The organism is Roseomonas sp. SRI_022 (assembly GCF_057586215.1).
The window spans coordinates 1-107,764 of the sequence record NZ_JBYCZL010000021.1; the positions used below are offsets into that span (position 1 = coordinate 1).

Sequence of the window (107,764 nt, forward strand, 5' to 3'; positions counted from 1 at the left end):
CCGCGGCGGCGCTGGTCGGGGTGACCGCCGACCAGGTCCGGCGCATGCTGGGCGAACCGACGATCCGCCGCCCGGAAGGCGCCGCCGAGGTCTGGCTCTATGAGGCGCCCGCATGCCGGCTCGATGTCATCCTCTATGCCGAAGGCGCACGCCTCGTGGTCGGGCATGCGGCGGCACGCGCCCTGGGCAGCGACGAGGGCGTGACCGAATCCGCCTGCCTGTCGGCCGTGGCCGCCGCGCCGACGATTGCCCCCTGGACCACGCGGGGGCCGCGCGCGTGACCGCAGCACCATTCGCATGAGCGCCTGGCTCGACGCCTTCGTCCCCGCCTTCGCCCTGCTTGCCCTCGGTGCCCTGCTGAAGCGGCGGCTGCTGCGCGACGACACGGTCTGGGCGGGGATGGAGCGGCTGATCTACTGGGTGCTGCTGCCCTCCCTGATCGTCGCGGCACTCGCGCCGCTGGACCTCGCCTCCCTGCCGCTGGGGCGCATCGCGATGGCGATCTGGAGCGCGCTCGGGCTCGGCACGGTGATCTCGGTGCTGCTGGCCCGCGCGCTGTCGCATGCGCACCCGGCCATGACGTCCGTCCTGCAGGGCGGCATCCGCTTCAACAACCTGATGGGCTTCGCCATCGCCGGCGCGCTGTTCGGCCCGGCCGGGACCGGCTTCGGCGCGGTCGCCACCGGCATCATCGTGCCCTTCGTGCAGACCGTGACGACGCTGGCCTTCGCCTTCGACGGCAAGCGCGGGCCGCCGCGCCCGGCGGCGGTGCTGCGTCAGCTCGCGCTGAATCCGCTGCTGCTGGCGGTGGGGATCGGCTTCGCCATCGCGGCCCTCGGCGGTCTGCCACCGGGCCTTGCGCCGACGGTGCAGGCGCTGGGTCGTGCATCGGTCGCGCTCGGGCTGCTGTGCGTCGGCGCGGCGCTGTCGCTCGACAGCTTCACCGACCGGGTGGGCACGCAGGCCGCGACCGGGGTGCTGAAGCTGATGGTGATGCCGGCGGTGACCTGGGGGCTCTGCACGGCCTTCGGCGTGCCGCCACTCGCCATGGCGGTCGCCGTGATCTTCATGGCGCTGCCGACGGCGGCGACCTCCTATGTCATGGCGCGCGCGATGGGCGGCGACGCGCCGCTGATGGCGGCGATCACGACCACCGAGCACATCGCGGCGATCGTGACGCTGCCCTTCTGGGTGTGGCTGGTCGCACCGTGACGGGCGGCGGCGCATAGGCGCGCAGCGGAGAGGGGCTTTGCCCCTCTCCGGACCTCACCCCACCAAAGGTCGAAGGGCCTTTGGAAACCGTTGCCTGGTACTAGGCAGGGCGACGGTCGTGACAACGAAGGGCGCCCAGTACGGCAGCAGCATCAGCTGGTCCGGCATCCCCGTGGCGATGACGAGCACCACCAGCATCGTGAGCGCCACCGGCCAGTGTGGTGCGGGGGCCGGCGCGCCGCCCGGGGGTGCCGCGGCCATGTCCTTCGACATGCGCATGAAGCCAGCCGAAAGAATCTGACGGAAGGAACCGTGGCATCCCGTTTCCGCAGCCGCTTTCCGGCCCACCCGGCAGACTGTTCCGCTTGATTTTCACCATTGGAAATTCAGTCCGTCGAAGATGTGCCGGTTGCAGTTGTTGTAGACCTCGGCCTGTCGCGAAGCTGGAACCAATTCGGCCAAGGGGATGGCCTGAGCAGACGACGACCGGGATCACTCCGATGGGTTACGAGGAGCGCAAATCATGTCCGGCTGCAATCTGGGAAGTGGAGGTGATTGGCAACCGGGGCCCGGCGGCCATACAGGCCGGAGCGGCGGTGGTGGCGGATACCCGTGCCACCTTGTCGTTCAGCGCTTCCTCCGCCGCACACCAACCCCGGTGATAACCGCGCTCCTCCGCCTCGTTCAGCAACTTGGCCAATGCCGCCCGTTCAGCCTCGCCACGGTTGTTGCCTGAGTTGAACCACCATAACGCGCCGCGCCACATGACGCGCGGCAGTGACCATGCGAGAAGCACCATCACCAGCGCGCCGCCGGTTTGCAGGGCCTGCGCGAGGACACCTGGCCAACTAATCCCGTCCAGCATCCCGCGCTCCATCCAAATCAAGCCCAACCCGCCGCGCAACAGCTACGGCCTCCTGGAGCGCGTTCAGCGGACGTCTCGGTCAATTCTGACAAGCCTCTCACGGGCGTCAATTGCTCACGGCGACTGTCAGGCACGATGAGCCTACCCCCTTGGGATGTCCCCGGTCTGAGCTGGTGGAAAGAACCTGACGGAAGGAACCGTGGCATCCTGTCTCCGCAGCCGCTTTGCGGCCCACCCGGCAGACTCTTCCGTCTGATTTTTACCACCAGGACGTCCGCCGCTCGCGTGGAACATTCAGGTGGCGCCGCATCCATAGCGTGGTTGCCGCAGCGATCGCCCACCGCTATCCCGCAGGCGACGCGAAACCGGAGCGCTGCGCATGACGACCCACGCCCTCGACATCCTTGGCATCGGCAACGCGATCGTGGACGTGCTGGCCCGCGCGGAGGACGCCTTCCTCGCCCGCCACGGCATGGCCAAGGGCGGCATGGCGCTGATCGGGCCGGAGGATGCCGAGCGCATCTACGCCGACATGGGCCCGGGCGTGGAAAACAGCGGCGGCTCGGCGGCCAATACCTGCGCCGCGGCAGCCGCGCTCGGTGCCAAGGTCGGCTATCTCGGCAAGGTCGCCGATGACGGGCTCGGCCAGGTGTTCCGCCACGACATCACCGCTGCCGGGGTGCAGTTCCCGACCGCGCCGCTGATCGGTGGCGCACCCACCGCGCGCTGCCTGATCCTGGTGACGCCGGACGGGCAGCGGACGATGAACACCTTCCTCGGCGCCTGCGTCACCTTCGGGGAGAAGGATCTCGATGCGGCGTCGATCGCGGGCGCGCAGGTGACCTACCTCGAAGGCTACCTGTTCGACCCCCCGGCCGCGCAGGCTGCCTTCCGCGCCGCCGCGCGCATCGCGCATGCCGCCGGGCGCCGCGTGGCGATCACCCTGTCCGACCCCTTCTGCGTGGAACGCCACCGCGACGCCTTCCGCGCCTTCGTGCGTGACGAGGCCGACATCCTCTTCGCCAATGAGGCGGAGATCTGCGCGCTGTACCAGACCGACAATTTCGAGGCGGCGGCGACCATCGCCCAGTCCGAGGTCGGACTCGCGGCGTTGACGCGCAGCGAGAAGGGCAGCCTGGTCCTGACCGCGACCACGGCGCATGAGGTCACGGCCGAGCCGACCAGAGTGGTGGACACGACCGGCGCGGGCGATGCCTACGCGGCCGGGTTCCTTGCCGCGCTGACGGCGGGGCGCGAGCTGGCTGAATGCGGGCGCTGGGCGTCGGTCGCGGCGGCCGAGGCGATCTCCCATTTCGGCGCGCGGCCGCAGGCGGATCTCAAGGCGCTGGTCGGCGGCGTCATCGCGCCGGGCTGACGGCGCGGCTGCTACCCACGTCGTAGGGATCACGGCTGGATTTCAGTCAATGTTCCTGATATGTTCGCATCATCAAAGGGACGTCATGCGTCCGTTGGATGCCGGCGCCTGCTGATGGCTTAAAGTTCTAAAAGGCTAAAAACTTAAAGTGGCTGGACGCGATGGTTGTGGGCGCTTGGGGCGTGGCGTCACGCCAGTCCCAGCGCGGCGAACAGCCGCCGGCTGGCCGGCCAAGCCGCCATCACCTCGGTGTGGAAGACCAGCAGCGACAGGATCACGGCGAGCACCAGGGCGATCGAGGCCACCCAGGCACGGACCAATGCCGGCGACGCCGGCTCCGGCTGCTCCGGCCGCAACGCGACGCGTGGTTCCGGACGCGGGGTCGGCGCGGGCGGCGGCGCGGGCGGCGGCGCTGCGGCGACGGGCGGTTCCGGCGTGACCGGGGGCGGTGCGGGCGGTGCGGGCGGGGCGTCCTCGGCCGGCGTCGGTGGCGCAGCGGGGGCGGCGGCGGCGGTCCGCGGCAACGCGAACTCCGCCTCGCAGCGCGAACAGCGCAGGGTCCGGGCGGTCCCGGCAAGCAGCCGGTCCGGCACCTCATAGGCAGCCGCACAGGCGGGGCAGGCGATGCGCATGCGTTCCATATCCCCTGCCGGCGCGCCCGCCGCAAGCAGCGGTTGAGGTGCGGGCCACGCACGGGCACAACATCACCATGGTGCGATTCAGCCGCGTGGCCCTCGCCTATCCCGATCAGCGCGGACGGCCGGGTGCCGAGGTGCTGCGCGACCTCTCCTTCACGCTCGGGGAAGGTTCCTTCACCTGGATCCTCGGGCCGTCGGGCGCGGGCAAGACCTCCGTGCTGCGGCTGATGCAGGCGGCGTTGCGGCCAAGCCAGGGCGAGGTCGAGTTGCTCGGCATCCCGCTGTCGCGCGCACGGCGGCGCGACCTGCCGCCGCTGCGCCGGCGAATCGGCACGGTGCACCAGGAATTCCGCCTGCTGTCGCATCTGTCGGCCTGGGACAATGTGGCGCTGCCGCTGCGCCTCGCCGCCGTCGCGGAATCGACCATCCGCGCCGATGTCGCCGACCTGCTCGACTGGATCGGCCTGACCGGAAAGGAGGAACGGCGGCCGGAGGAACTCTCGGGCGGCGAGCAGCAGCGCCTGGTGATCGCCCGCGCCGTCGTCACCCGCCCCGCCTTGCTGGTGGCGGATGAGCCGACCTCGGAGCTCGACGCCCGGCAGGCGCGGCGGACGCTCGCCTTGCTGTCGGAGATGAACCGCCAGGGCACGACGGTGGTGGTCGCGACCCATTCGGAGGACCTGCCGGGCCGGCATCCGGCGCGGATGCTGACGCTGGAAGGCGGGCGGCTGGTGGCCGATGGCTGAAGCGAAGCGCCGGCTGGCGCGCGACCCGCTCGGCCTGCGCCGGGCGATGGCCGACCGGCTGCTGATCGGGTTGGTCGCGGCGATGGCGCTGCTGGCTGCCCTTGCCCTGGCCGGGCGGTCCGGCGCCGACCGGCTGGCGGAACGCTGGCGGGAGGGCGCGCAGGCCGCCGTCACCGTGCAGGTGCCGCAGCCGACGCCGGAGAGGATGCAGCGCGCCATCGCCGCGCTGCGCGCCCTGCCGGAGGTTGCCGACGCGGAGGCGGTGGACCCTGCCCGCATGGCGGAATTGCTGCGCCCCTGGCTGGGCGGGGCCGAGGGCCTGCCGCTGCCGGGCGTGATCGAGCTCCGCCTCGCCGACCTGTCGGCCGATGCGGCGCTGATCGGTGATCGCGTGGCCGCCGAGGTGCCCGGCGCGGTGACCGAGGCGCATGGCGTCTGGGTGGCGCATCTGTCTGCGCTGTCGCGCGCCGTGCAGGGGCTGGCGCTGGCGGTGCTCGCGCTGGTCGCGGCGGTGGCGGCCGCGGTGGTGGGTGTCGCGGTGCGCGCCGGATTGTCGGCGCGGCGCGATGCGGTGCTGGTGCTGCACGGGCTGGGTGCGACCGATGCCGATGTGGCGGCACGCTTCGCGCGGCGCGCGGCCTGGCTCGCCGGCGTCGGCGCGGTGAGCGGGACGGCGCTGGCGCTGCCGGCGCTGGCGGGGCTGGTGGCGCTGGCCGGGCCGTTGGCAGGGGAGGCGACCTCCTGGCAGGGTCTGCCCTGGCTGGACCTGGCGTTGCTGCCAGTGATGGCGGCGGCGGTGGCCTGGGTCTCGACGCAGGCCACGGTGCGCCGATGGCTGCGGCGCCTGCCGTGACGCGCCGGGCTGGCCTGTGAGCGAGGACGAAGGCACCGCGCCCGGTTCTCGGCGGCGCCGATGGGTGCCGGCGGCGCTCGCCGTGCTGCTGCCGCCGGCGGCGTTCCTCGCCGGCTTCGTGGTCTTCCTGCTGCACGCCCTCGACGCGCCCGACCCGCCGGTGCGCGAGACGGATGGCATCGTCGTGCTGACCGGCGGTAGCGAGCGCGTCGCCACCGGGCTGCGCCTGCTGGTGGAAAGGCGGGCGCCGCGGCTGCTGATCTCCGGCGCGCATCCTGAAGCGGGTCTGGCCGATATCGCCCAGGCGGCGGGCATCGACCCCGCTCCGGTCATTGGGCAGGTCGTGATCGGACGCGCTGCGGCGACGACGCGCGGCAATGCGGTGGAGACCGCCGCCTGGGCGCGCACCGATACGGTGCGGTCGCTGCGCGTGGTGACGGCGAGCTACCACATGCCGCGCGCCCTGCTGGAACTGGGCCGGGCCTTGCCCGGTGTCGAACTGGTGCCGCATGCCGTCGTGCCGGTGACGCTGCGCACACCGGGTGCGTTGCGGCGACCAGCGGTCTGGGGGCTTCTGCTCGGGGAGTACGGGCGCTACCTGCTCGCACGCGCCGGGCTGTCGGCGCTGGCCAGCCCGAGGCGTGAGACGCGCGACCCATGACCATCCTGCGATCCCTGTTGTTCAACGCGTTCTTCCTGGGCGGTACGGCGGCGGTCGTCCTGCTCGGCGTGCCGCTGCTGGCCTTCCCGCCGCGCGTGCTGACCGGCTTCATCCGCTTCTGGGCGTGCATGATGATCGGCGCGCTGCGGGTGATCTGCGGCATCCGGCTGGAGGTCATGGGGATGGAGAACCTGCCGCCCGGCGGTTCGATCATCGCCGCGAAGCATCAATCGGCGTTCGACACGATGGTCTGGCTCAAGCTGGTGCCGAACAGCGTCTACGTCCTCAAGAAGGAACTGCTGGACATCCCGTTCTGGGGCCGGCTCGCGCGGCATTGCGGCCACCTGTCGGTGGACCGGCAGGCCGGCGCCGCGGCCCTGCGCACGCTGGTGCGGGAAACCAAGGCGAGGCTCGCGGAAGGCCGGCCGGTGGTGATCTTCCCGGAAGGCACGCGCACCGCGCCGGGCGAACGGCGCGCCTACCAGCCCGGCGTCGCGGCCATGGCGGCGGCCAGCGGCGCGCCCGTGGTGCCCGTCGCGACCGATAGCGGCCGGCATTGGGGCCGGCGTGCCTTCCGCAAGTCGCCGGGCATCATCCATGTCTCCGTGCTGCCGCCATTGCCAGCCGGACTGCAACGCGCCGCGCTGATGGCCGCGCTGGAGGAAGCGATCGAGACCGAGACGGATCGGTTGCTCGATCCCCAGGGGCATTGTGGATAAGTCTGGGGAGAGAGACCTTTCCGGACTTCATTCGGGGGGTCAGAGCAGCATATCAACCAATTGAAAAATCTATGTTTACTTGAGTCACCCAGCTTCTGTGGATGAAACGGTGCCGGGGGCGGTGATTGCCGGGGGTTCGGTGGATTGTCAGCGGACGGCCAAAGGCGTGCCGATTTGCGGCGGCGGAGAGCGCGGGCATGACGAAATGGCGCCGCGACGCGGCGCCAGGAAGCGTCTCACTCTCCTGCGTTCAGCCTGTCGGCAGCAGCCCGGCGATTCGATCCAGCCCGGCGTCGCGCACACCCATCTGCCGCAGATGCGACAGCGTGTTCATCAGGTAGTCGCGGTTCGCGCCCATCTGGCCGTGGCCCGCGGCGATCGCCGCGGCCGCGCGTTCCGGCGGCAGCCGCCCGCAATAGAGCCGGCAATCGCGGTTCGCGACATAGGCGACCGCGCGCACCATGCGGCCGGATTCCAGCAGCCGCAGCGGCAGCATGCGGCGGTGATAGACCTGCTCCGCCCCGTCCGGCAGTTCCCGGTCGTCGAGATAGGCGAGCACCTCCGCCGCATCGCGCGCCGCCACGCCATAGGCAAGGCCGCGACACGCCCCGCCGCGATCGAGCCCAAGCACCAGCCCCGGTCGTTCCGGTGTGCCGCGATAGCGATGCGACCACAGGCAGAAACGACGATGGAACCCGCGCAGCAGGGCCGGGTGCGCGGCGGCGTGGACGAAGCCCGGCCGCCAGATCAGCGAGCCATAAGCGAAGACATAGAGATGCCCATCGGCATCGAGGCAGTCGCGCGTCGCGTCGTCGTGGCGCATGCAGGATCCGTCGGCACCGCGCCGGGGTCGCATCACGATGGGTGCGTCGATCACGCCGCTCCCGTCGCGCCAGCTCTCGGCAACGTCACTAGGCCATTGTTTTTGCGGGCATCTTCACCCGATCAGGTGATTCCACCGGATCGGGATCTGCTCTATACCGCCCGCAATGACACGCGCCAAGACGCCGGGACGGCCTGGTCGCCGCCGCGCCCTGCGTGGGGTCGGGCTGACATTGCTCGGCGTCCTTCTGATCGCTGGCGCGGTGCACGGTCTGGCGTGGCTGTGGCTGACCGGCGTGATGACGGTCGCCTTCTCCGACTGGGTGACGCAGCAGCGCGCCAAGGGATGGGAGGTCGATCACGACCTGCCGGTGCGGGGCGGCTGGCCCTTCGCCGCACGCCTCAGCGTGCCCGAAATCCACATCGCCGGCTGGTCGCCCACCCTGCCCCAGGGCTTCGTGTGGGAGGCCGGGCGGCTCGACCTGACGATCGCGCCGCCGCGCATCGACCAGCTGGTGATCACGGCGGAAGGGCCGCAGCGGATCGCCTCCGGCGTGCTGTCCATCCCCTACACCGCGTCACGGCTGCGGGCGGTCCTGCCGCTCGACCAGGGCCCGGCGGCGCGGCCCGCGAAGCTGGTGGTGGAAGGGTTGCGCGCGGAGACGCCGGACGGCCCGCTGACCGCCGGTCGCGTCGATGTCCGCGCGGCACCGATCCACGGGGATGGCGAGCGGAGCCTCGGCCTGCGGATCGAGGCCCGGCAGCTCGGCCTGCCACCGATGCCGCAACTTGCCGCCTTCGGCCGGAACGTGGAGAGCGCCGCGCTGGACGCCGTGCTGACCGGCCCGCCGCCGCCGCCCCTGCCGATGACGCCGCGCGAAAGGGCGGAGGCCTGGCGCGCCGGCGGCGGGGCGCTGGACCTGCAGGCGGCAACGCTGCGCTGGGGGCCGCTGGTCGGTGAGATGAGCATGGTGCTGCGGCTCGACGCCGCGTTGCAGCCGGTGGGCAATGGGCGGGTCGCGCTGGAACGGCCGGCCGAGGTGATCGCGTCGCTGGCCGCGGCCGGCGCCGTCGATCCGCGCGCGGCGATGACGGCGCAGGCAGTGCTCGGCATGGTCGCGCGCCCGCCGGCCGGCGGTGGCGCGCCACGCGTCGAGGTGCCGGTCGGCATCGCCGATGGCGTCGTGTCCCTGGCGCGGATTCCGTTGCTGCGGCTGCAGCCCGTCATCTGGCCGGCGGACGCACCGCGCCTGCCGTGAAGCGGCGCCGCGCCGAAGACCCAGCCCATCCGCGCTCAGACACACAACTTTCACGATGGACAAGCGCTGCGCTGCGGTTTTCCGGCGCAGCGCGAGAGCGGCGTGAAAACGGCGTCAATCACCGCATCCGGAGCGTTAGGACCCTGTCGGCTACCGCCATTGCAGCGTTAAAGGACTCTTGCGCCCACCTCACAATCGCGATGGTGCCCAGTGGGCGGGGCGTCGAGAGATGATCATGGATGCCGTGATTCCCGGGACTGAACACGACGACGAGCGCACCGACAAGAGTGCCATCCTGATGATGCTCGCCTATGTCGAGGCCGAGTGCCGCAGGCTTGGCGTGACGGAGGCGGCGCAGCACGCGGCGCAGGCGGCGACGATCCTGTCACCGTCCGGGCCGGCGCCTGCGCCTCGCCGCTCATCGGCCTCCGTCGTCCTGCCGCTCGCCCCGCTGCACTGACAGCCGGGGCGAGGATGCGCCAGCCGTGCCGCGCGCCGCGGTAGCCGAGGCGGATCAGGCCGCGCGGCTGAGCTGGAACAGGGCCTGTTCGCCGAACAGGTTCGCCATTCTCACCGAACGCCGCCACGGCGCCTTGAGCCCCCGCTCATCCACGGCGAGCCATTTCTCCACCCGATAGCCGTCCATCGCGCAGAGCGCCATGAAGTCCAGGATGGTGCATGGGTGGATGTTGGGCGTCTCGTACCAGGGACGGTTCCAGGTGTCGGTGTCGGGCATGCGCCCGCGTGTCAGCAGCCGCCAGCGCAGCTGCCAATGGCCGAAATTCGGGAAGGACACGATGGCGTTGCGCCCGATGCGGAGCATCTGGCGCAGCACTTCCCGCGGCTTTTCCACGGCCTGGAGCGTGCGCGACAGCACGACGAAGTCGAAGCCGCCATCGGGATAGAAGGCGAGGTCGTTGTCGGCATCGCCATGGATGACCGCGAGGCCGGAGGAGACCGCCTTGGTGACCTCGGCCATGTCGATCTCGATGCCGCGGGCGTCCGCCTGCTTTTCCCGCGTCAGGTGCTCGATCAGCGCGCCATCGCCGCAGCCGATGTCGAGCACCTTGGCGCCATGGGGGATCATCTCCGCGATCAGGCGGAGGTCGAGGCGCATGTTCTTGGCGACGTAGCGGATGTCGGCGGGGGCTTCGGGCATGGTCCTGGACGCGCGACGAGGGTTCTGCGGGGCATAGGCCGGCGGTATCCCCCCGGCAAGCCTCGCATGAGCGGAGAATAGTGGCAGTTTCGCTGCGGCGGGATAATGATGCGCCCATGGCGGATGCTGTACCAGGCGTTGCCAGCCCTACCTTGCCGCTGGCGCCAGTGGCCTATGCCGCAGGCCTCGGTGGCGCCTGCGTGTTCGCCTGGATCGCGGCGGCCGCACTGATCGGCGCGCCGCCAGCCTATCGCGGGCCGCAGGATTATCTCGGACCGCTGCGCTGGACCGTGACGTGGCTGTGGCTGGCGCCGCTGCCCTACGCCTTCGCGTGGTTCGTCCTGTTCAGCCGGCATCCGAGCCGGGCCTTCCTCGCACTGGTCGTGCTCGGCGTGCTGACCGGAGTGATCGTGCCGGTGGCAGGGTTGGCGCTGTTCGCGCTGGGGCCGCTGGTGGTCATGGGCAGCGTGCCGGTGGCGATGCTGTTCGGCCTGGCGATGGTCTCGCTTCAGGAGGACATTCCGCCAGGGTTGGAGAGCGAATGGCGCAGCGCGCATGTGCAGGGCTGCTTCCTTGCGCTCGGGCCGTATTCCTTCGCCATGGCGACGTTCTACGCGATGACCCTGTCGCCGGGCGGCGCGCCGGGGCGGACGGCGCAGATGGTGGCGCCGCTGGCCATGCTGGCGGTCGGGTGGTGCTTCCATGCCGTCTGGTGCTGGCGGCTGTTGCCGGTGGAGCAGCGCGCAGTGGCGCCTTGGTGGCGGATAGTGATTCTCGTGCTGTGCCTGGGCGGCGTTGCGGCCGGAACGCTGGCCTGGGTGTGAGGGGGGCGCTTTCCCGGCGGGTGCTGGTTTGCACACGGATGGCGCGAAGGCGGCGGACGCGGGGTAGGCAAGCGCGCCGAAATGCAGTTCCGTCCCGGCGGGAAAGGCTGCCACTCTTCCCGGCAATGACAGAGCCAGAAGCCGGGGTACGGTGAGACCGCGTCAGAGCCGCTGGGCGTCCTTGGCAATTGGCGCCGCTGCAATCCTGCACGCTTGCGCGTGGGAGGTGACTGCGGGCTCTGCCGGCGCAGAGGATTCTAGCAGGTCCCGGCAGGTGAGCGAATGCAATTTCCGCATCGAGTTCGCAATCGGAAGCGCCGCGCTCGATGCCTCGGCGCGGCGCGCCATCCAGACCATAGCCGCAAGGGCCAGCGATTCCGGAAAGGCCGTGATCCATGGCGGGATCGCGCCCGGCGAGGACGCGATGCTCATCACCGCGCGATACGATGCCATTCGGGGAGCGCTGCTTCGCGTCGGTTTGCCGCAGGCCGTCGTCACGCAGATTGTGATGCATCATGTGGTGCCGTCGGCCCCGCCGAGCGCCAGTGTCCACGTTTGCGCGGCATGGGATAGCCCTCGCCGCGAGTGGCGAGCCGCACCCGGCGATCCGCAGCATCCTGCCGAATACCGTGTCGGCAATACGACCATGCGTATCCCTTTGGCCTTGCTCGGACCCTATGTGTGGAACGACGTGCCGCTGGAACCGCCGATCAACCCGCCCACGCTTTTCCTATCACGCGATGGCGGTACGGAGGCGGACATCCCAACGATCCGACGACGCAACGAGGGCCCGGACCGAGACGCTGCATGCCGGAACCTCATCCGCGCAACACTGCGATCCTGGCTATGGACACCGGAGCTTGACCCGCCGTCCTACCGTCTGCCGGCGAGCGGTAGCAGGGAGCCTTCCCCGCGCGCCCGGTTCAGTTTCACGGTGTCCCGATCACACAGCCGACCGGGGCCTGCGAACTATGTCGCGCGCTTTATCTGGCGGGATGGCGGTCGAACCGTGGCCGAGGGCGAATGCACGCGCTTCGACATTATCGCCCGCACGGATGCATCCGCCTTCATCAGTGATCGTCAGGCACACTGCGTATTCCGCATGTTGCGCTTGACGCCAACGGCCGGCGCGGGGCTGCTGTTCTGGATCGACAACCTTGAGGAGGTCCCGGCGATCGTCGAGCGCACGCTCGTGGCGATACGCCGATATGTCGCGCCGTCGCCTCCGCCCTAGACCCCCGCCTTCTCCGCCGCTCCGCGCAAGAACCCCCCCAGCGCCGCATGGAACTCCGGTTCCTCCAGCAGGAACGCGTCGTGCCCCTTGTCGCTCGCGATCTCGACGAAGGACACGCTCGCCCCCGCCGCGTTCAGCGCGCGCACCGTCGCCCGGCTCTCGCTGGTCGGGAACAACCAGTCGCTGCTGAAACTCGCCAGGAAGAACCGCGTCGCCGTGCCCTTGAACGCCGCCGACAGGTCGCCGTCATGCTCCGAGGCAAGGTCGAAGAAATCCATCGCCCGCGTGATGGTCAGGTAGGAATTCGCGTCGAAGCGCTGCACGAAGGTCGAACCCTGGTAGCGCAGGTAGGATTCCACCTCGAACACGTCCTCGAGGAAGGTCACCGCTGAGGCGCCGCGCAGGCGCCGCCCGAATTTCCGCGTCAGCGCCTGTTCCGACAGATAGGTGATGTGCGCGACCATCCGCGCGACCGCCAGGCCGCGCGCGGGAATCCGCCCTTCATCCCAGTAGCGCCCGCCCATCCAGTCCGGGTCGCCGTGGATCGCCTGGCGGCCGACCTCGTGGAAGGCGATGTTCTGCGCGCTGTGATGCGCTGCGCAGGCGATCGGTGCGGCGGCCAACACTGCGTCCGGATAGGTCGCCGCCCATTCCAGCACCTGCATCCCGCCCATCGACCCGCCGATCACCGCCAGCCAGCGGGCGATGCCGAGATGGTCCATCAACCGCTTCTGCGCGCGGACCATGTCGCGGATCGTCACCTGCGGGAAATCGGTGCCCCAGGGACGGCCGAGGCCGCGCCCCTCGGCGTCCGTCATCTCGCTCCGCGGGCCGGTCGATCCCATGCAGCCGCCCAGCACATTCACGCAGACCAGGAAGTAGCGGTCGGTATCGAGCGGCTTGCCCGGCCCGACGATGCTCTCCCACCAGCCAGCCTTGCCGGTCACGGGGTGCGGCTCGGCGAGGTACTGGTCCCCGGTCAGCGCGTGGCAGACCAGGACGGCATTCGTCTTCGCCGCGTTCAGCCGGCCATAGGTCCGGTAGGCGACGGTCAGCGGCAGGATCACGGCGCCGCAATCCAGCGGCATGCCATCGGCGAAGACGGCGTGCTGGTGGTCCACCTCGGGGAAGGGGGCGATCGCCTGGGACATGGGGCCGGCAGCATTAGGCCGCACAGCGTGCCGCCGCAACGGCGGGTTGGCCGGAACCCCCTCACATCGCGGATTCCGGGATCCCGATGGGGCGGTCCGGGGCGGCCGCAACCCTCCTGCGCGACGCCGACCGCTTGGCGCGCGATCCGCCGCCGTCTATTGGAACGGCACCCATGCCAGACAGCCCAGCCGCACCCCCGGCAGACGCCGAGATCGTTGCCCTCCGCGCCGAGATCGATGCGATCGACGATGCCATGCATGACCTGCTGATGCGGCGTTCAGCCGTGGTCGGGCGCCTGGCCGGCAGCCGCGCCAAGGGCGTGGGCTCCCCGCTGCGCCCGGGGCGGGAGGCATCGGTGCTGCGCCGGCTGCTGGCTCGCCACGACGGCCCGCTCGGCCGCGACCGCGTCGTGCGGATCTGGCGCGAGATCTTCATGGCGAGCACTGCCATCCAGGGCGCCTTCTCGGTCGCCGCCTTCGCCCCCGATGAGGAAGCGGCCCTGGCGCGCGAGCATTTCGGCCCGATCACCCCGATGCGCGTGCATCCCACCCCCGCCCGGGCGCTGGCCGCGGTCAGCGAGGGCGAGGCCTCGGTCGCCGTGCTGCCGCTGCCGGCGGAAGGCGAGGATGGCGAGACCGCCTGGTGGGCGCATCTCGACGTGCCGCGGCTCCAGGTGGTCGCACGGCTGCCCTTCCTGCACGCCCATGACGGCGCCGGCGCGCTGGTGGTGGGTCCGGTGCCGCCCGACGCCTCGGGGCAGGACCGCACCCTGGTGCTGATCGAGGCCGAAGCCCATGCCGCCCGCAGCCGCGTGCTGGACGTGCTGGCGGCGGCCGGGCTTTCCGTGTCCTCCCTGCTGCTGGCACGCGCGGGGGAGGAGACGCTCGCGCTGGCCGAGGTCGAGGGTTTCCTCGGCGCCGATGATGCCCGCCTGGCCGCGCTGCCCTGGGCGCGGCACACCATTCTCGGCGCCTATGCCGCGCCGGTTGCCGGAGACGCAGCATGACCGTGATGCCTCGCCCCTCGATCCTGTCGGTCGAACCCTATGTCGGCGGTGAATCCAAGATCCCGGGCGTGAACCGGATCGTGAAGCTGTCCTCCAACGAGGGCCCCTTCGGCCCGCCGCCCGGCGCGATCGAGGCGATCCGCGCCATGGCCGGCGAGGCGCACCGCTATCCCGACGGCAATGGCACGGCGATCCGCGAGGCGATCGGCGCGCGCTTCGGGCTGGACCCCGCGCGCATCGTGGTGGGCAACGGGTCGGACGAGCTGCTGGCGCTGATCATCCTCGCCTATGGCGGGGAGGGCACCGAGCTGGTGATGAGCGCCCATGGCTTCATGATGTACGACATCACCGGCCGCTGGGCCGGCTGCCGCATCATCAAGGTGCCGGAGAAGAACCTGACCACGGATGTGGACGGGATGCTCGCCGCGGTCGGGCCGCGCACGCGGCTGGTGTTCCTCGCCAACCCGAACAACCCGACCGGGTCGATCCTGCCGCAATCCGAGGTGGACCGGCTGCGCGCCGGGCTGCGCGACGACATCCTGCTGGTGCTCGACAGCGCCTATGCCGAATACGTCACGCGGCCGGATTACGACGCGGGGGCGAAGCTGGTGGATGCGTCCGGCACGACCGTGATGACGCGCACCTTCTCCAAGATCTTCGGCATGGGGGGGATGCGGCTCGGCTGGTGCTACGCGCCCGCGCCGGTGATCGACGTGCTGGGGCGCGTGCGCGGGCCGTTCAACGTGAATGCCGCCGCGATGGCCGCCGGCGTCGCCGCGCTGGCCGAGAAGGGCTGGGTCGAGCGGTCGGTCGCGCACAACACCGAATGGCGCGGCAAGGTTGCCGCCGCGCTGACCGCCGCCGGCATCACGGTGTGGCCGAGCGAGGGTAATTTCCTCCTCGCCGATTTCGGCATACCGGCGAAGGCCAAGGCGGCGGATGAAGCATTGAAGGCACGCGGGCTGATCGTGCGCGCCATGGGCGGCTATGGCCTGCCGTCCTGCCTGCGCATCACCATCGGCACCGCCGAGGAATGCACGATGGTGATCGAGGCACTGACCGCCTTCATGGCGAGCCATGGCTGAGCCCGTCTTCAACCGCCTCTGCCTGATCGGCATCGGGCTGATCGGGTCGTCCATCGCGCGGGTGGCGCAGAAGCGCGGCGACCTCGCGTGCACGGTGGTCGCGACGGCGCGGCGACCGGAGACGCTGGCCCGGGTGCGCGAACTCGGCATCGTCGATGTGGTCGAGGCCGATCCCGCCAAGGCGGTCGAAGGCTGCGACGGGGTGATCCTCTGCGTGCCGGTCGGCGCCTATGCCGGGGTGATGGAGGTGATCGCGCCGCATCTGGCACCGGGCTGCGTGCTGTCCGATGTCGGTTCCACAAAGGGCAGCGTGGTGCGCGACCTGACGCCGCTGGTGCCTTCGTCCGTGGAGTTGGTGCCCGCACACCCCATGGCGGGCACCGAGCATTCCGGCCCGGATGCCGGCTTCGCGGAACTGTTCGAGGGCCGCTACTGCATCGTCACGCCATTGCCGGGGAATGATCCCGTGGCGGTGGAGAAAGTGCGGGAGTTCTGGCGCCGCTGCGGGTCGATGATCGAGACGCTGGACCCGGCAACGCATGACCGCGTCGTGGCGATCGTGTCCCACCTGCCGCACCTGATCGCCTTCACCATCTGCGGCACCGCGGATGACCTGGCGGAGGAGACGAAGGAGGCCGTGCTGAAATTCGCCGCCTCCGGCTTCCGCGACTTCACGCGCATCGCGGCGAGCGACGTCGACATGTGGCGGGACGTGTTCCTCAACAACCGCGAGGCGCTGCTGGAAATGCTGGCGCGCTTTTCCGAGGACGCGCACGCGCTGGGGCGCGCCGTGCGCTACGGGCAGGCGGAGTTCATCGAGGACCGCATCCGGCGCGGGCGGAAGATCCGTCGCGAGCTGATCGAGCGGAAGCAGGCGTAGGTCGCTGCGCGCTTCCGGGCAGGAAGAAACACCGATGTATCTCGATGAAGCCCGGACTCTCGTCGAGAGCGTCCCGCACTGGCACCATCGCTTCGAGATCTTCCCCGGCCTCGTCACGCCGGGCAGCTATGATCCGCGCTTCCTGATCGACAAGCTGCGGCTGCCCGCCTCGCTGCATGGGATGCGCGTGCTCGACATCGGCACGTCGGATGGGTTCTTCTCGCTGGAGCTGCGGCGCCGCGGCGCGGAGGTCGTCGCGATCGACTACCGGGCCAAGGCCGATCACGGCTTTGCCGCGATGGAGGCGATCACCGGCGTCGAGATGCGCTACATCCAGATGAACGTCTACGACATTCCGGCGCGCAACCTCGGCACCTTCGACATCGTGCTGTTCATGGGCGTGCTCTATCACCTGCCGGACATGCTCCGCGCGCTGCATGCCGTGCGGTCGGTCTGCCATGGCAGGCTGTTCCTCGAGACGCATTCGGAGAACGCCTTCTGCCCGGACATCCCCGCCGCGCGGTACTACCAGGGCGCGAGCCTCGCCGGCGACATCACGAATTTCTGGTCGCCGAACCGCCTGTGCGTCCTCGACATGCTGCGCGATGCCGGGTTCGTCCCAGAGCGAGATGAGGCATGGGGGGACCGGCTGCTGGTCGAAGCAGGCGCCGGTGAGGATCGCAGGAAGCTGCGCATCGCCTACGGCAGCACCCAATCCTGACCCTTCGCGTTCAGCCCGCCTCGGCCTTCAGCACCTCGCCGGCGAGGTAGAGGCTGCCGCAGATGAGGATGCGTCCCGGCGGATCCTCCCTGGCAATGCGCCCCAGCGCCTCAGCCACCGTCGGCCCTGGCCGCGCCACGCCGCCGCTGGTCGCGACGATCTCCTCGACGCTCATCGCCAGATGCTGCCCCGGTTCCGCCACGGCGGTCAGCGTCGTCGCGAAGGGGATCAGCGGGCGCAGGAACTCCCCGCTCGCCTTGCCCTTCTTCATGCCCACCACCAGGTGCAGCGGCCGGTCGGCCCAGGACGGCAGATGCGCCGCCAGCGCCACCCCCGCCCCGGCATTGTGCCCGCCATCCAGCCACAGCTCGAACCCGGCCGGCAGGCTCCGCGCCAGCGCGCCCTGCAGGCGCTGCAGCCGCGCGGGCCATTCCGCGGTCGCCACGCCCCGCGCGATCGCCGCATCCGTCAGCCATTCCGGGTTCCACGCCCGCAGCGCGGTGATGGCGATGCCTGCATTCTCCGCCTGGTGCGGCCCGGGCAGCGCGGTCGGCGGCAGGTCGATCGACCCGCGCGCATCGGCATAGACCAACCCGCCCTGCACCGGATCGCAGCGCCAGTCCCGCCCGCGTTCCAGTAGCGGTGCGCCGCGCTCGGCCGCGATGCGTTCGATCACGGCGCGGGCCTCCGGCGCCTGGATCCCGGTCGCGCAGGGCACGCCCGGCTTGATGATGCCGGCCTTCTCCGTGGCGATGCCCGCCAGCGTGTCGCCGAGGAAATCCATGTGGTCCATCGACACGGAGGTGATGGCCGTGGCCGCCGGCCGCGCGACCACATTGGTCGCGTCGTACAGCCCGCCCAGGCCCACCTCGAGCACCAGCACATCGGCGGGCACGCGGCTGAACAGCAGCAAGGCGGCGGCCGTGGTGATCTCGAAGACGGTGATGGGCAGGCCCGCATTGGCCGCCTCCACCTCCTCCAGCGCCGCGCTCAGCACCTCGTCCGTCACTAGCGTGCCGGCCAGGCGCACCCGCTCATGGAAATGCATCAGATGCGGGGAGGTATAGACATGCGCGCGCTGCCCTGCCGCTTCCGCGATGGCGCGCAACATGGCGCAGGTCGATCCCTTGCCGTTGGTGCCGGCCACATGCACCACTGGCGGCAAGCTGCGCTCGGGATGACCCAGCGCCGCCAGGGCGCGCTCCAGCCGCCCGAGGCTGAGGTCGATCAGCTTGGGATGCAGCGCATGCAGGCGCTCGACGATCGCCTCGGCGCGGGACATCGGCTCAGGCCTGGGCGGGGGTCGCGGGTTCCTCGGGTGGCGGCAGGGCGGGCGGCGGTTCCGCCGCCGGGGCCTCGACCAGCGGCACGCGCAGCAGGCCGATGACGCGGGCGAGCGTCGCGCGCATCTCGCCCCGCTTCACCACCAGGTCCAGGATGCCGTGCTCCAGCAGGTATTCCGCGCGCTGGAAGCCCTCGGGCAGTTTCTCGCGCACCGTCTGCTCGATCACGCGGGCGCCGGCGAAGCCGATCATGGCACCCGGCTCGGCGATGTGGATGTCGCCCAGCATGGCGAAGGATGCCGTCACGCCGCCGGTGGTCGGGTCGCACATCACGACGATGAAGGGCAGGCCGGCTTCCTTGACGAGGCGCGTGGCGATCACGGTGCGCGGCATCTGCATCAGCGACACCGCGCCTTCCTGCATGCGCGCGCCGCCCGATGCGGTGAAGACGATCAGTGGGCTGTCCTGCAGCACGGCCAGTTTCGCGGCCGTGACGATCGCCTCCCCGACGCCCGCACCCATCGACCCGCCCATGAAGGCGAATTCCATCGTGGCGACGACGGCACGCTGGCCTTCGATGGTGCCATGCGCCACGGCGACCGCGTCATCCATCGCGGACTTCACCTGCGCTTCCTTCAGCCGGTCGGAATACCGCCGCTGGTCGCGGAAGCGCAGCGGGTCGGCCGGGGCCTTGGGCAACTCGATGCGGGAAAAGCCGGCGTCGAGCGTGCATTCCAGCCGCCGCACCGCGGAAATCCGCATGTGATGGCCACAATGCGGACAGACATTCAGCGCGGCGTCGAGGTCGCGGCGGAAGATCATCTGCTCGCAGGCAGGGCATTTGTGCCAGAGATTCTCCGGCACATCCCGCTTGAAGAGGCCCGAGATCTTCGGCAGGGCCCAGTCGGAAATCCAGTTCATCGCTCGTCTCAGCCCTCAGGCGCCGGCGGCCGGCGCGCCCGTTTCGCGCCGCCTTATATGGGGTGGCGGGCGCCAGGGCTACCGTGGCGGCGGCCCGGGAACCCGCGCCATCGGCCCCGCTGGGCGCCGGCCGGCGCGGGCCTGGCCGCCCCCATGGATCGGCCCGACAGTTAGCGGTGGCGTTTTGCCCCGATCCGCGCCATATGGGCGCCCGGCGATGACCGGCCGGATGCCGGCGCGCCAACCGCCGCGACCGCGGCGGGCCGACAGAGAAAGCCGCGGGACCCCTCGATCGGACCGGCGCGGCGTTTCCGGCCACATGGGCGGCCTTCCCGTCGCGTAACCCGCGATGGGCCCACCCCATGCCGCCCGAGACGCCGACCAAGCCGGACGTCCGGGATCCCAGAACCAGACCTGTCACGCCCTCCGCGTCGCATTCCGGGGCCCCTGACCGGGCCCCATCCACCGCGCCGCCGCCCGCGAAGGTCGGGCGGGCGCGGTTCGTGCGGCGCAGGACGGCGCCGCACCCGAGAGGACGACCGATGTTCGACAACTACTTCCGCAAGGAAATCAACTGGGGCGGCAAGACCCTGGTGCTGGAAACCGGCAAGATCGCCCGCCAGGCCGATGGTGCCGTCGTGGCGCGCCTGGGCGACACCATCGTGCTCTGCACGGCGGTCGGCGCCCGGTCGGTGAAGCCGGGCCAGGATTTCTTTCCGCTGACGGTGAACTACCAGGAAAAGACCTATGCCGCCGGCAAGATCCCGGGCGGCTTCTTCAAGCGCGAAGGCCGTCCGTCCGAATTCGAGACGCTGACCTCGCGCCTGATCGACCGGCCGATCCGCCCGCTGTTCCCCGATGGGTTCCGCAACGAGGTCCAGGTCGTCGCCACCGTGCTGTCGCATGACCTCGAGAACGAGGCGGACATCGTCGCGATGGTCGGCTGCTCCGCCGCGCTGACGCTGTCGGGCATTCCCTTCTTCGGCCCGATCGCCGGCGCGCGCGTCGGCTACATCGGCGGCCAGTACGTGCTGAACCCGACCGCCGAGCAGCGGAAGGAAAGCGCGCTCGACCTGGTTCTCGCCGGTACCGCCGAAGGCGTGCTGATGGTGGAATCCGAGGCTTCCGAGCTGACCGAGGACGTCATGCTCGGCGCCGTCGAGTTCGGCCACAAGTCGTTCGCGCCGGTGCTCCAGGCGATCATCGAGCTGGCCGAGGTTGCGGCGAAGGAGCCCTGGGCGGTGCCCGAGGAATCCGACGCCACCAAGGCGCTGAAGGCCCGCATCGCCGAGCTCGGCCGCGCCGACATGGCCGTTGCCTACACCGAGACGCAGAAGCTGCTCCGCCAGGAGAAGGTCGGCGCGGTGAAGAAGGCCGTGGCCGCGGCGCTGGAAGCCGAAGGCGCCGACGTGGCCTCCGCCAAGGGCCTGCTGAAGGAGCTGGAGGCGGACGTCGTCCGCAACAACATCCTCGACACCGGCAAGCGCATCGACGGCCGCGACACCCGCACCGTCCGCCCGATCATGGCGGAAGTGGGCGTACTGCCGCGCGCGCATGGCTCGGCGCTGTTCACCCGTGGCGAGACGCAGTCGCTCTGCGTCGCGACGCTGGGCACCGGCCAGGATGAGCAGATCATCGACGCCCTCGCGGGCGAGTACCGCGAGGACTTCATGCTGCATTACAACTTCCCCCCGTACTCGGTGAACGAGACTGGCCGCATGGGCTCCCCGGGCCGGCGTGAAGTGGGTCATGGCAAGCTCGCCTGGCGCGCGATCCACCCGCTGCTGCCGGAGAAGGAGAAGTTCCCGTACACCATCCGCGTGGTCTCCGAGATCACGGAGTCCAACGGCTCCTCCTCGATGGCCACCGTCTGCGGCACGTCGCTGTCGCTGATGGATGCGGGCGTGCCGCTGAAGCGCCCCTGCGCCGGCATCGCCATGGGCCTCATTAAGGAAGACCGCGGCTTCGCCGTGCTGTCCGACATCCTCGGCGACGAGGATCACCTCGGCGACATGGACTTCAAGGTGGCCGGGACGGAGCAGGGCATCACCTCGCTCCAGATGGACATCAAGATCACGTCCATCACCTTCGAGATCATGAAGATCGCGCTGGAGCAGGCGAAGGATGGCCGCCTGCACATCCTCGGCGAGATGGCGAAGGGCCTGACCGGCCATCGCGGCGACGTGGCGGCGACCGCCCCGCGCATCACCGTGATCAACGTGCCGAAGGACAAGATCCGCGACGTGATCGGTTCCGGCGGCAAGGTGATCCGCGAGATCACCGAGCAGACCGGCACCAAGATCGACATCGAGGATGACGGCACGATCAAGGTCGCCGCGACCTCCACCGAGGCCGCGCAGAAGGCGATCGACTGGATCCGCGGCATCGTGGCGGAGCCCGAGGTCGGCGTGATCTACAACGGCAAGGTCGTGAAGACCGCCGAATTCGGCGCCTTCGTGAACTTCCTCGGCGCCAAGGACGGGCTCGTCCACATCTCCGAACTGGCGCAGGACCGCGTGAACAAGACCACCGACATCGTCAAGGAAGGCGACCAGGTGAAGGTCAAGGTCCTGGGCTTCGACGACCGCGGCAAGGTGAAGCTGTCCATGCGCGTGGTCGACCAGGCCACCGGTGCGGACATCACCGAGCAGGTCGGCGCCCGCCGTCCGCGCGCGGAAGGCGAGGAGCGCGGCGAGCGTCGCGACCGTGGTGACCGCGGCGACCGCCGCGACCGGCGCGACCGTCCGGAGCGCGGCGGCGAAGCCGCCGAGTAACAGCCCCAAACAGCCCGGCCGGGGTCCCTGCACAGGGGCCCCGGCCGATGCCATATTCCCGTCATGACGTTCCCGGGAGCGCCCGTCACTTGAAGGCCATCAACGCAATCCGCATGGGCGGGGTCGAAGTCCTGCCCCTGGTCGAAGGCGGCAAGGGGGTGTCCGTGTCCAACGGCGCGTCCTGCGGGGCCTGGTCGGCCTCCGGCGGGGTCGGGACCTTTTCGGCGGTGAATGCCGATTCCTACGATGCCGACGGCCGGCCGATCCCGCAGGTCTATCACGGCAAGACGCGCCGCGACCGGCATGAGGAACTCGTCCGCTACGCCATCGACGGCGCCATCACCCAGGCGAAGAAGGCCTGGGACATGGCCGGCGGCAAGGGCCGCATCCACGCCAATATCCTGTGGGAGATGGGCGGCGCCGAACGTGTCGCGCGCGGCATGCTGGAAGGGGCCAAGGGCTTGATCCACGGCATCACCTGCGGCGCGGGCATGCCCTATCGCCTCGCCGACATCGCGCGCGACTACGGCGTGCACTATTACCCGATCGTTTCGTCGGGCCGCGCCTTCAGCGCGCTGTGGAAGCGCGCCTACCACAAGACCCGCGAATGGCTGGGCGGCGTGGTGTATGAGGATCCCTGGCTCGCCGGCGGCCACAACGGCCTGTCGAACAGCGAGAACCCGAAGGTCCCCGAGGATCCCTATCCCCGCGTGCTGAAGCTGCGCCAGCAGATGCGCGAATTCGGCCTGGACGACACGCCCATCATCATGGCCGGCGGCGTCTGGTGGCTCGAGGAATGGGAGCACTGGATCGACAATCCGGAGCTCGGCCCGATCGCCTTCCAGTTCGGCACCCGGCCCCTGCTGACGCAGGAAAGCCCGATCTCGGACGCCTGGAAGAAGAAGCTGGTCACGCTGAAGAAGGGCGATGTGCTGCTGCAACCCTTCTCGCCGACGGGCTTCTATTCCTCCGCCGTGCGCAACGAGTTCCTGCAGGAACTGGAAGACCGCAACGAGCGGCAGGTCGCCTTCACCTCCGAGCCGATCGGCGAGCATCTGGCCGAATACGGCGTGGGTCCGCGCAAGCGCATCGTCTATGTCACGCCCCACGACCTCGCCCGCATCAACCATTGGGAAGCCGAAGGCTTCACCGAGGCGATGCGCACCCCGGACAACACGCTGATCTTCGTGACGCCCGAGAAGTCGCGGGAGATCGTGAAGGACCAGGTGGACTGCATGGGCTGCCTGTCCCAGTGCCGCTTCAGCAACTGGTCGCAGCACGAGCCGGAATATTCCAACGGCAAGAAGGCCGACCCGCGCAGCTTCTGCATCCAGAAGACGCTGCAGGATGTCGCGCATGACGGCGCGATGGAACACAACCTGATGTTCGCCGGGCACAACGCCTATCGCTTCGGGCAGGACCCGTTCTACTCGAACGGGTTCGTGCCGAGCGTGAAGCAGCTCGTCGAACGGATCATGACCGGTCGGTGATGACGGCGGGGGAGGTCCGCCTCCCCCGATCCAGGGTGCTTCGCAGATGACATTGACGCTGTATCCCGCCATCGACCTGAAGGGCGGGCAGGTGGTGCGCCTCAGGCGCGGGGAGATGGACCAGGCGACGGTCTATGCCGACGACCCTGGCGCGCAGGCGGCTTCCTTCATCAAGGCCGGCTTCGGCTGGGTCCATGTGGTGGATCTGGACGGCGCCTTCGCGGGCAAGCCGGCGAATGCGGAAGCCGTGCGCGGCATCCTTGCGGCGGTGCCCGGCGCGCGGGTGCAGCTCGGCGGCGGCATCCGGACCATGGCGGTGGCGGAGGCCTGGCTGACGGCGGGCGTGACCCGGATCATCCTGGGCAGCGCGGCCGTGAAGGACCCTGATTTCGCCCGCGAAGCCTGCCGCGCCTTCCCCGGCCGCGTCGTGCTCGGCATCGATGCCCGGGACGGGATGGTGGCGACGGAGGGCTGGGCGGAAACCTCGGACGTCTCCGCGACCGATCTGGCACGCCGTTTCGAGGGCGCCGGTGCTGCGGCGGTGATCTACACCGACATTGCCCGGGACGGGATGCTCGGCGGGGTGAATGTGGATGCGACGGCCGCGCTGGCGCGGGCGGTGTCCCTGCCGGTGATCGCATCCGGCGGCGTCGCGGGTGTCGAGGATCTGGTGGCGCTGCGGGACGCCAAGGCCGGCATCGAAGGCGCGATCATCGGGCGCGCGCTGTATGACGGGCGGATCGAGCCGAAGGCGGCACTGGCTGCTGCCGGCTGAATCGCCGCGCGACTACTCCCCCGAACTGCCACCCCCACCCCCGCCCCCACCGCCATCCGACGACCCGCCGCCGCTGTCCGACGATCCGCCACCGTCGGACCCGCCGCTTCCGCCCCAGGACCCGAACCAGGATCCGCCGCTCTCCGTCTTCTTCTCGTTGGTTTCCGAAATCAGCACCGCGGCCGCGACCGTGCTGGCGGCCGATCCACGGTCCCGATCATCGCTGCCCGAGGATAACGACGACCCTTCATCCTCGTCATCCCGGTCCTTCCGCGACATCCCCCGCCGCGCCAGCACCCGGTCGTAGGCCGCCCGCTTGCGCAGCCCCCACCAGAAGCGGGGCGTCCCACGTTCCAGTTCTTCCTCGGTGAAGACGAAGCCGTCCTCCAGCACGCCGATTCCGCGCATCAGGTCTGTTCTCCACCGCAGCACGCTTTACTTGACCGGGCGCATCATTCCGCCGCACTCGCATGCTGTGGAAGTGACGTCCGCTTCATGCGTCGTTTTCCCAACAAGCTGAAAGGTCATCCGGTCCGTGCTGTCGCTGCGCGTCATTCCCTGCCTCGATGTGAAGGACGGCCGCGTCGTGAAGGGCGTGAACTTCGTCGAATTGCGCGACGCCGGGGACCCGGTGGAACAGGCGCGCGCCTATGACGCCGAGGGCGCGGACGAGGTCACCTTCCTCGACATCACCGCATCGCATGAGAACCGCGACACCATTCTCGACGTCGTCTCCCGCACCGCGGCCGAGGTCTTCATCCCGCTGACCGTCGGCGGCGGAGTGCGCAGCGTCGAGGATGCCCGGCGCCTGCTGCTCGCCGGTGCCGACAAGGTCTCGATCAACTCGGCGGCGATCGCCGACCCCGACGTCGTGCGCCGCTGCGCCGAGGCCTTCGGCAGCCAGGCCATCGTCGTCGCCATCGACGCGCGGAAGAAGGAAACGGGCGAGGGCTGGGAAGTCTTCACCCATGGCGGCCGCCGCGGCACCGGCATCGACGCGGTGGAATGGGCGAGGCGCGCGGAATCCCTCGGCGCGGGGGAGATCCTGCTGACCTCGATGGACCGCGACGGCACCAAGCAGGGTTTTGACCTGCCGCTGACGCGCGCGGTGCGCGCAGCGATCCGCCTGCCCATCGTCGCCTCGGGCGGCGTCGGCGCGCCGGAGCATTTCGTCGAAGGTGCCAAGGCCGGCGCGACCGGCCTGCTGGCCGCATCCGTCTTTCACTACGGGGAATTCAGCATCGCCGATGCGAAGGCCGCGCTCGCCGCGGCCGGCCTGCCGGTGCGCCATGCCCCGCGCAGCAGCAGGAGGGCCGCCTGATGGCCAAGGCCACCAAGAAGAAGCCAGCCGCGAAGAAGGCCGTGACCAAGAAGACGGTCGCGAAGGCGCCGGCAGCGAAGAAGGCCAAGCTGCCGCTGCCCGCCGCCGTGCCGAAGAAGGCGCGTGCCGCCGCCAAGGCCAAGCTGCCCAAGATGCTGCGCAAGGCGGACAAACGGATCCTGACGCCGCTTGCGCCGGCCATCGCGGGGGCGGAAGCGGCCATCCTCGACCGGCTATGGCAGGTGGTGGAGGACCGCCGCCTGTCGGGCGACACCATGATCTCCCATTCCGCCCGGCTACTCGCCCGTGGCACCGCCAAGGTCGCCCAGAAGCTGGGCGAGGAAGCGGTGGAATGCGTGATCGAGGCCGCCACCGGCAACCGGGAGGCGACCGTGCTGGAAAGCGCGGACCTGCTCTATCACCTCATGGTCGTCTGGGTGGATGCCGGCATCCACCCGCTGGAGGTCTGGACCGAGCTCGCCCGCCGCCAAGGTATTTCCGGCATTGCCGAGAAGGCGGCGCGCCCGCAGGGCATCATCCGCGCCGCAGGCACCACCAAGCTGCCGTGACGCCGGCGCTGCGCCCGGCGCGCGCATCCGACGCCGCGGCAATCGACGCGCTGCTGCGCGAAGCCTTCGGCGGCGAGGCCGAAGCCGCCCTGGTTGCCGCCCTGCGCGCGGAAGGCGCTGTCGTGACCGAGCTGGTCTCCGAGGGCGTCACCGGCCATGTCCTGTTCACGCCTGCGCCGGTCGATGGAGCGCCGGTGGTAGCGCTGGCGCCGCTCGCCGTCGCCGCGGCGGCGCGCCGGAAGGGGCTGGGCGCGGCGCTGGTGCGGGCCGGGCTGGCGCGCTGTGCGGAGACGGGCGCCTCGGCCGTCCTGGTGCTGGGCGACCCGGCCTATTACGGCCGCTTCGGCTTTCGCCGGGCCGAGGGCATCACCGGCGCGCCATGGTGCGACCATCCGGCCTTCCAGGCGCTGTCCTTACAACCCGGCCTGCCATTGCCGCGAGGCGCGGTGCGCTACGCGGACGCCTTCGGCCTGGTTGGCCCTGCCGGGGATGGCGCGGCGACCCACTGACGCGCGGGACCTTCGCGCGGCAATCGCGCGACACCCCTTGCCTTCGCGCCCTTCGCGCCGGGACACTGGCCGTCGCTTCTCGAACCCTGGAACCGACCCCGCGTGACACGACCCTTCCCTCGCCGGCTCCTCCTCACGGCGCTGCTGCCGCTCGCCGGCTGCGTCCTGCCGCCGACGCCATCCGCGCCGCCTCAGGCAACCGCCGCGACCGAGCCGCCACCCCCGGTGCTCGCCAGCCTCGCGGCCTTCGCGACGGTGAAACTGCTCGATCCCGGCACGCGGCACGCGGTGTTTGAGACCTCGGGCGGGGCGGTGATCGACATGACCGCGGCGCCGCAGGCGCGCAATTTCGGGGCGCTGCGGCAGGGCGCGCGGGTCGTGGTTGAATATGACGCTGGCGGAGGGGTACGGATCGCCCCGGTCGCGCGGCTGACACGCGCCAATGCGACCGGACGCATCCTCGCCACGGTGCGGGAGGTTTCGGTCGGCGGCGGCAACATGGTCCTGGTCGGGCCTGAGGGCGGCACGCAATACGTCACCCTGCAAAACCCCCCGATGATGGCCTTCGCCACCCGCCTTCGCCCAGGGGACGAGGTTGCGGTTACCTTCGCCGACGGCAGCACGCCGGAATAGCGCGCGCCCGATCGGGCGCGACGGGTGCCGACGCTACCCCACCACCGACCCCGGATCACAGTTCGCCCCGCACACCACCACGCCGATGCGCGCGCCCTTGGGTGGCGTCCAGGCATCGCCCAGCACGGCGGCCAGCGCCGTGGCGCCGCCCGGTTCGGCCACGATGCGCAGCCTGTCCCACAGCCAGCGCTGCGCGTTGCGGATCACCTGGTCCTGCAGCACGACGGACCGGCCGCCCATCTCCATCATCACGTTGAAGGCAAGGTCGCCGACGCGCCGCGCGCCCAGGCTATCGGCAGCGATGCCGCCCGCGGGGGCATCGATCGGCTGCCCGGCGAAACCCGCCATGAACAGCGTCGGGCATTCCTCCGGCTCGGCGATCACCATCTGGACGCGGCTGCGATACCAGGACGCGATGCCGCCATAGAGCCCGCCGCCGCCCGCCGCGACGACGACATGGGTGAGGTCCGGCGCATCGGCCTCGAACTCCATGCCGACCGTGCCCTGGCCGGCCAGGACTTCCTCCTGGTCATAGGCATGGACCATGAGCGCGCCGGTCTCCGCGGCGCGGGCCTCGCTGGCGAGGCGCGCCTCGTTATAGCTCGGCCCGCCCACCGTCAGCGTCGCGCCGGTCGCGGCGATGCGGGCGCGCTTGGCCTCGGCGGCGATCTCGGGGACGAATATCTCCGCCTTGATGCCGAGCACCTGCGCGGCATGCGCCACCGCCAGGCCGTGGTTCCCGCCCGAGGCGGCGATCACGCCAGCCTTGGGCACGTCGGCCGAGAGGATGCGGTTGAAGGCCCCGCGCGGCTTGAAGGACCCGGTGACCTGCAAGTGCTCGAGCTTTAGCGTCAACGGGTTCTCGAGCCCCGTTTCAGCGGGCGAAAGCGTCAGGATCGGCGTGCGGCGGATATGGGGGGCGATGCGGTCCGCGGCGGCGCGGATGGCGTCCTGGCTGGGCATGATGCCCGGCAGGGTGGCACCGGCGTGGCGCGCGGGCAACGTCGGGCGGCCGTCGGGACCGTGGTGCTTTCCCCGCTGCCCCATTTCTGCCACTGTCGGTAACTGAACGGATAGTCACGCTGGGATGTTGCTTCACGGAAGCTGTGTTTCGCGCGACGCGGCCGCGGTGCTGCTGCTGGGTCCCCCGGGGTCCGGCAAGTCGGACCTTGCGCTGCGGCTGATCGGGCGAGGCTGGGTCATGGTTGCAGACGATCAGGTGGTGATCCACGGGGTCGCGGTCTCGGCACCGCCCGCCTTGCGCGGGATGCTGGAGGTGCACGGCCTTGGCATCTTCGAAGGAATGGCGGTGGCCGAAGAGGCTCGACTGGCGCTCGTTGTGGATTTGGTGGCGCGAGAGGCCGTGACGCGGTTGCCGATGCCCGGGCGCTGGGCGCCGGCCGGCGTGCCGCGCGTCGCGCTGCATGGTTTCGACGCAGCCGCGCCGGAGAAGGTGGCGATGGCGCTCGACGCCGCGCTGGGCCGTGTCGCGCAACGTGCCGGGGCCTTCGCGGCGTGATGGATGTCCCGCCAGTGTCGCGGCGCCAGGTCGTGCTGGTCACCGGCCTTTCCGGCGCCGGCAAGGCATCGATCCTGCGGGTCCTGGAGGATCTCGGCTACGAGACCGTCGACAATCCGCCGCTCAGCGTGCTCGAGGCCGTGGTCGCCGATGGCGGGCAGCCGATCGCCGCCGGGGTGGACAGCCGCACGCGGGATTTCGACGCGGCGGCGGCGATGCGGCTACTGGAACGGCTGCGTGAGCGGACGGACATCACCGTGACGGTGGTCTTCGCCACGGCGGAACCGGATGTGTTGCTGCGCCGCTTCACCGAGACCCGGCGGCGGCATCCGTTGGCCCCGGGCGGGCCGCTCGGCCATTCCGTCGCCGAGGGCATCGCGCGGGAGGCGGCGCTGCTGGCCCCCCTGCGGGAGACGGCGGAGATGGTCGTCGATACCTCCGACCTGCCGCTGCCCGAGTTGCGGCGGATGGTCGAACGCCGCTTCGGCACCGAAGGCGCACCGGGGATGGGGGTTTCCGTCCTGTCCTTCGCCTTCCCCAAGGGCCTGCCGCGCGAGGCCGATCTGGTGTTCGACCTGCGCTTCCTGCGCAATCCGCACTATGTGGACGCGCTGCGGCCGTTGACTGGCCGCGATCCGGCGGTGGCGGCCTATATCGAGGCCGACCCGGACTTCGCCCCCTTCTGGCGGTGCATGACGGATATGATGCGGCCGCTCTTGCCCCGCTATGCCCAGGAGGGGAAGAAGTATCTGACGATTGCGCTCGGGTGCACCGGCGGGAAACACCGCTCGGTCCTGGCAGCGGAACGGTTGGCACACCATCTTCAATCCAGCGGCTGGCGGGTGGAACTTCACCACCGGGAACTTTCGGCCGGCGCGGCGCTGGGGACCGGTCGTGGCGAGACCACGACGGCATCCTTCGGAGCGCGCGACGCCGACGCAGGCCGCTTAGCGGGGCGGGAGGCCCTGACACAGGTATCATGATCGGAATGGTTCTGGTCACACACGGCCGCTTGGCCGAGGAACTGCGGCACGCCATGGAACATGTGGTCGGGCCGCAGCAGGGGGTCGCAACCGTCTGCATCGGCCCCGATGACGACATGGAGCACACCCGCGCCGACATCCGCGCGTCGATCGACGCGGTGGACCAAGGCGATGGCGTGGTCGTGCTGACCGACATGTTCGGCGGCACGCCGTCGAACCTCGCCATGCAGATCGCCGGCTCCGACCGGCCGGTCGAGGTGCTGGCGGGCGTCAACCTGCCGCTGCTGGTCAAGCTCGCGAAGGTGCGCGGCACCGAGCCACTCGCCGAAGCCGTGGACCACGCCAAGGCGGCGGGGCGGAAATACATTGCCAGCGGCCGCGAGGTGGCGGCCGGCGCGCCAGCCGCGCCGGCGGTCCAGGCCAGGAGGAGCGGCGCGTGAACGAATGGCCCGATGAGCCCGGCGCGCGCGTGGCGACCGACACCGCCGCGGGCGGCGGTCCATGCGGTTGCGATCCGGGGGATTCGGGCATGGTTCTGCGGCGAAGCGTTGTCATCCCCAACAGCCGCGGCCTGCATGCGCGTGCCGCGGCCAAGCTGGTGTCCATGGCCGAACGCTTCTCCGCCTGCGTGAATGTCGTGCGCAACGGCGAAACCGTGCCGGCCTGCTCCATCATGGGGCTGATGATGCTGGGCGCGGGCCAGGGTGCCGAGGTTATGATCGAGGCCGAGGGCTGGGACGCCAAGGAGGCGCTCGAGGCGGTCGCCGGCCTGGTCGAGGCCGGCTTCCATGAAGACTGACACATCCAAGGCGAAGACGAAGGCAAAGAAGTCCGAGGTCCTGGTCCCGGGTATCGCGGTGTCGCACGGCGTGGCGATCGGCCCGGTCTATGACACCTCCGAACCGCCGACCGAGGTGATGCGGCGGACCATCGCCGCTGATGCCGTCGATGACGAGAAGCAGAAGCTCGCCGCGGCCATCGCCTTCTCCCGCAAGCAGGTCGCCAAGCTCAAGACCCGCATCGGCGTGTTGCCCGAGGAAGCGCAGGAGGAGCTCGAGCCGCTGCTCGACGCGCATCTGATGATGCTCGGCAATTCGCGGTTGGTCCGCGGCGCCCGCAAGCGCATCGAGGCCGAGCTGCTGGGTGCCGAGACCGCGGTGCTGGAGGAGGCGGAGGAGATCCGCGCCGTCATCCTCGCCGCCAAGGATGACGACAAGGCCGGCCTCGCGCGCCGCGCCAATGAGATCCGCGACATCGGCCGCCGGTTGATCCGCAACCTGACCTCCACCCCCTTCCGCAGCTTCAAGGACCTGCCGGAGGGTTGCATCCTCGTCTCGGAGGAACTGACGCCGGCCGACGCCGCGCTGCTCGACCCGTCCCGCGTCGCCGGCGTGGCGACCGAGGAAGGCGGGGCGGATGGCCATACCGCGATCATGCTGCGCGCCCTCGGCATCCCCGCCGTGCTCGGCGCTCACGGGCTGACCGAGGCGGCGCAGCGCGGCGACCAGGCTGTGCTGGACGGCACGAAAGGGCTGGTCTCGCTGCATCCCTCCGCGGCGACGCTCGCGACGGCGAAGGACCGGCTGGCGGCCTTCGCCAAGGAACGCGCGAAGCTGTCCAAGCTGCGCCGTCTGCCCGCCGAGACCACCGATGGCGAGATGGTCGAATTGCAGGCCAATCTCGAGATTCCGCAGGAATTGCCGCTGATCGCCCAGGCGGGTGCCATGGGCATCGGCCTGCTGCGCACCGAGTTCCTGTTCATGAACCGGGACGACCTGCCCGACGAGGATGCGCAGGTCGAGGCCTACACCCAGGTCGTCAGCGCCATGGAAGGCCAGCCGGTGACCATCCGCGTGCTCGACTGGGGCGGCGAGAAGGACATGGAGGCGCTGGCCTCCGGCGTCGCGCCGGCCCATGCGGGGGCCAATCCGGCGCTCGGGCTGCGGGGGCTGCGCATGCTGCTCAAGCGCCCGGAATTGCTGGAAGTGCAGTTCGCCGCCGTGCTGCGCGTCGCCGCCGCGCATGGCGACGGCCATGTACGCCTGCTGCTGCCCATGGTCACGGTGCCCGAGGAAGTGCGTCAGGCGCGCGACATCTACGAGCGCGTCGCCAAGCGCCTGCGCCGGCGCGGGGAGAAGCTGCCGGAGAAGCTTCCGCCGCTCGGCGTGATGATCGAGACACCTGGCGCGGCGCTCGCCGCCGACGCCATCGCACTCGAGGCCGATTTCTTCGCCATCGGGACCAACGACCTCGCCATGTACACCCTGGCGGTGGACCGGTCGGAGGCGGAGGTGTCGCATCTGTACGACCCGCTGCACCCGGCGGTGCTGCGGCTGGTGCAATTCGCCACTGAGGCCGCGCTGCGACTGCGCATGCCGGTGTCGGTCTGCGGGGAGATGGCGGGCAATCCGCAGCTCACGCCATTGCTGCTCGGGCTGGGCGTAAGGACTTTCTCGATGAATGCCTCGGCGCTGCCGCGGGTGAAGCAGGCGGTGCGGGCGCTCGACATCGGCGACTGCGCGCGCTTCGCGCGGCGCGTGATGGAACAATCGGACCCGGCACGCATTCGCGAGCTCGTGGCGGGCTTCGCGGAAGGGGTCACGGAGCGCGCGTAAAAACCGCGCGATCCTCACGCCCCGCAACAACGGCGTAACGCAACGCCTTCATCCTGCCTTGGTTGCGCCCCCTCACCGCCCCTTGCGGCCCCGAGGCTTTGCGCATGGGACGAGGGAAGGCAGACCCGATGCGCCACATTCGACGCGCCACCGTCACGGGACTTTTCGCCATCTGGCTCGCGCCGCTTTCCGCCGCGGCGGAAGCGCCAAACGGGATGGGACTGAGCAACGACCGCGGCGCCCAGTTCGCCCCGGTGAAGGCCGAAAGCCGCCGCACCGCCGAGGACGGCACTGCCGCCGAGGACCCGCAGGATCAGGTGGACTGACGGGCTACGGGCATCGTCGTCGGAATTCACATAAAGATATCCTTATAAGTGATCGTGCTCTCTGGCCTCCTCCGGCCGGGCGTGCTACCGGCCCGCCATCCCCTGGGTGAGAAAGAGAGAGCGCATGTCCGCAGCCACCGATTTCGTCGTGAAGGATCTGTCCCTGGCCAGCTGGGGCCGGAAGGAGATCTCGATGGCCGAGGACGAGATGCCCGGCCTGATGGCGACGCGGGCCGAATACGGCAAGCAGCAGGTGCTGAAGGGCGCGCGCGTCGCCGGCTGCCTGCACATGACGATCCAGACCGCCGTGCTGATCGAGACGCTGAAGGCGCTCGGCGCCGACGTCCGCTGGTCGTCCTGCAACATCTTCTCGACCCAGGACCACGCCGCCGCCGCGATCGCGGCGACCGGCACGCCGGTCTTCGCCGTGAAGGGGGAGACGCTTGAGGAATACTGGCAGTATGTGAAGCGCACCCTGGAATGGGGCGATGGCGGCACGCCGAACGTGCTGCTGGACGATGGCGGCGACATGACGCTGCTGGTCCACTACGGCCTGCGCGCCGAACAGGGCGACACCGCCTTCCTCGACAAGGCGACGAATGAGGAAGAGACGGTCTTCTTCGCGCTCATCAAGGACTGCCTGAAGACCAAGCCGGGCTGGTTCGCGAAGCTCGCCGCCGCCATCAAGGGCGTGTCGGAGGAAACGACGACCGGCGTGCATCGCCTCTACACCATGGCGAAGGAAGGCAAGCTGCTGTTCCCCGCCATCAACGTGAACGACAGCGTCACCAAGTCGAAGTTCGACAACCTGTATGGCTGCCGTGAATCGCTGGTGGACGCGATCCGCCGCGGCACCGACGTGATGATGGCCGGCAAGGTCGCTATGGTCTGCGGCTTCGGCGATGTGGGCAAGGGTTCTGCCGCGTCCCTGCGCAACGCCGGCTGCCGCGTCATGGTCAGCGAGGTCGATCCGATCTGCGCGCTGCAGGCCGCGATGGAAGGCTATGAGGTCGTCACGATGGAGCAGGCCGCCCCGCAGGCCGACATCTTCGTCACCGCCACCGGCAATGTCGATGTCATCACCGTGGACCACATGCGCGCGATGAAGCACCGCGCCATCGTCTGCAACATCGGCCACTTCGACAGCGAGATCCAGGTCGCCGGCTTGCGCAACTTCAAGTGGGACAATGTGAAGCCGCAGGTGGACGAGATCGAGTTCCCCGACGGCAAGCGCATGATCCTGCTGTCCGAAGGGCGCCTGGTGAACCTCGGCAACGCCACGGGCCACCCGTCCTTCGTCATGTCCGCGTCCTTCACCAACCAGACGCTGGCGCAGATCGAGCTTTGGACCAACCCGGGCAAGTACGAGAAGAAGGTCTACGTGCTGCCCAAGCACCTCGATGAGAAGGTGGCCTCGCTGCACCTCGCCAAGGTCGGCGCAACGCTGACCAAGATGTCGAAGCAGCAGGCGGACTACATCGGCGTGTCGCCGCAGGGCCCGTTCAAGGCCGAGCAGTACCGCTACTGACGGAAAGGCCGGGGGAGAGAACTCCCCCGATCCCCCTCCTTTTTCTGTCTGTTGGAGACTGACGGCGGCGGCCGGCGCCAATAGTCAGGGGGTTTGGGGGGAGTTCATCTCCCCCCAACCTTCATGCGACCTCGAACAGCCCGGCGGCACCCTGCCCGCCGCCGACGCACATCGTCACCACGACGAATTTCGCGCCACGGCGCTTGCCCTCGATGAGCGCATGTCCGGCCATGCGCGCGCCCGACATGCCGTAGGGATGGCCGATGGAAATCGCTCCGCCATCTACATTCAACCGGTCATCGGGAATGCCGAGCCGGTCGCGGCAATAGAGCACCTGGCAGGCGAAGGCCTCGTTCAACTCCCACAACCCGATATCGTCCATCTTCAGCCCGTGCTGCTGCAGCAGTCTCGGTACGGCGAAGACGGGCCCGATCCCCATCTCCCCCGGATCACAGCCGGCCACTGCCATGCCGCGATAGATGCCGAGCGGGTGCAGCCCGCGGCGTGACGCCTCGGCTTCTTCCATCAGCACGGCGGCCGAAGCGCCGTCGGACAACTGGCTCGCATTGCCCGCGGTGATGAAGCGGCCTTCCTTCACGACCATGCCGTCCTTGAACACCGGCTTCAGCATCTGCAGCCCGTCCAGTGTCGTGTCGGCGCGGTTGCCTTCGTCGCGTGCCAGCGTGGTCGGCACGTCGCGGACCTCGCCGGTCTCCCGGTTCGCCACCTTCATGACGGAGGGCAGCGGCACGATCTCATCATCGAAGGCGCCGCGCTGCTGGCCGGCGGCGGTGCGCTGCTGGCTGCGCAGGGCGTATTCGTCCTGGGCCTCCCGCGCGATGCCATAGCGGTCGGCAACGATCTCCGCTGTCTCCAGCATCGACATGTACAACGCCGGGACATGTTCCATCAGCGCGGGGTCTGCGCGGCGGAACCAGTTCGCCTTGTCGTTCTGCACCAGGGAAATGGATTCCAGCCCACCGCCCACGGCCACCTGCATCCCGTCATGCAGGATCTGCTTCGCCGCGGTGGCGATGGCCATGAGCCCGGACGAGCACTGCCGGTCGAGCGACATGCCCGGCACCGTATCCGGCAGCCCGGCGGCAAGCGCGACCTGCCGCCCGACATTCGATCCCTGGCAGCCCTGCTGCAGGGCGGCACCCATGATCACATCCTCGACCTGCGCGGGGTCGAGCCCGGCGCGCGCCACCGCGGCCCTGACGGCATGCCCGCCCAGCGTCTGCGCGTTGGTGTCGTTGAAGGCGCCGCGATAGGCACGCCCGATCGGCGTGCGGGCAGTCGAAACGATGACGGCACTGCGCATTGGCGCTTCCTCCCTACCGGTTCCTTGCCCGGCAGGGTAGCGAAGCCGTCAGCGCGCGCCCAGCCGCTTCCACACCCCGTCAGCGGTCGCGACGATGCGATCGCCGACGGTGATCTGCCCACGCACAAAGATCACGGACTTCGTCGCGCGCACCGCCTCCCCGCGGGCTTCCATGAAATCCCCGGCCTTGGCGGCGGAGACGAAATGCGTGTTGAGCTGGATGGTCACCACCGGGTCGCGGCTCGCTGCCTCCCAGCTCGTCGCACCCAGGATCTGGTCGAGGAAGGTGACCAGCATGCCGCCATGGACGATGCCGTGGGCGTTGCCGTGCCTCTGCTCGGCGAGCAGGCCGTAGGCCCAGCCGCCACTCTCCCGTTTCGACCAGAAGGGGCCGACCAGGGTGGGGAAGCCGTCCTCATGCCAACGAAACTGTTTCCAGCCGGCGGCGGCAGGGTCGAAGAGGGCAGGGGTAGGGGCGTCGGTCATGCATTCCGCTTCGCGCGGCGGGCTGGCGGCGTCAACAGGGGGTGGTAGCGTGCCGACCATGCGCCTGTTCCATTCCCCCGGCTCGCCCTATGCCCGCATCGCCCGGATGGCGGTGATCGAACTCGGCCTCGAGGACCGCGTCGCGGTCGAGGAAGCGGCGCTGCGCGACCCGGCCTCGGTGCTGCTGCCGTTCAATCCGGTCGGGCGCGTGCCGACGCTGGTGCTGGATGACGGCACCGCCATCACTGAGACGACGGCGGTGCTGATGATGCTGGACAGCCTGGTCGAACCGGCGCGGCGCATGCTGCCGGGCCCGAAGGAACCACATGTCCTGGCCGCCTACGGCCGCGTGCTGGGCATGCTGGATGGCATCGCCGTCTGGAACCGCGAGTTGCGCCGCCCCGAGCATGAACGGTCCCCCGGGGTCATCGCGCTGGAGGCGCGGCGTGCTGCGCGCGTGGCCGATGCGCTGGAACGCGACGTGGCCGCCGGCGGCTTCGCGGCGCGGGATGCCGCCTGGCTCGCGCTGGTCTCGGTGCTCGGATATTGCGAGCGGCGCCACACCGGCTTCGACTGGCGGAACGGCCGACCCGCACTCGGCGCACTGTTCGACCGCGCGCAGGCGCGCCCCTCCGTGGCGCGCACCGTCCCGCCCGCCGGCATGGGCAGCGCCGCCCCAGCCCGCTGACCACCGGCAAAGGGCCCGATGCCACGCATCGGGCCAGGAGCGCACAGCGCGACCGCGCCCAGACCGCTCGCTGCCGCCAACGCGACAGTGCATGGCGCGAAGGCAAGCCGCGCGGATGCGCGGCGCCCGCCGTCTGAGGGCAAAAAACTACGTCGGCATGCGTATGTTGCGGCTGCGGATGAGGTTGCCCCACTTCTCGCTTTCCCGCGTCCAGTAGGTCGCGAATTCCACCGGCGTGCCGCCCACCGGATCGGCACCCTGGGCGATGATCTGCTGGCGGAAGGCGGGATCGGCGACCGCGGCGCGCACCGCCTCGGTCAGTCGCGCGGTGATCGGCTCCGGCAGGTTGGCGGGCGCCATCAGCGCCATGTCGGTCGAGGATTCGAAACCCGCCACCCCCGCTTCCTGCAGCGTCGGCACATCCTGCGCGAGCGGCGTGCGCGCCGCCGTGCTGACCGCGAGCATCTTCAGCGTGCCCGCCTGGCGATGCGGCAGCGCGGTGATGGCGTCGATGAAGGACATTTTCGTCTCGCCCGCCAGCACCGCCTGGGCGGATGGCGCGCCGCCGCGATAGGGCACGTGCACCATGTTCAGTCCGGCCGCGGCCATCAGCAGCTCGGTCGCCAGGTGGCTGGTCGCACCAATGCCGGCCGAGGAGAAATTGATCTCGCCTGGCCGCGCGCGGACATAGGCGAGGAATTCCTGGATCGTCGTGACTGGCACCGAAGGATGCACGCAGACCGATTGCGCGGTCCGCGCCATCAGGCTGACGCCGGTGAAGGCCGCGCGATTGTCATAGGGCAGGGGCGCGATCAGGTGCGGCGCGATGGCATAGGTACTGTTCGTCGCCGACAGGAGCACATAGCCGTCGGGGCGCTGCTGCGAGACGTAGTTGTGGCCGATGGTACCGGATGCGCCGGCACGGTTCTCTACGACGAATTGCTGGCCGAACACCTGCGTCAGGCGCTGCGCGAAAAGCCGCGTCATGGTGTCGGAGGAACCACCCGCCGGCCACGGATTGACCAGCGTCACCGGCCGCGTCGGCCAGGGCGCCTGTGCCTGCGCGGCGCGCAGCGCGGGCGCCACGAGGCCAATGGCGATCAGGGTTCGACGATGCAGGCTTGTCATGGCGTGGTCTCCTCGCAGCGCGGCGGATCTGTGGAGCGATGACGGGCAGGTGCGGGAGTGCACCCCGGCAGGCGCGGTGAATGCATGCTGCGTGCCGCGCGCAGGTGCTGCGACCGCAGCCCCGTTGGCGGGACCGACATGGCAATATGGTTCTCCTCGTTGCGGATCCGCGCAAGACGCTGCGTGAGGCCTGGACAGTCCCGCGCGCCGCGGCGAAGACAGCACGCATGACAGACCATCCGATGCACGCGACGCGGCTGCTCGACATGGTCGAAGGCGATGCGGCGCTGCCCAAGACCGCCGACGTCGTGGTGATCGGCGCCGGCATCATCGGCGTCGCCGCCGCCTATGCGCTCGCCAAGGCCGGGCATTCCGTCGCGCTGCTGGAGAAGGGCGTGGTCGCGGGCGAACAATCCAGCCGCAACTGGGGCTGGTGCCGGCTGCTCAATCGCGATGAGCGCGAGATCCCGCTGATGCAGCACAGCCAGGCGCTGTGGGATCGCCTGCCCGCCGAGATCGGCGCCGATATGGGCTTCCGTCGCAACGGCCTCGTCTATGTCACCAAGGACCCGCAGCAGTTGGCCGGCTGGCAGGCCTGGGCGGAGATGGCGCGGGACTATCAGGTGCCGGTGCGCATCATCGATGGCGCCGAGGCGAAGCGCCTGACCCCGGGCAACGAACAGGACTGGATCGGCGGCGTCGTCTCGCCGCAGGACGGGCGGGCGGAACCCGGCATGGCCGCGCCCGCACTGGCGAAGGCTGCCCGCGCGCTGGGCGTGACGCTGCACCAGAACTGCGCGGTGCGCGGGCTGGACATGACCGGCGGCCGCGCATCCGGCGTCTTCACCGAGAAGGGGCTGATCCGCACCAATACCGTGATCCTGGCAGCCGGGGCCTGGGCCTCGATGTTGTTGCGCCGGCACGGCGCCGACATGCCGCAATCCTCCGTGCATTCGACCGTGTTCGCGACGACGCCGGCGAAGCAGGTGTCGCCGAGCGGGTTGTTCACGCCCGACTTCATCCTCACTCCGCGGCTCGATGGCGGCTACATCGTCGCCGCCCGCGCGCGTGGCCGGCTGGAGCTGACACCCGCCGGCATCCGCTATGCCCGCCAGTTCCTGCCGAGCCTGCGGAAGAACTGGAAGATGGTGGAGCTGCGCTTCGGTCGATCCTTCTTCGAGGGCCCCGATGCCTGGCATGGGCGCTGGACCTTCGACAGCCCGACCGTCTTCGAGCGCATCCGCGCGCTGGACCCGAAGCCCAAGGCCAGCATCGTCGAACCCGCGCTGCGCGAGATCGTCGCCGCCTATCCCGATCTCGCCGGCATCCGCGCCGCGCGCATCTGGGCGGGGTGGATCGATTCCACGCCGGATGCGGTGCCCGTGATCTCCCCGGTCGAGGCGCTGCTTGGCGTTGTCGTCGCCGCGGGATTCAGCGGGCACGGCTTCGGCATCGGCCTCGGCGCGGGGCGGCTGGCGGCGGACCTCGCGACCGGCGCGCCGCCAGTGGTCGATGCCGCGCCCTTCACGCTGAAGCGCTTCTTCGACGGCAGCCCGATCCATACGCCGAGCGGCATCTGATCGGCCCCGCGCGCCATGCCTGGCAATCAAACTGCCGGTTAGGTCGTAGCGCCAGACCGCCGCGCCGTGTTCACTGCGGCGAATGGAGGAACGCCAATGACGACACGCCTGCTCGATCTGCCCTCGGGACCGCTCGAAGTCTTCCTGGAGGGCGCGGGGCATCCCGTGGTGCTGCTGCCGTCCCTGGGGCGAGGGCAGGAGGATTTCGACGGCATCGCGCCGATGCTGCTCGCCGCGGGACTGCGGCTGATCCGCCCCGAGCCGCGCGGCATCGGTCATTCCGCGCCGCTGCGCGAAGGCGCGACGCTGTTCGACATGACGCGCGATGTGATCGCGGCGATGGAGGCTGACGGGGTGCGCACCGCGCTCGTCGCCGGCCACGCAGCGGGCAACTGGATCGCGCGCATCACCGCGCATCTGCGGCCTGACCTGGTGGAAGGGGTGGCAATGCTCGCCGCCGTCACCGGCACCACGGTCGATCCGGAGATCAGCGCCGCCATCGCCGGCAGCTTCGACACCTCGCTGCCCGACGATGTGCGGCTGGGGCATCTGCGGCGCGGCTACTTCGCGCCGGGCAATGATGCGAGCGTCTGGCTCCCTGGATGGCATACCGAGGTGGCGCGCGCCCAGCGTCGCGCCCGCGAGGCGACCGCCGACAAATCCTGGCTGCGCGTCGCGGACCGCAAGCCGCTGCTCTATCTGGCCGCGGCTGAGGACGCGATCGCCGCGCCGCCGAGCGAGGCGGAGCTCAAGGCCGCGCTGGGTCCGATGGCGCGGCGAGTCGTGGTAGAACGCGCCGGGCACGCATTGCTGCCGGAACAGCCGCAAGCGGTGGCGACGGCGCTGATCGCCTATGCGCGCGATCTGTGGAAGGAGTGACGCTGGCCCCGTGCGGCACCAGAAACCGGCATTCCAAAGTGCACTGCACTTTGGTGGGGTGGCTTGGAGGGGCAAAGCCCCTCCAAGCCTTTTCACCGCAGCTTGATATCGATTCGCACCACGTCGCCGCGATAGATCCCATCAGCGACCATCAGGAGCACGCCGCGCGGATCGACGGCCGCACGGCGCACCAGGGCGACGGGCGCGTTCAATGGCAGATGCAGCGCGGCGGCCGTCTCCACATCGGCGGTGCCGATCGTCAGCGACTGGCGTGCATCGGCAATGCGCACGCCGGGAATGCCGGCGACCAGTTTCAGCGCCGTGCGGCTGCGTAGCGCATCCTCCGTCACCTTCGGGGACAGGCGTTCGTTCAGATAGACATCCGCCAGCAGGAAGGGCTGCCCGTCGCGCCAGTGGCGCCGGCGGATATGGCGGTAGAGCGGCCCGGGACGGCCGATATCCACCGCCGGCAGCGCGGCCGGGGAGAGGCCCGGAATGTCACCGAGGATCTCGATCTCCGCGCCCTCGCGTGACCGCAGCAGGCCGGACCAGTCGGTCTCCACGTCGCACCACAGCCGGTTCGCGGTGGGCGCGCCGCGCACGAAGGTACCCTTGGCGCGGAAGCGCTCGATCAGCCCGTCATGTTCCAGCAGGTCCAGCGCCTGGCGGATCGTCGCGCGCGCCACGCCGCATTCCGCCGCCAATTCGTCCACCGTGGGGATGCGCTGGTCGAGCCGCCAAGCCCCCTGCTCGATCCTGCGCCGGAACAGCGTCGCGAGCTGGATGTAGCGCGCGACGTTGCTCCGGTTCAGGTCGATGGCGGCGCGCGGCGCCGGGGCGGCAGGGGGCATGGGCGGTCGCTACACGGCGCCGGCGGCGGCGTCCAGGAATGGCTGGCCGCCCCGGAAGGCCTCGATATCCGACAGGATGCGCGCGATGAGCGCGGCCCGCGTCTCGATGGTCAGGGACGCGGAATGCGGCGCCAGCACGACGTTGTCGAGCGCGAGGAAGCGCGCATCAAGCGCCGGTTCGCGCGCGAAGACATCGAGCCCGGCCGCGGCGACCGCGCGCCGTTCCAGCGCATCAAGCAGCGCCGCTTCATCCACCACGGACCCGCGCGCGATGTTCACCAACACGCCGCGCGGGCCGAGTGCGTCCAGCACAGCCGCATCGACGATGCGATCTGTCTCGCCGCCGCCCGGCATGGCGAGGATCAGCACGTCGGAGCGCTCGGCCAGCGCGCGGATATCGGGGAGGAAGGGCCAGGGCTGGTCCGGCTTCGCCCGCGGTCCCGTCCAGGCGACATCCATGCCGAGCCCGGCACAACGCCGCGCGATAGCCTGGCCAATCTTGCCCAGTCCAACGATGCCCGCCGCCTTGCGATGCAGACTGATGCCGAGGCCCATGCGTTCCGTCATCCAGCGCCCGGCACGCACAAAGCGGTCGGCCTCGGCGACGCGGCGCGCTGCGGCATACATCAGGCCGATGGCCGCATCGGCCACATCCTCCGTCATCACGTCGGGCGTGTAGGCGACGGCGATGCCCCGCCGCGCAGCGGCTGGCAGGTCGACACGCTCGAGGCCGGCGCCCTGGCTGACCACCAGTCGCAGGTCGGGCAGCCGGGCGAAATGCGCCTCGGATGCACCGTGGAGCGCCATGGTGACGGCAATGCGGAAGCCGCTGCGCGGACCCTCGGCGGGCTTGTCCTCGACGAGCGTGAAGCGTTCCGCCAGCGCGGCGCGGAGATCCGCCGGGATGGCGGAGAGCAGCAGGATGGATTCGGTCATTCGGCGCGGATCCCTGCGGCTTCGATAACCTGCTTCCAGCGCGCGGATTCAGCGGCAATGGTTGCGGCCAGCTCCTCAGGTGTCGAAGGTGTCGCCTCCTCGCCCAGCGCCTCCATCCGCGCGCGATAGGCCGGTTCGTTCAGGATCGCGACGATGGCGCCATTGAGTCGCACGATCACCGGCGCCGGCGTGCCGGCCGGCGCGGAGATGTAGTTGAACGGCGCGGCATCGAAGCCGGGCAAGGTTTCCGCCAACGCCGGCAGGTCGGGCGCCAGCGCCGAACGCTGCGGCGTCGTGACGGCGAGCGCGCGCAGACTGCCCGCCCGCGCCGGCGGCAGCAGGATCGACAGCGTGTCGAGCGCCATGCTGACCGTGCCCGCCATCAGGTCCGTCGTCGCCGGCCCGGTGCCGCGATAGGGCACATGGGTGATGTCGATCTGCGCCATGAATTTCAGCATCTCGCCGGCCAGGTGCGAGGATGACCCGATGCCGGACGACGCGAAGGTGAGCCGCCCCGGCTGCGCCTTCGCCAGCGCGATCAACCCCGCGACATCCTGCGCCGGCATGGACGGGTTCACCGCGAGCAGGTTCGGCGCGCGCTTGTAGCCCGACACCGGTGCGAGGTCGCGCACCGGGTCGTAGGGCAGGGACCGCATCAGATGCGGGTTGATGATCTGCGGGCCGGGCGTACCGTAGAGCAGCGTGTGGCCATCCGCCACGGCGCGCGCGACGAACAGGGCACCGACCGTGGCGCCGCCGCCGGGGCGGTTGTCCACCACGACCGGCTGGCCCAGCGCCGCACCGAGCGGATCGGCGAGCATCCGTGCGGAGGCATCGGCCGACCCGCCGGCGGCGAAGGGCACGACCAGGCGCAGCGGGCGCGTCGGGAAGGATTGCGCCCGCGCCGGCGCGGTGAGTGCTGCGGGTGCTGCGAGCAGGGCGCGGCGGGACAGTCTCATTCGATGGTAATTCCCTGGGCTGCGATGACACCGCGCCAGCGGGCGATTTCGTCCCGCACGGCGGTGGCGAGGTCCTGCGGCGTGCCGCCCAGCGGCTCGGCGCCGAGGCTGGCGAAGCGGGCGCGCACTGTGGGTTCGGCAAGCACGCGGTTGGCCGCGGCGTTGATGGCGGCGATCGCCTCGGGCGGCGTGCGCGCGGCGGCGATCAGGTAGTTGAAGGAGGCATCGTAGAAGCCGGGCAGCGTGGCGGCGATGGGCGGCAACTCCGGCGCGCCCTCGGCCGGTTCGCGCGTGCTGACGGCGAGCGCGCGCAGCCGCCCTTCCCGTACCAGCGGCAGTAGCGCGGCGGCGGTGTCGAGGATCATGTCCACGCGACCGCCGATGAGGTCCTGCACGCCGGGCGAGGTGCCGCGATAGGGGATGTGCAGCATCTCGATCCCCGCCATCTGCGCGAACAGCGCGCCGGCAAGATGCGCCGAGGATCCGATGCCCGCGCTGGCATAGGTGAGGCCACCCGGCCGCGAGCGGGCGAGCGCGATCAGTTCCTCCACGCTGCGCGCGGGGAAGTCCGGTCGCACCACCAACACCTTCGGTGCGCGCATCAACGCGACAACGGGCGTGAAGTCCGCCATCGCGTCATAGGGGATGTTGCGCATCATCAGCGGGTTGAGGATCTGGATCGACGGCGAGCAGTAGAGCAACGTCAGCCCGTCCGCCGGCCCGCGCGCCACCGCGATGGCGGCGACGGAACCGGTTCCGCCGGGGCGGTTCTCGACCAGCATCGGCTGGCCGAGGATCGCCGCCATCGGGTCGGCGATGATGCGCGCGATGGTGTCGGCGGTGCCACCAGGTGCGAGCGGCACCATGATGCGCATCGGGCGTGGCGGTTGCCAGGCCTGCGCCTGCGTCGCCGGTGCGGCGAGCAGGACAGGCGCGGCGAGGAGGGAACGACGATGCATCGCGCTACTCCAGCCGCATGCCGGTCGCGCGCACCACCTCGCCCCAGGAGGTGTAGGCGGAGCGGATGAAGGAGGCGAATTCGTCGGGGTTGCTCGCGACGACGCGGCCGCCCTGGTCCAGCAGCACGCGCCGCGTCTCCGCATCCTCCAGCGCCGCCTTCGCCGCGGCGTGCAGGATGTTGACGCGATCCGCCGGCAGGCCCGCCGGACCGAGCACGCCGTACCAGGTCTCGCTGATGAAGCCGGGGACGCCGGCTTCCTCGGCGGTCGGCACATCGGGCAGGATGGGCAGGCGCTGCGGCGCGGTGATGGCAAGCGCGGGCAAGGCACCCGAGCGCACCTGGCCAAGCAGTGCCGGCACATCCGCGGCGAGGATCTGGATGCGTCCGGCAAGCAGTTCCGTCACCGCCGGCGCGGCGCCGCGGAACGGGATGTGCGTGATGTCGATGCCGGCGCGCAGCTTGAACAGCTCCCCGGCAAGATGCAGTGAGGAACCGATACCGGCCGATCCATAGGCGAGCTGCCCCGGACGCGCCTTCGCCAGGGCGACGAGTTCCGCGAGGTTGCGCGGCCCGAGGCCCGGCGCGATGGAGACGATCTGCGGCACCGCCAGCACCTGCGTGATGGGCGAGAGATCGGTGCGCGGGTCGTAGGGCATGTTGGGCTGCAGATGCGGCAGGATCACCATGCCGCCGCTGCTCGCCAGCACCAGCGTATGGCCATCCGGCCGCGCCTTGGCGACATAGTCGACGCCGATCAGTCCCCCGGCGCCGGCTCGCGCTTCCACCACCACGGGCTTGCCGAGCCGTTCGCCCATGACGCGGCCGATGGTGCGCGCGATCAGATCGGCGGGACCGCCGGCTGCAAAGGGCACGATCAGCCGCACCGGCTGGTCGGGGAAGGCCTGCGCCTGGGCGCGGCCGACCAGCGCCGGCAGCGCCAGGGCGGTCAATGCGGTCCTTCTGCGGATCATGCTTGCTTCCTCCCGTTCTCGTTGGTTCTGCCGCTACCCCGGCGGCGGCTGGTCGAACAATCCCTGCGACGGTGCGGCCAATGGCGGGGCCGCATTGTCGGGCAGCGGGACGTCATGCGCATTCAGCGTCATCGCCACCATCGAATAGTAGCCGACCAGGGCGGTCAGCTCGACGACACCCTTGACGCCGAAGCGTTCCGTCACGCGCGCATGCAGCGCCGGAGGCATGGTGCCGTCGCGCAGCAGCAGGCGGGCGTAGTCGTAGATCAGCGCATCCCCGGCCTGCGTGAATTGCGGCGGGCGACCGTCGCGGATGGCCGCAATGATCTCGGGTTCCAGACCGGCATCGGCGGCCGCCTGGGCATGGACGAACCATTCGACCTGGGCAGACCAGCGCCGCCCGGTCACGATGATGGCAAGTTCGGAAAGCCGCTTGCCGAGCGAAGTGCCGAAGCGCAGCGATTCTCCCAGGGACGACCAGGCCCGGGCGAGGTCGGGCGCATGGATCGCCGCGCGCAGCGGGCCGATGACACGCCCGCGCGGGCCGGAGACGACGCTGTCCCAGACGCTGCGCTGGGCATCGTCCACCAAGTCGTCCCGCGTCGCGGGCAGGGGGATGCGGGACATGTCAGATCACTCCATCCGCAGCGAGCGCCGCGCGTTCGGCTGCACCGACGCCGATTGATTCGAGAACGGCATCCGTATCCTGCCCAAGCAGCGGCGGCACGCCGTCGCCGCGCATGCCCGCTTCGGCCATGCGGATCGGGCCGGCAACCATGGGAACCTCGCCGGCCGGGTGCGGCAGGCGGCGCAGCAGGCCGCGATGGACCACCTGCGGGTCAGCGAAGACGTCGGGCACGGTGTTGATCGGGCCGCACGGCACTCCCACGGCGTCGAGCCGCGCGGTCAGCTCCACCCGCGTGAAGTCGCAGAAACGGGCGGCGAGCCGCGGCGTCAGCTCGGCATTGTGCCGCACCCGATCGGCGTTACGCGTGAAGCGCGGATCGGCGGCCCAGTCCGGCCGGTCGATCGCCGCGCAGAGCTTGGCGAACTGTCCGTCATTGCCAACGGCGAGAACGATCTCCCCATCCTTCGCCGGGAAGACATCCTGTGGCTGGATGTTGGGATGTCGGTTGCCGGCGCGGTGCGGCACGCGGCCGCCGACCAGGTAGTTCATCGCCTGGTTCGCCAGGATGCCGGTGCCGACATCGAGCATGGCGAGGTCGATGGTCTCGCCCTGCCCCGTCTCGGCGCGTCGCGCGACCGCCGCGAGCACCGCGACGGCGGCGTACATCCCCGTCATCAGGTCGATGATCGGGACACCGACCTTCTGCGGCGCGCCATCGGCCTCACCCGTGACGCTCATCAGCCCGCACATGGCCTGGATCATGAAGTCGTAGGCGGCCTGTTCGGCGCGCGGCCCATCCTGGCCGAAGCCAGTCACCGAGCAATAGATCAGCGACGGCTTCAGCGTCCGCAGCGATGCCGCATCCAGGCCATAGCGCGCCAGCGCGCCGACCTTGAAGTTCTCGATGACGATATCGCAATCCTGTGCGAGGCGCTTCGCGATCGCCTGGCCGGCCGGTTTCGTGATGTCCAGCGTAACCGAGCGCTTGCCACGATTTACCGACAGGAAGTAGCCGGCATCCTTCGTGGCGTTGCCGTCCTGGTCCTTCAGGAAGGGTGGGCCCCAGCCGCGCGTGTCGTCACCCGCACCGGGGCGTTCGATCTTGATCACCTCGGCGCCGAGATCGGCAAGGATCTGCGTCGCCCAGGGTGCCGCCATGATGCGGCCGAGATCGAGCACGCGCAGATGCGACAGGGGGCCAGCCATGGTCAGCCGTCGACCACCGGCGTCGCGACCATCGACGGGCGTTCGCGGAACCGCGCCTGCCAGGCGGCGTAACGCGGCGCGCGATCGCGCCAGCCGAGATCGGCGAAGCGGAAGTCCATGTAGTCGCCGGCGATGGCGAGCGCGATCTGCGCGATGCCAGGCGGATCGGCATTGATCGCCCCGATCTCGGCATCGATCGCGGCGAGGGTTGAATCGAACTTGGTGGCGAAGGCATCCATCAGCGGCCGCGATGGTGGAGTGCGTTCCCGCTCCATCCGATAGAGGATCAGCATGTCGAGGAAGCCGTTGCCGAGTGCGTGGCGGCGCAGCTCCGTGAAGCGCGCCCGGCCTTCCCGCGGGATCAGGCGGCTGCCGGCAAGGCTGTCGAGATATTCGATGATGACGTAGCTGTCGTAGAGCACCGTCCCGTCCTCGAGCACCAGGGTCGGGATCTTGTTCAGCGGATTGTCCGGCAGCAGCGCGGGCGCGACGATCGCGGCGCCGACGAGCGTGCGCGTCGTCTGGATGCGATCAGCGAGACCGAGCTCATGCGCGGCGACCATGACCTTGCGCACGAAGGGGGAGCGCGGCGACCAGTGCAGCTTCATCATGGACTTGCGGCGCGCTCGCGCCCTCCCTCTTGTGTCGTTAGGTCAGTTGTATGACTTTAAGGGCGCAGGCGGCGGCGTCCAGCCCCCCGCCCGCAGGGGTAGGGAACGACCAGGGCATGCCCATCACCTATGACGCGGTGAAGGCGTTGTCGGCCGATCTGTACGATTGGTCGCTGCGCGCCGTGCCGGCCGATACCAAGGACGGGCTGCGCCGCGCGCTGGATTCCGAGACGCAGGACGGCGCACGCAAGGTGCTGCGCATGATGCTGACCAGCGCGCAGAAAGCGGAGGACGAGGACCGCTTCGTCTGCTCCGACGCCGGCGTGCCGGTCTATCACGTGACGATCGGAAGCGCCGCGCGGTTGGAAGGCGACATCAAGGCCGCGATCTCCGACGGCTTCGACGAACTCGTGCAACGCATCAACCCGCCGCTGCTGAAGCATGTGACGAACCCGCTGACCAATGAACGCGGCTACAAGGGCCGCGACATGCCGCTGGTGACCTGGGATGTCGCCGGCGGGACGGATTGGGTCGAGATCCTGTGCCAGCCCAAGGCGCTTGGCTCCGGACGCTGGGCGGCGCTGGAGACGTTCTCCTTCCCGACGCTCGCCGAGATCGAGGCCTATGTCATGAAGGTCGTGATGCAGGCGGGTTCGCAGCATTGCCCACCGGTCATCATCGGCGTGGGCATCGGCGGATCCTTCGATGTCGCCGCACGCATCGCCAGCAAGGCGACGATGCGCCAGGTCGGCAGCGCGAACGCCGAGCCGGTGCTGGCCGCGATGGAGGAACGCCTGCTGCGCGCCGTGAATGCGACAGGCTTCGGGCCGATGGGCACGGGCGGCGACACCACCGCACTCGCCGTGCATGTCGACTATGCGTCCGGCCATGGCTACACGCCCGTCGCGGTCTGCTTCAATTGCTGGATCAACCGCCGCACACGGGCGCGACTGCATGCGGATGGCAGCGTGGAGCGGTTCGAATGAGCGAGTTCCGCACAATCCGCATGCCGATGTCGCGCGAGGATGCGCGCAGCCTGCGGGCCGGCGACATGATCCTGGTCGATGGTGAGATCGTCATCACCGCCGGCCTGCCCACCGTCCAGCGCCTGGTTGCCTGCGTGGAGGAAGGGCGCGATCCGCCCTTCCCGCTGCAGGGCGGATCGCTGCTGCATCTCGGTTCCTACAGCCGCGACACGGCGGATGGCGGGCTTGAGATCCTGTACATGAACCCGACCACCAGCACGCGCTTCAACCGGCTGATGCCTGGGCTGATCCGGCATTTCGGCCTGACCGCGGTGGGCGGCAAGGGCGGGCTGGATGCCGGCTGCGTCGCGGCGATGAAGGAGGCCGGCTGCGTCTATCTCTCCTTCCTTGGCGGTGGCGCGCCGCTGCATTCCGGCGCGATCGAGGCTGTGAGGGAGGTCGCCTACGGCGACCTCGTCGCGCATTACCGGCTGGTGCGGCTGGCGGTGCGGGGCTTGGGCCCGTTGACCGTCGGCATCGACGCCCATGGCAACAGCCTGTTTGAAACGCTGCAGGACCAGGCGCAGGACCGCATGCCAGCGATTCTGGAGCAGTTGGCGAAGGATCGCGCGGCAGCGGGCGGCTGAGCCGTTTCGCCCGGAACCGTCAGAGACTCATGAGGGAGGCATTGCCGCCGGCGGCAGCCGTGTTGGTGCTGACAGAGCGCTCCGACACGAGAAACTCGAGCGGGTAATCCGCCACGCCCGATGCGAGGCCTTCCACCGTCGCGGCGAAAACCGGCCGGATCGGGCCATCCCACTGCGCCACTTCCTCGGCCAGCGCACGCAGCGCTTCCGCGCTGCCTTCATGCAGCACCGCCGTACAATTCGGCGCCTCATCGCGTCCTTCGGGCCGGATCAGACGGCGCAGCGCGTCTGGCAGGCCGTCCAGGACATCCGCCGGGGCGCGCAGGATGGCCACGTTGCCGGTCGCCAGCGCCGCGCCGGCCTGCACCATCGCGCCGAATGCGGTCTCCGCCACGCAGAGCACCGTCCCTCGCGGTTCCAACAGGTAGAGATTGCTCTCCCCCACCGGCCCCGGCAGCGCGACACGCAGGCCGACGCGGCTCCGCGCGCCATGGGCGCGGCAGCGCGCAGCAACCTGCGTGTCGCCCCGCGCGGCCAGCCAGTCGCACCAGGCGGCCAGCGCCAGCGGTGCCGCAGGCGGCGCCGCGAGGCCCGTCCCCGCCGGACAGGCCGCCAGCAGCCGGCGCAGATAGAGCGGCCCGCCCGCCTTGGGCCCGGTGCCGGACAGCCCACGGCCGCCGAAGGGCTGCACACCCACCACCGCGCCGATCAGGTTCCGGTTGACGTAGATGTTGCCGGCCGTCGCGCGTTCGGTCAGGTGGTCGATGGTCTCGTCGATGCGCGAATGCACGCCGAAGGTCAGGCCGTATCCGGCTGCGTTGATCTGCCGCAGCAGCGCGTCGGTATCCTCCCGTCGGAAGCGCAGGACGTGGAGGACGGGACCGAAGACCTCGCGTGTGAGCTCGGCGAAGCTGCCGATCTCGATGATGGTCGGCGGCACGAAGGTGCCGCGGTCGCAAGCCGGGGGCAGTTGCGCCGCATGCACGGCGCGGCCGTTGCGGCGCATCGTCTCGATATGCTGGACGATACCCTGCTGCGCCTCGGCGGTGATCACCGGGCCGACATCGGTGGACAGCCGATCCGGATTGCCGATCGAAAGTTCAGCCACCGCACCCTTCAGCATGGCCAGCACGCGATCGGCGATGTCGTCCTGCAGGCACAGCACGCGCAGCGCGGAACAGCGCTGCCCCGCGCTGTCGAAGGCGGAGGCGATCACATCCCCGACCACCTGTTCCGGCAGAGCCGAACTGTCCACCACCAGCGCGTTCTGGCCACCCGTCTCCGCGATCAGCGGCACCGGCGTTCCGCCCGGGTTCAGGCGTCCCGCCAGTTGCCGTTGGATCAGCCGTGCCACTTCGGTGGACCCCGTGAACATCACCCCACGGATGCGTGGATCGGCGACCAGCGCCGCGCCGACCGCGCCGTCGCCGGGCAGCAGTTGCAGCGCGTCGCGCGGCACGCCGGCGTCGTGTAACAGGCGAACGGCAAGGGTGGCGATCAACGGCGTCTCCTCCGCCGGCTTGGCGAGCACGACATTGCCCGCCGCCAGCGCCGCCGCGACCTGGCCAGTGAAGATGGCGAGCGGGAAGTTCCACGGGCTGATGCAGGCCACGGGGCCGAGCGGCACATGCGTCGCAGCGTCGAATTGCTCGCCCTGGCGCGCGTAGTATCGCAGGAAGTCCACGGCTTCCCGCACCTCGGCGATGGCATTCGGCAGGGACTTGCCGGCCTCGCGCACGATCGGCCCGAGCAGGTCCGACATCCGCGCTTCCATCGTGTTCGCGGCACGCAGCAGGCAGGCAGCGCGTTCGTCCGGCGGGGTCGATGGCCATGCAGACGCAGCGTCTGCCGCGGCCAGAGCGGCGTCCACGATCGCGGGCGTCGCCTCGGCAACGCTGCCGATGATGTCGTCGCTGTCGGCCGGATTGCGCACCTCGCGCGGCATGCCGGCGACCTCGCCCGTCGCCAGGATCGGCGCGGCGTGCAGCGGCACTTCGGCGCTCGCCAGCAATACACTGCCAAGCACGGCGAGCCGCTGCTCATTGGACAAGTCCAGACCGGCGCTGTTGGGGCGCTCATCGCCGAACAGGTCTCGCGGCAGGGCGATGCGCGGGTGCGGCGCGCCGAGCGGCACCAGGACGCGCGCTTCCTCAACGGGATCGGCGATCAGGGCGTCAAGCGGGACATCCGCATCGCCGATGCGATGCACGAAGGAGGAGTTGGCGCCGTTCTCCAGCAATCGCCGCACGAGATAGGCGAGCAGGGTTTCATGCGTGCCGACGGGGGCATAGATGCGGCACGGCCTGTTCAGCTTCTCGCGGCCGACGACTTCCTCATAAAGCGGCTCGCCCATGCCGTGCAGGCATTGAAACTCGTATTGCCCGACGTAGAAATTGGCGCCCGCCACGGCATGGATGCTGGCCAGCGTCTGCGCATTGTGCGTGGCGAATTGCGGGAAGACGGCATCCGGCGCCGCCAGCAGCTTCCGCGCGCAGGCGAGGTAGGACACATCCGTGTGCACCTTGCGCGTGAAGACCGGGAAGCCTTCCAGCCCATCCATCTGGGCGCGTTTGATCTCGCTGTCCCAATAGGCACCCTTGACCAGGCGCAGCATGATCCGGTGCCCGCTGCGCCGCGCGAGATCGATGATCCAGTCGAGCACGAAGGGCGCGCGCTTCTGATAAGCCTGCACGACGAAGCCGATGCCGTTCCAGCCGGCCATCTCGGGCGACAGGCACAACGCTTCCAGCAGGTCGAGCGAGATCTCCAGCCGATCGGCTTCCTCCGCATCGATGTTCAGCCCAATGTCGTAGCGCCGCGCCAGCACCGCGAGCGCCTGCACGCGCGGCAGCAGTTCAGCCATGACCCGATCGAACTGCGCGCGGGAGTATCGCGGATGCAGCGCGGACAACTTGATCGAGATGCCGGGCCCTTCATAGATGCCGCGCCCCGCCGACGCCTTGCCAATGGCGTGGATGGCCTGCTCGTAGGCCGCATAGTAGCGCGCGGCATCCTGCGCCGTGGTCGCGGCCTCCCCCAGCATGTCGTAGGAATGGCGGAAGCCCTTCGCTTCCATCCTGCGGCTGTTGGACAGCGCCTCCTCAATCGTCCGGCCAGTGACGAATTGCTCGCCCATCATGCGCATGGCGAGGTCAACGCCCTTCCGGATGACCGGTTCGCCGCTGCGCGCGATCAGCCGCGTCAGCGCGGCGCCGAGGCCGGTCTCGCTGCCGGTCGCGGTCAGCCTGCCCGTGACGACCAGCCCCCAGGTCGCCGCATTCACGAACAGCGACGGGCTGTGCCCCAGATGCGCGCGCCAGTCACCACCGGCGATCTTGTCGCGGATCAGCGCGTCGCGCGTCGCATTGTCCGGAATGCGCAGCAACGCCTCGGCGAGGCACATGAGCGCCACGCCCTCCTGGCTGGAGAGCGAGAATTCCTGCACCAGCCCTTCCACGCCACTGCGGCTACCCTTGGCGCGCAGCGCTTCCACGAGCCGCCGCGCCAGGCCTCCGGCCGCCGCGCTCGCCGGACCAGGCAAGGTCGCCGCCTGGATCAGGGGCGGCAGGCAATCCTCCTCCGCCCGCCGATAGGCCTCGGTGATCCGCGCGCGCAGGATCGTCCGAGGTCGGGTCGACGCCGCGAAGGCGCGGAAGGGTCCAGTTTCGCGATCAGTTGGGTTCGCGGCGCCATGGGAGGAAGTCGGTTGCGTGGGCATGGCCGGGGGCTCTCGTGCGGGGCCCCGACCCTAGCCCCCGCTGGGCGCAGAAAAGCTGGCAATTTGAGCCTAGCGGCCGCAGGATACACCGTCAGATCGCCATTTTGCCGTGAAGTATGCAGCCGCTTGATCGCCTCGACTATCGGATCCTCGACGTCCTTCAACGCGACGGGCGGGTGACGAACCTGGACCTTTCCGACCGGGTCGGCCTTTCGCCCACGGCCACGAGCGAACGCCTGCGCCGGCTGGTCCGGGACGGCTACGTCGTCGGCTTCGGCGCGCGCCTCGATCCACGGAAGCTTGGCTTCGGCCTGCTGGTCTTCGTCGAGGTGCTGCTCGACAAGACCACGCCCGATGTCTTCGAGCGCTTCGCGGAAGCCGTACGCCGGGCACCCGAGGTGCTGGAATGCCACATGGTCGCGGGGGGCTTCGACTACCTCATCAAGACGCGGGTGCGGGACATGCCGGCCTATCGCGCCTTCCTTGGCGGCGTGCTGCTCGGCCTGCCTGGCGTGCGCGAAACCAGGACCTATGCGGTGATGGAGGAAGTGAAGACGGACGGGCCGCTGATGCTGTGACACAGCCGCCTGGACGCCCTGCGGCGCCCAGGTCCGACTCAGCCCCGGCAGGCGGGGCTACACGTCGAGATTCGCCACCTTCAGTGCATTGCCGACGATAAAGTCGCGGCGCGGTTCCACCAGGTCGCCCATCAGGGTGGAGAAGACCTGCTCCGCATCCTCGACATCCTCGACGCGCACCTTCAGCAGCGTGCGCGCTGCGGGATCGAGCGTGGTCTTCCACAGCTGATCCGGGTTCATCTCGCCAAGGCCCTTGAAGCGCTGGATGGCGAGGCCCTTGCGGCCCTCCGCGATCAGCCGGTCGAAGGCCTGAACCGGACCATGCGCCGGGTGTTCATGCGATCCCAGCAGCAGAACCGCCGGGCCGGCGGCGAAGTCGCGCGCCAGGCGGTCGCGTCGCTCATCCAGCCAGCGCGCCTCCGCACTGCGCAGCGCGGTGGCGTCGAGCGTATGACGCTCGGCCACGCCACGCACGGTGCGCGCCAGCGTCAGTCCGGATTCGCCCGTGCTCGCGACCCAGCCGCGCTCATTCTCCGGCGCCAGGGCGTTGAGCCTGCCGGCCAGCGCCTGCGCAGCGGCGGTCGCCCGATCGGCATCCATCGTCAGCGCGCCGGTCACAGCGGCCTGTTCCACGATCTCCGCCGGCACGACGCTGGACAGGCGGCGGATGCGTGACGTCGCCTGGCGGTGGAACTCCTGCTCGGCGCGCAGGTCGTCGGCGGTCAGCAGCCGGCCGTCGAAGAAGCGGATCGAAGCCCCGGACAACGCCTTCTCGATCAGGAAATCCTCGAGTGCGCGGTCGTCCTTCAGGTAGCGTTCCTCATTGCCGCGCTTTGCCCGGTACAGCGGCGGCTGGGCGATATACAGATGCCCGCGCGCGATCAATTCCGGCATCTGCCGGAAGAAGAAGGTCAGCAGCAGCGTGCGGATGTGCGACCCGTCCACATCCGCGTCGGTCATGATGACGATGCGGTGGTAGCGCAGCTTGCCCGGGTCGAAGCCGCCTTCGCTGATCTCGCCACGGCCGATGCCGGTGCCGAGCGCGGTGATCAGCGTGCCGATCTCCGCACTGCCGAGCATCTTGTCGAAGCGCGCGCGCTCGACATTCAGGATCTTGCCCTTGAGCGGCAGGATCGCCTGGAAGGCGCGGTCGCGCCCCTGCTTGGCGGAACCACCGGCCGAGTCACCCTCGACCAGGAACAATTCGCATTTGGTCGGGTCGCGTTCCTGGCAGTCGGCGAGCTTGCCGGGCAGGGAGGAGACGTCCAGCACGCCCTTGCGCCGCGTCAGCTCACGCGCCTTGCGCGCGGCTTCGCGCGCCGCCGCCGCGTCCATGATCTTGCCGACGACTTCCTTGGCTTCCTTCGGATGCGTCTCGAACCAATGGGTCAGGGCATCGGCGACGGCAACCTGGACGACCGGCTGGACTTCCGAGGAAACCAGCTTTTCCTTGGTCTGGCTGCTGAACTTGGGGTCCGGCACCTTCACGGACAGCACGGCGGTGATGCCCTCGCGCATGTCCTCCCCGGCCAGCGTCACCTTGTCCTTCTTCGCGAGGCCGTCGGCAACCTTGCCAAGCACGCGCGTCAGCGCCTGGCGGAAGCCGGCGAGATGCGTGCCGCCATCCCGCTGCGGGATGTTGTTCGTGAAGCAGAGCATCGTCTCGTGATAGGAATCGTTCCAGCGGAGCGCGAGCTCGACGCGGATGCCGTCCTGTTCCTTCGACACGATGCTAATCGGCGCGCCGAACACTGGCGTCTTGCCCTTGTCGAGCCATTCCACGAAGGCCACCAGGCCGCCGTCGAAGTGGAACGCCGTCTCCTGCACCTCGGCATGGCGTTCATCACGTAGCGTGATGCGCAGGCCCGAATTGAGGAAGGCAAGTTCGCGCAGGCGCCGTTCCAGCACCGCGAAGTCGAATTCGGTCTTCGTGAAGGTCAGCGCGGAGGGCTTGAAAGTGACCTCCGTGCCGGTCGGGCGGTCGGATGCCCCGATCACGCCGCACGGCACGACGGTGTCACCATGCTCGAAGCGCAGTCGATGTTCCTTGCCGTCGCGCCAGATTCGCACTTCCATCCATTCGGAAAGCGCATTGACCACCGCGGCGCCGACGCCGTGCAGACCGCCGGAGACCTTGTAGGAATTCTGGTTGAACTTGCCGCCCGCATGCAGGCGCGTGAGCACGACCTCGGCTGCGGACACACCTTCCTCGGGATGGATGTCGACCGGAATGCCGCGGCCATCGTCGCGCACGGTCACGCTGCCATCGCCATTCAGCGTGACATGGCAGCCGGTGGCGAAACCGGCCTGCGCTTCGTCCACGGCGTTATCGATGATCTCGAAGGCCATGTGGTGCAGGCCGGATCCGTCATCGGTGTCGCCGATGTACATTCCCGGCCGCTTGCGCACGGCTTCGAGGCCCCGAAGGACGGTGATGGAGGCGCTGTCGTAGGCGTCGGACTCGGGACGCGCGGGCTCGCTCATGCGGCGCGCTAGCTCCTGCTCTGAAGGGGTCGAAATCGTTGTTGCAGATATAGGGTTTTTCCCCCCTCAGTGCGACCCGCTTTCGCCCTCCGGAACAAGGATTCCAGGGCTGGCGCGAAAGCGGTCCGCGATCCCCTGAAGGGGGCGGAAAACCTCGGCATCGGTGCCGGTCAGGAAGGATTGCGCGGGCAGGCCCGCAAGGGCCGCGAACAGTGCCTCCCGGCGGGCGGAATCGAGGTGCGCCGCGACCTCGTCCAGCAGAAGCAGTGGCGCGAAGCCGCGTGCCTCGGCGATCAGCGAGGCATGCGCCAGCACGGTCGAGATCAGCAGGGCCTTCTGTTCCCCGGTCGAGCACATCTCGGCCAGTTGGTCCTTCGGCAGATGGGTCAGCGTCATGTCGGCGCGATGGGCGCCACGCGCGGCCCCGCCGGCGGCGGCATCGCGCCGGCGATCGGTAGCCAGCGCGGCGCGCAGGGCGTCCTCCACGGCCAGGGCGGGCTGGTCGGCCAGGGCCCCGGCGATCGGGCAGAGCAGGCCCATGCGGGCGGCCGGGAAGGCTCCTGTGGCGGACCCTGACGCCATCACTGCGTTGAGGCGCGCGGCCAGCGCGCGCCGCGTGGCCGTGGCGGCGACGGCATGGCGCGCCATCGCATCCTCCAGCCCCGCCAGCCAGGCCGCATCCGCCCGCCCGCCGGCCAACAGGCGGTTGCGCTGGGACATGGCGTTGTCATGCGCCGCGACTTCCCGCGCATGGGTCGGCTCCAGCGCCCAGGCCAGGCGATCGAGGAAGCGGCGGCGCCCCGACGCGCCCTCCTGGAACAGCCGGTCCATCTGCGGCGTCAGCCAGACCACGGCGATGCGGTCGGCGAGGTCCGCCTGGGTGCGCACGGGCTGGCCATCCAGCCGGAACAGGCGGCGTTCGGAGGCACCCTCCGGGTCCGAGCCCGTCCCGATGTCGAAGGCGCCATAGGGTGTCGCGAAGCGGCCCGCGGCAGCCCAGGGGCGCGGCGCGCCATCGGCGCGGCGGCCGAGTTCGCCCATGCGCGCACCGCGCAGCCCCCGGCCGGGGCCGAGCAGGGAGATCGCTTCCAGCAGGTTGGTCTTGCCCGCGCCATTCTCGCCGGCGATGGCGACGATGGGCGCGGCGAAATGCGCTTCCAGCGATGGCCAGGAGCGGAAGTCTTGCAGCAGGAGCCGCGTGAGCAACAGACTGGGCGGGCCGGAGGGACGCACTGGCGAGGGGATACCAGCCGCGCCCCGTCCCTGGAATGGCCTCGGTGCGAGAAGGGCGATGACGGCACTTCAGCTGGCCGGCGCAGGGATCAGCGCCTTCATGCTCTGGTGGAATGCGACGCTGATCCGCAGTGCGCGCCGCCAGAGGCGCTGGTTCCGGGCCGAGGCCCGGTTCCTCGGCACGTCGCGATGGGGCACCAGATGGCGGCTCGGCTTCGTCCTGCCGGACGGCACCGAGGTGACGACATCCACCAGCATCGATGGCGAAGGACCGCAGCCAGCACCCGGCGGCGTGCTGGCTATCGTCTATGATCCCGACAGGCCGGCACGATGCGAGCCCGCGATCACAGCTGGCGAGATTGCCGTCCTTCGCCTCATCGGTTTCGCCGCCATGGCCGGCGGCGTCGCGATGCTGGTCTGGGGATAGCCCCGATCACACCCGCATCGGCATCAGCACGAACAGCGCCTCGGGCTTCGCCTCATCGCGCACGATGGTCGGCGCGGCGCCGTCGGCGAACAGGAACTCCATCTTCTCGCCGATCTGCGCCGTGATGTCCGTGAGATACCGCGCCTGGAACCCGATCTCGAGCGGGCTGCTCTCGTAGCTCACGGTGTCGCTGTCCAGTTCCTCCTGCGCCTGGCCCTGGTCGGGGCTGGCGGCAGACAGCAGCAGGTTGTTGCGCGAGATGGACAGCTTCACCGGCCGCGAACGCTCCGACGAAATCGCCGCAACGCGGGCCACCGCCTCCTCGAAATCCTTCTTCGGCACGGTCAGCTTCTTGTCGTTGCCGCGCGGGATGACGCGCTCATACTCCGGGAAGGTGCCGTCGATCAGCTTGGAGGTCAGCGAGACGGTGCCGAGGCCGAAGCGGACCTTGGTGTCCGACAGGCGGATCTCGATCTCGTCCTGCGTTTCCTCCGCGAGCTTGCGAACCTCGTTCACCGTCTTGCGCGGCACGATCACGCCGGGCATGCCCTTCGCACCGTCGGGCAGCGGTTCCTCGACGCGCGCCAGGCGATGGCCGTCCGTCGCCACGGCGCGCAGCACCGGCGCGCCATCGGCCTCGGCGGCATGCAAATAGATGCCGTTGAGGTAGTAGCGCGTTTCCTCGGTGCTGATCGCGAAGCGCGTGCGGTCGATCAGGTCGCGCAGCACGCCCGCCTTGATCGAGAACTTGGTCGGCAGCTTGCCTTCCGTCATCGACGGGAAATCGTCCACCGGCAGCACCGACAGCGCCGTGTTGAACTTGCCCGCGCGCAGCGTCAGCGGCCCGTCGCCGCCGCCGTGGTCGAGCTCGACGCGTGCACCTTCGGGCAGCTTGCGCACGATCTCGTACAGCGTCGCCGCCGGTGCGGTGGTGCGCCCGCCGCGCGGCACGGTCACGCCGGCGATCTCCTCGACCACCGCGATCTCCATGTCAGTGGCGGTCAGCGTCAGGCTGCCCTCGGTCTTCGCATCCAGCAGCACATTGGCGAGGATCGGAATGGTGTTGCGGCGCTCGACCACGCTCTGCACATGCGCAAGAGCCTTCAGCAGCACCGCCCTGTCCACCGTGAACTTCATCGCAGCCCGACGTCCCGATCTTTGGGGCGGCCTCCGCCTGGCCCGGCAATGGCCGGATGCGGGGCCGCCTGTGTCGCCCTGTCCCAGCGACCCCCGACCGGGCCCGAATCGGCCCACGCGGCCGGATACCGAGGGGCAGGCACCATATCAGCGCGATTCGGGCCGGGAAAGGCGGGAAAGCGTGGGATCGAAGGGGGCGTTGCCCCCTTCGAGCTACCCCCACCAGAGGCCAAGGGGCCTTTGGAATGCCGGCTTCCTGGCGTCGTGCGCGACGGTATGGCCGTCATGGTGCGGGCCCGATGTGCCCAGCGCCGGGTGATGGTTTCCAAAGGCCCCGGGCCTTTGGTGGGGTGAGGTCCGGAGAGGGGCAAAGCCCCTCTCTGGCCCACCGCATCAGGTCTCGAGCATCCGCCGCAGCAGCTCGACATCCTCGGCGAAGGCGCTGTCCGCCTGCATCAGTTCCGAGATGCGCGAGACCGCGTGCATCACTGTCGTATGGTCGCGGTTGCCGAAGCGCCGCCCGATCTCGGGCAGGGACCGCGAGGTGAGCTGCTTCGCGAGATACATGGCCACCTGGCGCGGCCGCGCAACGTTGCGCGCGCGGCGTGCGCTGCTCATGTCGGTCAGGCGGATGTTGTAGTGCTCGGCGACCTTGCGCTGGATCTCCTCGATCGTGACGCGGCGATCATGGGCGCGCAGCAGGTCGTGCAGCACGTCCTGGGCGGATTCCAGCGTGATCGCGCGGCCGAAAAGGTTGGCATGCGCGATCAGCCGGTTCAGCGCGCCTTCCAGTTCCCGCACATTCGACGTGATCTTGTGCGCGAGGAATTCGTGCACGTTCTTCGGTACGGCCACACCCGCCGCATTCGCCTTGGCCTGCAGGATCGACAGGCGCAGCTCGAAGGTGGTGGCGTGGATGTCCGCCACCATGCCGCAGCCCAGCCGCGTGCGCAGCCGGTCCTCAAGCCCATTGAGATCGGACGGCGACTTGTCCGCACTGATGATGATTTGTTTCCCGGCGTCGATCAGCGCGTTGAAGGTGTGGAAGAATTCCTCCTGCGTATTGTCCTTGCCGATCAGGAACTGCAGGTCGTCCACCATCAGAACGTCGACCGAGCGCAGGCTTTCCTTGAACTCCATCGTGGACTGGCTGCGCAGCGCCGAAATGAAGCGGTACATGAACTTCTCGGCGCTCATATAGGCGACATTGCGCGCCGGCTCGCCGCCGCGGATGGCCCAGGCGACGGCGTGCATCAGATGCGTCTTGCCCAGGCCCACGCCGCCATAAAGGAACAGCGGATTGAAGCCCGGGCTCGCCGGCTTCTCGGCGACGCGGCGCGCGCAGGCATAGGCGAATTCGTTCGGCTTGCCGACGACGAAGGTGTCGAAGGTGAAGCGCGGATCGAGCGGCGCGGACCATTCGCCGCGCGGGTCGGCGGCATTGGGGCGCGGTGCGGGTGGCGCCAGCGCCTCGGCCAGGCCGGGCTGCACGGGCACCGGCGCAATGCCGGCATCATCCTCGATCGCCGGTTCGGTGCTGCGCGGCTGCGGGCCGACGCGCACATCGGCGCGCCGCACCGAGGCGACTTCCTGCTGCCACAGCGCGCGGAGCCGGTCGCCATAGTGGCTGCGCACCCAGTCGCGGAGGAAACGCGTGGGAAGATGGACGACAACCTCGTCGCCCTCGATGCCGACCAGCGTCATCTGGCGCAGCCAGGTGCGGTACTCGACCTCACCGACCTCGTCGCGCAGGCGGCCACGGATGCGGGCCCAGGATTCCTGAAGGGATGCTGCGGAGCGCGCGGTATCAGACCCGAGCTGCTTCTCCATTGCCATCCCCCACTGCTCCTTCACGCAGGCCTCCACCTGAAGCCTGCCATCCGCTTTGCAGATGGCGTGTTGAAAGAGAACCAACCCCCGAAGTGCAGAACACTACCGCGTCACATGCCTGTCGCAAGCGACAATGTCGTGCCCGGCACAACAAGGCGCACGCGTGCGGACACGCCACAACCGCGCGCGTAACGAGCACGCGCGCGATGCGGGTGGCAGGGGTCGAAACGAAGTATCAGCATCGCCCGAAGGCGATGCGGTTCAGCCCTGGGCGGCGCCGAGGGACTTCACGCGTGCGGACAGGCGCGAGATCTTCCGCGACACGGTGTTGGCGTGCAGCGTCCCCTTCGTCACGGCGCGCTGCATCTCGGGCTGCGCGGCGCGGAAGGCTTCCTGCGCGGCGGTCTTGTCACCCGTGGCGATCGCCTCCTCCAGCTTGCGCACATAGGTACGCACGCGGGACTTCCGCGCCTTGTTGCGCGCCGTGCGCTTCTCGGTCTGGCGGATGCGCTTGCGCGCGGAGTCAGTGTTCGCCATGGGGCTTCCGGTTCACATCAACTGAATGGTTCGAAGGTCCGCGGGGCGAAAGCCACCGCGGCGAAGGCCGGGGTTCTAATGCCGCGCGGCTTGCCGCGTCAAGCATTGGTCACGCGGGAAATCCATGACCGCCCCGGCAACAGGCGCGTTGAGGCGCGCCTCGCTGACGCCGGGGCAAGCACGCCGAGGGCCAGCGCCACCCGCATGGATGGCGCCTACCGGTTCCGGAAGGCCGGCTTGCGCTTCTCGGCGAAGGCCGACATGCCCTCCTTCTGGTCCTCCGTGGCGAACAGGCTGAGGAACAGCCGCCGCTCGGTCCGCACGCCCTCGCGCAGGCCGCTTTCGAAGGCGGCGTTGACCGCTTCCTTGGCCATGGCAACGGACGGCCCGGACAGGGCGCCGATCTTCTCGCCGATCTTCACGGCCTCGGCGACCAGCTCTGCGGCCGGGACCACGCGGCAGACCAGGTTGGACCGCTCCGCCTCGGCGGCATCCATCATCCGCCCGGTCAGGATCATCTCCATGGACTTCGACTTGCCGACGGCGCGCGTCAGGCGCTGCGACCCACCGGCACCCGGAATGATGCCGAGGTTGATCTCCGGCTGGCCGAACTTCGCGGTGTCGGCGGCGATGATCAGGTCGCACATCATCGCGAGTTCGCAACCACCACCCAGCGCGAAGCCCGCCACCGCGGCGATCACCGGCTTCTGGATCTCGAGCACCGTCTCCCAGCGCTCGCCGATGAAGTCGTTGAAGTAGACCGTGGGATAGGTGCGGTCCTTCATCTCCTTGATGTCGGCGCCGGCGGCGAAGGCGCGCTCGCTGCCCGTGACCACGATGGCGGCGATGGCCGGGTCCTTGTCGTAGCCGCGCAGCGCGTCGCCGAGCTCGGTCATCAGCTGGTCGCACAGGGCATTCAACGCCTGGGGGCGGTTCAGCCGGATGACGGCGACCTTCCCCTGGGTCTCGGTCAGGATCATCTCATAGGCCATGCGCCGCGTTCCTCGCCCTTGTCTGGTGCCTCGGCTGTAGCCCAGCCGGGCGGCCGCCTCAACGCTGGCGGCGCGGGCAGAAGAAGGTGGACCGGCCGGCCTGCACGATGCGGCCGATGCCCGGGCAGGCCGGGCCGCAATGGGGGCATTGCTCGCCTTCGCGCCCATAGACGGCGAAGCGGTCCTGGAAGCGGCCGAGCTCGCCATCGGCGCGGACATAGTCGCGCAGGGACGACCCGCCGGCGCCGATGGATTCAGCGAGCACAGCCTTGATCGCCGGGACCAGCCGTACGGCGCGCGCGCCCGCAACGGAGGCCGCCAGCCGCCGGGGAGAGATGCCGGCGCGGTACAGCGCCTCGCAGACATAGATGTTGCCGAGGCCCGCGACGACGCCCTGGTCCAGCAGCGCGGCCTTGATGGGGGTGTGCTTGCCGACCAGCGCGGCGGACAGCACCGCGTCGGTGAAGGCGTCGTCCAGCGGTTCGGGCCCCAGCCCGCGCAGCAGGCGGTGGTCGTCCTCACGGGCCGTCGCCACCAGGTCCACCGACCCGAAGCGCCGTGGATCGACGAAGCCCACGCGCCAGCCATGATCGGTGGCGAGCACGAGGTGCTCATGCGCCTCCGGTGGGGCATTGTGGCCACGCGCATCCGACGCCAAGCCCTGCGGCTCCAGCCGCGACACCGCCGGCGCGCCGGCCTGGCGCGCCACCATTCGGCCGGACATGCCGAGATGGATCAGCAGGCTCTCGCCCCCCTCCAGCCGGACCAGCATATACTTGGCCCGCCGCCGGAACGACAGCACGCGGCGGCCTTCCACCCGGCGCACCAGGTTCTCGGGGAAGGGGAAGCGCAGATCCGGGCGGCGCTGCTCCACCTCGGTGATGCGATGGCCTTCCAGCACGGCGGCAAGGCCGCGCATGACCGTCTCGACCTCCGGCAATTCGGGCATGGTCACTCCCCTTTCCCCGCCGGCACGCTATGGTGGACGCACGATGAGCGACAGCCCCCAGGACAGCGCCGATTTCGGCTTCCGCACCGTGCCCCGCGCCGAGAAGGCCTCCATGGTGCGGGAGGTCTTCGAAAGCGTGGCCCCGCGTTACGACGTCATGAACGACCTGATGTCGCTCGGCATCCACCGGGTGTGGAAGCGCATCTTCGTCAACGCCATCGGCTGTTCATCGCGGGAAACGCTGCTCGACCTCGCCGGCGGGACAGGGGACATCTCCTTCCTCGCGCTGGAACGCGGGGCGGGGCGCGTGATCTTGACGGACATCAACCCGGCCATGCTGGAAGTGGCGGAAAAGCGCGCGCTGGATCGCGGCTTGGCCGCTGGGCTGTCCTTCCTCTGCGTCGATGCCGAACACATCCCGCTGCCCGACCGCAGCGTGGAGAAGGTGTCGATCGCCTTCGGCCTGCGCAACTGCACCGACAAGGACGCGGTGCTGCGCGAAGCGCGGCGCGTGCTGCGCCCTGGCGGGCGGTTCCACTGCCTCGAGTTCTCGCGGCTCGAGGTCGCGGCGCTGGTGCCGCTTTACGACGCCTGGTCCTTCAAGGCCCTACCGGCGATCGGCGAGAAGGTCGCCAAGGACCGCGAGAGTTACGAATACCTTGCCGAGAGCATCCGCATGTTCCCCGACCAGGAGACGCTGGCTGGCATGATGCGGGATGCGGGGATGGAGCGGGTGGAAGTCCGCAACCTCTCGGGCGGGATCGTCGCGATCCACACGGGCTGGCGGCTGTAGCGCGCGATGCTCGCTGGCCGCCGCATCCTGCTGATCGTCTCGGGCTCCGTCGCCGCCTTCAAGGCGCTGGAACTGACGCGCCTGCTGCGCAAGGACGGCGCGCAGGTCATGGCCATCCTGACCGCCGGCGGCGCGCGCTTCGTCACCAAGGAGGCGCTGGCCGCCATCACCGGCGAGCGCGTGCATGACGACCTGTGGGCCGCGGAGGCGGAGATCGGCCATATCCGCCTCGCGCGCTGGCCCGACCTGATCGCCGTGGTGCCGGCCTCGGCGGACCTGATCGCGAAGATGGCGCACGGGCTGACGGACGACCTCGCCACCTGCGTGCTGCTGGCCACACGTGCGCCGGTGATGGTCGCCCCGGCAATGAACCCGGCCATGTGGGCGCATCCGGCGACGGCGGCGAACATGGCGGCGCTGCGCGCGCGCGGCGTGGCGGTCGCCGGGCCCGATGACGGACCGATGGCCGAACCGGAAAGCGGGCCGGGACGGCTGGTGGAACCGGCCGATCTGCTGGCGGCGATCCGCGGCGCGCTCGCCGCCGGGCCGCTCGCGGGGCGCCATCTGTTGGTGACCAGCGGGCCGACGCATGAACCGATCGACCCGGTGCGCTACATCGCCAACCGGTCCTCCGGTAAGCAGGGGCACGCCATTGCCGCGGCGCTCGCGGCCCTCGGCGCGCGTGTCACGCTGGTCAGCGGGCCGGTGGCGCAACCCGACCCGCCTGGTGTCGCCGTCATGCGCGTCGAAAGCGCGCGGGAGATGCTGGCCGCCTGCGAGGCCGCGCTGCCCGCCGATGGCGCCGTCTGCGCCGCCGCCGTGGCCGATTGGCGCACGGCGCGCGAGGCGGACCAGAAGATGAAGAAGGTGCCGGGCGCGGTGCCGCCGCCGCTCGAACTCGCGCTGAACCCGGACATCCTCGCAACGATCGCCGCCGCCGGTCCGCGCCGGCCGCGCCTTGTCGTCGGCTTCGCGGCCGAGACGGAACAGGTGGTGGCGAATGCCGTGGCGAAGCGCGCCAAGAAGGGCTGCGACTGGATCGTGGCGAATGACGTCTCGGGGGATGTGATGGGCGGGGCGGAGAATGCGGTGCATCTGGTGACGGAAGCGGGCGTCGAGGACTGGCCGCGCATGGCGAAGGAGGAGGTGGCGCGCCGCCTCGCCGCACGCATCGCGGAGGCGCTGGCATGACCGGCCCCGTCATCGATGTCGTCCGCCTGCCGCATGCCGAGGGACTGCCCCTGCCGTCCTACGCCACGGATGGCGCGGCGGGGATGGACCTGCTCGCCGCCGTCATGTCCTCCGTGGTGATCCCGCCGGGCGGGCGGATGCTGGTGCCGACCGGGCTGCGGCTTGCCATCCCGCCCGGTTACGAATTGCAGGTGCGGCCGCGTTCGGGCCTCGCACTCAAGAACGGCATCGCGCTGCCGAACAGCCCGGGGACAATCGACGAGGATTACCGCGGTGAGCTCGGCGTCATCGTGATGAACGCGGGCGATGCGCCCTTCACGGTGGAACGCGGCATGCGCATCGCGCAGGCGGTGATCGCCCCGGTGGTGCGCGCATCCTGGCGCGAGGTCGCGGAACTGCCCGACACCGCGCGCGGCGAGGGCGGCTTCGGATCCACTGGAAGCTAGACCACGCCCCGGATGAAGGGCGGGGAGGAGGACCATCCATGGCTATCGACGCCCAGGGATTGACCGTCACCGCCGCCTCGGATGCCGCGGCAGCCGCCTATGACCATGTGGTCGAGGGCTACCTGAAGTATCGCGCCGATGCCGGGCAGCGGCTGAAGGCGGCGATGGCGCTCGACCCCGAGATGCCGATGGCGCTGGTACTGCAGGGCGTCTTCGCCATGCTGGCCTACAACACAGCCATGGTGCCGCGCGCGCTGGCCGCCGCCGCATCCGCCGCGCGCTTCGCCGGAACCGATCGCGAACGCGCCCATGCGGCCGCACTCGCGCGTTGGGCGGATGGCGATGTCGAAGGCGCGCTCGGCGCCTGGGAAGCCATCATGGCCGCCCATCCGCGCGACATCCTGGCCTTCCGGCTGCACCATTTCTGCGCCTTCTGGCTCGGCCGCGTGGGGCAGATGTTGCGCGCGGTGGATGCCGTGACGCCGGCCTGGTCGGCCGCCATTCCGGGTTACGGCTCCATCCTCGCCTGCCGCTGCTTCGCCAATGAGGAATGCGGCAACTACCAGGTCGCCGAGGAAGCCGGGCGCGCGGCCGTAGCACTCGATCCCGGCGATCTCTGGGCGACGCATGGCGTGGCCCATATCCTGGAAATGCAGGGCCGGCGCGGCGAGGGCATCGCCTGGCTGAAGGCGCTCGAAGCGCATTGGGATGGCGGGTCGAACCTGCTGCACCACCTGTGGTGGCACCGCGCCATGTACCATCTGGAACGCGGCGAGCATGACGAGGTGCTCGGCCTGTATGACCGTGGCTTCCGCAACCACGACAGCGCGCTGGTCCAGGCCATGCCGGACCTCTACATCGACGTGCAGAACGCCGCTTCGATGCTGTTCCGGCTGCAACGGCACGGTGTGGATGTCGGCGATCGCTGGGTGGAGCTCGCCGACAAGGCGGAGGCGCGGATTGGCGATTGCCTGTCCACCTTCACCCTGCCGCATTGGATGATGGCACTGACGGCGACCGGCCGGACCCAGGCGGCATCGCGCATGCTGGACGGGATGCGGCAGGCGGCGACGCGCCCGGGCACCGTCGCGCCGATCCTGCGCGACGCCGCCATCCCGGTCTGCGAGGCCGTGCTCGCCCATGCCCAGGGGGACCACGCCCGCGCCGTGGCGGTTAGGAACATACCAGGAACACGAGACCAGGTCCAGCGCCGGGCCGCGGTTGCGGTGCTACGCGCCCGGGTCTATGCGCCCGGCCCATGACCGACCTCCTCCCCATCCGCCGCGCCCTGATCTCCGTTTCCGACAAGACGGGGCTGATCGAATTCGGCCGTTTCCTCGCCGCCAAGGGGGTCGAGATCCTGTCCACCGGCGGAACGGCCAAGGCGCTGCGCGACGCCGGCGTGCCAGTGAAGGACGTGTCCGACCACACCGGCTTCCCCGAGATCCTGGATGGTCGCGTCAAGACGCTGGTGCCGCAGGTGCATGGCGGCATCCTCGGCCGGCGCGACCTGGCCGAGCATCTCGCGCAGATGGAACAGCACGCCATCGCGCCGATCGATCTCGTGGCGGTGAACCTCTACCCCTTCGAGGCGACGGTCGCGAAGGGTGCCGATTTCGACGATTGCATCGAGAACATCGACATCGGCGGCCCGGCGATGATCCGCTCCGCGGCGAAGAACCACGCCGGTGTCGCGGTGCTGACCGAGCCCGCGCATTTCGCCGAGGTGCAGGCCGAGATCGAAGCGCAGGGCGGCACGACGCTGGCGACGCGCCGGCGCCTTGCGGCAGCGGCCTATGCGCGCACCGCGGCCTATGACGCGGCGATCTCGGGCTGGTTCGCGAAGCAGGAAGGCCAGGACTTCCCGCAACGGCTGTCGCTGCCCGGCGTGCTGCGCCAGGGGCTGCGCTATGGCGAGAACCCGCACCAGAAGGCGGCCTTCTACGTCGATGGTACGAACCGCCCGGGCATCGCGACCGCTGCGCAGGTGCAGGGCAAGGAACTGTCCTACAACAACCTGAACGACACCGATGCGGCGTATGAATGCGTCGCGGAATTCGACAAGCCTGCCATCGTCATCGTCAAGCACGCCAATCCCTGCGGCGTCGCCGTGGCGGGTGACCTGGCGAAGGCCTGGGATGCCGCGCTGCTGTGCGACCCCGTCTCGGCCTTCGGCGGCATCGTCGCGGCGAACCGCACGCTGGACGCCGCGGCCGCCGAGAAGATCACCGCCATCTTCACCGAGGTGGTGATCGCCCCCGATGCCGATGACGCGGCGAAGGCGATCTTCGCGCGCAAGAAGAACCTGCGCCTGCTGCTGACCGGCGGCATGCCGGATGCCACTGCACCGGGCCTCGCCTTCAAATCCGTCTCGGGCGGCTTCCTCGCGCAGTCGCGCGACGCCGGCCGCGTGACCGAGGACATGCTGAAGGTGGTGACGCAGCGCGCGCCTTCGCGCGCCGAGATGGCCGACCTGATCTTCGCTTTCCGTGTCTGCAAGCATGTGAAGTCGAACGCCATCATCTACGCCAAGGGCCTCGCGACCGTCGGCATCGGCGCGGGCCAGATGAACCGCGTGGAAAGCAGTCGCATCGCCGCCTGGAAGTCCGAGGCGGCGGCCAAGGCTGCGGGGATCGAACGACCGCTCGCCGAAGGTTCGGTGGTCGCCTCCGACGCCTTCTTCCCCTTCGCGGATGGGCTGGAGACAGCGGCAGCGGCGGGTGCGACCGCGGTGATCCAGCCCGGCGGCTCGATGCGCGATGCCGAGGTGATCGCAGCCGCCGACAAGGCCGGGCTCGCCATGGTGTTCACGGGGATGCGGCACTTCCGGCACTGAATTGGAGGGGCTCTGTCCCTCCAAGCCACCCCGCCAAAGGACCGGGGCTTTTGGAAACCATCACTTGGCGCCCCGCTGTCGGGGGTGGCGCGGTGACGGTGTCCAGAGGCCCTTCGGCCTCTGGTGGGGGAGTTCGAGGGGGCAAGGCCCCCTCGATCCACGCCTATCGGGGATGGCAGACACCATGGACGAACTGATCGAAGGCTACCGCCGCTTCCGTGCCGAAACCTGGCCGCGCGAGCGCGCGCGCTTCGAGGAGCTGGCCGCGCAGGGCCAGCGCCCGCACACCATGGTCATCGCCTGTTCCGACAGCCGGGTCGATCCACAGATGATCTTCTCGGCCGGGCCGGGGGAGCTGTTCGTCGTGCGCAACGTGGCGAACATGGTGCCGCCCTACATGCCCGACGCGCAGTTCCACGGCACCAGCGCGGCGGTGGAATTCGCCGTGCGGGTCCTGAAGGTGGACCGCATCGTGGTGATGGGCCACGCGCTGTGCGGCGGCATCAGCGCCCTGCTGAACGGTGCCCCGCCCGAGGCCCGGGACTTCGTCGCCGGCTGGATCGGCATCGCCCAGCGTGCCCGCACCGTGGCCCTGCGCTGCGACGTGCCGGAACAGCGCCAGGAAGTCGCCGAGCATGAGGCGGTGCGCATCTCACTCGACAACCTGATGACCTTCCCCTGGGTGGCGGAGGCTGTGGCGGAGGGGCGCCTGACCCTGCACGGCGCGCATTTCGGCGTCGCCACCGGGCGGCTGGTGCTGGTGCCGGCGCAGGGCGAACCCCGCGCCCCTTGAACGCGTCCTCGCGCCCCCGTCGCGGGGATGCGAGACTCCCCCGGTCGAGTCGGGGGAGAGGGGATGGCGGCCGAAAGCATCGCGATACTGGGCGGCCTGCTGATGGTCGCCGTGCTGCTGGTCGTGCTGCTGCTGCGCCGCCCGGCGACCGACCCGGTGCTGGCGCAGCGCCTGACCGACCTGCAATCGGTGCTGGACCGCCAGGGTGAGCGCATCGCCGCCCTTCCCGCAGAATTCGAGCGCGGCCTGGCGCGCGAAGCCGCGGCGATCGGCGATCGCGTGGGTGCCGGCGCGCTCGACCAGACAAGGGCGCTGGGGGAGGGGATCGGGCGCATCGCGGACCGGCTCTCGGCGCAGGAGAAGGCGGTGCTGGATCGCCTCGCCGCTGATGCCACGGCCCTGACCGAACGCCTGGCGCAGGATGCGCTGGCCATGGCGGAACAGCGCGCGGCAATCATCAAGGCGCTGACGGAGCACAAGGACGACACCGCCCTGCTGCGCCGCGACGTGACGCAGGGTATCGCGGATATTCGGATCGCCTTCGCCGAGGGCCTCGCGAAGCTGCAGGAAGCGCAGGCGGCGGAGAACGCGCGCGGCCGCGACCTGCTCGACACCAAGCTGAAGGAGCTGCGGGAGGGCAACGAGGCACGCCTCGCCGAGATCCAGAAGACGGTGAACGAACAGCTGCAATCCGCCGTCGAGAAGCAGATGACCGAAAGCTTCGCCCGCGTGTCCGACCAGTTCACGCAGGTGCTGAAGGCGATGACGGATGTGCAGGCGGTGACGACGCAGATCGTCGACATCAAGCGCCTGTTCTCCAACGTGAAGACGCGCGGCGGCTGGGGGGAGGCGCAGGTGCGCGCCCTGCTCGACGACATCCTGCCGCCCGGTTCCTTCGAAGAGAACAAGAAGCTGTCGGAAGACAGCGGCGAACTCGTCGAATTCGCCATCCGCATGCCGAGCGAGGCCGGGCGGGAGGTGTTCCTCGCCGTCGATGCAAAGTTCCCGACCGAGGATTGGGATCGCCTCGTCATGGCCTCCGAGGCCGGCGACGCCGATGCCGAGAAGGCCGCGCGGCGCGGGCTGGAACTGCGCGTGCGCGCAGAAGCGGCGAAGATCGCCGCGAAATACATCCGCCCGCCGCTGACGGTCGAATTCGCCGTGCTCTATTTGCCGACGGAAGGGCTCTATGCCGAGATCGCGCGCATCCCCGGCGCCATCGAGGATATCGGCCGCAGCAACCGCGTCATGGTGCTGGGTCCGTCGCTGCTGCCGGCCATGCTGCGCACCATCCAGATGGGCCATGTGACCATCGCGCTCGGTGAGAAGGCCGACATGGTCCGGGAATTGCTCGGTGCCACCAAGGCCGAGATGGGCAAGATGGACGAGGTGCTGGTGCGTCTTCGCAAGCAGGTCGCCGCGGTGGGCAACACCATCGACGCGGCGCAGGTCCGCACCCGGGCGGTGACGCGCAAACTGCGCGGCGTCGATGCGGTGGACGGTTCGCGCGCCGCCGCGCTGCTCGAGATCGAGGCCGATGAACCCCCGGGCGAGGGCGACGAGGCATGAGCCTGCTGCAGATCCAATCCGCCATCGGCCTGCTGCTGCTGGCCGCGCTCGCCTGGGCGCTCGGCGGGTTCCGCCGCGGTGTCGCGCCACGCGTCATCGTCGCGGGCATCGCGCTGCAAATCGTGCTCGCGGCGATCCTGCTGAACGTTCCCCCGGTCCGCGCCACCTTCTTCCTGCTCGGCGATGCGGTCGATGCGCTGGCGACAGCGACGCGGGCCGGCACGTCGCTGGTCTTCGGCTATCTCGGCGGCGGGCCGCTGCCCTTTACCGAGAACCGGCCCGGCGCCTCCTTCATCCTGTTCTTCCAGGCGCTGCCGCTGGTGCTGGTGGTCGGCGCGCTGTCGGCGGTGCTGTACCACTGGGGCGCATTGCCGGCGGTGGTGAGGGCGATGGCCGGTGTGCTGACGCGGCTGTTCGGCATCGGGGGCGCGACCGGCTTTTCCGTCGCCGCGAATGTCTTCGTCGGCATGGTGGAAGCGCCGCTGATGATCCGCGCCTGGCTCGCCAAGCTGACGCGATCCGAGATGTTCGTGGTGATGACAGCGGGCCTTGCGACCATCAGCGGCAATACGCTGGTGGTCTATGCGCTGATCATCTCCCCCGTCGTGCCCGACGCGGCCGGGCAGCTGATGACCGCGAGCCTGATCGCAGCACCCGCCTCGATCCTCGCTGCGTTGCTGATGATACCACCGGCGCCGGGTGAGGGCGTGACCGCCGGCGGGGAGGGCATTCCCGAGAAGCTCTACGACAGCAGCATGGATGCGTTGGTGCAGGGCACGAAGGATGGGCTCGACCTGCTGCTCGGCATCATGGCGGCGCTGATCGTCTTCGTGTCCATCGTCGCGCTGATCAACCTCGCCCTGGAACCGTTGGCTGGCTTCACGCTGCAGAAGCTGGCGGGCTGGGTGCTGTGGCCGGTGGCCTGGGCGATGGGCATCCCGACGGCGGAAGCGGCGACGGTCGCCTCCTCGCTCGGCGTGAAGATGATCATCAACGAGTTCGTGTCCTATCTGGAACTCGCGGCATCCGGCGGGGCAGGGCTGTCGGAACGCTCGCGGCTGATCCTGACCTACGCGCTGTGCGGCTTCACCAATCTCGGTTCGGTCGGGATCATGGTGGGCGGCATGTCGGCGATGTGCCCGGAACGACGTACCGATATCGTGAAGCTCGGGCTGCCGTCGCTGATCTCCGGGACCATCGCCTGCTGCATGACAGGGGCGGTGGTGGGGGTGCTGACTCCGCCCTGAACGCGGGGCAGGATGGTCCCCCCAGGAGGACCCTCATGACCCACATCGTCCACCGCAACCTGCGCGAAGCCCCGCCGATCGCCGCCTCGGGCCGCGGCATCTGGCTGCGCGACGCCTCGGGGCATGAGGTGATCGACGGGTCGGGCGGTGCGGCTGTCGCCTGCCTCGGGCACGGGCATCCGCATGTCATCGCAGCGATGAAGGACCAGATCGACCGGCTGTGCTACGCGCACACGGCGCTGTTCACGGCGGAATCCGCGGAGCGCCTGGCCGACATGCTGGTCGGCCATGCGCCGGGCGGGCTGACCCATGCCTATTTCGTCTCCTCGGGGTCCGAGGGCATGGAAGCCGCGCTGAAGATCGCGCGGCAATGGGCGCTGGAAGCCGGCCAGCCGGAGCGCACGAAGTTCATCGCGCGGCGGCAGTCGTATCACGGCAACACGCTCGGCGCGCTGGCGGCCGGCGGCAACGCGATGCGACGCGCGCCCTATGCGCCGATCCTCTCGGACGCCTTCAGCCATGTCTCGCCCTGCTTCGCCTATCGCGACCGGCGCGACGATGAATCCGACGCCGATTACGTGGCGCGGCTGGCGGCGGAACTGGAAGCGGAATTCCATCGGCTCGGCCCGCAGAACGTCATCGCCTTCTGCGCGGAAACGGTGGTCGGCGCGACGCTTGGCTGTGCCACCGCGCTGCCCGGCTATTTCCCCGCCATGAAGGCGGTGTGCGAACGCCATGGCGCGCTGCTGATCCTCGATGAGGTGATGTCGGGCATGGGCCGTACCGGCACGCTGCATGCCTGGGAACAGGAAGGGGTGACGCCGGATATCCAGGTGATCGCCAAGGGCCTTGGTGGCGGCTACCAGCCGATCGGCGGCATCCTGGTGCATGGCCGCGTGATCGAGGCGCTGACCAAGGGCTCCGGCACCTTCAAGCATGGCCACACCTACCAGGCGCATCCGGTCGCCTGCGCCGCCGCACTCGCGGTGCAGGAAGTGATCCGCGACGAGAACCTCCTCGACAACACCAAGGCGATGGGCGCGCTGCTGGAACAGGGGCTGATCGAACGGCTCGGCAACCATGCCCATGTCGGCGACATCCGCGGGCGAGGGCTGTTCTGGGCGGTGGAACTGGTGAGGGACCGCGCGACGAAGGCGGTCTACGACCCCACGCTGGCGATGAACGAACTCGTGAAGAAGGAAGCCTTCAAGCGCGGCCTCGCCTGCTATCCGATGGGCGGGACCATCGACGGCAAGCATGGTGACCACGTCATCCTCGCTCCGCCCTATGTGTGCACCGCAAACGACATCGCCATGATCGTCGAGCGTTTCGGCGATGCGGTGGAGGCCGCCGTCGCCAGCGTGTGACCGGCGTCACGCCGCATCCGGCAGGATCGCGGCGGCCCAGCTGGCTGCCGCGATCAGGCCGCATTCCTGCGCATCCTGACGCCCCACCCGGGAGGAACCATCGTGCCGATCTTCAACCGCATCGCCGATTTCCACGCCGATCTCACGGCCACGCGCCGCGACATCCACGCGCATCCGGAACTCGGCTTCCAGGAACACCGGACCTCGGACATCGTCGCGCAGCAACTGGAAGCCTGGGGGATCGAGGTGCATCGCGGCATCGCCGGCACCGGCCTGGTCGGCGTGCTGCGCAACGGCAGTTCCGGCCGGTCCATCGGCTTCCGCGCGGACATGGACTGCCTGCCGATGACCGAGACGAGCGACGTCACGCATCGTTCGACCAATCCGGGGAAGATGCATGCCTGCGGGCATGACGGGCACACGACCATGCTGCTGGGCGCAGCCCGCTACTTGGCGGAGACGCGCAACTTCGACGGTACCGTCCACTTCATCTTCCAGCCGGCGGAAGAAGGCGGCGGCGGCGGCCGCGTGATGGTGGAAGAAGGCCTGTTCGACCGCTTCCCCTGCGAGGCGGTCTACGCCATGCACAACTCACCCGAATTGCCGCTGGGCGAGGCGCGCGTCATGCCCGGCCCGGTCCTGGCCGCGGCGGACCGCATCACCATCACCATCCACGGCAAGGGCGGCCATGCCTCCCGCCCGTATCAGTGCATCGACCCGGTGCTGGTGGGCTCGCAGATCGTGGTCGCGGCGCAGTCGATCGTGTCGCGCTCGATGGACGCGCTGGACGCTGCGGTGGTCAGCATTTGCATGTTCAACGCCGGCGAAGCGTCCAACGTCATCCCCGAGACCGCAGAGCTGCGCGGCACCGTCCGCACCTTCAAGCCAACGATCCAGGACAAGGTCGAGGAACGGCTCGGCCAGATCGTGCGGGCCACGGCCGAGGCCTATGGCGCCACCGCCGAGTTGTCCTATCAGCGCGGCTACCCGCCAACGATCAACCACGCCGCGCAGGCCGAACGCGCCGCGCTGGCCGCCGATGCCGTGCTGGGCGCGGGCAGGGTCCACCGCACCGGCTCGCCGCGCATGGGTGCCGAGGATTTCTCCTACATGCTGTTGGCTCGTCCCGGCGCGTTCATCAACATCGGGCAGGGCGATGGTGGGCGGCACTCGGTCTCGGTGCACAACCCACGCTACGACTTCAACGATGAGGTGATCCCGATGGGATCCTCGCTGTTCGCACGGCTGGCGGAACAGGAGATGCCCCGCTGAACGGCTCCATCAGCCGCCGGTGCAGGGGTTCCGCCGCAACCCGCGCGGCGCGGCCGCGGGTGGCGCCTGCACAAGGCTGACCAGGCAGGGTCCAAGCCCCTGGGTGAAGCGCCAGTCGTTCACACCGCCGTGCCCGCGGATCGGTGGTTCGGGAAACAGCGCCACCGTCGGCGCGCTGCGCCGGCGCGCCAGATCCGCCACCATTCCGGCGCGCGCGGCGGGGTCGGAATCGAAGGAATCCTCGGCGAAGACGGTCACGGCAAGCCGCGGGCCATCCGCCGGCAGGCCCGCGAGCAACCGCCGGAAATCCTCGATCGCGGTGGCGAGGTTGTGGGGCTGGGAGGCTTCCCCATGCGAGGCGGGCGCGAAGGCGACCACGGCATGGACCAGGTCCGGGCTTTCCGCGGCGACCATGATGGATTGCCAGCCGCCGCGCGAATGCCCAGCCAGGACGACGCGGCGGTAGCCAGCCCCCCGCAGCAGTGCCAGGCCACGGCGCAGCGCGGCGACGGAGGTGGGGAGAAGATCCTCGAGCGGGTTGCGGTCGAAGCGCATCACGTCCCAGCCGGCATCGTTCAGCATGGCGAGCACGCCAGGCACGTTGCGCTGCCGGTAGTCGGCCTGCGGCCCGCCATAGCCATGCGACCAGATGACGACGCCCTCCGCCGCCTGCGGACCATGGCGGAACATCAGCGGCGCGGCGCGGAACGGGCCGAGGCGGAACTCGACCGGCCGGAAGGCCGGCCAGGCGAGGGACGCCACCGACCCATCCACGGCGAGCACCCGGCAGGCCTGGCCAGGACCGAGTGCGGCTTCCGCATCGCGGTCACAGGCAGCCTGCAGCGCACCGCGCGTCGCGTCCTCGGATGAGCCGCCGCCGATGAAGCGCCAGGCCGACCGCCCATCCGGCGTCGTCGCCAGGCCGAAGGCGGCATGCGGCATGGCGCCGCGATAATGCAGCGTATAGCCCATGATGGTGCTGAGCCCGCGGGCCGGGCGCAGGGCTTCGGCTGAGAACAGCGACCGATAGGTTGTGAAGTCCGTATTGGGGTCCTGCGCCCGGGCCGGACCCGCTGCCAGCGCCGCCAGCAGCAGCGCCGCGAAGCGACCCGTGCGCCACGGCTCAACCGGCATGGATCGGCCCTGACCCGCCGGCAAGGCCATCCCGCTCTAGGAATCCAGCGCCACGGGGCTTATGCATCCGTTTCCCTTTCGCCCCCGCATGGCACGAGACGCGCGCGCGCAATGAACGCAATGAACGACAGCATCACATCCCCCGACAAAGCGGCCCCCCGCTATGACTTCCGCGCCGCCGAACCGCGCTGGCAGAAGGCCTGGGATGACCGTGCCTGCTTCACCGTGCCCGACGTCCCGCCGGCGGGGGCAGAGAAATACTACGTGCTGGAGATGTTTCCCTACCCCTCCGGCAAGATCCACATGGGGCATGTGCGCAACTACACGCTGGGCGACGTCGTCGCCCGGTACAAGCGCGCGCGCGGCCACCTGGTGATGCACCCGATGGGCTGGGACGCCTTCGGCCTGCCGGCCGAGAACGCGGCGCGCGAGCGCGGCGTGCACCCCGCCGCCTGGACCTACCAGAACATCGCGAACATGCGCGACGAGCTGAAGCGCATGGGCCTGTCGCTGGAATGGGCGCGGGAATTCGCCACCTGCGATCCGGAATATTACGGCCAGCAGCAGAGCCTGTTCCTCGACTTCTGGAAGGCCGGCCTCGTCGAGCGCAAGGAATCCTGGGTGAACTGGGACCCGGTGGACGGCACCGTCCTGGCGAACGAACAGGTGATCGACGGGCGCGGCTGGCGATCCGGCGCGCTGGTCGAGAAGAAGAAGCTCTCCCAGTGGTTCCTCGCCATCACGAAGTTCGCGCCGGAGCTGCTGGAAGCGCTGGGCGGGCTCGACCGCTGGCCCGAACGCGTGAAGCTGATGCAGTCCAACTGGATCGGCCGCAGCGAGGGCGCACGGGTGCGCTTCGCGCTGTCCGTTCCCGTCGATGGCATGGCGGATGTCGAGGTCTTCACGACGCGCCCGGACACGCTGTTCGGCATGTCCTTCCTCGCCGTCGCCGCCGAGCATCCGCTGGCCGCCGCCGCCGCCGCGCGTGACGCCAAGGCCGCCGATTTCGTCGCCGAATGCCGCAGCATGGGCACCTCCGAAGCGGTGATCGAGCAGGCGGAGAAGAAGGGCTTCGACACCGGCCTGCGCGTGAAGCATCCCTTCACCGGCACCGAATACCCGGTGTGGATCGCGAATTTCGTGCTGATGGAATACGGCACTGGCGCGATCTTCGGCTGCCCGGCGCATGACCAGCGCGACCTGGACTTCGCGCGGAAGTACGGGCTGAGCGTGACGCCGGTGGTGCTGCCGAAGGGCGCGGATGCCGCGACCTTCGCCGTCGCGGACGAGGCCTTCACCGATGACGGCACGGCCTTCAATTCGGACTTCCTCGACGGCCTTGACGTCGCGGGCGCGAAGCGCGGGGCGATCGCCGAACTGGAGAAGCGTGGCGCCGGCACCGGCTTGGTGAACTGGCGCCTGCGCGACTGGGGCGTGTCCCGGCAGCGCTACTGGGGCTGCCCGATCCCGGTCATCCATTGCGACGCCTGCGGCGCCCAGCCGGTCCCCGCCGACCAGCTGCCGGTGCGGCTGCCGGAAGACGTGGATTTCTCGAAGCCGGGCAATCCGCTCGACCACCATCCGACGTGGAAGCATGTGAACTGCCCGTCCTGCGGCAAGCCCGCGCGGCGCGAGACGGACACCTGCGACACCTTCGTGGACTCGTCCTGGTATTTCGCGCGCTTCTGCTCGCCGCGCGCCGAGGTGCCGGTGACGCGCGCCGCGGTCGATGCCTGGCTGCCGGTAGACCAGTATATCGGCGGCATCGAACACGCGATCCTGCACCTGCTCTATTCGCGCTTCTTCTCCCGCGCGATGAAGGCGACCGGGCACCTGTCGGTCGAGGAACCCTTCGCCGGGCTGTTCACTCAGGGGATGGTGCAGCACGAATCCTACAAGGGTGCCGATGGCCGCTGGCTCTATCCGGAGGAGATCGATTTCTCCGCCGCACCCGACGGTGCGCGCACGGCCACGGTGAAGGGCGGCAACGAGCCCGTCACCATCGGCCGCGTCGAGGCGATGTCGAAGTCCAAGCGCAACACCGTCGATCCCGGCGCGATCATCGCCAAGTACGGTGCGGATACCGCGCGCTGGTTCATCCTGTCGGACAACCCGCCCGATCGGGACATGGAGTGGACGGAATCCGGCGTCGCCGGTGCCTATCGCTTCACGCAGCGCGTCTATCGCATGGTCGAGGCCGCGCTGCCGTCGCTGCCGCCTGCGGGCACGGCGCCGGAAGCCGAAGGCCGCGCCCTGCGCCGTGCGACGCATCGCTGCATCGCCACGGTGACCGAGGCGCTGGAAACCTTCGCCTTCAACGTCGCGGTCGCACGGCTGTACGAATTCGCCAATGCGATCGACGCGGCAAAGGACGCGCCGGGCGGTGCGCGGCGCGAGGCGCTGGAGACGCTGGCACGCCTCTCCGCACCGATGATGCCGCATCTCGCCGAGGAAGCCTGGTCGCTGCTGCGCCCGGACGATGCCGCGCTGGTCGCGCAGCTGTCCTGGCCCGAGGCTGATCCGGCGCTGCTGGTCGCCGAGAGCGTCACCCTCGCCGTGCAGGTGCTGGGCAAGCTCCGTGCGACGATCGAGGTGCCGGTGGGAGCCAGTGAGGAGACGATCTTCGCGGCCGCCGAGGCCGAGGAGAACGTGCAGCGCGCCATCGCCGGCAAGCCTATCCGCAAGCGCATCTACGTCCCGGGCCGGGTGGTGAACCTTGTCGTCTAGGCGCGCGATCCTTGCCCTGCCCGCGCTTGCGCTGGCCGGATGCGGCTTCCGGCCGCTCTACGGCCCGCGTCCGGAAGGTGCGGCCGCTGGGCTGGAGACGGTCCGCGTCGGGCTGATCACCGAACGCAATGGGCAGTTGCTGCGGCGCCACCTGGAACAGCGCCTCGGCCGCGGCACTGGCCCGGCGCGCTATGACCTGCGCGTCGGCCTTGCCTATGGCATCGAGGTGCAGGGCTTCGAACGCGACGGCACGCCGTCGCGCGTGCGCATCACCGCCACGGCGAACTGGTTCCTCTACGACACCAATGCGCCGCCGCGCCTCGTCGCCAATGGCATGAACCGCACCTTCGATGCCTACAACGTGCCGGAGAACCAGTTCTTCGCTTCCGATACCGCGCGCGACGCGGCGGAGCGGCGGCTGATGGAGGCGCTGGCGAGCGACATCGTGCAGCGCCTGGCCGTGCGCTTCGAAGCCGGGCCGCCGCAGGCCACCTGACCCATGGCGAAGCTCGACGCGCGTCGCATCCCGGCCTTCCTGGCCGATCCGGGTGCGGCGCGGCTCGTGCTGATCTTCGGCGAGGATACCGGCCTGGTGCGCGAACGCGGCGACTTGCTGGCCCGCGCCATCGCCGGCGACGACCCCTTCCGCCTGGTCGAAATCCCGCGCGACGTGGCGGCGAAAGACGCCGGGTTGCTCGCCGCCGAGGCCGCCACGCCGGCACTCACCGGTGGGCGGCGCCTGGTCCGCGTTCGCGACGCGACGGATGGGTTGGCCAATGCGGCGAAGGCAGTGCTCACCGGCAGCGGGCCCGGCATCGTGCTGCTGGAGGGTGGATCGCTCGACGGCCGCAAGGGGCTGCGCGCGGCGCTGGAGAAGGCCGGGCCGGAAGCCGCGGTGATCGCCTGCTACACCGAGACCGGTGCGGCGTTGGAAGCATCCATCCTCGGCGTGCTGCGCGAGTTCGGCGTCAGCGCCGAACCGGGCGCGGTTGCCTGGATGGCGCAGCGCCTCGGCGAGGACCGGCTGATCATGCGTCGCGAGTGCGAGAAGATCGCGCTCTATGTCGGTGCCGGCGGGCGGGTGAGCGAGGATGATGCGCTCGCCTCCTTGTCCGAGGGCTCGACGCTCGACCTCGATGCCGCGCTGCTGGCAGCGACCGAAGGCGACGCACCGCGCGCAGACCGCGCGCTGGATGCCGCCTTCGCGGAGGGCGCGGCAGCGGTGCAGGTGGTGCGGGGCGCCCTGCGGCATGTGCAGCGGCTGGAAGCGGCGGCGCTGGCGGTGGCGCGCGGCGCCTCGCCCAAGGATGCGCTGGACGGGCTGCGTCCGCCGGTCTTCTTCAAGTCTCGCCCGGCCTTCGAGCGCGCGCTGCGACTGTGGCGGCCGGAGACACTGGCAGCGGCCGGGGCGGCGCTGCTGGAAGCGGAGCGGGCGACCAAGACGACGGGGATGCCGGATGTCGCGGTGGCACGGGCGGCGGTGATGGGGCTGGCGCGGGAGGCGGTGCGGGCGAAGCGGGGGTGAAGGGGGGCGGCGGGGCTCCGCCCCGGACCCCGCCAGGGCGCTGCCCTGGACCCGCCAAGGGCCCGAGGCCCTTGGATCCCGTTACTTCGAGGTGCCCCGCATGGATGGCCGGCACCAACTAGTCCGAAGGTCCAGGAAACTGAGTTTCCTGGCAGGAGAGCGCGAGAGGGCGGCGCCCTCTCGCTACGCCAGGTCCGGATCGAGCAACCGCAACACGCCTTCGAGCTGATCCAGGTCGCGATAGCTGATCAGCACTTGCCCGCCCTTGCCAGCTGTCTTGATCCCGACCTTCAGCCCCAGCCGATCTGTCAGCCGCCGTTCCAGCGCGATCACATCCGCGTCCTGCTTCGGCGCGCGCCGCGCCGCCGGGTCACGCGGAGTGGCGGCGGCCAGCGCCTCGGTCTGGCGGACTGACAGTCCACGCACCACCACAAGTCCGGCGAGGCGTTCGGGGTCCTCGGCGCCAAGCAGCGCGCGGGCATGGCCCGCCGACAGCGCACCGCCGCGCAGCATGTCCCGCACGCGCGGCGGCAGGTTCAGCAGGCGCAGCGTGTTCGCGACATGGCTGCGCGACTTGCCGACCGCCTGGCCAAGGCCTTCCTGCTTCAGCCCGAACTCGCCGAGCAGGCGGGCGTAGCCCTCGGCTTCCTCGAGCGCGTTGAGGTCCTCGCGCTGCAGGTTCTCGACCAGGCCGGCGGCCATGGCGGCGCGATCGTCGAGGTCGCGGATGACGACCGGCACGTCGTGCAGCTTCGCCTGCTGCGCGGCCCGCCAGCGGCGCTCGCCGCCGAGGATCTGGAACTTCCCCGCCGACCCTGGCTTCGGGCGCACCAGGATGGGCTGCAGGATGCCATGTTCCTGGATAGAGGCGGCGAGTTCCGCGAGGGCCGCCGGATCGGGGGTCGAGCGCGCCTGGAAGGGGCTCGGCTCCAGCGCCTCGACCGGCAGGGTGCGGGGTGCGGCGATGGGGGCGGCGGCCGGTGTCTGGGTGTCGCCCATCAGGGCCGACAGCCCCATGCCGAGACGCGCGGGCTTCTTCATGCAGCCGATTTCCTCGCGCGGCGTTCGCGCTTCAGCAGTTCCACGGCGAGTTCGACGTAGGCCTTCGCTCCGACTGACCGATGGTCGTAGAGGATCACCGGCAGGCCATGCGACGGCGCCTCGCTGATGCGGACATTGCGCGGGATGACGGTGGAATAGACCTTGGTGCCAAAGAAGGCGCGGACGTCGGCCGCCACCAGCTCCGACAGATTATTCCGCTTATCAAACATCGTCAGGACGATGCCTTCGAGTTCCAGCGCGGGGTTCAAGCCGCGCTTCACCCGTTCGACCGTGCGCGTGATCTGGGAGACGCCTTCCAGGGCGAAGAACTCCGTCTGCAGCGGCACCAGGACCGAATGTGCCGCGACGAGCGCGTTCAGCGTCAGTAGGCCGAGCGAGGGCGGGCAGTCGATCAGGATGATCTCGGTGCCGGCCAGCGCATCGCGCTGCGCTTCCAGCGCGTCGCGCAGCCGGCGTTCGCGGTTCTCGAGCCCGACGAGTTCGATCTCGGCTCCCGCCAGTTCCGGATCGGCTGGCAGCAGGGTCAGGTTCGGGATCCTGGTCGGCCGCAGCAGGTCGCGCAGCGGACGCTCGCCCGTCAGCAGCGCATAGGACCCCGCGCCGCGATCCTGCCGTGCGATGCCAAGCCCGGTCGAGGCATTGCCCTGCGGATCCATGTCGATCACCAGCACGCGGCGCTTGGTCGCAAGCGCGGTGGCGAGGTTGATCGCGGTCGTGGTCTTGCCGACGCCACCTTTCTGGTTGGCGAGGGCGATGATGCGGAGGGGCACGCGGTCAGACGTCGCGGACACGGCGGATCTCGCTCAGGCGGAGGATGGTGGCCTCGGGGTCCGTGCGGCTTTCGAACCGCTCCGTGGTGAAGTGCCAGTGTGCGGATGCACTCGTCAACTCCTGCTCGGCCGTGCGGCCTTTCGGCAGGATCGTGCGCCCGTCGGGGGCGAGGAATCGCGCCGCGAATCCAAGCAGCACATCGAGCGGTGCGAGTGCGCGCGCGGTCAGCGCGGCCACGGGCGGCAGGTTCGCCTGCTCGATCCGCTGTGGATGCACCTTGACCCGCGGCAGTTTCAACGTGCCGGCGGCCTCGATCAGGAAGGCGGCCTTGCGGCGGTCCGACTCGACCAGATGCACCTCTCGCTCCGGCAGCGCAGCGGCGATGACGATGCCCGGCAGCCCGCCGCCCGATCCCAGATCCGCGATCGGTCCCTCCTCTGGCAGCAGCGGGACCAGTTGCAGGCTATCCGCGATATGGCGCCGGTCGACCTCCGCCGCCGTCTTTCCGGCGACCAGGTTGATCGTCGCATTCCAGCGCAGCAGCAGGTCGCGAAACACGGCGAGCCGCGCATCCCGCGCGGCATCCGCCGGCAAGGCCGGGATCGGGTGTTTCACGTGGAACGCGCTCCCTCCCGGCGGAGGGCGACAGCCAGCGCGGCGATGGCCGCCGGCGTCACGCCCGGCAACCGACCGGCGGAACCGAGCGTGGCCGGGCGCGCGGCGGTCAGCCTCTGCCGCATCTCCGAGGACAATCCCGGGATGGCCGTGAAGTCGAGCCCGTCGGGGATGCGCGTCCGTTCCTCGCGCTCCAGCAGCCGCATCTCCGCCTCCTGCCGCCGCAGATAGGGCGCGTAGAGGGCTTCCGCTTCCAGCTGCGCGCGCAGGGCCGGCGAGAGGTCGCGCAACCAGGGAAAGGCATCATCGATCCGCGCGGCATCGATGCCGGGCAGTGCCAGCACCTCCAGCACCGAGCGCCGCTTGCCGTCCTGGTTGACCGCGATACCACCGGCGGCGAGCGCGGCAGGCGTCGCCCCATCCGATCGCGCCCGCGCCAGCGCATCCGCCGTCGCCGCCGCGAAGGCGCGATGCCGCGCGGCGCGTTCCGGCCCTACACAGCCCCAGGCCATGCCCGCCTCGGTCAGGCGCAGCCCGGCATTGTCGGCCCGCAGCGCGAGGCGATGCTCGGCCCGCGCGGTCAGCATGCGATACGGCTCGGACACACCGTGCAGCACCAGGTCATCTATCAGCACGCCGACATAGGCCTCGCCCCGCGTCAGCACCCGGTCCGGCACCCCGCCGGAGGCCCGCGCCGCTGCATTCACCCCCGCCATCAGCCCCTGCGCGGCGGCTTCCTCATATCCCGTCGTCCCGTTGATCTGGCCGGCGAGGAACAGCCTCGGCACGGAGCGGACCTCCAGCGCAGGGGTCAAGGCGCGCGGGTCCACATGGTCGTATTCGATCGCATAGCCCGGACGCAGGATGCGCGCCGTCTCGAGGCCCGGCATCGTCGCGATCATCACCGCCTGCACATCCTCCGGCAGGCTGGTCGAGATGCCATTCGGATAGACCGTGTCGTCGTCCAGCCCCTCCGGTTCAAGGAACACCTGATGGCGCTCCCGCTCGGCGAAGCGGACAACCTTGTCCTCGATGGATGGGCAGTAGCGCGGGCCGACCCCCTGGATGCGGCCGCCATAGACCGCGCTCTGGTGCAGGTTCGCCCGGATCAGCGCATGCGTCGCCGGCGTGGTCTCGGTGATGCCGCAGGCCACCTGCCGATTGGTGATGCGCTCCGTCATCCAGGACAGCGGCTCCGGCGGGTCGTCCCCCGGCTGGGCCTCCAGCGCGTCCCAGGCGATGGTCCGGCCATCCAGCCGTGGCGGCGTGCCGGTCTTCAGCCGTGCCAGCGGCAGCCCCAGCCGCTCGAAGGCCAATGCCAGCCCGATCGCCGGGGCGTCGCCGACGCGTCCGGCCGGGATGCGTTTCTCCCCGATATGGATCTCGCCGCGCAGGAAGGTCCCGGTCGTCACCACCAGCGCGCCACAGCCGAAGCGCCGGCCATCGCCCGTCAGCACCCCGGAGATGCCGCCATCGGCGGCGGTCTCGATCCCCTCCGCCGCGGCAGCCAGGGTGGTCAGGCCCGGCTGGGCCTCGAGCAATCCGCGCACCGCGGCCCGATACAGCTTGCGGTCCGCCTGGGCCCGCGGCCCACGCACGGCCGGCCCCTTGGACCGGTTCAGCATCTTCACATGGATCGCCGCGGCATCCGCGGCGCGCGCCATGATGCCATCCAGCGCGTCCACTTCCCGCACCAGGTGGCCCTTGCCAACGCCGCCGATGGCGGGGTTGCAGGACATCTCGCCGAGGGTCTCGACCTTGTGCGTCAGCAGCAGGGTGCGCGCGCCACAGCGCGCGGCGACCGCCGCCGCCTCGCAGCCGGCATGGCCGCCACCGACGACGATGACATCGAAGAACTGATCCATGGGCGGGGATATAAGGCAGCCGACAGGAACGGGGGAGAGAACTCCCCCGCACCCCCTCCTTCTTTTGGCATTCCGCCCTCGGTGGCGGTCACTTCCCGATGCAGAAATCGCGGAAGACGATGTCCAGCAGGTCCTCGATACCGACATGGCCGGTCAGGCGGCCGAGCGCCCGCACGGCGGCGCGCAGAGCCTCGGAGCCGAGTTCGGGCAAAGGCGCCGCCTCGGCCTCGGCCAGCCAGGCGGCCGCCTCAGTCAAGGCAGCCCGGTGCCGCGGGCGGGTCAGCAGGGCGGCATCGCCGGCGCCGGCAAGGCGCGTGGCTGCCTCCGTCAATCGCGCCCGCAACGCATCCAGCCCCGCACCGCTGCGCGCCGACACCGCCAGCGGCTCCTCGCCGCCAATCATCGAAGGCGCCGTTGCCAGATCGACCTTGTTCGCCAGCACCACCACGCCTGGCTTCACCCAGGCCAGCGTCTCGGCATCCGGGACCACGTCGGCGGCAAAGACCGCGAGCACCAGATCCGCCTCCTCCGCCCGTCGCCGGGCCCGGCGGATGCCCTCCTGCTCGATCTCGTCCCCTGCCTCCCGCAGCCCAGCGGTGTCGGCCAGTGTCACCGGCACGCCGCCCAGGTCGAGCCGTACCTCCACCACATCGCGCGTCGTCCCGGCGCGCGCGGAGACGATCGCCGCCTCCCGCCCCGCCAGCCCGTTCAGCAACGACGACTTCCCCGCATTGGGTGCGCCAAGGATCGCAACCAGCAGCCCTTCGCGCAGCCTCTCGCCCCGCCCGCCATCGGCCAGATGCGCCTCGATCTCGCCACGCAGGGCCGCCGCCCCGGCCCGTGCCCGGTCGCCGAGATCGGTCGGCAGATCGTCCTCGGCAAATTCGATCGCCGCTTCCTGATGCGCCAGCAGCCGCGTCAACCGCGCGGCCCAGCCCCCGGTCAGCGTGGCCAGGGCACCATCCGCCTGGCGCAGGGCCTGGCGCCGCTGCGCCTCGGTCTCGGCGGCGATCAGGTCGGCCACACCTTCCGCCGCGGTCAGGTCCATTCGGCCATTGAGAAAGGCGCGCCGCGTGAACTCCCCGGGCTCCGCCGGCCGGGCGCCGAGTGCTGCCAGCGCGCCCGCCACCGCGGCAACGACCGCCGGTCCGCCATGCAGGTGCAGCTCGCCGCCATCCTCCCCGGTGTAGGATGCCGGGCCGGGAAACCAGAGCACCAGCGCCTGGTCCAGCACCTCGCCGCTGCCCGGCTCACGCAGCCGTCGCAGGCTCGCCAGCCGCGGCTTCGGCAACCCGCCCGCCAGCGCGGAGAGAATCGCCCCGCTCCCCGGCCCCGAGACACGCAGCACCGCGATGGCACCCCGCCCGGCCCCGCTCGCCAGGGCGAAGATCGTGTCGGTTGCCGTCACGGCGCCCCGTGTTCCACGTGAAACACCCTCACCCCTTCGGCGGCGGCACGTCCTTCTCGGTCAGCATCAGGCGCCGCACCCGCCCCCCGCCGATCACATGGACCTGCAGGATTTCCTCCGCATCTTCGATCGTCAGCGGCCGGTACCACACACCCTCGGGGTAGATCACCATGGCCGGGCCGAACTCGCAGCGTTCGAGGCAACCGGCCGTGTTCACCCGGATATCGGGGATCTTCAGCTCCTTCACGCGCGCCTTCATGTAGTCGCGCAGCCTCTCCGACCCGCGCGCGGCGCAACTGCCGCGGGGATGGCCTTCGGGCCGGCGGTTGGTGCAGACGAAGACATGCGCGGCGTAGAACGGCGGCGGATCTGGCTCGGTCACGCGGGGTCTCCGGGCATTGGCAGTCCCTGCATGTAGCGGCACGTCCCGCCACCTCCAACCCGGGCAGCCCCGCGCTTGACGACCCCCCACCTCCGGGTGTCTGTCCAAGCCCAGCCATGCCCCAGCTTTCCCTCCACACCCCGCTTGGCGACCTGACCCTGTCCGAGGAGGACGGCGCCATCGTCGCCCTCGACTGGGGCCGCGGCCGGGACCAGGAACCCACCCCCCTGCTGCTGCGTGCCCGCGACCAGTTGCAGGATTACTTCGACGGGACGCGGACCAGCTTCGACCTGCCGCTCGCCCCTCATGGCACCGCCTTCCAGCGCAAGGTCTGGGATGCACTGTGCACCATCCCGGCGGGGCAGACGCGATCCTATCTCGACATCGCGAAGCAGGTCGGCTGCCGGGCGCCGCGGGCGATCGGCCAGGCCAATGGATCGAACCCGATTCCGATCCTGATTCCCTGCCATCGGGTGGTGGCGGCGAACGGGTCCCTCGGCGGCTATTCGGGCGGCGAGGGAGCGGCTACCAAGCGTTACCTTCTGGACCTCGAGCGCACAGCGCCCGAGGCGGACACCCTTTTCACGGCCGCCGCCAAGCCGGCCCAGCCACGGAACCGCTCGTCATGACCCACGCCATCCGCATTCATGAGACCGGCGGCCCGGAGAAGATGGTCTGGGAGGACATCCCCCTTCCGGCCCCCAAGCCCGGTGAGGCGCTGGTCCGGCACAAGGCGGTGGGGCTGAACTTCATCGACGTCTATTTCCGCACCGGCCTGTACAAGGCGCCGTCGCTGCCCGCGATCATCGGCATGGAGGCCGCCGGCGTGGTCGAGGCCGTGGGCGAAGGCGTGACCGAAGTCGCCGTCGGTGACCGCGTTGCCTATGCCACCGCGCCCATCGGCGCCTATGCCGAGGCGCGCAGCATCAAGGCCGACCGCCTGGTGAAAATGCCCGCGGCCATCGGCTTCGAGCAGGCCGCCGGGATGATGCTCCAGGGCATGACCGCCGCCTTCCTGATCAAGAAGTGCTACCCGGTGCAGCCCGGCCAGACCGTGCTGGTCCATGCCGCAGCCGGCGGCGTCGGCCTCATCATGTGCCAATGGCTCAAGCATCTCGGCTGCACCGTGATCGGCGTCGTCAGCACCGAGGAAAAGGCCGCGCTCGCCAAGGCCCATGGCGCCGCCCATGCGTTGCTGACCCGCGATGACGTTCCCGCCCGGGTCAAGGAGATCACCGGCGGTGCGATGCTGCCGGTCGTCTTCGACAGTGTCGGGCGCGACAGCTTCAACACCTCGCTCGACTGCCTCGCCCCCTTCGGCATGCTGGTGTCCTACGGCAATGCCTCGGGCCCGGTGGCCGTGCCGGATCTCGGCATCCTGGCGGCGAAGGGCTCGCTCTACGTCACGCGGCCGACGCTCGCGACCTACACCGCCCGACGCGAGGATCTGATCGCGCGCGCCAACGACCTGTTCGAGGTGGTGGCCTCGGGCGCGGTGCAGATCCGGGTCAACCAGACTTTCGCGCTGAAGGACGCGGCCGAGGCGCATCGTGCGCTCGAAAGCCGGAAGACGACCGGAAGCACCGTCCTGCTGCCCTGACCGGGTCGCGCCCCCGTCGTCACCGATCGGTCGCCTCCGCGCGGGCAGGTGCCACAGCGGGCTCCGCCCTGCCCGGTTCGTCTGCAAGCTGCTTGATCGTCAGATCAAGCAGCTCCGGTATCGTTGCCGGCCACTTCGTGATGGGGGAACGACAACCGCTTGGCCGGTCGCCGCGCAGCCGGCGCGAACCAGCCGTAGAGGCCGAGCCGACGCACCAATCCGCCGGATCGCCCTGCCTGAAACGGGATCAGCCGCGCCCTCGCCAAGCATGGCAGCGGGGCATGGCCACCCCTTCGGCTTGCGGGCCACAGGACTGATCGCAGCCTGGTTGGCGATCACCCGAAATGGATAACCGCCTGACCCGGCCCGCCCACCGCCTCATTCGGCCGCCTGCGGCACGGCTCCGCGTTGGCGCCCGAATTCCGGCGCCTGCGCCCAAAGCTCGGGCTTCAGCTCCTCCTGCCGGTCCGGGAAAGCGAAGGCGCAGATCAGCGTGACCGTTGCCACCCCTGCCAGCACCATCATCGCCACCGCCAGCGAGCCCGTCGCCTCATGCAGGTACGCCACCAATGGGGAGGCGATGGCCGCGCCCAGGAAGCCGACGGTGAAGCGGATGGAATACAGCTTCGCCCGCAGTTCCGGCGCGACATAGCGCGCGGTCATCGTCTCGTTCACCGTCACCTGGCCGAAGACACAGGCAGCGACGAGGCCGGCGAGCGGCAGCACGAGCCATCCATCCAGGAAGGACAGCGCCAGCAATCCCGGAACCAGGGCCAGGCCGAGCGGCATGAACACCGTCTTCAGCGTCCGACTGTCGATCATGCGCCCGACCGTGAACTGCGTCGCACCGCCACAGATCGTCGCGAGGAAGGCCAGCAGGCCCACCACCGGCAGCAGCTCCGGGCTGCTCGCGAGCCGTTCCTGCATCAGCTTCGGGATCAGCAGCGTATAGGCGTTGAAGACGAGCCCCGACACGGCCGCGATCGACATCAGGATCAACACCGCGCGGCGCACGACGCTGCGCGGGATCTCGGGGAAGGGCCGCGCACCGCCACCTGCCTTCACCGCGTCGAAATCTGGTTCCCGCATGTAGAACAGGCCGACCAGGAAGCAGGCCACGCCGGGAATGATGAAGGCCCAGCGCCAGCCGAGCGTGGCGGCAACGAAGGCCGTCACGATCGGTGCGGTGGCGACCCCGAAATTGCCGAAGACGCCGTTGATGCCCATCGCCCGCCCGACCCGCTCGCCAGCCGCTTCGACCAGCATCGCCGTGCCGATCGGGTGATAGATCGCGGCGAAGCACCCCATCAGCCCGAGCGTGATGCCGATCCCTGTGGGGCTGTCCATGAAGCCCGCCAGCGCCATGAAGAAGCCAGTGCCGAGGAAGAACGAGGTCATCATCCAGCGCCGGCCGAACTTCGCTGCCAGCCAGCCCATCGGCAGGGCGCCGAGGCCGTAGGTGACGAACATCCCGGTCCCGAGCGCGAGGATCGGCCCGAAATCGCCCCCGAAGATGGCACGGTCCTGTGTGACCATCGCGAGCACCGCGGTGGCCAGGATCAGCAGGCAGTAATGGGTGAAGGTATGGGCGGCGTTGATGAACACCACCTGGCGCATCGCCGGTGTCATGGCTCTTCCTCTTGCGCAGGCTTCCGCTGCGACCTCCTTGCAGGGTAGCCTCGGCCGCATGGCAACGTCTGGCCAATCCCTGTCGGCAAACGGCCAAGCCGCCGCCCCGCGCCGCGATATCCCGCAGGACCGGGTGGATCGCCCGCTCGCGGCCTTCGCGCGGGACTATCCGGAGGGCGACACCGTCCCCCGCCACAGCCATGACCGCGCGCAGCTGCTCTACGCGACCGAGGGCATCATGCGCGTCACCACGGATGCCGAGCGCTACACGGTGCCGCCTGCGCGCGCGCTGTGGCTGCCGGCAGGGCTGCCCCATGCCGTCGCAATGCCGCGGGGCCTGGCGATGCGAGCACTGTTCCTACGCGCGGACGCGGCGCACGACCTGCCGGCCCATCCAGCGGCGCTGTCGGTCTCTCCGTTGCTGCGTGAGTTGATCCTCGCCGCCTGCGCCGAGCCGCTGGAATGGGACGAGCATGGCCGCGGCGGCCATCTCGCCGCCCTGATGCTTGAGGAAATCCGTCGCGCGCCGCGGCTTGCCATCGCCGTACCGCAGCCGCGCGATGCCCGCCTGCTGCGCCTCGCGGCTGCGCTCGCCACTGACCCGGCGAGCCCCATGACGCTGGATGGCTGGGCGGTCCGCTGCGGCGCCAGCCCGCGCACGCTGCGTCGGCTGTTCCAGGCCGAGACCGGCATGGGCTTCGCCCGCTGGCGACAGGCGCTGCGCCTCGTCGAGGCCGCCGCGCTGCTCGCTGCTGGCGCCACCCCTGCCCGGGCGGCGGCCGCGGTGGGCTATGCCAGTGCTCCAGCCTTCGGCGCTGCGTACCGCGCTGCCTTCGGTGCCACGCCTGGCGGCAAGGGCTTATCCACGAGGATCGCGCCAACATCGTGATGCCGGCGGCCGGGGTGGTTTCCCTGCCGCGCCGATGCCCGCACCATGCCCTCGTGACGTCTGCCCTTCTCCCTGGCCTTCGCGAGGCCCTCGGCGCCGCTGGCGTCGCCATGGCCGCGACTTTCCTCGCCTTTGGCGCCGCAGTGCAGGAGGCCGGGCTATCGCCCGGCTGGGCGCTGCTCGCCTGCTGGGGCATCTACGGCATGCCAGGGCAGTTGGTCCTGGTCCAGGCAGCGGCCTCGGGCTGGGCGGGCGGCCTGGGCGCGGCCGTGATGGGTGCCGTCGCGGTCAATGCCCGCTTCCTGCCAATGGCCGTCTCGCTGACCCCGGTGCTGGCGGCAAAGGATCGTCTGCGCCTGCTGCCCGCAGTGCCCTTCATCGCCGTGACGCCCTGGGCCGCGGCCATGCGTGCCTTGCCGGCGGTCGATCGGCCAGCACGCATCGGCTGGTTCCTCGGTTTCGGGCTGACCTCCTGGCTGGTGGCGGGTGCGGCCGCGCTGTCCGGCTTCTACATCGGCAGGGCCTTGGGGCCGGAGGCCCGCGCCGCGCTGCTCTTCGTCAATCCGCTCTACTACGCGCTGCTGCTGGCGGTGGACCTCGACAAGCCCGCGCCTCGGCGTGCCGTGCTCTGCGGGGCCGCCGCCGCCGGGCTGGCCTTCCTGTTGCCGAGCGGGATGGCCCTGCTCGCCGCCGGCCTGCTGGGCGGCACCGTGGCCTTCCTGCTGGGACGCCGCCGTGCCGCCGGCTGACCTCGCTCTGCTGCTGACAGCGCTCGCCTGCCTCGGCCTGCGCCTCGCTGGCGTGTGGCTCGCGGGCGGACTATCCGCCGAGCACCCGGTCATCGCCTGGGCCACGGCCGTCGCGCAGGCGACACTCGCGGCCTTCGTGACGCTTGCCATCATCGCACCGGCGGGGGCGCTGGCGGAGGTACCCCTCGCCGCCCGGCTCGCGGGCCTGGCAATCGGAATCCTTGTCTGCCTGATGAAGCGGCGCTGGCTACTCCCGGCGCTCCTCGCAGGGCTGGCTACGATGCTGGCCGTCCGGGCGGTGTTGTAGGAGCTGACGCTCAGGCCGAGCGCAGGATCCGCATCAGCGCCGTGACATGATCCGGCGGCGTCTGCGGCACGATGCCGTGCCCCAGGTTGAAGATGAAGGGCCGCCCGCGCATCGCCCCGAGGATCGAGCGCGCCTCCGCCTCCAGCGCAGCACCTCCGGCGACCAGCGCCAGCGGATCGAGGTTGCCCTGCAGCGCCATGGTCGGCGGCACCGCCTGGGCGGCCCAGCGTGGATCCATCGAGGTATCGATCGCCGTCGCGTCCACCCCGGCCCGCGCCGCGTAATCCGTCAGCAACGGGCCGGCGAGGCGCGGAAAGCCGATCAGCGGAATTCCAGGGCAGCGCCGCCGCAGCGCCCGCGTGATCGACGCCGTGGGCTCGATCACCCAGCGGCGGAACTGACCCGGAGAAAGCATCCCCGCCCAGGAATCGAACAGCATCAGGGCCTCGGCCCCGGCTTCGGCCTGCGCGACGAGGTATTCGACCGTCGATTCCTGCAAGGTGCGGATCAGCCGCCCGAACAGCGCCGGATCGGCATAGGCGAGGCCGCGCGCCGCGGCGAACTCCTTGCTGCCGCGCCCTTCCAGCATGTAGCAGGCGACGGTGAAGCAGCCGCCGGCGAAGCCGATCAGCGTGGTGCGCGGCGCTTCCGCCGCCAGCCCCGCGCGCACCCGTGCCACCGTCTCCAGGATGGGTGCAACGCGTGCCACCAGGGTGGCGGGATCGAGCGCGCCGATCGCGGCCGCGTCGCGCAGCGGCTCCAGCAACGGCCCTTCACCCTCGGCGAAGCGCAGGGGCTGACCGAGCGCCCAGGGCACCATCAGGATGTCGGAGAAGAGGATCGCGCCGTCCATGCCGTAGCGGCGGATCGGCTGCAGCGTGACCTCTGCGGCAAGCTCCGGCGTCGTGCACAGGCTGATGAAGTCGCCGGCCTTGGCGCGTACCTCGCGGTACTCCGGCAGGTAGCGGCCGGCCTGGCGCATCAGCCAGGCGGGCGGCGGCCACACGGCTTCACCGGCCAGGGCGCGCAGGAGCGGCTTGGCCGGTCCAGGGGAGACATTCGGTTCCATGCCTCGCCCTTAAACAGTGAATAAGGATTCTTAGAAAGGCTGGGAAAGTGGTTGGGCCTGTGGATGACGGGGACGCAGCCGGTCCCGAAAGCATCCACAGTCCGGCCCACAGGCGTCGTCGCGCTGAATCCCCGCTGAGACATGGCATTGAACGACCTGTCCGCAGGTGGAGCATCGCCGTGTTGGATTCCATGCCGTGATCAGGCGGTCTCGCGGTGGCATTGCACTTGTCCCCGCAGGGTGTCCCGCGCTTGGATTCCATCCCCGCCATCCACAGGGATTCACGCTATCCTTCCCCCGATGCCCAACCGCCAGATCAACCTGCACCTCGTCTCGGATTCGACGGGGGAGACGCTGAACTCGATCTCCCGCGCCACGCTGGCGCGCTTCGACGATCATCACGTCATCCATCATCGCTGGTCGCTGGTGCGATCCCGCCTTCAGCTCGATCGCGTGCTGGAAGGGATCGAGCATGAGCCGGGCCCGGTGCTCTACACGCTGGTCGATTCCAGCCTGCGCCTGGCGCTCGAGGAAGCCTGCGGCAGGCTGGGCGTGACCTGCGTGTCGCCGCTCGATCCGGTGATGGACCTGCTGCAGGGCGCGATCGGCGCCCGCGCGAAGGAAAAGCGCGCCGCGCAGCATGTGATGGATGCGGATTATTTCCGGCGCATTGACGCCATGCACTATGTGCTGTCGCATGATGACGGTCAGGGCACGCAGGGCATCCGCAACGCGGATGTCGTGTTGGTGGGCGTCTCGCGTTCCTCCAAGACGCCGACCTGCTTCTACCTCGCCAATCGCGGCATCAAGGCGGCCAATGTGCCGCTGGTGCCCGGCGCGGCCTTGCCGGACGCGCTGGAATCCCCGCCCTGCCCGGTGATCGGGCTGCACATCGACATGAATGCGCTGATCGATATCCGCCGGCATCGGCTGAAGATCATCGGTGCCACCGGCGTGCGGCAGGATGCCACCGACTATATCGACCCCGAGGCGGTGAAGTCGGAGATCATCGCCGCCCGGCGGCTCTGCACCTCGCGCGGCTGGCCGGTGATCGACGTGACCCGGCGCAGCATCGAGGAAACCGCGGCGACCATCCTGCAATTGATGGAATCCTGGCATGCCCGTCGCAAGGATGCGGCAGCGATCCAGGAACCGGAGGATCCCGCCGCCTCGGTGCTTGGCACGCCCACGGGGGCATCGTGACCGCATTGCAGGCGGCTGCACCCCGCCTGGTTCTGGCATCGGCTTCCACTGCTCGCCGGGCGGTGCTGGAAGCGGCCGGCTTGCGCTTCGAGGCCATCGCGGCCGCGGTGGATGAGGACGCCATCAAGGCCGCCGCCCAGGCCGAGGCCATCCCGCCGACCGACGCGGCCCTGATGCTGGCCGATGCCAAGGCCGAGCGTATCGGGCGCCGCGATCCCGAGGCATTGGTGATCGGCTGCGACCAACTGCTGGTCTGCGAGGGGCGCTGGTTCGACAAGCCCGCCGACATCGCCGCGGCCCGCGATCATCTTCTGGCCTTGCGCGGGCGCAGCCATCAGCTCGTCACGGCAATTGTCTGCCATCGCAACGGAGGCCGCATCTGGCAACACGTGGCCGTGCCACGGCTGACCATGCGCGAATTCTCGGAAGCCTTCCTCGATGCGTATCTCGCGGCCGAAGGCGCGGTGGTCACGCAATCGGTCGGTGCCTACCGGATCGAGGGACCGGGCATGCAATTATTCAGCAAGGTGGAGGGCGAACACGCCGCGATCCTGGGGGTGCCGCTGCTTGCCCTGCTGGGGTTCCTTCGGCAGCACGGGGTCTTGCCTGGTTGAGACGGATTGGAGAGGGGCACTGCCCCTCTCCAAACCTCTCCCCGCCAGGGGGCAGTGCCCCCTGGACCACCGGAACTGGCTGTCATGCCCAACGCCAAGTGACGGTTTCCAAAGGCCCCTCGGCCTTTGGTGGGGGGAGGTTCGGAGGGGGGCAAAGCCCCCCTCCGCTTCCCTCAGCGCGCCTGGCCGCGCCAACGCGCACCGAGGAACCCACCCAGTATCGCCCCGACAACGCCGCCCACCGGTCCCATCAGGAAGACCGCCCCCATGGCGAAGGCGCCTTCGCGCTGGCTGACATGCGCGAGCTCACCATAGGTCAGCGCTGCCGCGCTGGTGCCGACCCAGCCCAGGATGAAGCCAAGCACGATACCGAGGAGGATCCGCATCACGCCTCACCGCCGCCGGCGAAGGGCGGCTTCAGCCACAGCGCGTCCTTCACCTTGCCGGAGACGAAGGCAGCATGGGCGTCGGCGCGGTCCGGCGGCACGGCGATCGGCCGCGGCGCCCATTCCACGGCCTCGACCGCAGCGAAGGCCGGTCCGCCGCCGGCCAATGCGGCCGCCAGCTCGAAGCCCGGCTGCTTGCCGCCCATCAGCTCCAGATAGACCTGCGCCAGCAGCGTGCAGTCGAGGATGGCGTTGTGCGAGGACCGCATCGAATTGTCGACGCCAAGCCGCCGACACAGCGCGTCCAGGCTGTTCGGCATGCCTGGGTAGCGTTCCTTGGCCAGCACCAGGCTGTCCACCATCCGCGTGCGATCGAGCTTGGGCTGCCCGGCACGGAGCAGTTCGGCGTCCAGGAAGCCGAAATCGAAGGGCGCGTTGTGCGCGACGATCGGCGCGTCGCCAAGGAAGTCCAGCATGGCCGCCGCGATCTCCGCGAATTTCGGCTTGCCGGTCAGGTCGCCATTGGTGAAGCCATGCACCCGCGTGGCCTCGGCGGGAATGTCGCGCTCGGGATCGATCAGGCAGTGGAAGGTCGCACCTGTCGGCAGCAGGTTCACAAGCTCCACCGCCGCCACTTCGATGACACGGTCGCCCTGCTGGGGGTCGAGCCCCGTGGTCTCGGTGTCCAAAACGATCTGGCGCATCGGCGCAGTATAGGCGGATGAGGCCTAGGGCGTCAGTGTCTGCACCAGTCGCTTGATCGCCGCCTGGGCGAAGCGGCGGCCGAGGCCGGTCGGGATGACGTGGTCCGCGCGGCGGCGCTTCTCGGCATCGGGCATCTGGCGGGCACGGATCGAGGCGAGCCGTTCCGCGGTCATGCCAGGACGGCGCAGCACGCGCACCGCCTGCACCGCGGCCGGCGCGGAGACCACCACCACCCGATCCACCCGCTTCTCCCCGCCGGTTTCCAGCAGCAGCGGCACGTCGAGCACGACCAGCCGCCGGCCCGCGCGACGCGCCCGGCCGAGGAAGCGACGTTCCTCGTCCCGCACCAGCGGGTGGACGATGCGTTCCAGCCGCTTCAGCGCCGTCGGATTGCCGAGCACGGCGCGCCGCAGTGCCTCCCGGTCCACGCGGCCATCCACGACGCAGTCGGGAAACGCCGCGCCGATGGGCCCCACCGCGCGCCCGCCACGCGCCTGCAACCGGTGCACCGCGGCATCCGCATCGAAGACGGGAACGCCCAGCTGCCGGAAGGTGATGCTGGCCGTGGACTTGCCCATCCCGATGCTGCCGGTCAGGCCGATGACGATCATCGCGGCGGGATATCCGCCGCGATCAGGTCATGCAGCGCCGCATCGACGCGCGGGCTGGCGCCGAACCACGCCTCGAACCCCGGCCGCGCCTGGTGCAGTAGCATGCCGAGACCCTGTACGGCACGCAGCCCGCGCGCGCGCGCCGCGGTCAGCAGGGCCGTCTCCAACGGCACATAGACGATATCCGCCACCACCGCCGTGGCGGGCAGCGGCGCGAGGTCGATCGCCAGCGGCGGATGTCCCTGCATGCCGAGCGAGGTGGTGTTCACCAGCAGCGCCGCCCCGGCCAGCGGCGGGACCTCCGCCACGTCGATCGGACCGCCGAGATCACGCGCCAGCGCCTCCGCCCGGTCGCGGGACCGGTTCACCAGCGTGACGCGCGGGCAGCCGGCATCGAGCAGCGCCGCCGCGATCGCCCGCGCCGCGCCGCCGGCACCCAGCAGCACGGCCGGCCCGTCGGCGGGCTGCCAGCCCGGCGCCTGGTCGCGCACGGTTTCGAGGAAGCCGAAGCCATCGGTGTTCGATCCCTCGATCCGCCCATCGCGAAACACGAGCGTGTTCACCGCTCCGGCGCGGCGCGCGGTGGCGTCGACCACGTCGCAGACCTCGAAAGCAGCCTGCTTGTGCGGAATGGTGACATTCGCCCCGCGGAAGCCGAGTGCGGCGAGCGACCGCACGGCCGCCGCGAAATCCTCCGGATGCACGGGCAGCGGCAGATAGGCGCCGTCGATGCCGAGCGTCTCCAGCCAATAGCCGTGCAGGCGCGGGGAACGGGAATGGGAGACGGGCCAGCCGAGGACGCCGGCGAGACGGGCATGTCCGGTGAGCAATCGCATGCCCGCAGAAAGCCTCGTCAGCCGGTGCTGCGCAAGGCCAGCGGTCAGCCGAATTTCAGCGACGCCACGCCATCCTGCGGCCGCACCCAATAGGTGTAGCGATAGGCCTCGCGCAGCCCGAGCGCGGTGTTCAGCGTCAGCGAGGCCGTGTTGGTCACCGCCACCTGGCAGAACAGCCATGCCGCGCCCTGCGCGCGCGCCCACTCCGCCGCGGCGCGCACGGTCCGGGCGGCAAGGCCCTTGCGCCGGTGTTCCGGCCGCACGGCGAGGTCGAAGTAGCCCGCGATCGGCCCGGCCGCGACGACCGAGGCGACCGCGGCGGCCTGCCCGCCATCGCGCAGGGTGATCCAGGCGCCGGGCGTGGTCAGCAGCGGCGGGTTGCCTTCCTTCTCCTGGCGGCGCTTGGGGCTCTGGTGCTCGGCGGTCGCGGTGACGGCCATCCAGTCGGCATCCGGGGCCGGGCGTGCCTCTGCTGTCGGGTCCGGCGCGGCGATGGCGGCGATGGGTGCGAGCAGGACGATCGTCTCGTCCTTCGGCACGTAGCCGCGCGCGGCCAGAAGGTCCGCCAGCCCCGGCGGGTCCAACGGCATGGAGCGGAACCGCACCGGCAGGCCAAGCGCGGCGTAATGGGCCTCGATCCGGCCGATCCGCGCGGCGAGGTCCGGGTCGGGCGACGGATCGAGCGAGGAGGCGGCATTGGCGCGCCCGGTGCCGCCGGCGAAGGCGCGCACCACGAAGGGGCCGTCGAAGCCGGTGCGCGGCGCCGGCACGGCGGTCAGCGTCGCCCGTTCCAGCGCCAGGACGTCGGGCGGGGTCACGGCTGCAGGCCGAGCCGGCCGATCAGCATCTCCTCCATGCGGGTCGATTCCGCGAGGAAGGCGCCATAGGCGGCGCCGTCGCGATAGTCCTCGGTCATGTCCAGGCGTTCGAGCAAGCTTCGGAATTCCTCGGTCTGCATGGTCACCCGCACGGCGTCGTGGATCGTGGCGGTGATCTCGGCGGGCAGGCCGGGCGGGCCGACGATGCCGAAGGGCGTCGTCACCACCAGCCGGTAGCCGAGTTCCCGCAGCGTCGGGACCGCCGGCCAGCGGCGCAGGCGCTGCGCGCTCCAGACATTCAGCCAGACGGCCTCGCCCGCCGTCACCGCTTCCCCTATGCGGACGGGGCCGGCCAGCACGTCGATATCACCGTCCGCCAGGGCGCGGGCGCCGTGCATGGCGCCGCGGAAGGGTACATGCGCGACCTGCACCCGTTCGCGCAGCAGCAGCCGCGCCATGGTCAGATGCGCCGTCGAATTCAGGCCGGAGGATCCGTAGGACAGCGTGCCGGGCTTCTCCCGCGCTTCGCGGATGAAGCCAGCCCAGCCATCGGGAAAGCGGTCGGTCTTGGCAATGGTGCCATAGGCGCTGCCCGCCACGCCCAGGATGGGGGTGGTATCGTTCGCCGCGTCGAAGCCCATGTTCTCGAGCAAGGCGGTGCGGATCACCTGGACCGGGAGCTGCGCCAGGAGCCGCCCATCGGGTCGCGCATTGGCCAGCCCGGCGATGGCGCGCACCCCGGCGCGGCCCGGCTTGTTGTGGATCTCGACCGGCTGGCCGAGCCGACGCGACAGCCCCGTCGCCAGGATCCGCATCACATCGTCATTGGTGCCGCCCGCGGCGAAGGGAACGATGAACGTGACCGGCCCGGCCGGCGCCCATGCGGCGCGGCCTGTCCTGGTCGTCACGGGCAGGGCGAGAGCGCCAGCCAAGACGGCGCGGCGCGCGATCCCCGACATGCGGCGGCATTCTCCCAGCGCCAAGTCGAAGTCCCTATTTTGCGCCATCACGGATCGGTGCGCCAGCACCCCAGGGCTGCATGCCCATTATGCAATGCAAGCCAGATGCCTTGCGCCGCAACCACAGGGCGGGCAGAGGGATCGGCATGCTGCGATCCGTCCTTACCGTCGGCGGCTGGACCATGGCCAGCCGAATCCTGGGTTTCGCGCGCGACATGCTGATCGCCTCCCGCCTCGGCGCCGGCCCGGTGGCGGATGCCTTTTTCGTCGCGCTGAAACTGCCGAACCTGTTCCGTCGCCTGTTCGGAGAGGGCGCCTTCAACGCGGCCTTCGTCCCCGCCTTCGCCGGGACGCTGGCAGCCGAGGGCCGCGCCAATGCCCAGGCGCTGGCCGAGCGGATGGGCGCGCTGATGACGCTCTGGCTCGGCGTGCTGGTGGTCATCGGCATGGTGTTCATGCCGCAGTTGATGCGGGTGCTGGCGCCCGGCTTCTCCGACGATCCGGCGAAGTTCGCCCTGGCGGTCGAGCTGACGCGGATCACCTTCCCCTACCTGCTGTTCATCTGCCTCACGGCGCTGGTCGGCGGCGTGCTCAATGGCCTGGACCGCTTCGCCGCGGCGGCCGCGGCGCCGGTCTTCTTCAACCTGATCTCGATGGCGACGTTGCTCTGGCTGACGCCTTATGTGGCCACGCCGGGCCATGCGCTGGCCTGGGGCGTGACCGCGTCGGGCGTGGTGCAGCTCGCGCTCGTGCTCTGGGCGACGGCGCAAGCGGGGATGGCGCTGAACATCCTGCGCCCGCCCTCGATCACGCCGCAGGTGCGCCAGGTGCTGCGCCGCATGGTGCCGGGTGTGATCGGCGCCGGGGTCGTGCAGCTTAACCTGGCGGTGGACATCATCATCGCCTCGCTGCTGCCGGCAGGCGCGATTTCCTTCCTCTACTACGCGGACCGGGTGGCCCAGCTGCCGCTCGGGGTGATCGGCGCGGCGATGGGCACGGCGCTGTTGCCGCTGCTGTCGCGGCAATTGCGCTCCGGGCAGCCCCTTTCGGCGCATCGTTCGATGAACCGGGCGCTCGAGGTCTCGCTGCTGCTGACCCTGCCGGCTGCGGTGGGGCTGGCGGTGGCGGCGGGTCCGATCATCGCCGCCCTGTTCCAGCGCGGTGCCTTCGGCGCGGCGGAATCGGCGGCGAGCAGCGGGGCACTGGTCGCCTACGCCGTGGGGCTTCCGGCCTTCGTGCTGGTGAAGGTCTTCGCACCCGGCTTCTTCGCGCGCGGGGATACGGCGACGCCGGTGAAGCTCGGGCTGCTGGCCGTGGCGCTGAACCTGGGGCTGAACCTGATGCTGATGGGGCCGCTGCAGCATGTCGGCGTGGCGCTTTCCACCTCGCTCGCCGCCTGGGCGAATGCGGCGCTGCTGGCCTGGCTGCTGGCGAGGCGCGGGCATTTCCTGGCCGACCGGCGGTCGCGGCGGGCGGTGCCGCGCATCCTGGCGGCGAGCGTCGTGATGGGCGCGGTGGTGGCCGGGCTGGCGCTGCTGCTGCCCGCGCCGACGGGATCGGCCGGGCGGGCGCTGGTGGCGGCGCTGCTGATCGGCGCCGGGGCCGCGGCCTATCTGGCGGCGGGGGCGGCGCTGCGGGCGTTCAGCATCCACGAGGTCGTCGCCGTGCTGCGCCGGCGCGGCCGGGCCACGTCGCGGGGGTAAGGCGCCTTCCGGCCGCCAGCACTGGCGGCCGGACGCCTCGCGAGGACAGTCGCGCCCATCGACCCGGCACGACACATCGTGCCAAAAATGATCCTGAGCGCAAATCTTGTTGCTCTCGTTCCTGCGAGTCGATAGACCGATCGTGACCGTTTCATCGATTGGGCTGGAAAGACATCCGCGTGGTTACCGTTGCGCAGCATCTGCGGGGATCGATAGGGGGCGGTATCGCCCTGCTTCGCGCCGCCGTGACCGCGCCTCGGCCGCCGCAGGCTCGCCGGCCCTCCGCCCGCTTCGCGCTGGTGCCTGAGGTCGGCTTTGCGCCGGAATGCCCGGCTGGTCCGGCCGAGCTGCCCGACCCGCAAACCGCCTCTGCCCTTCTGCCAGCCACACGGACCGCCAGCCGCGCACGCACGAGCCGGCCGGCCACTCGCCCTCCTGGCGGGGCACGCAGGCCCGCCGCCAAGGGCGGCAGAGGCCGAGGTCACCGACCACACGCCGAAATCCTGACGAGGAACCCGCGCCGCCGGCCAACCGCCGCGGCGTGCCTCGTGCTTTCGATTCCCGCCGCGGCGACGCGCGGGGCGACGACGCCTGTCCGCAATCCATTCCGGGCCACACAGCCCGGCCCCAATCCCGCATAGGAGACGACGATGTCTGGTACCTGGACGCCTGGCCCCGGCGCGACGAGTGGCAATGACAGCTTTGCTGGCTCCAGCGGCAACGACACCGCCGCTGGCCTTGCCGGTAACGACACGCTGAACGGGCAGAGCGGCAACGACAGCCTGGTCGGCGGCGATGGCAATGACAGCCTGATCGGCGGCATCGGCAACGACACGCTGCTGCCCGGTGCAGGGCTGGACCGCGTCGACGGCGGCACCGGCACCGACATCGTCTCCTATATCGATGCGACGGCTGCGGTCAGCATCAATATCCAAGGTTCGAACATCACTCTTGGCGGCGCGGCGGCCGGCGACACCCTCAGCAATTTCGAGGGCTTCGTTGGCTCGAACTTCAACGACACCATCCTCGCGCCCAGTGGCTCCATCGCGCTGTTCGGCGGCGGCGGCAATGACCTTATGGCCGGCGGCCAGCAGCTCGACACCATTGTCGGTGGTGCGGGCGCCGACACCATCTTCGGCGACCAGCAGAACGATTCCCTGTTCGGCGGCTTCTGGGACCCGGTCACGGGCGAAGCCTTCGAGGACATGGAGCGGGACTTCATTGTCGGCGGCAACGGCGCTGACACGGCCTATGCCGGCCAGGGCGACGTCATGGTTGGTGGGAGTGGCAGCGACTTTGCCTACGTCCCCGTCGGCTACGCCGATTCCGGCCAGGATTCGGTCGTGACCTATCCGACCGGCCCCGGCACCACCGGAACGCTCACCTTCGACATCTGGACCAGCACGGTTCCGGGCTCGCAGCCGATCTACCTCAGCGGCTTCGACAGCTTCCGGACCTACCAGGGCGCCATCTGCTTCGCGACCGGCACGCGGATCGCGACCGCGCGCGGCGAAGTGGCGGTCGAGGACCTGCGCGTCGGCGACCTGATGGTCACCGCCCATGGCGGCGCGGCGCTGCAGCCGGTGGTCTGGCTCGGCCACACCCGCACCAACGTCGCCCAGCATCCGGACCGTGCCAAGGTGGCGCCGGTCCTGATCAAGGCCGGCGCGCTGGCCGATGGCGTGCCGCATCGCGACCTGCGCGTGTCGCCCGACCATGCAATGTTCCTCGACGGCCATCTGGTGCCGGCGAAGCACCTGGTGAACGGCACCTCCATCGTGCAGGAGCTGTGGTGCCCCGAGGTGACCTACTGGCATGTCGAGCTGCCGGCACACGGCCTGCTGGTGTCGGAAGGCGCGGTGTCGGAGAGCTACTTCGACGACGGCAACCGCAAGCATTTCGACAATTACGGCATCACCACGCTGTTCAAGGACTTCGAGAGCGAGCGCGGCAACGGCCGCTACGCCGCCAATGCCTGCCGTCCGCTGATCCAGCAGGGCGCGCAGCTGGAGCGCATCCGCGCCCGCATCGCCGAGCGGGTCGAGGCGGCGTCGGCGGAGAAGCGGCGCGCCTGACGACAAGTGCCTGTGCCGGCGCGCCGAGGGCGGAGCCTTCGGTGCGCCGTCATGGCGCGCGAAACTGGCGTGGATATGAATGCGGCGGGCCTCGGCACGGGGGCCCGCCGTTTTCATGTTCCGGCCGTGGTGCCGCGGATGAATTGGTGCCTACAGCGCCGATGACCTGCCGTTCGGGGCGGCGCCACAAGCATGGCGACCGCAGGGCCGAGCGGCTCGCTATCCCGCTTGCGCAGCGGCGGCCTGAAGCGGGCCCATGACCTGACCCGGACGGAACGCGCGTCGACGGCCGCCCATGGCGACCTTGGCAATCGCGGCCGGTCTGGCATGCCCATGCTCAGGATGCGGCCTGCAACGGGGCGAGGGTTGCCTCCCTCTGCCGCCAGGCCGTGTCGAATGCAGGATCGCAGGCGCTGGCCCGAAAACGGCCGGCGCGGCCGGTTCAGCGCCCGGCGGTGCTCTGGCTGCGCAGCTCCCGCGCGCGGGCGAGGACACGGTCCTCGAGCTCGGCGGAGGTCGCCGGCGTCACCAGCGCGTCCGTCCAGTTGTTGCCCTGGCGGACCTGGCGGAACACCGACACGCGGATGCCGTCGGAACGCAACTGACGCCCCATGACATAGGCCGTCGCCTTGAAGCGTTCGGAGGTGGTGCCGGGCGGCGAATACCAGTCGGTGATGATCACGCCGCCGAAGGGGTCGGCCGAGGCCAGCGGCATGAAGGCCAGGGTGTCGAGCGTCGCGCGCCAGAGATAGGCGTTGACCCCGAGCCCGGCGCCACCACCCGACCCGGCATCCTCGGGCCGGGAGCGCGCGGTGCCGAACAGCACGATGCCGTCATCCTGCCCGGTCAGGCGGCCACGGACGCGGTCGCGGCCGGACTGGGAGGTATATTCATCCCGGCCGACATTGCGGACTTCGTTCGTATCACCGCATGCGCCGAGCAGCGCGGCGATGCCAAGAACGCAGGACAGGGCCGCAGGGCGGCGCCAGGGGGAGGCGGCACGGGTCATGGGGCCGTCTTGTAGCCCCGGAAAGGTGTCACTGAAAAGGCGAAGCCCGCTGAAACGCTTCAGGACGCGTTCGGTTCGCTGACCGAGAACGCCTCCGGCGCCCCACGCGTCCCATGGCAATCGCGCATGACGCGGAATGCAGCCTCCAGATTCCGCGTATAACGGGGGCTGTCGAACAGGACGCAGCCCGGAAGCGACGCCGCCAGCCTGGCGCGGATGGCGGCAAGCGCGCCCCGGTCGGCGGCCAGCGCGATGGCCCGCGCCTCGAACTCCGCCTGGCTGTGCGTCACCATGTCGGGCAGCCCGGCCGCGTGCAGCAGGCTGGCCGCCACCCGCCCGGCGAAGGCTTGCCCGATCCGCGTCAGCACCGGCAGCCCGGCGCCGAGCGCGTCGCAGGCCGTGGTGTGGGCGTTGTAAGGCAGGGTGTCGAGGAACAGGTCGGCCAGGGCGTGCCGGCCGAGATGGTCGGCATGGTCCACCCGCCCGGCCATCACCAGCCGCGCCGGGTCGATACCGCGCGCGGCGGCGGCCTCGCGCAGGTTGCGGGTCGCCGCCGCGTTCTCCTCGCGCAGCCACAGTACCGAGCCCGGCGTGGCGGCAAGGATGCGCATCATGCCGTCGAAGGCCTCGGGCAGGATCTTGTGGGTGTTGTTGAAGCAGCAGAAGACGATGCCGTCCTCCGGCAGGCCGAACTGCGCGCGGGTCAGCCCGGCGATCGTCACCTCCCGCTGGTCGTCGGTCGGCATGAAGCAGCCGGGCAGGCGGACGACCTTCTCGGCGTAGAAGCCCTCGGCATCATCCGGCACGGTGACGGCATCGGCCAGGATGTAGTCCATGAAGGGCGAGCCCATCGTGCCCGGATAGCCGAGGAAGACGGCCTGCACCGGCGCGATGCCTTGCGCGAACAGGACCGTGCGGGAATCCCCAGTGTAGCCGTTGAGATCGACGGCGATGTCGAGGTCGAGGCCGCGGACATGCGCGACCGCCGCCGCATCCGGCAGCGTCGAGACGTCGTGGAAGCCGTCCACCGCGGCGCGCAGCCGCGCCTGCACCGCATCCCCGGTCAGGCGGCCGAGCGAAATGGCATGCACCTCGAACGCCGAGCGATCATGCAGTTCCAGCAACCGCGCCATCAGGTGGCCGACGGCGTGCTCGCGCAACTCTCCGCTGACATAGCCGATGCGGATTCGGTTGCCCTCGGCGCGGGCGGGCAGCGCAGCGCGGCGGGCGGGCTGGTTCTCCCGCGCATGGCGGCTGGCGCAGCGCAGATGCAGGGCGGGATCGTCGGCGATGCACAGCGCCTCGAAGGGCGGCAGGCGCAGGCTGCCATCCTCGGCGCCAGCGAGGACCGCGTCGCGGGTCGCCGAGATGTCGGTCCAGTCACACAGCCGCAGGCGGTTGAACAGCAGCATGGCCTGCGCGGCATCGGGCAGACGCCCGGGCGGCAGTGCGACCGCGCGCGCGAAGGCGGCGATGGCCCCTTCGGTATCCTTCGCGGCCAAGCGGATATTGCCGCTGGTCAGCTGCACCGGGCGTGAGGCCGGGTAGAGCGCCACCGCGCGGTCCAGCGCCGCCACCGCATCGGGATCGCGGCGCAGCCCGCTCAGCGCCATGCCGCGGCCGATCAGCCCGCGTTCCAGGTCGGGCTGGCGGCGCAGCACTTCCTCGAAGACCTGCAGCGCGGGCGCGAAATCGGTCAGGTTCAGCAGGCCCTGCCCGAGCGTGGTCAGCAGTTGTGGCGTGGCGCCGTGGCGGCGGGCGACATCGCGCAGCAATTCCACCGCATCCCGGTTGCGGCCCAGCCGCTGCAGCGCGGACCCGGCGTGGGCGGCGGCGGCGACATGGCCGGGATTGGCGGCGAGAGCGGCGCCGAAGGCGGCCAGAGCCTCCTCCGCTTGATCGAGCGCCATCAGGGAGGTGCCGAGGTTGTTGTGGAAATCGGCGTCGATGCCGTCGAAGCGCCGGGCGAGAATGGTGCGGAAGGCTTCCAGCGCCTCGGCATGGCGGCCCATCTCCGCCAACCCGTCGGCCAGGTTGAAATGGGCGAAGGCGAAGCCGGGATCGGCGTCGATGGCGCGGTGGAAGGCTTGCACCGCCTCGGCCCGGCGACCCAGGGCGCGCAGGACATTGCCCATGTCGTTCAGCAGGGCGGGGTCCTTCGGCATCCGGCCGAGCGCGGCACGCAGATGCTTCAGCGCCTCGGCCGGTTCACCCTTGGCGAAAAGCGCGATGCCGAGCAGCCGGTTGACCTGGGCGCCGCCCCGGTCCTGCGGCAGGGCGCGGCGATAGCAGCGGATCGCCTCATCAAGCCGCCCGGCCTGGTGCAGGGCGACGCATTGGCGGAGATCGACGGCGTCCGCCATCGGCAGCCCCCTTGGCTGGTAGATCCGTGCGGGGCCGGATGCGCCCCCCACAAACACGAAGGGCGGCAGGGTTTCCCCTGCCGCCCCCGTTGCTTCCGTCCCGAAGGATCAGAAGGCGAGGCGGATGCCCACCACGCCGATGTTGATCGTGCGCGTGTTGCTGCCGTTGAACGAAGCGAGGTTCGTGCCCGGGCCGCCCGTGTAGCGAGCGTTGGTCGGCGCCGAGGTCGGCACGTTCTCGTCGTTGATGTTGTTGTACAGGCCGAAGAGCACCAGGCCCGGCGCCAGGTTGTAGGCCACGCCCACGCCCCACAGGGTCTGGGTGCGGTCGTCCAGGTCGCGGATGACCGCGGCGTTGGCACCCGTGCCGCCGACGCGGCCGCTCACGAGCTGCGAGCCGTTGCCCTGGAAGCCCTGGCCGAACACCGCGCCGAACACCAGCGGGCCGACCGTGTAGGTCGCACCGATCAGGTAGTGGCTCGCGCCGTCCACGCCGGCATTGACGGCCTGACGGCCGACCGAGGCGCCACGGTACTGACCCCAGGTGTATTCACCACCGAAGGAGAAGCCGTAGCCCGTCAGCACGAGGCCGGCGGTGTAGGCGTAGACCGACTGCGGCCGCGGGTTGCCGATGGCGCCGAAGGCGGTGCCGGCGGCGTTCAGCGACTGCGCGCTGGCCCACATGCCACCCAGGCCGGCGATCACGCCCACCGGGCCGAAGGTGCCGCGGTAGCGGATGGCCGCCGACATCTCGTTCTCGATGCCGAGGCGATCGCGCTGCGCGGAGGTCAGGCTGCCTTCGTTGTTGGTGCGCTCGCCTTCGCCGGCGTTCGCGGCGTAGGACAGGCCGAAGTCAAAGCCGGCCCACTGCGGCGACAGGTAGATGACCTTCGTCGCGTCGTTGCCGTCGTTGATGCCCGACATGATGTAGGGCGAGGTGTCAGCCAGGCCGGTCTGGACGATGAACTCGTCCCACTCGGCGTCGCCGCCGAGGGCCTGGGAGGCCGGAGCGCGGACCTGCAGCAGCGAGGCGGCGCTGTCTTCCTGGCCGAAGCGGAAGGTGCCGAAGCCGTCAACGCCGACGTAGCCGTACAGTTCGTCGAAGGACACCGTCGTGCCGTCACCGGAGGTGGCGACCACGTTGTCCATCTGGAACTCGAACACCGCACCGTAGGTGAGGCCGTTCGAGGTGCGACCGTCGATGAAGACGTTCAGCTCGGCGTCGTTGCGGAAGTCATAGCGCGAGCGGGCCTGGGCGTTGTTGACGCCGGTCACGCTGTTGCGGCTGCGGGCGCGATCCCAGTCGTCCTGGATCGCGGCGCCCGTGAAGGCGAAGTAGCCGCCCAGACGGATCGACAGACCACCGGCACCGGCCATCGCCGGCGTCGGCGCGGCCGTCACCTGCGTCGACGGGGCCTGCGGGCCGACGTTCAGCGGGCTCGGGGCAACGCCGACGGTACCCGGGGCCGTTTGGAGCGGCACGCCCTGGCCGATCGCACCACCGCCGCCGCGCGTCGTCTGGGCGAAAGCCCCCGGCGCCAGCAGGGCGGCGCCGACAACAGCGGTCGTCCCCAGCAGAATCTTGCGCATTCTAGTCCTCCTCATCGCCGGCGTGCCGGCAGTTCCGACGGCCGCCCTGCCCCCCCGGACAGGGTCCGCCGCCGCTTTCCCCCCAAAAAGGGCGGAAGGGCGGCGTCGTGGCCTGGGCCGGACTATGTCCCGGCAGCGCGCCGGGCGGCAACCGCCCATGCACCCCCTGCGCGACTTACCTGAGACAGTGTGGCGAAGGGGCCACAGCCTGTGGCGCGGCCGCGCAAGGCATGCGCCAGGCCGGACGCGCGCACCGATCTGCCCGATTGGCTCGGGAATGTCATGAAATCGCGCGCAATCCGTCGATCGCCGCAAGGCCCGCCGCGCGCAGCGGCACCCGCCCGACCGTTCCGGCCGCGACACCGCCAAGCGCCGCGGCCGGCATCGGCAGGCACCGCGCCGCCGCCAGCCAGCGCAGCGGGCCGAGCGCGGCGGCACCCGGGTGGCTCCGCGTCGCGAAGATCGGCGACAGGAAGGCAAGGTC

Annotated in this window: 104 protein-coding genes and 2 pseudogenes; 58 read left to right on the forward strand and 48 right to left on the reverse strand. The window is 70.1% G+C overall.

Going from position 1 to position 107,764, the window contains the following annotated elements:
• Together AC2YHJ_RS19230 and AC2YHJ_RS19235 are read left to right on the forward strand one after the other, a co-directional pair.
• Positions 1-281, forward strand: a pseudogene (locus tag AC2YHJ_RS19230) (hypothetical protein); the annotation flags it as partial.
• Positions 282-297: 16 nt separating this feature from the next.
• A complete protein-coding gene (locus AC2YHJ_RS19235; protein ID WP_487397712.1) occupies positions 298-1,212 on the forward strand; it encodes an AEC family transporter in 915 nt (304 codons plus the stop codon).
• 54 nt (positions 1,213-1,266) lie between these two features.
• Here AC2YHJ_RS19235 and AC2YHJ_RS19240 read toward each other — a convergent pair whose 3' ends face one another.
• On the reverse strand, positions 1,267-1,485 hold the full coding sequence (locus AC2YHJ_RS19240) for a hypothetical protein (protein WP_487397713.1): 219 nt from the start codon (positions 1,483-1,485) through the stop codon (positions 1,267-1,269).
• A 232-nt stretch (positions 1,486-1,717) separates the two neighbouring features.
• A complete protein-coding gene (locus AC2YHJ_RS19245) occupies positions 1,718-2,077 on the reverse strand; it encodes a hypothetical protein (RefSeq protein ID WP_487397714.1) in 360 nt (119 codons plus the stop codon).
• A 379-nt stretch (positions 2,078-2,456) separates the two neighbouring features.
• Between AC2YHJ_RS19245 and AC2YHJ_RS19250 the strand changes: the two genes are divergently transcribed.
• Complete coding sequence (locus AC2YHJ_RS19250; RefSeq protein WP_487397715.1) at positions 2,457-3,452, forward strand: adenosine kinase; 996 nt, start codon at positions 2,457-2,459, stop codon at positions 3,450-3,452.
• 188 nt (positions 3,453-3,640) lie between these two features.
• Here the strand turns inward: AC2YHJ_RS19250 and AC2YHJ_RS19255 are convergent, their stop codons facing one another.
• Complete coding sequence (locus AC2YHJ_RS19255) at positions 3,641-4,084, reverse strand: zinc-ribbon domain-containing protein (protein WP_487397716.1); 444 nt, start codon at positions 4,082-4,084, stop codon at positions 3,641-3,643.
• 47 nt (positions 4,085-4,131) lie between these two features.
• Here AC2YHJ_RS19255 and AC2YHJ_RS19260 point away from each other — a divergent pair, with 47 nt between their 5' ends.
• From AC2YHJ_RS19260 to AC2YHJ_RS19275, 4 genes are read left to right on the forward strand one after another with little or no spacing between them, the layout of a single operon-like run.
• Positions 4,132-4,836 (forward strand): cell division ATP-binding protein FtsE, encoded by a 705-nt coding sequence (locus AC2YHJ_RS19260; RefSeq protein WP_487397717.1) that lies wholly within the window; start codon positions 4,132-4,134, stop codon positions 4,834-4,836.
• Positions 4,829-5,689 (forward strand): cell division protein FtsX, encoded by an 861-nt coding sequence (locus AC2YHJ_RS19265; RefSeq protein ID WP_487397718.1) that lies wholly within the window; start codon positions 4,829-4,831, stop codon positions 5,687-5,689. Before AC2YHJ_RS19260 ends, AC2YHJ_RS19265 begins: the two co-directional genes overlap by 8 nt.
• Before the next feature lie 16 nt (positions 5,690-5,705).
• Positions 5,706-6,350: a YdcF family protein gene (locus tag AC2YHJ_RS19270; protein ID WP_487397719.1), complete on the forward strand. Its 645-nt coding sequence runs from the start codon at positions 5,706-5,708 to the stop codon at positions 6,348-6,350.
• Positions 6,347-7,069 carry a lysophospholipid acyltransferase family protein gene (locus tag AC2YHJ_RS19275; RefSeq protein ID WP_487397720.1) on the forward strand — a complete coding sequence of 241 codons (723 nt, stop codon included), beginning with the start codon at positions 6,347-6,349 and terminating at the stop codon, positions 7,067-7,069. Before AC2YHJ_RS19270 ends, AC2YHJ_RS19275 begins: the two co-directional genes overlap by 4 nt.
• Positions 7,070-7,319: 250 nt before the next feature.
• Here the strand turns inward: AC2YHJ_RS19275 and AC2YHJ_RS19280 are convergent, their stop codons facing one another.
• The gene (locus AC2YHJ_RS19280) at positions 7,320-7,892 is read right to left on the reverse strand and encodes a gamma-glutamylcyclotransferase (RefSeq protein ID WP_487397721.1); all 573 of its coding nucleotides are present in this window, start codon (positions 7,890-7,892) and stop codon (positions 7,320-7,322) included.
• 166 nt (positions 7,893-8,058) lie between these two features.
• Between AC2YHJ_RS19280 and AC2YHJ_RS19285 the strand changes: the two genes are divergently transcribed.
• Both AC2YHJ_RS19285 and AC2YHJ_RS19290 read left to right on the forward strand, forming a co-directional pair.
• Entirely contained in the window at positions 8,059-9,150 is a 1,092-nt protein-coding gene (locus AC2YHJ_RS19285) for a DUF2125 domain-containing protein (RefSeq protein WP_487397722.1), read from the forward strand.
• 229 nt (positions 9,151-9,379) lie between these two features.
• On the forward strand, positions 9,380-9,610 hold the full coding sequence (locus tag AC2YHJ_RS19290) for a hypothetical protein (RefSeq protein ID WP_487397723.1): 231 nt from the start codon (positions 9,380-9,382) through the stop codon (positions 9,608-9,610).
• Positions 9,611-9,664: 54 nt separating this feature from the next.
• On the opposite strand, the gene metW is transcribed toward AC2YHJ_RS19290, so the two are convergent.
• Positions 9,665-10,267 carry a methionine biosynthesis protein MetW gene (metW, locus tag AC2YHJ_RS19295; protein WP_487397835.1) on the reverse strand — a complete coding sequence of 201 codons (603 nt, stop codon included), beginning with the start codon at positions 10,265-10,267 and terminating at the stop codon, positions 9,665-9,667.
• Between the two features lie 158 nt (positions 10,268-10,425).
• On the opposite strand from metW, the gene AC2YHJ_RS19300 reads away from it, so the two are divergent.
• Together AC2YHJ_RS19300 and AC2YHJ_RS19305 are read left to right on the forward strand one after the other, a co-directional pair.
• Positions 10,426-11,133: a hypothetical protein gene (locus tag AC2YHJ_RS19300; protein WP_487397724.1), complete on the forward strand. Its 708-nt coding sequence runs from the start codon at positions 10,426-10,428 to the stop codon at positions 11,131-11,133.
• Between the two features lie 274 nt (positions 11,134-11,407).
• Positions 11,408-12,367 carry a hypothetical protein gene (locus tag AC2YHJ_RS19305; RefSeq protein ID WP_487397725.1) on the forward strand — a complete coding sequence of 320 codons (960 nt, stop codon included), beginning with the start codon at positions 11,408-11,410 and terminating at the stop codon, positions 12,365-12,367.
• Here the strand turns inward: AC2YHJ_RS19305 and metX are convergent.
• Positions 12,364-13,518 (reverse strand): homoserine O-acetyltransferase MetX, encoded by a 1,155-nt coding sequence (gene metX, locus AC2YHJ_RS19310; RefSeq protein WP_487397726.1) that lies wholly within the window; start codon positions 13,516-13,518, stop codon positions 12,364-12,366. The genes AC2YHJ_RS19305 and metX overlap by 4 nt on opposite strands.
• Positions 13,519-13,691: 173 nt before the next feature.
• On the opposite strand from metX, the gene AC2YHJ_RS19315 reads away from it, so the two are divergent.
• The 4 genes from AC2YHJ_RS19315 to AC2YHJ_RS19330 are packed head-to-tail and all read left to right on the forward strand — an operon-like array spanning position 13,692 to position 17,211.
• On the forward strand, positions 13,692-14,525 hold the full coding sequence (locus AC2YHJ_RS19315) for a chorismate mutase (RefSeq protein WP_487397727.1): 834 nt from the start codon (positions 13,692-13,694) through the stop codon (positions 14,523-14,525).
• Positions 14,522-15,610 (forward strand): histidinol-phosphate transaminase, encoded by a 1,089-nt coding sequence (gene hisC / locus AC2YHJ_RS19320; protein ID WP_487397728.1) that lies wholly within the window; start codon positions 14,522-14,524, stop codon positions 15,608-15,610. Before AC2YHJ_RS19315 ends, hisC begins: the two co-directional genes overlap by 4 nt.
• The gene (locus AC2YHJ_RS19325; RefSeq protein WP_487397729.1) at positions 15,603-16,490 is read left to right on the forward strand and encodes a prephenate/arogenate dehydrogenase family protein; all 888 of its coding nucleotides are present in this window, start codon (positions 15,603-15,605) and stop codon (positions 16,488-16,490) included. Before hisC ends, AC2YHJ_RS19325 begins: the two co-directional genes overlap by 8 nt.
• 34 nt (positions 16,491-16,524) lie before the next feature.
• Complete coding sequence (locus AC2YHJ_RS19330; protein WP_487397730.1) at positions 16,525-17,211, forward strand: methyltransferase domain-containing protein; 687 nt, start codon at positions 16,525-16,527, stop codon at positions 17,209-17,211.
• Between the two features lie 10 nt (positions 17,212-17,221).
• On the opposite strand, the gene AC2YHJ_RS19335 is transcribed toward AC2YHJ_RS19330, so the two are convergent.
• Positions 17,222-18,493, reverse strand: coding sequence for a bifunctional folylpolyglutamate synthase/dihydrofolate synthase (locus AC2YHJ_RS19335; protein WP_487397731.1), 1,272 nt, complete (start codon positions 18,491-18,493; stop codon positions 17,222-17,224).
• 4 nt (positions 18,494-18,497) lie between these two features.
• Positions 18,498-19,415 carry an acetyl-CoA carboxylase, carboxyltransferase subunit beta gene (gene accD / locus AC2YHJ_RS19340; protein ID WP_487397732.1) on the reverse strand — a complete coding sequence of 306 codons (918 nt, stop codon included), beginning with the start codon at positions 19,413-19,415 and terminating at the stop codon, positions 18,498-18,500.
• Positions 19,416-19,957: 542 nt separating this feature from the next.
• Here accD and pnp point away from each other — a divergent pair.
• The 3 genes from pnp (at position 19,958) to hisA (ending at position 24,454) form a co-directional block, all read left to right on the forward strand.
• Positions 19,958-22,189 carry a polyribonucleotide nucleotidyltransferase gene (gene pnp / locus AC2YHJ_RS19345; RefSeq protein WP_487397733.1) on the forward strand — a complete coding sequence of 744 codons (2,232 nt, stop codon included), beginning with the start codon at positions 19,958-19,960 and terminating at the stop codon, positions 22,187-22,189.
• Between the two features lie 89 nt (positions 22,190-22,278).
• Complete coding sequence (locus AC2YHJ_RS19350) at positions 22,279-23,679, forward strand: NAD(P)H-dependent flavin oxidoreductase (protein WP_487397735.1); 1,401 nt, start codon at positions 22,279-22,281, stop codon at positions 23,677-23,679.
• Between the two features lie 46 nt (positions 23,680-23,725).
• A complete protein-coding gene (gene hisA, locus AC2YHJ_RS19355) occupies positions 23,726-24,454 on the forward strand; it encodes a 1-(5-phosphoribosyl)-5-[(5-phosphoribosylamino)methylideneamino]imidazole-4-carboxamide isomerase (RefSeq protein ID WP_487397737.1) in 729 nt (242 codons plus the stop codon).
• Between the two features lie 12 nt (positions 24,455-24,466).
• Here hisA and AC2YHJ_RS19360 read toward each other — a convergent pair whose 3' ends face one another.
• Positions 24,467-24,862: a hypothetical protein gene (locus tag AC2YHJ_RS19360; RefSeq protein WP_487397738.1), complete on the reverse strand. Its 396-nt coding sequence runs from the start codon at positions 24,860-24,862 to the stop codon at positions 24,467-24,469.
• A gap of 127 nt (positions 24,863-24,989) precedes the next feature.
• Here AC2YHJ_RS19360 and hisF point away from each other — a divergent pair, with 127 nt between their 5' ends.
• From hisF to AC2YHJ_RS19380, 4 genes are all read left to right on the forward strand, one after another.
• Positions 24,990-25,775 (forward strand): imidazole glycerol phosphate synthase subunit HisF, encoded by a 786-nt coding sequence (gene hisF, locus AC2YHJ_RS19365; protein WP_487397740.1) that lies wholly within the window; start codon positions 24,990-24,992, stop codon positions 25,773-25,775.
• The gene (locus tag AC2YHJ_RS19370; protein ID WP_487397741.1) at positions 25,775-26,344 is read left to right on the forward strand and encodes a phosphoribosyl-ATP diphosphatase; all 570 of its coding nucleotides are present in this window, start codon (positions 25,775-25,777) and stop codon (positions 26,342-26,344) included. Before hisF ends, AC2YHJ_RS19370 begins: the two co-directional genes overlap by 1 nt.
• Complete coding sequence (locus AC2YHJ_RS19375) at positions 26,341-26,853, forward strand: GNAT family N-acetyltransferase (RefSeq protein ID WP_487397742.1); 513 nt, start codon at positions 26,341-26,343, stop codon at positions 26,851-26,853. The genes AC2YHJ_RS19370 and AC2YHJ_RS19375 overlap by 4 nt, the downstream gene beginning before the upstream one ends.
• A gap of 102 nt (positions 26,854-26,955) precedes the next feature.
• Positions 26,956-27,486 carry a hypothetical protein gene (locus tag AC2YHJ_RS19380; protein WP_487397743.1) on the forward strand — a complete coding sequence of 177 codons (531 nt, stop codon included), beginning with the start codon at positions 26,956-26,958 and terminating at the stop codon, positions 27,484-27,486.
• A 33-nt stretch (positions 27,487-27,519) separates the two neighbouring features.
• On the opposite strand, the gene AC2YHJ_RS19385 is transcribed toward AC2YHJ_RS19380, so the two are convergent.
• Positions 27,520-28,488, reverse strand: a complete 969-nt coding sequence (locus tag AC2YHJ_RS19385; protein ID WP_487397745.1) for a threonine/serine dehydratase — start codon at positions 28,486-28,488, stop codon at positions 27,520-27,522.
• 85 nt (positions 28,489-28,573) lie between these two features.
• Between AC2YHJ_RS19385 and AC2YHJ_RS19390 the strand changes: the two genes are divergently transcribed.
• The 7 genes from AC2YHJ_RS19390 to ahcY all read left to right on the forward strand — a co-directional run bounded on the left by AC2YHJ_RS19390 (position 28,574) and on the right by ahcY (position 34,457).
• A complete protein-coding gene (locus AC2YHJ_RS19390; protein ID WP_487397746.1) occupies positions 28,574-29,005 on the forward strand; it encodes an HPr kinase/phosphorylase in 432 nt (143 codons plus the stop codon).
• A gap of 14 nt (positions 29,006-29,019) precedes the next feature.
• Positions 29,020-29,988 carry an RNase adapter RapZ gene (rapZ, locus tag AC2YHJ_RS19395; protein WP_487397748.1) on the forward strand — a complete coding sequence of 323 codons (969 nt, stop codon included), beginning with the start codon at positions 29,020-29,022 and terminating at the stop codon, positions 29,986-29,988.
• A 5-nt stretch (positions 29,989-29,993) separates the two neighbouring features.
• A complete protein-coding gene (locus AC2YHJ_RS19400) occupies positions 29,994-30,428 on the forward strand; it encodes a PTS sugar transporter subunit IIA (RefSeq protein WP_487397750.1) in 435 nt (144 codons plus the stop codon).
• 89 nt (positions 30,429-30,517) lie between these two features.
• Positions 30,518-30,787 carry an HPr family phosphocarrier protein gene (locus AC2YHJ_RS19405; RefSeq protein WP_487397752.1) on the forward strand — a complete coding sequence of 90 codons (270 nt, stop codon included), beginning with the start codon at positions 30,518-30,520 and terminating at the stop codon, positions 30,785-30,787.
• Entirely contained in the window at positions 30,777-32,603 is a 1,827-nt protein-coding gene (gene ptsP, locus AC2YHJ_RS19410) for a phosphoenolpyruvate--protein phosphotransferase (protein ID WP_487397753.1), read from the forward strand. Before AC2YHJ_RS19405 ends, ptsP begins: the two co-directional genes overlap by 11 nt.
• Positions 32,604-32,731: 128 nt before the next feature.
• Positions 32,732-32,929 carry a hypothetical protein gene (locus AC2YHJ_RS19415; RefSeq protein WP_487397754.1) on the forward strand — a complete coding sequence of 66 codons (198 nt, stop codon included), beginning with the start codon at positions 32,732-32,734 and terminating at the stop codon, positions 32,927-32,929.
• 124 nt (positions 32,930-33,053) lie between these two features.
• Complete coding sequence (gene ahcY, locus AC2YHJ_RS19420) at positions 33,054-34,457, forward strand: adenosylhomocysteinase (protein WP_487397755.1); 1,404 nt, start codon at positions 33,054-33,056, stop codon at positions 34,455-34,457.
• Between the two features lie 121 nt (positions 34,458-34,578).
• Here ahcY and AC2YHJ_RS19425 read toward each other — a convergent pair whose 3' ends face one another.
• Together AC2YHJ_RS19425 and AC2YHJ_RS19430 are read right to left on the reverse strand one after the other, a co-directional pair.
• The gene (locus tag AC2YHJ_RS19425; RefSeq protein WP_487397756.1) at positions 34,579-35,781 is read right to left on the reverse strand and encodes an acetyl-CoA C-acyltransferase; all 1,203 of its coding nucleotides are present in this window, start codon (positions 35,779-35,781) and stop codon (positions 34,579-34,581) included.
• A 48-nt stretch (positions 35,782-35,829) separates the two neighbouring features.
• Positions 35,830-36,267 carry a PaaI family thioesterase gene (locus tag AC2YHJ_RS19430; RefSeq protein WP_487397757.1) on the reverse strand — a complete coding sequence of 146 codons (438 nt, stop codon included), beginning with the start codon at positions 36,265-36,267 and terminating at the stop codon, positions 35,830-35,832.
• Here AC2YHJ_RS19430 and AC2YHJ_RS19435 point away from each other — a divergent pair.
• Positions 36,266-36,955, forward strand: a complete 690-nt coding sequence (locus AC2YHJ_RS19435) for a glutathione S-transferase family protein (RefSeq protein ID WP_487397758.1) — start codon at positions 36,266-36,268, stop codon at positions 36,953-36,955. The two genes, AC2YHJ_RS19430 and AC2YHJ_RS19435, sit on opposite strands and share 2 nt — an antisense overlap.
• Before the next feature lie 147 nt (positions 36,956-37,102).
• On the opposite strand, the gene AC2YHJ_RS19440 is transcribed toward AC2YHJ_RS19435, so the two are convergent.
• Positions 37,103-38,083 carry a Bug family tripartite tricarboxylate transporter substrate binding protein gene (locus AC2YHJ_RS19440; protein ID WP_487397759.1) on the reverse strand — a complete coding sequence of 327 codons (981 nt, stop codon included), beginning with the start codon at positions 38,081-38,083 and terminating at the stop codon, positions 37,103-37,105.
• Positions 38,084-38,229: 146 nt separating this feature from the next.
• Between AC2YHJ_RS19440 and AC2YHJ_RS19445 the strand changes: the two genes are divergently transcribed.
• Together AC2YHJ_RS19445 and AC2YHJ_RS19450 are read left to right on the forward strand one after the other, a co-directional pair.
• Complete coding sequence (locus AC2YHJ_RS19445) at positions 38,230-39,663, forward strand: NAD(P)/FAD-dependent oxidoreductase (protein WP_487397760.1); 1,434 nt, start codon at positions 38,230-38,232, stop codon at positions 39,661-39,663.
• A 96-nt stretch (positions 39,664-39,759) separates the two neighbouring features.
• Positions 39,760-40,542 (forward strand): alpha/beta fold hydrolase, encoded by a 783-nt coding sequence (locus AC2YHJ_RS19450; protein WP_487397761.1) that lies wholly within the window; start codon positions 39,760-39,762, stop codon positions 40,540-40,542.
• Positions 40,543-40,634: 92 nt separating this feature from the next.
• Here the strand turns inward: AC2YHJ_RS19450 and AC2YHJ_RS19455 are convergent, their stop codons facing one another.
• The 8 genes from AC2YHJ_RS19455 to AC2YHJ_RS19490 are packed head-to-tail and all read right to left on the reverse strand — an operon-like array spanning position 40,635 to position 47,665.
• Positions 40,635-41,393, reverse strand: a complete 759-nt coding sequence (locus AC2YHJ_RS19455; RefSeq protein WP_487397762.1) for a GntR family transcriptional regulator — start codon at positions 41,391-41,393, stop codon at positions 40,635-40,637.
• Positions 41,394-41,402: 9 nt separating this feature from the next.
• Entirely contained in the window at positions 41,403-42,329 is a 927-nt protein-coding gene (locus AC2YHJ_RS19460) for a 2-hydroxyacid dehydrogenase (RefSeq protein ID WP_487397763.1), read from the reverse strand.
• Positions 42,326-43,288, reverse strand: coding sequence for a Bug family tripartite tricarboxylate transporter substrate binding protein (locus tag AC2YHJ_RS19465; RefSeq protein ID WP_487397764.1), 963 nt, complete (start codon positions 43,286-43,288; stop codon positions 42,326-42,328). The genes AC2YHJ_RS19460 and AC2YHJ_RS19465 overlap by 4 nt, the downstream gene beginning before the upstream one ends.
• Positions 43,285-44,247 (reverse strand): Bug family tripartite tricarboxylate transporter substrate binding protein, encoded by a 963-nt coding sequence (locus AC2YHJ_RS19470; protein WP_487397765.1) that lies wholly within the window; start codon positions 44,245-44,247, stop codon positions 43,285-43,287. The genes AC2YHJ_RS19465 and AC2YHJ_RS19470 overlap by 4 nt, the downstream gene beginning before the upstream one ends.
• 4 nt (positions 44,248-44,251) lie before the next feature.
• A complete protein-coding gene (locus AC2YHJ_RS19475; RefSeq protein ID WP_487397766.1) occupies positions 44,252-45,220 on the reverse strand; it encodes a Bug family tripartite tricarboxylate transporter substrate binding protein in 969 nt (322 codons plus the stop codon).
• 33 nt (positions 45,221-45,253) lie between these two features.
• Entirely contained in the window at positions 45,254-45,847 is a 594-nt protein-coding gene (locus tag AC2YHJ_RS19480; protein ID WP_487397767.1) for a carboxymuconolactone decarboxylase family protein, read from the reverse strand.
• A 1-nt stretch (position 45,848) separates the two neighbouring features.
• Positions 45,849-47,054, reverse strand: a complete 1,206-nt coding sequence (locus AC2YHJ_RS19485) for a CaiB/BaiF CoA transferase family protein (RefSeq protein ID WP_487397768.1) — start codon at positions 47,052-47,054, stop codon at positions 45,849-45,851.
• A gap of 2 nt (positions 47,055-47,056) precedes the next feature.
• The gene (locus AC2YHJ_RS19490; protein ID WP_487397769.1) at positions 47,057-47,665 is read right to left on the reverse strand and encodes a glutathione S-transferase family protein; all 609 of its coding nucleotides are present in this window, start codon (positions 47,663-47,665) and stop codon (positions 47,057-47,059) included.
• A 116-nt stretch (positions 47,666-47,781) separates the two neighbouring features.
• Between AC2YHJ_RS19490 and AC2YHJ_RS19495 the strand changes: the two genes are divergently transcribed.
• Both AC2YHJ_RS19495 and AC2YHJ_RS19500 read left to right on the forward strand, forming a co-directional pair.
• The gene (locus AC2YHJ_RS19495) at positions 47,782-48,651 is read left to right on the forward strand and encodes a fumarate hydratase (RefSeq protein WP_487397771.1); all 870 of its coding nucleotides are present in this window, start codon (positions 47,782-47,784) and stop codon (positions 48,649-48,651) included.
• Complete coding sequence (locus AC2YHJ_RS19500; protein WP_487397772.1) at positions 48,648-49,277, forward strand: fumarate hydratase C-terminal domain-containing protein; 630 nt, start codon at positions 48,648-48,650, stop codon at positions 49,275-49,277. The genes AC2YHJ_RS19495 and AC2YHJ_RS19500 overlap by 4 nt, the downstream gene beginning before the upstream one ends.
• 19 nt (positions 49,278-49,296) lie before the next feature.
• Here the strand turns inward: AC2YHJ_RS19500 and putA are convergent, their stop codons facing one another.
• Complete coding sequence (putA, locus tag AC2YHJ_RS19505; RefSeq protein ID WP_487397773.1) at positions 49,297-52,995, reverse strand: trifunctional transcriptional regulator/proline dehydrogenase/L-glutamate gamma-semialdehyde dehydrogenase; 3,699 nt, start codon at positions 52,993-52,995, stop codon at positions 49,297-49,299.
• 116 nt (positions 52,996-53,111) lie between these two features.
• On the opposite strand from putA, the gene AC2YHJ_RS19510 reads away from it, so the two are divergent.
• Positions 53,112-53,573 carry an Lrp/AsnC ligand binding domain-containing protein gene (locus AC2YHJ_RS19510; RefSeq protein WP_487397775.1) on the forward strand — a complete coding sequence of 154 codons (462 nt, stop codon included), beginning with the start codon at positions 53,112-53,114 and terminating at the stop codon, positions 53,571-53,573.
• A gap of 57 nt (positions 53,574-53,630) precedes the next feature.
• On the opposite strand, the gene gyrB is transcribed toward AC2YHJ_RS19510, so the two are convergent.
• Together gyrB and recF are read right to left on the reverse strand one after the other, a co-directional pair.
• A complete protein-coding gene (gene gyrB, locus AC2YHJ_RS19515) occupies positions 53,631-56,057 on the reverse strand; it encodes a DNA topoisomerase (ATP-hydrolyzing) subunit B (protein WP_487397776.1) in 2,427 nt (808 codons plus the stop codon).
• Positions 56,058-56,123: 66 nt separating this feature from the next.
• Positions 56,124-57,263, reverse strand: coding sequence for a DNA replication/repair protein RecF (recF, locus tag AC2YHJ_RS19520; RefSeq protein ID WP_487397778.1), 1,140 nt, complete (start codon positions 57,261-57,263; stop codon positions 56,124-56,126).
• An 85-nt stretch (positions 57,264-57,348) separates the two neighbouring features.
• On the opposite strand from recF, the gene AC2YHJ_RS19525 reads away from it, so the two are divergent.
• Positions 57,349-57,717 carry a hypothetical protein gene (locus AC2YHJ_RS19525; protein WP_487397779.1) on the forward strand — a complete coding sequence of 123 codons (369 nt, stop codon included), beginning with the start codon at positions 57,349-57,351 and terminating at the stop codon, positions 57,715-57,717.
• A gap of 6 nt (positions 57,718-57,723) precedes the next feature.
• Here the strand turns inward: AC2YHJ_RS19525 and dnaN are convergent, their stop codons facing one another.
• The 5 genes from dnaN to mutM form a co-directional block, all read right to left on the reverse strand.
• Positions 57,724-58,854, reverse strand: a complete 1,131-nt coding sequence (gene dnaN / locus AC2YHJ_RS19530; RefSeq protein WP_487397780.1) for a DNA polymerase III subunit beta — start codon at positions 58,852-58,854, stop codon at positions 57,724-57,726.
• A 393-nt stretch (positions 58,855-59,247) separates the two neighbouring features.
• Positions 59,248-60,684 (reverse strand): chromosomal replication initiator protein DnaA, encoded by a 1,437-nt coding sequence (dnaA, locus tag AC2YHJ_RS19535; RefSeq protein WP_487397836.1) that lies wholly within the window; start codon positions 60,682-60,684, stop codon positions 59,248-59,250.
• Positions 60,685-60,945: 261 nt separating this feature from the next.
• Positions 60,946-61,221 carry a 30S ribosomal protein S20 gene (gene rpsT / locus AC2YHJ_RS19540; RefSeq protein ID WP_347541993.1) on the reverse strand — a complete coding sequence of 92 codons (276 nt, stop codon included), beginning with the start codon at positions 61,219-61,221 and terminating at the stop codon, positions 60,946-60,948.
• A gap of 215 nt (positions 61,222-61,436) precedes the next feature.
• Positions 61,437-62,213: an enoyl-CoA hydratase gene (locus AC2YHJ_RS19545; RefSeq protein WP_487397781.1), complete on the reverse strand. Its 777-nt coding sequence runs from the start codon at positions 62,211-62,213 to the stop codon at positions 61,437-61,439.
• A 58-nt stretch (positions 62,214-62,271) separates the two neighbouring features.
• Positions 62,272-63,162: a bifunctional DNA-formamidopyrimidine glycosylase/DNA-(apurinic or apyrimidinic site) lyase gene (mutM, locus tag AC2YHJ_RS19550; RefSeq protein WP_487397837.1), complete on the reverse strand. Its 891-nt coding sequence runs from the start codon at positions 63,160-63,162 to the stop codon at positions 62,272-62,274.
• 43 nt (positions 63,163-63,205) lie between these two features.
• Between mutM and AC2YHJ_RS19555 the strand changes: the two genes are divergently transcribed.
• The 10 genes from AC2YHJ_RS19555 to AC2YHJ_RS19600 all read left to right on the forward strand — a co-directional run bounded on the left by AC2YHJ_RS19555 (position 63,206) and on the right by AC2YHJ_RS19600 (position 74,676).
• Positions 63,206-63,955 (forward strand): class I SAM-dependent methyltransferase, encoded by a 750-nt coding sequence (locus AC2YHJ_RS19555; RefSeq protein ID WP_487397782.1) that lies wholly within the window; start codon positions 63,206-63,208, stop codon positions 63,953-63,955.
• 6 nt (positions 63,956-63,961) lie between these two features.
• On the forward strand, positions 63,962-65,146 hold the full coding sequence (gene coaBC, locus AC2YHJ_RS19560; RefSeq protein WP_487397784.1) for a bifunctional phosphopantothenoylcysteine decarboxylase/phosphopantothenate--cysteine ligase CoaBC: 1,185 nt from the start codon (positions 63,962-63,964) through the stop codon (positions 65,144-65,146).
• Positions 65,143-65,592: a dUTP diphosphatase gene (gene dut / locus AC2YHJ_RS19565; protein WP_487397786.1), complete on the forward strand. Its 450-nt coding sequence runs from the start codon at positions 65,143-65,145 to the stop codon at positions 65,590-65,592. Before coaBC ends, dut begins: the two co-directional genes overlap by 4 nt.
• Positions 65,593-65,630: 38 nt before the next feature.
• Positions 65,631-66,854, forward strand: coding sequence for a tetratricopeptide repeat protein (locus AC2YHJ_RS19570; RefSeq protein ID WP_487397787.1), 1,224 nt, complete (start codon positions 65,631-65,633; stop codon positions 66,852-66,854).
• Positions 66,851-68,428: a bifunctional phosphoribosylaminoimidazolecarboxamide formyltransferase/IMP cyclohydrolase gene (gene purH, locus AC2YHJ_RS19575; protein WP_487397788.1), complete on the forward strand. Its 1,578-nt coding sequence runs from the start codon at positions 66,851-66,853 to the stop codon at positions 68,426-68,428. Before AC2YHJ_RS19570 ends, purH begins: the two co-directional genes overlap by 4 nt.
• A 184-nt stretch (positions 68,429-68,612) precedes the next feature.
• Positions 68,613-69,221, forward strand: a complete 609-nt coding sequence (locus tag AC2YHJ_RS19580) for a carbonic anhydrase (protein WP_487397789.1) — start codon at positions 68,613-68,615, stop codon at positions 69,219-69,221.
• 63 nt (positions 69,222-69,284) lie between these two features.
• Entirely contained in the window at positions 69,285-70,790 is a 1,506-nt protein-coding gene (locus AC2YHJ_RS19585; protein ID WP_487397790.1) for a DNA recombination protein RmuC, read from the forward strand.
• Entirely contained in the window at positions 70,787-72,037 is a 1,251-nt protein-coding gene (locus AC2YHJ_RS19590; protein WP_487397791.1) for a NupC/NupG family nucleoside CNT transporter, read from the forward strand. Before AC2YHJ_RS19585 ends, AC2YHJ_RS19590 begins: the two co-directional genes overlap by 4 nt.
• A 35-nt stretch (positions 72,038-72,072) precedes the next feature.
• Entirely contained in the window at positions 72,073-73,404 is a 1,332-nt protein-coding gene (locus AC2YHJ_RS19595) for an aspartate aminotransferase family protein (RefSeq protein ID WP_487397792.1), read from the forward strand.
• Between the two features lie 102 nt (positions 73,405-73,506).
• Positions 73,507-74,676 carry a M20 aminoacylase family protein gene (locus AC2YHJ_RS19600; RefSeq protein WP_487397794.1) on the forward strand — a complete coding sequence of 390 codons (1,170 nt, stop codon included), beginning with the start codon at positions 73,507-73,509 and terminating at the stop codon, positions 74,674-74,676.
• 9 nt (positions 74,677-74,685) lie between these two features.
• Here AC2YHJ_RS19600 and AC2YHJ_RS19605 read toward each other — a convergent pair whose 3' ends face one another.
• Positions 74,686-75,810 carry an alpha/beta hydrolase family protein gene (locus AC2YHJ_RS19605; protein WP_487397795.1) on the reverse strand — a complete coding sequence of 375 codons (1,125 nt, stop codon included), beginning with the start codon at positions 75,808-75,810 and terminating at the stop codon, positions 74,686-74,688.
• A 120-nt stretch (positions 75,811-75,930) separates the two neighbouring features.
• On the opposite strand from AC2YHJ_RS19605, the gene leuS reads away from it, so the two are divergent.
• Genes leuS through holA form a run of 3 tightly spaced genes read left to right on the forward strand, consistent with a single transcriptional unit; the run spans position 75,931 to position 80,062 of the window.
• The gene (gene leuS / locus AC2YHJ_RS19610) at positions 75,931-78,537 is read left to right on the forward strand and encodes a leucine--tRNA ligase (RefSeq protein WP_487397796.1); all 2,607 of its coding nucleotides are present in this window, start codon (positions 75,931-75,933) and stop codon (positions 78,535-78,537) included.
• Positions 78,527-79,033, forward strand: coding sequence for an LPS assembly lipoprotein LptE (lptE, locus tag AC2YHJ_RS19615; RefSeq protein WP_487397797.1), 507 nt, complete (start codon positions 78,527-78,529; stop codon positions 79,031-79,033). The genes leuS and lptE overlap by 11 nt, the downstream gene beginning before the upstream one ends.
• A gap of 3 nt (positions 79,034-79,036) precedes the next feature.
• Complete coding sequence (gene holA, locus AC2YHJ_RS19620; protein WP_487397798.1) at positions 79,037-80,062, forward strand: DNA polymerase III subunit delta; 1,026 nt, start codon at positions 79,037-79,039, stop codon at positions 80,060-80,062.
• Positions 80,063-80,245: 183 nt separating this feature from the next.
• On the opposite strand, the gene AC2YHJ_RS19625 is transcribed toward holA, so the two are convergent.
• The 6 genes from AC2YHJ_RS19625 to AC2YHJ_RS19650 form a co-directional block, all read right to left on the reverse strand.
• Positions 80,246-81,103, reverse strand: a complete 858-nt coding sequence (locus tag AC2YHJ_RS19625) for a ParB/RepB/Spo0J family partition protein (protein WP_487397800.1) — start codon at positions 81,101-81,103, stop codon at positions 80,246-80,248.
• Positions 81,100-81,915, reverse strand: a complete 816-nt coding sequence (locus AC2YHJ_RS19630; RefSeq protein WP_487397801.1) for a ParA family protein — start codon at positions 81,913-81,915, stop codon at positions 81,100-81,102. Before AC2YHJ_RS19630 ends, AC2YHJ_RS19625 begins: the two co-directional genes overlap by 4 nt.
• Complete coding sequence (gene rsmG / locus AC2YHJ_RS19635) at positions 81,899-82,510, reverse strand: 16S rRNA (guanine(527)-N(7))-methyltransferase RsmG (protein WP_487397803.1); 612 nt, start codon at positions 82,508-82,510, stop codon at positions 81,899-81,901. Before rsmG ends, AC2YHJ_RS19630 begins: the two co-directional genes overlap by 17 nt.
• On the reverse strand, positions 82,507-84,375 hold the full coding sequence (mnmG, locus tag AC2YHJ_RS19640; protein WP_487397804.1) for a tRNA uridine-5-carboxymethylaminomethyl(34) synthesis enzyme MnmG: 1,869 nt from the start codon (positions 84,373-84,375) through the stop codon (positions 82,507-82,509). The genes rsmG and mnmG overlap by 4 nt, the downstream gene beginning before the upstream one ends.
• Positions 84,376-84,463: 88 nt before the next feature.
• Positions 84,464-85,783 carry a tRNA uridine-5-carboxymethylaminomethyl(34) synthesis GTPase MnmE gene (gene mnmE / locus AC2YHJ_RS19645; RefSeq protein WP_487397806.1) on the reverse strand — a complete coding sequence of 440 codons (1,320 nt, stop codon included), beginning with the start codon at positions 85,781-85,783 and terminating at the stop codon, positions 84,464-84,466.
• A 28-nt stretch (positions 85,784-85,811) separates the two neighbouring features.
• Positions 85,812-86,165 carry a (2Fe-2S) ferredoxin domain-containing protein gene (locus tag AC2YHJ_RS19650; RefSeq protein WP_487397808.1) on the reverse strand — a complete coding sequence of 118 codons (354 nt, stop codon included), beginning with the start codon at positions 86,163-86,165 and terminating at the stop codon, positions 85,812-85,814.
• A gap of 116 nt (positions 86,166-86,281) precedes the next feature.
• Here AC2YHJ_RS19650 and AC2YHJ_RS19655 point away from each other — a divergent pair, with 116 nt between their 5' ends.
• Positions 86,282-86,794 (forward strand): methylated-DNA--[protein]-cysteine S-methyltransferase, encoded by a 513-nt coding sequence (locus tag AC2YHJ_RS19655; RefSeq protein WP_487397809.1) that lies wholly within the window; start codon positions 86,282-86,284, stop codon positions 86,792-86,794.
• A complete protein-coding gene (locus AC2YHJ_RS19660) occupies positions 86,791-87,765 on the forward strand; it encodes a quinone oxidoreductase family protein (protein WP_487397810.1) in 975 nt (324 codons plus the stop codon). Before AC2YHJ_RS19655 ends, AC2YHJ_RS19660 begins: the two co-directional genes overlap by 4 nt.
• A gap of 378 nt (positions 87,766-88,143) precedes the next feature.
• On the opposite strand, the gene AC2YHJ_RS19665 is transcribed toward AC2YHJ_RS19660, so the two are convergent.
• Positions 88,144-89,394: an MFS transporter gene (locus AC2YHJ_RS19665; protein ID WP_487397812.1), complete on the reverse strand. Its 1,251-nt coding sequence runs from the start codon at positions 89,392-89,394 to the stop codon at positions 88,144-88,146.
• Positions 89,395-89,452: 58 nt separating this feature from the next.
• On the opposite strand from AC2YHJ_RS19665, the gene AC2YHJ_RS19670 reads away from it, so the two are divergent.
• From AC2YHJ_RS19670 to AC2YHJ_RS19680, 3 genes are all read left to right on the forward strand, one after another.
• Positions 89,453-90,283, forward strand: coding sequence for a helix-turn-helix domain-containing protein (locus AC2YHJ_RS19670; protein WP_487397814.1), 831 nt, complete (start codon positions 89,453-89,455; stop codon positions 90,281-90,283).
• A gap of 110 nt (positions 90,284-90,393) precedes the next feature.
• A complete protein-coding gene (locus tag AC2YHJ_RS19675; protein WP_487397815.1) occupies positions 90,394-91,032 on the forward strand; it encodes an AzlC family ABC transporter permease in 639 nt (212 codons plus the stop codon).
• On the forward strand, positions 91,019-91,339 hold the full coding sequence (locus tag AC2YHJ_RS19680) for an AzlD domain-containing protein (RefSeq protein ID WP_487397817.1): 321 nt from the start codon (positions 91,019-91,021) through the stop codon (positions 91,337-91,339). The genes AC2YHJ_RS19675 and AC2YHJ_RS19680 overlap by 14 nt, the downstream gene beginning before the upstream one ends.
• 10 nt (positions 91,340-91,349) lie before the next feature.
• Here the strand turns inward: AC2YHJ_RS19680 and hemE are convergent, their stop codons facing one another.
• A complete protein-coding gene (hemE, locus tag AC2YHJ_RS19685; protein WP_487397818.1) occupies positions 91,350-92,408 on the reverse strand; it encodes a uroporphyrinogen decarboxylase in 1,059 nt (352 codons plus the stop codon).
• Between the two features lie 300 nt (positions 92,409-92,708).
• Between hemE and AC2YHJ_RS19690 the strand changes: the two genes are divergently transcribed.
• Positions 92,709-93,611 carry a pyruvate, water dikinase regulatory protein gene (locus tag AC2YHJ_RS19690; protein ID WP_487397819.1) on the forward strand — a complete coding sequence of 301 codons (903 nt, stop codon included), beginning with the start codon at positions 92,709-92,711 and terminating at the stop codon, positions 93,609-93,611.
• Positions 93,608-94,225: a Maf family protein gene (locus AC2YHJ_RS19695; RefSeq protein ID WP_487397820.1), complete on the forward strand. Its 618-nt coding sequence runs from the start codon at positions 93,608-93,610 to the stop codon at positions 94,223-94,225. Before AC2YHJ_RS19690 ends, AC2YHJ_RS19695 begins: the two co-directional genes overlap by 4 nt.
• 173 nt (positions 94,226-94,398) lie before the next feature.
• On the opposite strand, the gene AC2YHJ_RS19700 is transcribed toward AC2YHJ_RS19695, so the two are convergent.
• Genes AC2YHJ_RS19700 through AC2YHJ_RS19725 form a run of 6 tightly spaced genes read right to left on the reverse strand, consistent with a single transcriptional unit; the run spans position 94,399 to position 98,540 of the window.
• Complete coding sequence (locus AC2YHJ_RS19700) at positions 94,399-94,611, reverse strand: hypothetical protein (RefSeq protein ID WP_487397822.1); 213 nt, start codon at positions 94,609-94,611, stop codon at positions 94,399-94,401.
• Positions 94,611-95,315 (reverse strand): DNA polymerase III subunit epsilon, encoded by a 705-nt coding sequence (gene dnaQ / locus AC2YHJ_RS19705; RefSeq protein ID WP_487397823.1) that lies wholly within the window; start codon positions 95,313-95,315, stop codon positions 94,611-94,613. The genes AC2YHJ_RS19700 and dnaQ overlap by 1 nt, the downstream gene beginning before the upstream one ends.
• Before the next feature lie 24 nt (positions 95,316-95,339).
• Positions 95,340-95,927, reverse strand: a complete 588-nt coding sequence (coaE, locus tag AC2YHJ_RS19710) for a dephospho-CoA kinase (RefSeq protein ID WP_487397825.1) — start codon at positions 95,925-95,927, stop codon at positions 95,340-95,342.
• Positions 95,924-96,763 (reverse strand): shikimate dehydrogenase, encoded by an 840-nt coding sequence (locus AC2YHJ_RS19715; protein WP_487397826.1) that lies wholly within the window; start codon positions 96,761-96,763, stop codon positions 95,924-95,926. Before AC2YHJ_RS19715 ends, coaE begins: the two co-directional genes overlap by 4 nt.
• A gap of 44 nt (positions 96,764-96,807) precedes the next feature.
• The gene (locus tag AC2YHJ_RS19720) at positions 96,808-97,581 is read right to left on the reverse strand and encodes a GNAT family N-acetyltransferase (protein WP_487397827.1); all 774 of its coding nucleotides are present in this window, start codon (positions 97,579-97,581) and stop codon (positions 96,808-96,810) included.
• Positions 97,578-98,540, reverse strand: a complete 963-nt coding sequence (locus AC2YHJ_RS19725) for a Bug family tripartite tricarboxylate transporter substrate binding protein (RefSeq protein WP_487397828.1) — start codon at positions 98,538-98,540, stop codon at positions 97,578-97,580. The genes AC2YHJ_RS19720 and AC2YHJ_RS19725 overlap by 4 nt, the downstream gene beginning before the upstream one ends.
• A 146-nt stretch (positions 98,541-98,686) precedes the next feature.
• Here AC2YHJ_RS19725 and murJ point away from each other — a divergent pair, with 146 nt between their 5' ends.
• Entirely contained in the window at positions 98,687-100,243 is a 1,557-nt protein-coding gene (gene murJ / locus AC2YHJ_RS19730; protein WP_487397829.1) for a murein biosynthesis integral membrane protein MurJ, read from the forward strand.
• 650 nt (positions 100,244-100,893) lie between these two features.
• On the forward strand, positions 100,894-102,318 hold the full coding sequence (locus AC2YHJ_RS19735) for a Hint domain-containing protein (protein WP_487397830.1): 1,425 nt from the start codon (positions 100,894-100,896) through the stop codon (positions 102,316-102,318).
• 442 nt (positions 102,319-102,760) lie between these two features.
• On the opposite strand, the gene AC2YHJ_RS19740 is transcribed toward AC2YHJ_RS19735, so the two are convergent.
• The 4 genes and pseudogenes from AC2YHJ_RS19740 to AC2YHJ_RS19755 form a co-directional block, all read right to left on the reverse strand.
• Positions 102,761-103,327 carry a DUF3576 domain-containing protein gene (locus AC2YHJ_RS19740; RefSeq protein ID WP_487397831.1) on the reverse strand — a complete coding sequence of 189 codons (567 nt, stop codon included), beginning with the start codon at positions 103,325-103,327 and terminating at the stop codon, positions 102,761-102,763.
• 59 nt (positions 103,328-103,386) lie between these two features.
• Positions 103,387-105,690 carry a tetratricopeptide repeat protein gene (locus AC2YHJ_RS19745; protein WP_487397832.1) on the reverse strand — a complete coding sequence of 768 codons (2,304 nt, stop codon included), beginning with the start codon at positions 105,688-105,690 and terminating at the stop codon, positions 103,387-103,389.
• 108 nt (positions 105,691-105,798) lie between these two features.
• Positions 105,799-107,280, reverse strand: coding sequence for a porin (locus AC2YHJ_RS19750; RefSeq protein WP_487397834.1), 1,482 nt, complete (start codon positions 107,278-107,280; stop codon positions 105,799-105,801).
• 280 nt (positions 107,281-107,560) lie between these two features.
• A pseudogene (locus AC2YHJ_RS19755) lies at positions 107,561-107,764 on the reverse strand (thiamine phosphate synthase); the annotation flags it as partial.

Bases quoted from the DNA above. Each gene is read 5' to 3' on its own strand.
- AC2YHJ_RS19235 (WP_487397712.1), top strand. From the start codon at position 298: ATGAGCGCCTGGCTCGACGCCTTCGTCCCCGCCTTCGCCCTGCTTGCC.
- AC2YHJ_RS19240 (WP_487397713.1), bottom strand. From the start codon at position 1,485: ATGTCGAAGGACATGGCCGCGGCACCCCCGGGCGGCGCGCCGGCCCCC.
- AC2YHJ_RS19245 (WP_487397714.1), bottom strand. From the start codon at position 2,077: ATGCTGGACGGGATTAGTTGGCCAGGTGTCCTCGCGCAGGCCCTGCAA.
- AC2YHJ_RS19250 (WP_487397715.1), top strand. From the start codon at position 2,457: ATGACGACCCACGCCCTCGACATCCTTGGCATCGGCAACGCGATCGTG.
- AC2YHJ_RS19255 (WP_487397716.1), bottom strand. From the start codon at position 4,084: ATGCGCATCGCCTGCCCCGCCTGTGCGGCTGCCTATGAGGTGCCGGAC.
- AC2YHJ_RS19265 (WP_487397718.1), top strand. From the start codon at position 4,829: ATGGCTGAAGCGAAGCGCCGGCTGGCGCGCGACCCGCTCGGCCTGCGC.
- AC2YHJ_RS19275 (WP_487397720.1), top strand. From the start codon at position 6,347: ATGACCATCCTGCGATCCCTGTTGTTCAACGCGTTCTTCCTGGGCGGT.
- AC2YHJ_RS19280 (WP_487397721.1), bottom strand. From the start codon at position 7,892: ATGCGCCACGACGACGCGACGCGCGACTGCCTCGATGCCGATGGGCAT.
- AC2YHJ_RS19285 (WP_487397722.1), top strand. From the start codon at position 8,059: ATGACACGCGCCAAGACGCCGGGACGGCCTGGTCGCCGCCGCGCCCTG.
- AC2YHJ_RS19290 (WP_487397723.1), top strand. From the start codon at position 9,380: ATGATCATGGATGCCGTGATTCCCGGGACTGAACACGACGACGAGCGC.
- metW (WP_487397835.1), bottom strand. From the start codon at position 10,267: ATGCGCCTCGACCTCCGCCTGATCGCGGAGATGATCCCCCATGGCGCC.
- AC2YHJ_RS19300 (WP_487397724.1), top strand. From the start codon at position 10,426: ATGGCGGATGCTGTACCAGGCGTTGCCAGCCCTACCTTGCCGCTGGCG.
- metX (WP_487397726.1), bottom strand. From the start codon at position 13,518: ATGTCCCAGGCGATCGCCCCCTTCCCCGAGGTGGACCACCAGCACGCC.
- AC2YHJ_RS19315 (WP_487397727.1), top strand. From the start codon at position 13,692: ATGCCAGACAGCCCAGCCGCACCCCCGGCAGACGCCGAGATCGTTGCC.
- hisC (WP_487397728.1), top strand. From the start codon at position 14,522: ATGACCGTGATGCCTCGCCCCTCGATCCTGTCGGTCGAACCCTATGTC.
- AC2YHJ_RS19325 (WP_487397729.1), top strand. From the start codon at position 15,603: ATGGCTGAGCCCGTCTTCAACCGCCTCTGCCTGATCGGCATCGGGCTG.
- AC2YHJ_RS19330 (WP_487397730.1), top strand. From the start codon at position 16,525: ATGTATCTCGATGAAGCCCGGACTCTCGTCGAGAGCGTCCCGCACTGG.
- AC2YHJ_RS19335 (WP_487397731.1), bottom strand. From the start codon at position 18,493: ATGTCCCGCGCCGAGGCGATCGTCGAGCGCCTGCATGCGCTGCATCCC.
- accD (WP_487397732.1), bottom strand. From the start codon at position 19,415: ATGAACTGGATTTCCGACTGGGCCCTGCCGAAGATCTCGGGCCTCTTC.
- pnp (WP_487397733.1), top strand. From the start codon at position 19,958: ATGTTCGACAACTACTTCCGCAAGGAAATCAACTGGGGCGGCAAGACC.
- hisA (WP_487397737.1), top strand. From the start codon at position 23,726: ATGACATTGACGCTGTATCCCGCCATCGACCTGAAGGGCGGGCAGGTG.
- AC2YHJ_RS19360 (WP_487397738.1), bottom strand. From the start codon at position 24,862: ATGCGCGGAATCGGCGTGCTGGAGGACGGCTTCGTCTTCACCGAGGAA.
- AC2YHJ_RS19370 (WP_487397741.1), top strand. From the start codon at position 25,775: ATGGCCAAGGCCACCAAGAAGAAGCCAGCCGCGAAGAAGGCCGTGACC.
- AC2YHJ_RS19390 (WP_487397746.1), top strand. From the start codon at position 28,574: ATGTTGCTTCACGGAAGCTGTGTTTCGCGCGACGCGGCCGCGGTGCTG.
- AC2YHJ_RS19400 (WP_487397750.1), top strand. From the start codon at position 29,994: ATGGTTCTGGTCACACACGGCCGCTTGGCCGAGGAACTGCGGCACGCC.
- AC2YHJ_RS19405 (WP_487397752.1), top strand. From the start codon at position 30,518: ATGGTTCTGCGGCGAAGCGTTGTCATCCCCAACAGCCGCGGCCTGCAT.
- ptsP (WP_487397753.1), top strand. From the start codon at position 30,777: ATGAAGACTGACACATCCAAGGCGAAGACGAAGGCAAAGAAGTCCGAG.
- AC2YHJ_RS19415 (WP_487397754.1), top strand. From the start codon at position 32,732: ATGCGCCACATTCGACGCGCCACCGTCACGGGACTTTTCGCCATCTGG.
- ahcY (WP_487397755.1), top strand. From the start codon at position 33,054: ATGTCCGCAGCCACCGATTTCGTCGTGAAGGATCTGTCCCTGGCCAGC.
- AC2YHJ_RS19425 (WP_487397756.1), bottom strand. From the start codon at position 35,781: ATGCGCAGTGCCGTCATCGTTTCGACTGCCCGCACGCCGATCGGGCGT.
- AC2YHJ_RS19435 (WP_487397758.1), top strand. From the start codon at position 36,266: ATGCATTCCGCTTCGCGCGGCGGGCTGGCGGCGTCAACAGGGGGTGGT.
- AC2YHJ_RS19430 (WP_487397757.1), bottom strand. From the start codon at position 36,267: ATGACCGACGCCCCTACCCCTGCCCTCTTCGACCCTGCCGCCGCCGGC.
- AC2YHJ_RS19440 (WP_487397759.1), bottom strand. From the start codon at position 38,083: ATGACAAGCCTGCATCGTCGAACCCTGATCGCCATTGGCCTCGTGGCG.
- AC2YHJ_RS19445 (WP_487397760.1), top strand. From the start codon at position 38,230: ATGGTTCTCCTCGTTGCGGATCCGCGCAAGACGCTGCGTGAGGCCTGG.
- AC2YHJ_RS19450 (WP_487397761.1), top strand. From the start codon at position 39,760: ATGACGACACGCCTGCTCGATCTGCCCTCGGGACCGCTCGAAGTCTTC.
- AC2YHJ_RS19455 (WP_487397762.1), bottom strand. From the start codon at position 41,393: ATGCCCCCTGCCGCCCCGGCGCCGCGCGCCGCCATCGACCTGAACCGG.
- AC2YHJ_RS19460 (WP_487397763.1), bottom strand. From the start codon at position 42,329: ATGACCGAATCCATCCTGCTGCTCTCCGCCATCCCGGCGGATCTCCGC.
- AC2YHJ_RS19465 (WP_487397764.1), bottom strand. From the start codon at position 43,288: ATGAGACTGTCCCGCCGCGCCCTGCTCGCAGCACCCGCAGCACTCACC.
- AC2YHJ_RS19470 (WP_487397765.1), bottom strand. From the start codon at position 44,247: ATGCATCGTCGTTCCCTCCTCGCCGCGCCTGTCCTGCTCGCCGCACCG.
- AC2YHJ_RS19475 (WP_487397766.1), bottom strand. From the start codon at position 45,220: ATGATCCGCAGAAGGACCGCATTGACCGCCCTGGCGCTGCCGGCGCTG.
- AC2YHJ_RS19480 (WP_487397767.1), bottom strand. From the start codon at position 45,847: ATGTCCCGCATCCCCCTGCCCGCGACGCGGGACGACTTGGTGGACGAT.
- AC2YHJ_RS19485 (WP_487397768.1), bottom strand. From the start codon at position 47,054: ATGGCTGGCCCCCTGTCGCATCTGCGCGTGCTCGATCTCGGCCGCATC.
- AC2YHJ_RS19490 (WP_487397769.1), bottom strand. From the start codon at position 47,665: ATGATGAAGCTGCACTGGTCGCCGCGCTCCCCCTTCGTGCGCAAGGTC.
- AC2YHJ_RS19495 (WP_487397771.1), top strand. From the start codon at position 47,782: ATGCCCATCACCTATGACGCGGTGAAGGCGTTGTCGGCCGATCTGTAC.
- AC2YHJ_RS19500 (WP_487397772.1), top strand. From the start codon at position 48,648: ATGAGCGAGTTCCGCACAATCCGCATGCCGATGTCGCGCGAGGATGCG.
- putA (WP_487397773.1), bottom strand. From the start codon at position 52,995: ATGCCCACGCAACCGACTTCCTCCCATGGCGCCGCGAACCCAACTGAT.
- AC2YHJ_RS19510 (WP_487397775.1), top strand. From the start codon at position 53,112: ATGCAGCCGCTTGATCGCCTCGACTATCGGATCCTCGACGTCCTTCAA.
- gyrB (WP_487397776.1), bottom strand. From the start codon at position 56,057: ATGAGCGAGCCCGCGCGTCCCGAGTCCGACGCCTACGACAGCGCCTCC.
- AC2YHJ_RS19525 (WP_487397779.1), top strand. From the start codon at position 57,349: ATGACGGCACTTCAGCTGGCCGGCGCAGGGATCAGCGCCTTCATGCTC.
- dnaN (WP_487397780.1), bottom strand. From the start codon at position 58,854: ATGAAGTTCACGGTGGACAGGGCGGTGCTGCTGAAGGCTCTTGCGCAT.
- dnaA (WP_487397836.1), bottom strand. From the start codon at position 60,684: ATGGAGAAGCAGCTCGGGTCTGATACCGCGCGCTCCGCAGCATCCCTT.
- rpsT (WP_347541993.1), bottom strand. From the start codon at position 61,221: ATGGCGAACACTGACTCCGCGCGCAAGCGCATCCGCCAGACCGAGAAG.
- AC2YHJ_RS19545 (WP_487397781.1), bottom strand. From the start codon at position 62,213: ATGGCCTATGAGATGATCCTGACCGAGACCCAGGGGAAGGTCGCCGTC.
- mutM (WP_487397837.1), bottom strand. From the start codon at position 63,162: ATGCCCGAATTGCCGGAGGTCGAGACGGTCATGCGCGGCCTTGCCGCC.
- AC2YHJ_RS19555 (WP_487397782.1), top strand. From the start codon at position 63,206: ATGAGCGACAGCCCCCAGGACAGCGCCGATTTCGGCTTCCGCACCGTG.
- coaBC (WP_487397784.1), top strand. From the start codon at position 63,962: ATGCTCGCTGGCCGCCGCATCCTGCTGATCGTCTCGGGCTCCGTCGCC.
- dut (WP_487397786.1), top strand. From the start codon at position 65,143: ATGACCGGCCCCGTCATCGATGTCGTCCGCCTGCCGCATGCCGAGGGA.
- AC2YHJ_RS19570 (WP_487397787.1), top strand. From the start codon at position 65,631: ATGGCTATCGACGCCCAGGGATTGACCGTCACCGCCGCCTCGGATGCC.
- purH (WP_487397788.1), top strand. From the start codon at position 66,851: ATGACCGACCTCCTCCCCATCCGCCGCGCCCTGATCTCCGTTTCCGAC.
- AC2YHJ_RS19580 (WP_487397789.1), top strand. From the start codon at position 68,613: ATGGACGAACTGATCGAAGGCTACCGCCGCTTCCGTGCCGAAACCTGG.
- AC2YHJ_RS19585 (WP_487397790.1), top strand. From the start codon at position 69,285: ATGGCGGCCGAAAGCATCGCGATACTGGGCGGCCTGCTGATGGTCGCC.
- AC2YHJ_RS19590 (WP_487397791.1), top strand. From the start codon at position 70,787: ATGAGCCTGCTGCAGATCCAATCCGCCATCGGCCTGCTGCTGCTGGCC.
- AC2YHJ_RS19595 (WP_487397792.1), top strand. From the start codon at position 72,073: ATGACCCACATCGTCCACCGCAACCTGCGCGAAGCCCCGCCGATCGCC.
- AC2YHJ_RS19605 (WP_487397795.1), bottom strand. From the start codon at position 75,810: ATGCCGGTTGAGCCGTGGCGCACGGGTCGCTTCGCGGCGCTGCTGCTG.
- leuS (WP_487397796.1), top strand. From the start codon at position 75,931: ATGAACGACAGCATCACATCCCCCGACAAAGCGGCCCCCCGCTATGAC.
- holA (WP_487397798.1), top strand. From the start codon at position 79,037: ATGGCGAAGCTCGACGCGCGTCGCATCCCGGCCTTCCTGGCCGATCCG.
- AC2YHJ_RS19625 (WP_487397800.1), bottom strand. From the start codon at position 81,103: ATGAAGAAGCCCGCGCGTCTCGGCATGGGGCTGTCGGCCCTGATGGGC.
- mnmG (WP_487397804.1), bottom strand. From the start codon at position 84,375: ATGGATCAGTTCTTCGATGTCATCGTCGTCGGTGGCGGCCATGCCGGC.
- AC2YHJ_RS19655 (WP_487397809.1), top strand. From the start codon at position 86,282: ATGCCCCAGCTTTCCCTCCACACCCCGCTTGGCGACCTGACCCTGTCC.
- AC2YHJ_RS19660 (WP_487397810.1), top strand. From the start codon at position 86,791: ATGACCCACGCCATCCGCATTCATGAGACCGGCGGCCCGGAGAAGATG.
- AC2YHJ_RS19665 (WP_487397812.1), bottom strand. From the start codon at position 89,394: ATGACACCGGCGATGCGCCAGGTGGTGTTCATCAACGCCGCCCATACC.
- AC2YHJ_RS19670 (WP_487397814.1), top strand. From the start codon at position 89,453: ATGGCAACGTCTGGCCAATCCCTGTCGGCAAACGGCCAAGCCGCCGCC.
- AC2YHJ_RS19675 (WP_487397815.1), top strand. From the start codon at position 90,394: ATGGCCGCGACTTTCCTCGCCTTTGGCGCCGCAGTGCAGGAGGCCGGG.
- hemE (WP_487397818.1), bottom strand. From the start codon at position 92,408: ATGGAACCGAATGTCTCCCCTGGACCGGCCAAGCCGCTCCTGCGCGCC.
- AC2YHJ_RS19690 (WP_487397819.1), top strand. From the start codon at position 92,709: ATGCCCAACCGCCAGATCAACCTGCACCTCGTCTCGGATTCGACGGGG.
- AC2YHJ_RS19700 (WP_487397822.1), bottom strand. From the start codon at position 94,611: ATGCGGATCCTCCTCGGTATCGTGCTTGGCTTCATCCTGGGCTGGGTC.
- dnaQ (WP_487397823.1), bottom strand. From the start codon at position 95,315: ATGCGCCAGATCGTTTTGGACACCGAGACCACGGGGCTCGACCCCCAG.
- coaE (WP_487397825.1), bottom strand. From the start codon at position 95,927: ATGATCGTCATCGGCCTGACCGGCAGCATCGGGATGGGCAAGTCCACG.
- AC2YHJ_RS19715 (WP_487397826.1), bottom strand. From the start codon at position 96,763: ATGCGATTGCTCACCGGACATGCCCGTCTCGCCGGCGTCCTCGGCTGG.
- AC2YHJ_RS19725 (WP_487397828.1), bottom strand. From the start codon at position 98,540: ATGTCGGGGATCGCGCGCCGCGCCGTCTTGGCTGGCGCTCTCGCCCTG.
- murJ (WP_487397829.1), top strand. From the start codon at position 98,687: ATGCTGCGATCCGTCCTTACCGTCGGCGGCTGGACCATGGCCAGCCGA.
- AC2YHJ_RS19735 (WP_487397830.1), top strand. From the start codon at position 100,894: ATGTCTGGTACCTGGACGCCTGGCCCCGGCGCGACGAGTGGCAATGAC.
- AC2YHJ_RS19740 (WP_487397831.1), bottom strand. From the start codon at position 103,327: ATGACCCGTGCCGCCTCCCCCTGGCGCCGCCCTGCGGCCCTGTCCTGC.
- AC2YHJ_RS19745 (WP_487397832.1), bottom strand. From the start codon at position 105,690: ATGGCGGACGCCGTCGATCTCCGCCAATGCGTCGCCCTGCACCAGGCC.
- AC2YHJ_RS19750 (WP_487397834.1), bottom strand. From the start codon at position 107,280: ATGCGCAAGATTCTGCTGGGGACGACCGCTGTTGTCGGCGCCGCCCTG.